The organism is Alcaligenes sp. Lyrl_28 (assembly GCF_051948705.1).
Taxonomy (GTDB): domain Bacteria; phylum Pseudomonadota; class Gammaproteobacteria; order Burkholderiales; family Burkholderiaceae_B; genus Alcaligenes; species Alcaligenes ammonioxydans.
The window spans coordinates 460,476-575,818 of sequence record NZ_JAYJLG010000001.1; the positions used below are offsets into that span (position 1 = coordinate 460,476).

104 protein-coding genes, 1 other RNA gene, 2 pseudogenes and 1 other annotated feature (1 of these 108 only partly in view) are annotated in these 115,343 nt (G+C 57.2%); of the genes and pseudogenes, 27 read left to right on the forward strand and 80 right to left on the reverse strand.

The window, feature by feature from the left end:
- The 3 genes from alaS to VF694_RS02080 all read right to left on the reverse strand — a co-directional run.
- Window positions 1-1,311: the 5' portion of an alanine--tRNA ligase gene (gene alaS, locus VF694_RS02070; protein ID WP_440163620.1), read on the reverse strand. It extends 1,317 nt beyond the left edge of the window; only the first 1,311 of its 2,628 coding nucleotides appear in the window; the start codon lies at window positions 1,309-1,311; its stop codon lies off the left edge, out of view.
- Window positions 1,312-1,595: 284 nt separating this feature from the next.
- Window positions 1,596-2,528 (reverse strand): allantoinase PuuE, encoded by a 933-nt coding sequence (puuE, locus tag VF694_RS02075; RefSeq protein ID WP_440163621.1) that lies wholly within the window; start codon window positions 2,526-2,528, stop codon window positions 1,596-1,598.
- Between the two features lie 11 nt (window positions 2,529-2,539).
- Window positions 2,540-3,295: a GntR family transcriptional regulator gene (locus VF694_RS02080; RefSeq protein ID WP_059318847.1), complete on the reverse strand. Its 756-nt coding sequence runs from the start codon at window positions 3,293-3,295 to the stop codon at window positions 2,540-2,542.
- 205 nt (window positions 3,296-3,500) lie between these two features.
- On the opposite strand from VF694_RS02080, the gene uraH reads away from it, so the two are divergent.
- Window positions 3,501-3,854, forward strand: a complete 354-nt coding sequence (gene uraH / locus VF694_RS02085) for a hydroxyisourate hydrolase (protein WP_003799293.1) — start codon at window positions 3,501-3,503, stop codon at window positions 3,852-3,854.
- A 58-nt stretch (window positions 3,855-3,912) separates the two neighbouring features.
- Entirely contained in the window at window positions 3,913-5,145 is a 1,233-nt protein-coding gene (locus VF694_RS02090; RefSeq protein WP_240208593.1) for a urate hydroxylase PuuD, read from the forward strand.
- 125 nt (window positions 5,146-5,270) lie between these two features.
- On the opposite strand, the gene VF694_RS02095 is transcribed toward VF694_RS02090, so the two are convergent.
- The 9 genes and pseudogenes from VF694_RS02095 to VF694_RS02135 form a co-directional block, all read right to left on the reverse strand.
- Complete coding sequence (locus VF694_RS02095) at window positions 5,271-5,759, reverse strand: hypothetical protein (protein ID WP_131070670.1); 489 nt, start codon at window positions 5,757-5,759, stop codon at window positions 5,271-5,273.
- 1,229 nt (window positions 5,760-6,988) lie between these two features.
- The gene (locus tag VF694_RS02100) at window positions 6,989-7,831 is read right to left on the reverse strand and encodes a hypothetical protein (protein WP_440163623.1); all 843 of its coding nucleotides are present in this window, start codon (window positions 7,829-7,831) and stop codon (window positions 6,989-6,991) included.
- Window positions 7,828-8,175, reverse strand: a complete 348-nt coding sequence (locus VF694_RS02105) for a toxin co-regulated pilus biosynthesis Q family protein (protein WP_440163814.1) — start codon at window positions 8,173-8,175, stop codon at window positions 7,828-7,830. Before VF694_RS02105 ends, VF694_RS02100 begins: the two co-directional genes overlap by 4 nt.
- Before the next feature lie 480 nt (window positions 8,176-8,655).
- Window positions 8,656-8,958, reverse strand: a pseudogene (locus VF694_RS02110) (TrbG/VirB9 family P-type conjugative transfer protein); the annotation flags it as partial.
- Between the two features lie 76 nt (window positions 8,959-9,034).
- A complete protein-coding gene (locus VF694_RS02115; protein ID WP_003799285.1) occupies window positions 9,035-10,348 on the reverse strand; it encodes an extracellular solute-binding protein in 1,314 nt (437 codons plus the stop codon).
- Window positions 10,349-10,355: 7 nt separating this feature from the next.
- Entirely contained in the window at window positions 10,356-11,609 is a 1,254-nt protein-coding gene (locus tag VF694_RS02120; protein WP_003799284.1) for a D-amino acid dehydrogenase, read from the reverse strand.
- Between the two features lie 37 nt (window positions 11,610-11,646).
- Entirely contained in the window at window positions 11,647-12,681 is a 1,035-nt protein-coding gene (locus VF694_RS02125; RefSeq protein WP_131070674.1) for a CDP-6-deoxy-delta-3,4-glucoseen reductase, read from the reverse strand.
- A gap of 61 nt (window positions 12,682-12,742) precedes the next feature.
- Window positions 12,743-15,052: a DNA topoisomerase IV subunit A gene (gene parC / locus VF694_RS02130; protein WP_429642957.1), complete on the reverse strand. Its 2,310-nt coding sequence runs from the start codon at window positions 15,050-15,052 to the stop codon at window positions 12,743-12,745.
- A 20-nt stretch (window positions 15,053-15,072) separates the two neighbouring features.
- On the reverse strand, window positions 15,073-17,034 hold the full coding sequence (locus tag VF694_RS02135; RefSeq protein WP_039942892.1) for a DNA topoisomerase IV subunit B: 1,962 nt from the start codon (window positions 17,032-17,034) through the stop codon (window positions 15,073-15,075).
- A gap of 232 nt (window positions 17,035-17,266) precedes the next feature.
- On the opposite strand from VF694_RS02135, the gene trxA reads away from it, so the two are divergent.
- From trxA to gdhA, 3 genes are all read left to right on the forward strand, one after another.
- The gene (trxA, locus tag VF694_RS02140; protein ID WP_003799275.1) at window positions 17,267-17,593 is read left to right on the forward strand and encodes a thioredoxin TrxA; all 327 of its coding nucleotides are present in this window, start codon (window positions 17,267-17,269) and stop codon (window positions 17,591-17,593) included.
- 69 nt (window positions 17,594-17,662) lie between these two features.
- On the forward strand, window positions 17,663-18,919 hold the full coding sequence (gene rho / locus VF694_RS02145) for a transcription termination factor Rho (protein WP_003799272.1): 1,257 nt from the start codon (window positions 17,663-17,665) through the stop codon (window positions 18,917-18,919).
- Between the two features lie 141 nt (window positions 18,920-19,060).
- A complete protein-coding gene (gdhA, locus tag VF694_RS02150) occupies window positions 19,061-20,401 on the forward strand; it encodes an NADP-specific glutamate dehydrogenase (protein WP_003799268.1) in 1,341 nt (446 codons plus the stop codon).
- 189 nt (window positions 20,402-20,590) lie between these two features.
- On the opposite strand, the gene VF694_RS02155 is transcribed toward gdhA, so the two are convergent.
- The 7 genes from VF694_RS02155 to VF694_RS02185 form a co-directional block, all read right to left on the reverse strand.
- Window positions 20,591-21,205, reverse strand: coding sequence for a flavin reductase family protein (locus VF694_RS02155; RefSeq protein ID WP_440163627.1), 615 nt, complete (start codon window positions 21,203-21,205; stop codon window positions 20,591-20,593).
- A 13-nt stretch (window positions 21,206-21,218) separates the two neighbouring features.
- Window positions 21,219-21,824 (reverse strand): aromatic-ring-hydroxylating dioxygenase subunit beta, encoded by a 606-nt coding sequence (locus VF694_RS02160; protein ID WP_131070677.1) that lies wholly within the window; start codon window positions 21,822-21,824, stop codon window positions 21,219-21,221.
- Window positions 21,821-23,134 (reverse strand): aromatic ring-hydroxylating dioxygenase subunit alpha, encoded by a 1,314-nt coding sequence (locus VF694_RS02165; RefSeq protein WP_003799263.1) that lies wholly within the window; start codon window positions 23,132-23,134, stop codon window positions 21,821-21,823. Before VF694_RS02165 ends, VF694_RS02160 begins: the two co-directional genes overlap by 4 nt.
- A 32-nt stretch (window positions 23,135-23,166) precedes the next feature.
- Complete coding sequence (locus tag VF694_RS02170; RefSeq protein WP_440163629.1) at window positions 23,167-25,053, reverse strand: dipeptide ABC transporter ATP-binding protein; 1,887 nt, start codon at window positions 25,051-25,053, stop codon at window positions 23,167-23,169.
- The gene (locus tag VF694_RS02175) at window positions 25,053-25,937 is read right to left on the reverse strand and encodes an ABC transporter permease (protein WP_003799258.1); all 885 of its coding nucleotides are present in this window, start codon (window positions 25,935-25,937) and stop codon (window positions 25,053-25,055) included. Before VF694_RS02175 ends, VF694_RS02170 begins: the two co-directional genes overlap by 1 nt.
- Window positions 25,934-26,947, reverse strand: coding sequence for an ABC transporter permease (locus VF694_RS02180; protein ID WP_059318839.1), 1,014 nt, complete (start codon window positions 26,945-26,947; stop codon window positions 25,934-25,936). The genes VF694_RS02175 and VF694_RS02180 overlap by 4 nt, the downstream gene beginning before the upstream one ends.
- 83 nt (window positions 26,948-27,030) lie before the next feature.
- On the reverse strand, window positions 27,031-28,554 hold the full coding sequence (locus tag VF694_RS02185) for an ABC transporter substrate-binding protein (protein ID WP_003799254.1): 1,524 nt from the start codon (window positions 28,552-28,554) through the stop codon (window positions 27,031-27,033).
- Between the two features lie 158 nt (window positions 28,555-28,712).
- On the opposite strand from VF694_RS02185, the gene VF694_RS02190 reads away from it, so the two are divergent.
- Window positions 28,713-29,222 carry a 4-vinyl reductase gene (locus VF694_RS02190; RefSeq protein WP_240208577.1) on the forward strand — a complete coding sequence of 170 codons (510 nt, stop codon included), beginning with the start codon at window positions 28,713-28,715 and terminating at the stop codon, window positions 29,220-29,222.
- Window positions 29,215-29,895, forward strand: a complete 681-nt coding sequence (locus VF694_RS02195) for a GntR family transcriptional regulator (protein ID WP_003799251.1) — start codon at window positions 29,215-29,217, stop codon at window positions 29,893-29,895. Before VF694_RS02190 ends, VF694_RS02195 begins: the two co-directional genes overlap by 8 nt.
- Window positions 29,896-29,924: 29 nt before the next feature.
- Here VF694_RS02195 and bla read toward each other — a convergent pair whose 3' ends face one another.
- Window positions 29,925-30,695, reverse strand: a complete 771-nt coding sequence (bla, locus tag VF694_RS02200) for a class A beta-lactamase (RefSeq protein ID WP_440163632.1) — start codon at window positions 30,693-30,695, stop codon at window positions 29,925-29,927.
- 211 nt (window positions 30,696-30,906) lie between these two features.
- A complete protein-coding gene (locus VF694_RS02205; RefSeq protein ID WP_440163633.1) occupies window positions 30,907-34,512 on the reverse strand; it encodes a YhdP family protein in 3,606 nt (1,201 codons plus the stop codon).
- A gap of 100 nt (window positions 34,513-34,612) precedes the next feature.
- Between VF694_RS02205 and glnE the strand changes: the two genes are divergently transcribed.
- Entirely contained in the window at window positions 34,613-37,366 is a 2,754-nt protein-coding gene (gene glnE / locus VF694_RS02210; RefSeq protein WP_440163634.1) for a bifunctional [glutamate--ammonia ligase]-adenylyl-L-tyrosine phosphorylase/[glutamate--ammonia-ligase] adenylyltransferase, read from the forward strand.
- Between the two features lie 102 nt (window positions 37,367-37,468).
- Window positions 37,469-38,167, forward strand: a complete 699-nt coding sequence (locus tag VF694_RS02215; RefSeq protein WP_003799242.1) for an epoxyqueuosine reductase QueH — start codon at window positions 37,469-37,471, stop codon at window positions 38,165-38,167.
- Between the two features lie 291 nt (window positions 38,168-38,458).
- Here the strand turns inward: VF694_RS02215 and clpB are convergent, their stop codons facing one another.
- On the reverse strand, window positions 38,459-41,050 hold the full coding sequence (clpB, locus tag VF694_RS02220) for an ATP-dependent chaperone ClpB (RefSeq protein ID WP_440163636.1): 2,592 nt from the start codon (window positions 41,048-41,050) through the stop codon (window positions 38,459-38,461).
- Between the two features lie 324 nt (window positions 41,051-41,374).
- Between clpB and VF694_RS02225 the strand changes: the two genes are divergently transcribed.
- Complete coding sequence (locus tag VF694_RS02225) at window positions 41,375-42,103, forward strand: helix-turn-helix domain-containing protein (RefSeq protein ID WP_003799238.1); 729 nt, start codon at window positions 41,375-41,377, stop codon at window positions 42,101-42,103.
- A gap of 139 nt (window positions 42,104-42,242) precedes the next feature.
- Here VF694_RS02225 and VF694_RS02230 read toward each other — a convergent pair whose 3' ends face one another.
- From VF694_RS02230 to aceA, 10 genes are all read right to left on the reverse strand, one after another.
- A complete protein-coding gene (locus VF694_RS02230) occupies window positions 42,243-42,497 on the reverse strand; it encodes a hypothetical protein (protein WP_003799236.1) in 255 nt (84 codons plus the stop codon).
- Between the two features lie 66 nt (window positions 42,498-42,563).
- Window positions 42,564-42,767, reverse strand: a complete 204-nt coding sequence (locus tag VF694_RS02235; protein ID WP_003799234.1) for a FixH family protein — start codon at window positions 42,765-42,767, stop codon at window positions 42,564-42,566.
- Between the two features lie 18 nt (window positions 42,768-42,785).
- Window positions 42,786-44,285 carry a cytochrome c oxidase accessory protein CcoG gene (gene ccoG, locus VF694_RS02240; protein WP_003799232.1) on the reverse strand — a complete coding sequence of 500 codons (1,500 nt, stop codon included), beginning with the start codon at window positions 44,283-44,285 and terminating at the stop codon, window positions 42,786-42,788.
- A gap of 37 nt (window positions 44,286-44,322) precedes the next feature.
- Window positions 44,323-45,240, reverse strand: coding sequence for a cytochrome-c oxidase, cbb3-type subunit III (ccoP, locus tag VF694_RS02245; RefSeq protein ID WP_059318834.1), 918 nt, complete (start codon window positions 45,238-45,240; stop codon window positions 44,323-44,325).
- A complete protein-coding gene (locus tag VF694_RS02250; protein ID WP_003799228.1) occupies window positions 45,237-45,410 on the reverse strand; it encodes a CcoQ/FixQ family Cbb3-type cytochrome c oxidase assembly chaperone in 174 nt (57 codons plus the stop codon). The genes ccoP and VF694_RS02250 overlap by 4 nt, the downstream gene beginning before the upstream one ends.
- Window positions 45,411-46,070 (reverse strand): cytochrome-c oxidase, cbb3-type subunit II, encoded by a 660-nt coding sequence (gene ccoO, locus VF694_RS02255; RefSeq protein ID WP_003799225.1) that lies wholly within the window; start codon window positions 46,068-46,070, stop codon window positions 45,411-45,413.
- A 10-nt stretch (window positions 46,071-46,080) separates the two neighbouring features.
- Window positions 46,081-47,568: a cytochrome-c oxidase, cbb3-type subunit I gene (gene ccoN, locus VF694_RS02260; protein WP_003799224.1), complete on the reverse strand. Its 1,488-nt coding sequence runs from the start codon at window positions 47,566-47,568 to the stop codon at window positions 46,081-46,083.
- Between the two features lie 174 nt (window positions 47,569-47,742).
- Window positions 47,743-47,928: a cbb3-type cytochrome oxidase assembly protein CcoS gene (gene ccoS, locus VF694_RS02265; protein WP_003799221.1), complete on the reverse strand. Its 186-nt coding sequence runs from the start codon at window positions 47,926-47,928 to the stop codon at window positions 47,743-47,745.
- A 1-nt stretch (window position 47,929) separates the two neighbouring features.
- Window positions 47,930-48,898: a hypothetical protein gene (locus VF694_RS02270; RefSeq protein WP_051010383.1), complete on the reverse strand. Its 969-nt coding sequence runs from the start codon at window positions 48,896-48,898 to the stop codon at window positions 47,930-47,932.
- A gap of 572 nt (window positions 48,899-49,470) precedes the next feature.
- Window positions 49,471-50,778 carry an isocitrate lyase gene (gene aceA / locus VF694_RS02275; RefSeq protein WP_003799217.1) on the reverse strand — a complete coding sequence of 436 codons (1,308 nt, stop codon included), beginning with the start codon at window positions 50,776-50,778 and terminating at the stop codon, window positions 49,471-49,473.
- Between the two features lie 318 nt (window positions 50,779-51,096).
- Here aceA and queF point away from each other — a divergent pair, with 318 nt between their 5' ends.
- Window positions 51,097-51,924, forward strand: a complete 828-nt coding sequence (gene queF, locus VF694_RS02280) for an NADPH-dependent 7-cyano-7-deazaguanine reductase QueF (protein ID WP_003799215.1) — start codon at window positions 51,097-51,099, stop codon at window positions 51,922-51,924.
- A 147-nt stretch (window positions 51,925-52,071) separates the two neighbouring features.
- Here queF and VF694_RS02285 read toward each other — a convergent pair whose 3' ends face one another.
- The 15 genes from VF694_RS02285 to orn all read right to left on the reverse strand — a co-directional run bounded on the left by VF694_RS02285 (window position 52,072) and on the right by orn (window position 66,330).
- Window positions 52,072-53,328, reverse strand: a complete 1,257-nt coding sequence (locus VF694_RS02285) for an MFS transporter (RefSeq protein ID WP_131070680.1) — start codon at window positions 53,326-53,328, stop codon at window positions 52,072-52,074.
- A 5-nt stretch (window positions 53,329-53,333) separates the two neighbouring features.
- Window positions 53,334-53,906, reverse strand: a complete 573-nt coding sequence (gene pgsA / locus VF694_RS02290; RefSeq protein ID WP_003799212.1) for a CDP-diacylglycerol--glycerol-3-phosphate 3-phosphatidyltransferase — start codon at window positions 53,904-53,906, stop codon at window positions 53,334-53,336.
- 42 nt (window positions 53,907-53,948) lie between these two features.
- On the reverse strand, window positions 53,949-55,772 hold the full coding sequence (gene uvrC, locus VF694_RS02295) for an excinuclease ABC subunit UvrC (RefSeq protein WP_440163816.1): 1,824 nt from the start codon (window positions 55,770-55,772) through the stop codon (window positions 53,949-53,951).
- Entirely contained in the window at window positions 55,735-56,790 is a 1,056-nt protein-coding gene (nagZ, locus tag VF694_RS02300) for a beta-N-acetylhexosaminidase (RefSeq protein ID WP_440163637.1), read from the reverse strand. The genes uvrC and nagZ overlap by 38 nt, the downstream gene beginning before the upstream one ends.
- The gene (gene acpS / locus VF694_RS02305) at window positions 56,787-57,245 is read right to left on the reverse strand and encodes a holo-ACP synthase (protein ID WP_240208571.1); all 459 of its coding nucleotides are present in this window, start codon (window positions 57,243-57,245) and stop codon (window positions 56,787-56,789) included. Before acpS ends, nagZ begins: the two co-directional genes overlap by 4 nt.
- Window positions 57,246-57,375: 130 nt before the next feature.
- Window positions 57,376-58,689, reverse strand: a complete 1,314-nt coding sequence (paaK, locus tag VF694_RS02310; protein WP_003799203.1) for a phenylacetate--CoA ligase PaaK — start codon at window positions 58,687-58,689, stop codon at window positions 57,376-57,378.
- 73 nt (window positions 58,690-58,762) lie between these two features.
- Window positions 58,763-59,224 carry a hydroxyphenylacetyl-CoA thioesterase PaaI gene (paaI, locus tag VF694_RS02315; protein ID WP_003799201.1) on the reverse strand — a complete coding sequence of 154 codons (462 nt, stop codon included), beginning with the start codon at window positions 59,222-59,224 and terminating at the stop codon, window positions 58,763-58,765.
- Window positions 59,224-60,015 carry a 2-(1,2-epoxy-1,2-dihydrophenyl)acetyl-CoA isomerase PaaG gene (paaG, locus tag VF694_RS02320; protein ID WP_003799200.1) on the reverse strand — a complete coding sequence of 264 codons (792 nt, stop codon included), beginning with the start codon at window positions 60,013-60,015 and terminating at the stop codon, window positions 59,224-59,226. Before paaG ends, paaI begins: the two co-directional genes overlap by 1 nt.
- A 14-nt stretch (window positions 60,016-60,029) precedes the next feature.
- Window positions 60,030-61,694: a phenylacetic acid degradation protein PaaN gene (gene paaN / locus VF694_RS02325; RefSeq protein ID WP_440163639.1), complete on the reverse strand. Its 1,665-nt coding sequence runs from the start codon at window positions 61,692-61,694 to the stop codon at window positions 60,030-60,032.
- A gap of 82 nt (window positions 61,695-61,776) precedes the next feature.
- Window positions 61,777-62,859 carry a 1,2-phenylacetyl-CoA epoxidase subunit PaaE gene (paaE, locus tag VF694_RS02330; RefSeq protein ID WP_059318830.1) on the reverse strand — a complete coding sequence of 361 codons (1,083 nt, stop codon included), beginning with the start codon at window positions 62,857-62,859 and terminating at the stop codon, window positions 61,777-61,779.
- A gap of 4 nt (window positions 62,860-62,863) precedes the next feature.
- Window positions 62,864-63,364: a 1,2-phenylacetyl-CoA epoxidase subunit PaaD gene (gene paaD, locus VF694_RS02335; RefSeq protein WP_003799195.1), complete on the reverse strand. Its 501-nt coding sequence runs from the start codon at window positions 63,362-63,364 to the stop codon at window positions 62,864-62,866.
- 5 nt (window positions 63,365-63,369) lie between these two features.
- A complete protein-coding gene (gene paaC, locus VF694_RS02340) occupies window positions 63,370-64,134 on the reverse strand; it encodes a 1,2-phenylacetyl-CoA epoxidase subunit PaaC (protein ID WP_003799193.1) in 765 nt (254 codons plus the stop codon).
- Between the two features lie 8 nt (window positions 64,135-64,142).
- On the reverse strand, window positions 64,143-64,427 hold the full coding sequence (paaB, locus tag VF694_RS02345; RefSeq protein ID WP_003799192.1) for a 1,2-phenylacetyl-CoA epoxidase subunit PaaB: 285 nt from the start codon (window positions 64,425-64,427) through the stop codon (window positions 64,143-64,145).
- A gap of 94 nt (window positions 64,428-64,521) precedes the next feature.
- Window positions 64,522-65,514, reverse strand: a complete 993-nt coding sequence (paaA, locus tag VF694_RS02350) for a 1,2-phenylacetyl-CoA epoxidase subunit PaaA (protein WP_003799190.1) — start codon at window positions 65,512-65,514, stop codon at window positions 64,522-64,524.
- Between the two features lie 270 nt (window positions 65,515-65,784).
- Entirely contained in the window at window positions 65,785-66,330 is a 546-nt protein-coding gene (gene orn / locus VF694_RS02355; protein ID WP_003799188.1) for an oligoribonuclease, read from the reverse strand.
- Window positions 66,331-66,373: 43 nt separating this feature from the next.
- On the opposite strand from orn, the gene VF694_RS02360 reads away from it, so the two are divergent.
- Window positions 66,374-67,621, forward strand: a complete 1,248-nt coding sequence (locus tag VF694_RS02360; protein WP_003799186.1) for a M48 family metallopeptidase — start codon at window positions 66,374-66,376, stop codon at window positions 67,619-67,621.
- Window positions 67,618-68,517: a ribosome small subunit-dependent GTPase A gene (gene rsgA / locus VF694_RS02365; RefSeq protein WP_003799185.1), complete on the forward strand. Its 900-nt coding sequence runs from the start codon at window positions 67,618-67,620 to the stop codon at window positions 68,515-68,517. The genes VF694_RS02360 and rsgA overlap by 4 nt, the downstream gene beginning before the upstream one ends.
- Before the next feature lie 79 nt (window positions 68,518-68,596).
- On the opposite strand, the gene VF694_RS02370 is transcribed toward rsgA, so the two are convergent.
- Window positions 68,597-69,268 carry an NUDIX hydrolase gene (locus VF694_RS02370; RefSeq protein ID WP_003799183.1) on the reverse strand — a complete coding sequence of 224 codons (672 nt, stop codon included), beginning with the start codon at window positions 69,266-69,268 and terminating at the stop codon, window positions 68,597-68,599.
- Window positions 69,269-69,421: 153 nt separating this feature from the next.
- The gene (gene rplS, locus VF694_RS02375; protein WP_003799181.1) at window positions 69,422-69,796 is read right to left on the reverse strand and encodes a 50S ribosomal protein L19; all 375 of its coding nucleotides are present in this window, start codon (window positions 69,794-69,796) and stop codon (window positions 69,422-69,424) included.
- 274 nt (window positions 69,797-70,070) lie between these two features.
- Between rplS and VF694_RS02380 the strand changes: the two genes are divergently transcribed.
- Window positions 70,071-70,346, forward strand: a complete 276-nt coding sequence (locus VF694_RS02380; RefSeq protein WP_003799175.1) for a lipoate protein ligase C-terminal domain-containing protein — start codon at window positions 70,071-70,073, stop codon at window positions 70,344-70,346.
- The gene (locus VF694_RS02385) at window positions 70,343-71,113 is read left to right on the forward strand and encodes a lipoate--protein ligase family protein (RefSeq protein WP_131070684.1); all 771 of its coding nucleotides are present in this window, start codon (window positions 70,343-70,345) and stop codon (window positions 71,111-71,113) included. The genes VF694_RS02380 and VF694_RS02385 overlap by 4 nt, the downstream gene beginning before the upstream one ends.
- A gap of 31 nt (window positions 71,114-71,144) precedes the next feature.
- Here the strand turns inward: VF694_RS02385 and VF694_RS02390 are convergent, their stop codons facing one another.
- The 6 genes from VF694_RS02390 to VF694_RS02415 all read right to left on the reverse strand — a co-directional run bounded on the left by VF694_RS02390 (window position 71,145) and on the right by VF694_RS02415 (window position 77,086).
- Window positions 71,145-71,339 carry a hypothetical protein gene (locus VF694_RS02390; RefSeq protein ID WP_003799172.1) on the reverse strand — a complete coding sequence of 65 codons (195 nt, stop codon included), beginning with the start codon at window positions 71,337-71,339 and terminating at the stop codon, window positions 71,145-71,147.
- Window positions 71,340-71,644: 305 nt separating this feature from the next.
- Window positions 71,645-72,286, reverse strand: coding sequence for a peroxiredoxin (locus VF694_RS02395; RefSeq protein ID WP_440163641.1), 642 nt, complete (start codon window positions 72,284-72,286; stop codon window positions 71,645-71,647).
- Between the two features lie 184 nt (window positions 72,287-72,470).
- Window positions 72,471-74,288, reverse strand: coding sequence for an acyl-CoA dehydrogenase (locus tag VF694_RS02400; protein WP_131070685.1), 1,818 nt, complete (start codon window positions 74,286-74,288; stop codon window positions 72,471-72,473).
- A gap of 108 nt (window positions 74,289-74,396) precedes the next feature.
- A complete protein-coding gene (locus tag VF694_RS02405) occupies window positions 74,397-75,326 on the reverse strand; it encodes an electron transfer flavoprotein subunit alpha/FixB family protein (RefSeq protein WP_131070686.1) in 930 nt (309 codons plus the stop codon).
- A complete protein-coding gene (locus tag VF694_RS02410; RefSeq protein WP_003799165.1) occupies window positions 75,327-76,076 on the reverse strand; it encodes an electron transfer flavoprotein subunit beta/FixA family protein in 750 nt (249 codons plus the stop codon).
- 86 nt (window positions 76,077-76,162) lie between these two features.
- Window positions 76,163-77,086: a histone deacetylase family protein gene (locus tag VF694_RS02415; protein WP_301605859.1), complete on the reverse strand. Its 924-nt coding sequence runs from the start codon at window positions 77,084-77,086 to the stop codon at window positions 76,163-76,165.
- A gap of 11 nt (window positions 77,087-77,097) precedes the next feature.
- On the opposite strand from VF694_RS02415, the gene mltB reads away from it, so the two are divergent.
- Entirely contained in the window at window positions 77,098-78,291 is a 1,194-nt protein-coding gene (mltB, locus tag VF694_RS02420; RefSeq protein ID WP_131070688.1) for a lytic murein transglycosylase B, read from the forward strand.
- Here mltB and cysM read toward each other — a convergent pair.
- From cysM to gyrA, 14 genes are all read right to left on the reverse strand, one after another.
- Complete coding sequence (gene cysM, locus VF694_RS02425; RefSeq protein ID WP_240208564.1) at window positions 78,288-79,193, reverse strand: cysteine synthase CysM; 906 nt, start codon at window positions 79,191-79,193, stop codon at window positions 78,288-78,290. The genes mltB and cysM overlap by 4 nt on opposite strands.
- Window positions 79,194-79,292: 99 nt before the next feature.
- Window positions 79,293-79,679: a ComEA family DNA-binding protein gene (locus VF694_RS02430; protein WP_003799156.1), complete on the reverse strand. Its 387-nt coding sequence runs from the start codon at window positions 79,677-79,679 to the stop codon at window positions 79,293-79,295.
- Between the two features lie 118 nt (window positions 79,680-79,797).
- Window positions 79,798-80,796 (reverse strand): ADP-glyceromanno-heptose 6-epimerase, encoded by a 999-nt coding sequence (rfaD, locus tag VF694_RS02435; protein WP_003799154.1) that lies wholly within the window; start codon window positions 80,794-80,796, stop codon window positions 79,798-79,800.
- The gene (rfaE1, locus tag VF694_RS02440) at window positions 80,793-81,722 is read right to left on the reverse strand and encodes a D-glycero-beta-D-manno-heptose-7-phosphate kinase (RefSeq protein ID WP_100214761.1); all 930 of its coding nucleotides are present in this window, start codon (window positions 81,720-81,722) and stop codon (window positions 80,793-80,795) included. The genes rfaD and rfaE1 overlap by 4 nt, the downstream gene beginning before the upstream one ends.
- On the reverse strand, window positions 81,719-82,966 hold the full coding sequence (lapB, locus tag VF694_RS02445) for a lipopolysaccharide assembly protein LapB (RefSeq protein ID WP_003799150.1): 1,248 nt from the start codon (window positions 82,964-82,966) through the stop codon (window positions 81,719-81,721). Before lapB ends, rfaE1 begins: the two co-directional genes overlap by 4 nt.
- Window positions 82,967-82,982: 16 nt before the next feature.
- On the reverse strand, window positions 82,983-83,318 hold the full coding sequence (locus VF694_RS02450) for a LapA family protein (RefSeq protein ID WP_003799149.1): 336 nt from the start codon (window positions 83,316-83,318) through the stop codon (window positions 82,983-82,985).
- Window positions 83,319-83,432: 114 nt separating this feature from the next.
- Window positions 83,433-83,792: an integration host factor subunit beta gene (locus tag VF694_RS02455; protein WP_003799146.1), complete on the reverse strand. Its 360-nt coding sequence runs from the start codon at window positions 83,790-83,792 to the stop codon at window positions 83,433-83,435.
- Between the two features lie 5 nt (window positions 83,793-83,797).
- Window positions 83,798-85,516, reverse strand: coding sequence for a 30S ribosomal protein S1 (gene rpsA, locus VF694_RS02460; RefSeq protein WP_003799144.1), 1,719 nt, complete (start codon window positions 85,514-85,516; stop codon window positions 83,798-83,800).
- 87 nt (window positions 85,517-85,603) lie between these two features.
- Window positions 85,604-86,281 carry a (d)CMP kinase gene (cmk, locus tag VF694_RS02465; RefSeq protein ID WP_003799142.1) on the reverse strand — a complete coding sequence of 226 codons (678 nt, stop codon included), beginning with the start codon at window positions 86,279-86,281 and terminating at the stop codon, window positions 85,604-85,606.
- Window positions 86,278-87,600, reverse strand: coding sequence for a 3-phosphoshikimate 1-carboxyvinyltransferase (aroA, locus tag VF694_RS02470; protein ID WP_440163642.1), 1,323 nt, complete (start codon window positions 87,598-87,600; stop codon window positions 86,278-86,280). Before aroA ends, cmk begins: the two co-directional genes overlap by 4 nt.
- Complete coding sequence (locus tag VF694_RS02475) at window positions 87,597-88,481, reverse strand: prephenate dehydrogenase (RefSeq protein WP_440163644.1); 885 nt, start codon at window positions 88,479-88,481, stop codon at window positions 87,597-87,599. The genes aroA and VF694_RS02475 overlap by 4 nt, the downstream gene beginning before the upstream one ends.
- A gap of 290 nt (window positions 88,482-88,771) precedes the next feature.
- Window positions 88,772-89,863, reverse strand: a complete 1,092-nt coding sequence (gene pheA, locus VF694_RS02480; protein ID WP_003799136.1) for a prephenate dehydratase — start codon at window positions 89,861-89,863, stop codon at window positions 88,772-88,774.
- Window positions 89,856-90,965 (reverse strand): 3-phosphoserine/phosphohydroxythreonine transaminase, encoded by a 1,110-nt coding sequence (serC, locus tag VF694_RS02485; protein WP_003799135.1) that lies wholly within the window; start codon window positions 90,963-90,965, stop codon window positions 89,856-89,858. The genes pheA and serC overlap by 8 nt, the downstream gene beginning before the upstream one ends.
- Window positions 90,965-93,658, reverse strand: a complete 2,694-nt coding sequence (gene gyrA / locus VF694_RS02490; protein ID WP_440163646.1) for a DNA gyrase subunit A — start codon at window positions 93,656-93,658, stop codon at window positions 90,965-90,967. Before gyrA ends, serC begins: the two co-directional genes overlap by 1 nt.
- A gap of 440 nt (window positions 93,659-94,098) precedes the next feature.
- Between gyrA and ompA the strand changes: the two genes are divergently transcribed.
- The 3 genes from ompA to gph all read left to right on the forward strand — a co-directional run bounded on the left by ompA (window position 94,099) and on the right by gph (window position 96,206).
- Entirely contained in the window at window positions 94,099-94,695 is a 597-nt protein-coding gene (gene ompA / locus VF694_RS02495; RefSeq protein ID WP_440163647.1) for an outer membrane protein OmpA, read from the forward strand.
- Between the two features lie 83 nt (window positions 94,696-94,778).
- The gene (gene ubiG, locus VF694_RS02500; RefSeq protein WP_003799127.1) at window positions 94,779-95,501 is read left to right on the forward strand and encodes a bifunctional 2-polyprenyl-6-hydroxyphenol methylase/3-demethylubiquinol 3-O-methyltransferase UbiG; all 723 of its coding nucleotides are present in this window, start codon (window positions 94,779-94,781) and stop codon (window positions 95,499-95,501) included.
- Between the two features lie 6 nt (window positions 95,502-95,507).
- Window positions 95,508-96,206 carry a phosphoglycolate phosphatase gene (gene gph, locus VF694_RS02505; protein ID WP_440163649.1) on the forward strand — a complete coding sequence of 233 codons (699 nt, stop codon included), beginning with the start codon at window positions 95,508-95,510 and terminating at the stop codon, window positions 96,204-96,206.
- A 6-nt stretch (window positions 96,207-96,212) separates the two neighbouring features.
- Here the strand turns inward: gph and VF694_RS02510 are convergent, their stop codons facing one another.
- Window positions 96,213-97,079: a LysR family transcriptional regulator gene (locus tag VF694_RS02510; protein ID WP_131070693.1), complete on the reverse strand. Its 867-nt coding sequence runs from the start codon at window positions 97,077-97,079 to the stop codon at window positions 96,213-96,215.
- Window positions 97,080-97,163: 84 nt separating this feature from the next.
- On the opposite strand from VF694_RS02510, the gene VF694_RS02515 reads away from it, so the two are divergent.
- Window positions 97,164-98,699 (forward strand): MFS transporter, encoded by a 1,536-nt coding sequence (locus VF694_RS02515; protein WP_131070694.1) that lies wholly within the window; start codon window positions 97,164-97,166, stop codon window positions 98,697-98,699.
- On the opposite strand, the gene fdxA is transcribed toward VF694_RS02515, so the two are convergent.
- From fdxA to VF694_RS02530, 3 genes are all read right to left on the reverse strand, one after another.
- Window positions 98,696-99,028 carry a ferredoxin FdxA gene (fdxA, locus tag VF694_RS02520; protein WP_039942888.1) on the reverse strand — a complete coding sequence of 111 codons (333 nt, stop codon included), beginning with the start codon at window positions 99,026-99,028 and terminating at the stop codon, window positions 98,696-98,698. The two genes, VF694_RS02515 and fdxA, sit on opposite strands and share 4 nt — an antisense overlap.
- Before the next feature lie 137 nt (window positions 99,029-99,165).
- Window positions 99,166-100,239 carry a linear amide C-N hydrolase gene (locus tag VF694_RS02525; RefSeq protein WP_003799119.1) on the reverse strand — a complete coding sequence of 358 codons (1,074 nt, stop codon included), beginning with the start codon at window positions 100,237-100,239 and terminating at the stop codon, window positions 99,166-99,168.
- Window positions 100,240-100,490: 251 nt separating this feature from the next.
- Window positions 100,491-100,820 carry a hypothetical protein gene (locus VF694_RS02530; RefSeq protein ID WP_003799117.1) on the reverse strand — a complete coding sequence of 110 codons (330 nt, stop codon included), beginning with the start codon at window positions 100,818-100,820 and terminating at the stop codon, window positions 100,491-100,493.
- A gap of 106 nt (window positions 100,821-100,926) precedes the next feature.
- Between VF694_RS02530 and VF694_RS02535 the strand changes: the two genes are divergently transcribed.
- Complete coding sequence (locus tag VF694_RS02535) at window positions 100,927-101,730, forward strand: hypothetical protein (protein ID WP_039942887.1); 804 nt, start codon at window positions 100,927-100,929, stop codon at window positions 101,728-101,730.
- Between the two features lie 45 nt (window positions 101,731-101,775).
- Here VF694_RS02535 and VF694_RS02540 read toward each other — a convergent pair whose 3' ends face one another.
- On the reverse strand, window positions 101,776-103,851 hold the full coding sequence (locus VF694_RS02540) for a catalase (protein ID WP_003799113.1): 2,076 nt from the start codon (window positions 103,849-103,851) through the stop codon (window positions 101,776-101,778).
- Between the two features lie 386 nt (window positions 103,852-104,237).
- Here VF694_RS02540 and VF694_RS02545 point away from each other — a divergent pair, with 386 nt between their 5' ends.
- Window positions 104,238-105,362, forward strand: a complete 1,125-nt coding sequence (locus VF694_RS02545; protein WP_301605863.1) for a metallophosphoesterase — start codon at window positions 104,238-104,240, stop codon at window positions 105,360-105,362.
- Between the two features lie 24 nt (window positions 105,363-105,386).
- Here VF694_RS02545 and VF694_RS02550 read toward each other — a convergent pair whose 3' ends face one another.
- Complete coding sequence (locus tag VF694_RS02550) at window positions 105,387-106,163, reverse strand: DNA alkylation repair protein (protein ID WP_003799110.1); 777 nt, start codon at window positions 106,161-106,163, stop codon at window positions 105,387-105,389.
- On the reverse strand, window positions 106,160-106,648 hold the full coding sequence (locus VF694_RS02555; protein WP_003799107.1) for a MarR family winged helix-turn-helix transcriptional regulator: 489 nt from the start codon (window positions 106,646-106,648) through the stop codon (window positions 106,160-106,162). The genes VF694_RS02550 and VF694_RS02555 overlap by 4 nt, the downstream gene beginning before the upstream one ends.
- A gap of 417 nt (window positions 106,649-107,065) precedes the next feature.
- On the opposite strand from VF694_RS02555, the gene VF694_RS02560 reads away from it, so the two are divergent.
- The gene (locus VF694_RS02560; protein ID WP_003799106.1) at window positions 107,066-108,349 is read left to right on the forward strand and encodes a pyridoxal phosphate-dependent aminotransferase; all 1,284 of its coding nucleotides are present in this window, start codon (window positions 107,066-107,068) and stop codon (window positions 108,347-108,349) included.
- Window positions 108,350-108,500: 151 nt separating this feature from the next.
- Here VF694_RS02560 and VF694_RS02565 read toward each other — a convergent pair whose 3' ends face one another.
- A complete protein-coding gene (locus VF694_RS02565) occupies window positions 108,501-109,403 on the reverse strand; it encodes a LysR family transcriptional regulator (RefSeq protein WP_003799103.1) in 903 nt (300 codons plus the stop codon).
- A 143-nt stretch (window positions 109,404-109,546) separates the two neighbouring features.
- Here VF694_RS02565 and VF694_RS02570 point away from each other — a divergent pair, with 143 nt between their 5' ends.
- Window positions 109,547-109,948, forward strand: a complete 402-nt coding sequence (locus tag VF694_RS02570; protein ID WP_003799101.1) for a RidA family protein — start codon at window positions 109,547-109,549, stop codon at window positions 109,946-109,948.
- A gap of 252 nt (window positions 109,949-110,200) precedes the next feature.
- Here the strand turns inward: VF694_RS02570 and VF694_RS02575 are convergent, their stop codons facing one another.
- On the reverse strand, window positions 110,201-110,815 hold the full coding sequence (locus VF694_RS02575) for a LysE/ArgO family amino acid transporter (RefSeq protein ID WP_003799097.1): 615 nt from the start codon (window positions 110,813-110,815) through the stop codon (window positions 110,201-110,203).
- 112 nt (window positions 110,816-110,927) lie between these two features.
- Between VF694_RS02575 and VF694_RS02580 the strand changes: the two genes are divergently transcribed.
- A complete protein-coding gene (locus VF694_RS02580) occupies window positions 110,928-111,827 on the forward strand; it encodes a LysR family transcriptional regulator ArgP (protein ID WP_003799096.1) in 900 nt (299 codons plus the stop codon).
- A gap of 85 nt (window positions 111,828-111,912) precedes the next feature.
- Here VF694_RS02580 and VF694_RS02585 read toward each other — a convergent pair whose 3' ends face one another.
- The gene (locus tag VF694_RS02585; protein ID WP_003799093.1) at window positions 111,913-112,536 is read right to left on the reverse strand and encodes a glutathione S-transferase family protein; all 624 of its coding nucleotides are present in this window, start codon (window positions 112,534-112,536) and stop codon (window positions 111,913-111,915) included.
- Window positions 112,537-112,699: 163 nt separating this feature from the next.
- Between VF694_RS02585 and VF694_RS02590 the strand changes: the two are divergent.
- Window positions 112,700-113,062: pseudogene (locus VF694_RS02590) on the forward strand (IS3 family transposase); the annotation flags it as partial.
- Window positions 112,976-113,086 (forward strand) — a sequence feature (AL1L pseudoknot). It overlaps the preceding pseudogene by 87 nt.
- Before the next feature lie 381 nt (window positions 113,087-113,467).
- On the opposite strand, the gene ssrA reads toward VF694_RS02590, so the two are convergent.
- Window positions 113,468-113,829, reverse strand: a transfer-messenger RNA (tmRNA) gene (gene ssrA / locus VF694_RS02595).
- 144 nt (window positions 113,830-113,973) lie between these two features.
- On the opposite strand from ssrA, the gene sstT reads away from it, so the two are divergent.
- On the forward strand, window positions 113,974-115,200 hold the full coding sequence (gene sstT / locus VF694_RS02600) for a serine/threonine transporter SstT (RefSeq protein ID WP_240208549.1): 1,227 nt from the start codon (window positions 113,974-113,976) through the stop codon (window positions 115,198-115,200).
- The last annotated feature ends 143 nt before the right edge of the window (window positions 115,201-115,343 follow it).

Sequence of the window (115,343 nt, forward strand, 5' to 3'; positions counted from 1 at the left end):
GCCCGAAGCGCGTGCCATCTGGCGTTGGTTTTCCATGGCGACTTCAAAACCGTCCAGATCGACCTCAATGCCACGCTCGCGGCAGATGTCGGCGGTCAAGTCCACGGGGAAACCGTAGGTATCGTACAAGGTGAACAGCGTCTGGCCGTCCAGCTTGACATTCTCTGGCAGGTTGGCCAAAGCGCCTTCCAGAATGCGCATGCCGTTTTCCAGCGTTTCGCTGAAACGCTCTTCTTCTTGGCGCAGCACCTGTTCGATACGCTCACGCTGGCTAATCAGCTCGGGATAGGCTTCGCCCATGACCAAGCCCAGGTCTTGCACCAGGCGATAGAAGAACAGGCCCTTCTGACCCAGCTTGTGACCGTGACGCAGAGCGCGTCGAATAATACGGCGCAACACATAGCCGCGACCTTCATTGCTGGGAATGACCCCGTCAATAATCAGAAAGCTGCAGGCACGGATATGATCGGCAATCACCTTGAGCGAGTTGTTGCTCAGGTCACTGGTCTTGGTCTCGCGTGCGGCGGCCTGAATCAGGGATTGGAACAGGTCGATTTCGTAGTTGGAGTGCACATGCTGCAACACCGCCGAAATACGCTCCAGACCCATGCCCGTATCCACACAAGGCTTGGGCAGCGGCGTCATGGTGCCGTCAGCGGAACGTTCGAACTGCATGAACACCAGGTTCCACACCTCGATGTAGCGGTCGCCGTCTTCCTCGGGCGAACCGGGAGGGCCGCCCCAAACATCAGGACCGTGGTCGTAGAAGATTTCAGAGCACGGCCCACAGGGACCGGTATCGGCCATCTGCCAGAAGTTGTCCGAGTTGTAGCGCACGCCACCCTTGTCGCCAATGCGGATGATGCGCTCTTTGGGCACCCCAATTTCCGAGGCCCAGATATCGTAGGCCTCATCGTCTTCCTGATAGACGGTGACCCAGAGTTTTTCGGCAGGCAGTTTGTAAACCGTCGTCAGCAGTTCCCAGGCATAGCGAATGGCGTCTTGCTTGAAGTAGTCGCCAAAGCTGAAGTTGCCCAACATTTCAAAAAAGGTGTGGTGACGGGCGGTGTAGCCCACGTTTTCCAGGTCGTTGTGCTTGCCACCGGCACGAACACAACGCTGAGAGCTGGTAGCGCGGTTGTAGGGGCGGGTTTCCTTGCCCGTGAACACATCTTTGAACTGCACCATCCCTGCGTTTGTGAACAGCAAGGTAGGATCATTGCCTGGCACCAGCGAAGCCGAGGAAACGATGTGGTGTCCCTTGGATTCAAAAAAAGAAAGAAACTTCTGACGAATTTCTGAGGTTTTCATTACATGCAACGCGATGGAAAATTTAACTGCCTATTATAAGACGATCAGCCTTGCAGCCCATGCGCGCGCTGCGCTGGCACAACACCTGCCGCCCCGGCAAAGCAGTGAGAAGCCAGGACGCCACACTCCCTGTACGAGCGGCTGCGTAAGCGACAAATAGTACTGTTTTCAGCGGGTAGAAACAACAATTCCGACCCTGGCGAGTCGGAATGTCCATGCACCCTGCTCAAATTCAGGATGCCATCTTGATGGGCCAGGAGACACAAACCCTGGCCCTGCCCCGGTCAAGCCTTGGACGGATAGGGATGGTGCTCGGCCCAATGACGGGCAATATCCACACGGCGGCAAACCCAGACACGCTCGTGCGACTGCACATAATCCAGGAAGCGCTGCAAGGCACGAAAGCGCCCAGGGCGGCCGATCAGACGGCAATGCAAACCGATGGACAGCATCTTGGGAGCGTCTTCACCTTCTTCGTAGAGCACGTCAAATGCGTCTTTCAGGTAGGAGAAGAAATGGTCGCCCGTGTTGAACCCCTGAGGGGCAGCAAAACGCATGTCATTGCTGTCCAGCGTATAGGGCACAATCAACTGGGGCTTGACCGTATTGTCGCTGAGCTGAACTTCGGTCCAGAACGGCAGGTCATCACCGTAATAATCGGAGCTGTACAAGAACTGACCCTCTTCGGCCACCAGACGCAAGGTATTGGGGCTGTCCCGACCGGTATACCAGCCCTCGGGATGATGGCCCAGCAAGTCCGTCAGCACTTTTACGCACTGGCGCATATGCTCGCGTTCGACTTCTTCAGACACGTTCTGGTAGTGAATCCAGCGGTAGCCATGACAAGCAATTTCATGTCCCAGGCGCACAAATTCCTGTGCCAGCGCGGGGTGACGCTCCAGCGCCATGCCCACACCAAAGATGGTCATGGGCAGGCCGCGCTTTTCAAACTCTTTCAGAATCCGCCAGACACCCGCCCGCGAGCCGTATTCATAAATGGATTCCATGGACAAGTGACGGTCCGGGTAGGCTGCTGCGCCGATGATCTCGGACAGAAACTGCTCAGAGCCCGGGTCACCGTGCAGGACGCAGTTCTCCCCCCCTTCTTCATAGTTCAAGACAAACTGCACCGCGATGCGCGCCCGATCAGGCCATTGTGCATGGGGCACGTTTTTGCCGTAACCGACCAGGTCACGAGGGTACTTACTCAAGGACATACCGTCTCCGTTTAGCGTTTTACGCTGAGGGCCAGCCAAGGATCGGCAACACTGCCATCACCCGCTTCGCTCATGCGATGTTCACAATCACTTAAGTGATGATGCATAGCCAGATGCGCGCCTTGGGCATCTCCCTGGCTAAGCTTGTCCAAAATCTCTTTATGCTCATGAAACGAGCAGGCCTGTTCGCCCGGCGTGTCGTGATAGGCGATGATGAGCGTGGTGCGCGCACACAAGGTGTGCATCAGCTCGGTCAGTTCATCGTTGCCGGCGCAGCGCGCCAGCATCACGTGAAAGGCATTGGACAGGCGCAACCAGCTGATGCGATCGCCGTGCTCAAACGCGTGCTGCTCTCGCTCCACCATGTCGTACAGACCGGCCAAACGCTCGGACACATCGGGATAAGCGAGCAGTTTTTTCAGGATCAGCGACTCCAGGTCGCGCCGCAGCTCGAAGACGTCGCGCGTTTGCTTGGCCGTGGGCTTCCAGACAAACGCACCGCGATTGGGCTCGATGACCACAATCTTGTCGTGCTCCAAGGCAGCCAGGGCGGCGCGCACGGTCGCCCGCGAACACTCGAAGATCGTGCATAGCGTGGCTTCGGTCAGTTTGGTGCCAGGCAAAAGACGACGATCGACAACCGCATCGAAGATCTGGCTATATACACGCCCGACCTCGGTATCTGCCAGGCCACCCTCGAGCAGCGAGGAGGCGCTTGGCGCTTGGGATTCATTCGTCGTCCCCTCTTGCCGCCGTATCTGAAGCATAGAATTTCTCGTTATTGACTATTGACAATTATTCGGTACCCCGACAAAATCGTCAACATAAATTGTCGACAATCTGATTCCTCAAACAGAGCGACAGTTTCGGGGCCTCAACCCAGCGCACTGATCCTTGCACCGTTGGCCCCCGGCCGGTTCTCAAAACTGGGCTCGCTGGACCTTTTTTGATCACCATAAACCGGAGACATTTATGGGAAAGCTATCTACCCATGTCCTTGACACGACTCAAGGTCGCCCAGCCAGCGGCGTGCGCGTCGATCTGTATGCCATTGAAAACGATCAACGCACTCTGATCAAAACCACTCACACCAACAGCGACGGTCGCTGTGATGAGCCCTTGCTGCAAGGCCAGGCCATGCACACGGGCGTATTTGAACTGGTGTTTCATGCCGGTGACTACTTTGCCGCCAGTGGTGTGGCATTGCCTGAACCCCGCTTTGTGGATCAGGTCGGCATTCGGTTCGGTATCGCCGATGCCAACGCCAACTACCACGTTCCCCTGGTCGTGACCCCCTGGTCCTGGTCTACCTATCGCGGCAGCTGATCGCGTATCCAAGTCGACTTTTCGCTTCTATACGAAACCACTCTGATACGAGATCTTTATGTACGCTTACCTACTTGAGTACGGCAACCTGCTGCTGCGCTGGTTGCACGTGATTGCGGCTGTCGCCTGGATCGGCGAGTCCATCTACTTTGTGATGCTGGACAACGGCCTGAAACCGCCTAAAGGCGAAGAAAGCAAGAAACGCGGTGTGTTTGGCGAGATGTGGGCAGTCCACGGCGGCGGCTTCTATCACAACCAGAAATACCTGACCAACCCGGCCGAACTGCCCGATGACCTGCACTGGTCTTTCTGGAAGTCCTACACCACCTGGTTGTCCGGCTTCTTCCTGTTCGCCCTGCTTTACCTGACCAAACCCGAGTTCTATCTGGTCAACCCCAACAGTCCCTGGGAATGGGCGGCCCAAATGTCGGGCACGCAGGCTAATGTGATGGCCATTGCTTTCCTGGTGCTGGGCTGGGTGGTCTATAACGGTCTGTGCCGACTGATCAGTCCCAACATGAACCGCGACGGCCTGCTGAGCGTGGCTGTGGCCATCATGATGGTCGTGGTGGCTTACCTGAGCGCCCACATCTTCTCGGGTCGTGCTGCCTTCTTGCTGACTGGCGCCGTGATGGCCACCAGCATGTCGGCCAACGTGTTCTTCTGGATCATTCCCGGCCAGCGCCGCATGGTCAAGGCACTGAAAGCCGGTCAGGCGCCCAACCCTCTGGATGGCAAGCGCGGCAAACAGCGTTCGGTACACAATACCTACTTCACGCTGCCTGTCCTGTTGCTGATGCTGAGCAACCACTACTCGTTCACGTATAACAACCCCAATGCGTGGATCATCATGGTGCTGTTCATCTTTGCCGGCGCCCTGATCCGTCAGTACTTTGTGCTGATGCATGCCGGCATCAAAAAGCCAGCCTACCCGGCTGCCGGTGTGGTTCTCCTGCTGATCGTGGGCTACCTGGCTGCCCCTGCCAATCTCAAAGGTGAGGTTGCCAGCGCTCCAGCAGCCGGTGAGGCCGCCGAAACGATCACGGTCGCTCGCGTCCAGGAAATCATGGATGCCCGATGTGTACAGTGTCACGCGGTCAAGCCCAATGCAGACTTTGGCTTTACCGCCGCCCCTGCCGGCATGCTGCTCGATACCATCGACAACACCGTGTTGCACGCAGAACAGGTGAAAACCGTGGTGCACTCCAAGTACATGCCTTTGGGCAATATGACTCAAATGACTGACGAAGAGCGTGCCGCGATTGCCGCCTGGAGCGGTACACGCGACTAGGAGTGCCCCAGGCCAAGCCCTGACAGGGCCATCAGCCCGCTCCCTCCAGCCCCGATGTGACACATGTCACGTCGGGGTTTTTTCTTATGGCGCCACGCACCTGGTAGCGAAGACTGCTGCGGGCTTTACCCACTCCCTGCCGCCAGACATAGCTTGCCAGATCGGAATGACTGCATCGCCTGCCGGGGCTGACTGTGTGTATTGGCTTGCGCATTGCGATAATTTCCAGCTTGATGCCGTAAGGGAGCGTGGCCTGCCCCCCGTGCCTGAGTTTGCTCCTGTGCTTGGGTTTGACCGTGCTCCCGAACCTGGGTTTGGCTCTGGTCTACCGCGTGTGGCTGGGTGTGAGCGTTTGATGGAGTCTGGCCTTGTACCCGGCTTTGGGCCTGTGCTGGAGGAGGGACAGGGGCTGGCGTTGAGGTTGGAGACAAACTCTGTCCTGCTTCAGGCTCGAATTCAAGCTCGATACAACGACTGTCCAGTGACAACAAGCGGATTTGCCGATCACGCTCTCGTCCCACGGGCCATACCTGCCCCTGCTGAAACAACAGCACACGCTGACCGATCTGCACCTCGGCCAGCAAGCGCGTATCGCGACCGTAGATCGCTTTCAAACTTGCCCAGGACTCAGGCCTGAATGATTGAGGCGCGCTTTCTGCGACCCTGGAAGGGCGAGCATGGCCCACTTTCTTTTCTGTTTCCTGTCGCAGACAGGCCCACACACTGTGACACTCCCAGGCATCGAACGACGCACGACGGTCTATGTGCCGCAATTGCCAGCCTCGCCCTTGGTGAGACGTGTCCCTTATCGACAAATTCGCTGCAGACCGCTCCTCGGGTTGGGCCGCCTGCTGAAGAAGGGCGAAGGCACGGCCCGCATCCTGCCCTGAAGTGAGTTCCAAACCTGCAGTCGCACTTTGCCGGGAGGGAGCCCGTAAGGCTGAAGTGGGAGCTGGCAAAGGAGCTGAAACCGTGAGCAAGCCAGGGGAGGTAACGGAAGCCAAGACCCCAGTCGAGGCAGCGGCCGGGTCCGGCTCCTGATCTGACTCTACACTGGAGCTTGAGTCTGAACCTGAGTTTAAATTTGGATTTGGATCATCGTCTAAGTCTGGGCCAGAAGCGGACACCAGGCTCTTGGCTGGGTCAAGACGAGGGGTGAACTGAAGGTGGAGACTTGGCTCAATGCTTATCTTAAAACCCGGGCTGTCAGGGGACCCTCCTCTGCTGTTCTGGTCCCGTAAACCCACCGACAGCACGCTAGCCACTCCCATCATCAAGAACAGAGACAGCGTGAACAGGCGGATAAACGTTTTTTTTGTATCTCCGATCCTGGTGATAGATTGACGCAGCATGCGTGTATGGGTACGACTGCCCTGCTCCAGGCATATCCATACATCATCAGGTTGCCGCAATTCACGCAGCCTGGGATACCGTGTCCGCATCGCTTGCCGCAAGGCATGCACTTGCCCGAGCTGAGACAGCACGCAGTCACTGCCCTCCACCACCTTACCTTGTTCCAGCACCAGGAACCACAGCAGTCCAGGGGCTACGGCCCATAACAGGAGCACCGTTTCCTGAGGGTGATGAACCGCCAGGCAGGCGGCCGCAGAGTGGGCCTGGATGCCTCTCAATCCCGAGCGCGTCGGCCCCGTCCGCGCCAGGCGGAGTACCGAGCCACGACGCCGGTGACGCAGTTGTTTGCCCCACACCCAGCCCAGTGCGGGCCGTTCCGCTCCCATACGACATATCCATCGAGAGCGACCCGGCGGGCCACCAAACGGCCTCTGCTCAGTCTCAGTCCATTGCAAGCCAAACCAGTATTCGCGCGGCAAGGTGGCGGAGATCATCGCCCCCCCTTGAGCTGTGTTTTACCGGGCAACATTCCATCCCGGTGCCATAACTCGGGCTGTTGCTTCAGGGCCAAGCCCAAGGCACTCAGACGGGCCGGCGTGTCTGTCACCAGCAAGGCATGAGGAGGATGCCCCAGAACTCTGACCTTTCCGGCCCGGGACAAGAACATTTCCGTCATGTCCTGCAGATACGCGGCAGCCGAACGGCCTCTTCCCTCATCCTGACCTCGGTCAAGCACCGTATCACCCAAGCCGCCCCTATCAGCGGCTTGAGCGGAACGGACATGCTGCTCTGTGGCGGCGACAGGCAGATCAAAACGACGGGTTTCTATACGATACAGTTCGATGCGACCGGCATGGAGCCGCCAGCTCAGACTGTAGACTGCGGCGATTTGATCCAGTAAATCAGACAAGCGCAATTGCTCAAAGACCAAACCCCCACGCGGCGCTGGCTCAAGAGCTTCCTCGTTCACGTTCAGGCGCGGTAAAAAGTGTGCCAGGGGCAAACGGGCTTCAGGACTGATCGTGACCGATAGATCAGACAGGGCTGAAAGGCGGCGGGCTAGCTCATCCAGGCTGGGTAAAGGTTCCTCCAAAGAAAAGCTGAAAGTCTGTCCGGGACGCAGGACAGCCGGCATAACAGGCTTTTTTCTCAAGGGAACTGCGTCTCCCAACAGCCAAGGTTTGTCGACAGACTGTGTGACACTTTCCGACCGTTGCTCTGCTGAACCCAGCACAAACGCCTCATCAAACCAGGCCTGCTCAGCCTGGCGTCCGCCTGTTTGCAAGACGCAGCCTGCCATGAGCAACACCAGTGGCAAAACGACGGACTTCATGATTGCCCCTCCCCCCGTCGCTGAGGTTCGCAGGTTTGGGGCCAGCTCAGCACCCGCAAGACCCGATTGGAGTAAAAGCAGGCCTGTAAAGGATGCGCATTCAGCTTAGCCGCATCCAGCAACTGAGCCACCGCCGTCTCAAAACCTCCTTCAAATCGGGCGGCCGTCTTGATAGGAAAATCCACCTCCAAGGCCCAATGCTCAGGCGTAAACCCCCATTTGGCCTGCCTGGCCCAACGAATCAGCGCTTGTCGTAGCGTTTTATCGTTCAGGCGCAGCTCAAAAACAGACTGTGTTTTTTCCTCCCATGGCCCCTCCACAGCCTGCTGGTTCTGTCCTTTCACGCGAGGAGTCGCTGCCTGCCCCTCCCCCTCTATCCGCGCCCACTTTCCCCCATCAAGATCAGAGGGCGGGGTTGCCGGGGATGTTTTCCCCCCTGCAGCAGATGCTGCTACAAGACTGTCTGCCGGGCGCTCTGGCGGCATTGGGCGCTTCAGTGGAGCCTCTGGCAGCATCTCCAGGCGCGCAGATGACTCAGATCGCAAGGACGTCCCAGACCTGCTCTCGGACTGAGTACGTCCATCCGTGACGGAAGGAGCCGCTACTCCCAGAGACGTATCACCAGACAGGCCGGGCTTCCCCAGGGCAGCGTTCTGCCGTGACTGCCTGTCCGAAGGGGCCGGCGACGACAAAGCAGCAGCCCCATCATGCTGACGATGCGAGGCGTCGTCTGTTGTCTGCGACGGTCTCAGACTTGCCCTGGCTTGCGCCCGCCCAGCGCGAAACACCAGTTCCGTCCACAATGCATCAATGACGTGAAATTGACCGGACACGTTCAATGTCAGCAAAGTCTCCTGACCGTCATGCCATCCAAACACAGCAGGCAATCTCTGGCCCGGCGCAAAATGCAGCCAGATACGCGTGCCATTATCAAAAACCTGCATGGGGCCGGCTTGCGGGTCGCCTGACAAACGCCAGTCGAAATTGAACACACGCGTAGCCGGGTCGGCCAAGCGGCCATCGCTCCCCCGTCCAGTCTGACAGGCAGACATCCCAAGGCAACATAGCAACAACACGATAAAACGGGCAAAGACGCGCATCACAGACATCCATAGAAAAAACCCCATGTCCCGTCAGGGGCATGGGGTTTATCTTCGGTGATGCTCGCTCAAGCCGCCAGATCGGCTTGTACGGACAGATAAATCAGCGTCCTTTCTGAGCCACCAGACGGTTGGCTTCGGTAGCAGCCGTACGCAAGGCCGTCAAGGCCGGCTGATGACCATCCAGCGCGCTATCCAGACTTTGATTGAACACGGCGCGGATCTGGCGGTAATTACGGAAATTGCCTTTGGCCGTACCCGAGGTGCCGCTGCTGTACGCGCCAACCAGGTGCATCCAGTCGCCCTTGTCCTTGTAGTAGTCACTGCCCGTCGCGTTAAACGCTTCGCGGCTCACAGGCAGAAAGCCTGTGTTCTGATACCAGCGTGCCGCATTCTCGGGCTGAGCCAGCCAGTTGATGAAACGGGCCGAGGCCTGATTCTGTTCAGCATTATGACCTTTAACAGCCCACAAGGCCGAGCCCGTTACGAAGGGTTTACCGGGCGTTTGAGTCACTTCGGGGTAGTACGGCAAACCCGTCACGGCATATTTTAATCCGCGAGTATTGCTGTATTCGCCAATATGACCAGAGTTGGACAGCATGACTGCACATTCGCCTTTTGCAAAACGCTGGGGCGACTCTGGCAGGGTGCCCGGCTTAACCAGCAATTCGGACTTGACCCAGCTGATCATCATGGACAGGTGACGGATATACATCAGATCAAAATCAAAGCCGACCTTGCCTTTGACTTTGGGGCCGGGAGCCAGACCGTAGATCTGATTGTTGACCGCAGCCAGATTCTCAAGATTGATAGACACCGACTGATCCGAGGTCAGCGGGCAACGGCGCGAACCATTATTGGCCAACTGCACCAACTGGCCTTGCAAGTCCAGCCAGACCCGGCTGGGAACCGCGGGCTCGACCTTGGCCTTATCAAAGGCATTGATGTTGTAGTACATGACGGGGATTTCGGCCATGTAAGGGAACCCCTGCAATTGACCACGGCCATTGCGCACAAATGAGTTCGAGGCCAGGAACCAGGACACGTTGTCCATCTTTTCCCGTGCCAGCAAGGTGTGCATGGGCAGGATGTAGGGGCGATCGGCCACCTCATCCAGACCGGACATCTCGCCAAGCTGCACCAGATTGGGCAGATCCTTGCCAGCGCTCATGAGCTGCTCGAGCGCCGCTTCGGTTTCATGCGCCTTGACCGTCACTTTGACGTCTTTCTGGCTGCGATTGAAATCCCGAACCAAACTTTCAAACTCGCCCTGATTGTGCGCGTTCAAAGCGGTCCAGACCTGAATGTCAACGGCTGCCAGGGCATTGGACCCAAACAGCAAAGCGGCTGAGCCACCCGCTGCCATCGCCAAAGCCATAACACCACGTTTCAACAGTAATCCGCGTAGATTTTTCATACATCCTTCATGATAAAAAAGGAAATTCAGGTTCGGGTTTGTGCCCCATGATAAGGTCAGCCAGGGCTCGACCAGAGCCTATGCCCATCGTCCATCCCAAGGTGCCATGCCCCGTATTCAGGTACAGGTTGGGGATGGAGGAGCGGCCTATCAGCGGAACATTTGAGGCTGTGGCAGGACGCAGTCCTGACCAGAAAGAAACATTATCAAAATCCAATGCACTTGGGAACAGATCAGCCACGTGCATTAACAAAGCCTGACAACGTGCCGGGTTCAAGCTGCGCGAATAGCCCGACAGCTCGGCGGTTCCGGCAACTCGCAGGCGGTCACCCAAACGGGAAAATACCAGCTTGTTGTCCTTATCGGTCAGGCTCACGGTGGGCGCTCCCTGCGGAACCAGCACCGGAAAGGTGGCCGAATAGCCTTTGGCCGGGTAGACGGGGCAGGCAATGCCCAAGGGCTGCAAGACCGATGGACTGAAACTGCCCATGGCCACCACAAAGGCATCGGCCTGGATAGACTCATAGCCGCCATCCGTCCCGATGACCTCCACCCCAAGCACTCGCCCTTTGGCGGTCAACAAACGGGTGATCTGGGTGGAAAAGCGAAATTCCACCCCGGCGCGCCCGGCCATGGCGGCCAAACCGCAGGCAAACTGGTTGGCATCGCCGGACTCATCGTCCTTGGTGTAGTCGCCCCCCACAATCTGACCACGGGCCGATGCCAGAGCGGGCTCAAGCTGCACCAGCTCGTCCACGCTCATGATACGGCGATCTACGCCCATATCGCGCATGACATCGGCCATTTGCTGGGAATCGTCCAGACTTTGGGCATCCCGGTAAAACGTGATGATGCCTTTTTCCTGATGGCGATAATCAAAATCCAGATCAGGGCGCAACTGCTTGAGCGTGCTGCGGCTATATTCTGCCATGGCCACCAAGGCGCGCACATTGGGCGCAACCCGTCCGGGCAAGCACTCGCGCAAGAAAGACAGGCACCAGCGCCATTGGCGCAGGTCCAAACGCGGACGGAATAGCAAAGGTGCATCATCCTGCAGCAACCATTTCAGCAGTTTGAGCGGCATTTTCGGGTTGGCCCATGGCTCGGCGTACGAGACCGAGATTTGCCCGCCATTGGCTCGCGAGGTTTCCTGTGCAGGGCCCGTTCCCCGGTCCACAACCACCACCTCGCAACCGTGCTGGCTGAGCCACCAGGCAGTTGATACCCCAATAATGCCGCTGCCCAGAACTGCTACTTTCATGTGTACTGTCCGCTTGTTGAGCTAGTGTTCAAGACGCTTACTTGACGTCTGCCAAGGATGTAAAGGCATCTGCAAAATAATTATCCGGATTCAGGCGAGCCTGCTCCACGAAGTCCTTGCGGGCCGCTTCAACCATGCCCGGCGCGCCACAGGCGTACACCTGCCAGGCCGACAGATCCGGCAAATCAGCCAATACCGCCTGATGCACAAAGCCCGTGCGGCCTGTCCAGCCATCTTCTGGCTGGGCGTCGGAGATCACCGGAATGAAACGCAAATTGGGCAATTCGCTGGCCCATTTCTCGGCCAATTCGGACTGGTACAGATCCTTGGGCCGACGACCGCCCCAATACAGAGCCACCTCACGCTGGCTCCCGGTTTGAATCAGGCGTTCGATCAACGCCTTGATAGGAGCAAAACCCGTGCCGCTGGCCAGGAAAACCATCGGTGCTGCACTGTCTTCTCGTAGGAAGAAAGAACCCAAAGGTGCTTCCACACGCAGAATCTCGCGCTCTTTCATGGCGGTGGCGCCGGCACCAAAGACGTGATCGGTAAACACGCCACCGGGCATGTGACGGATATGCAGTTCGACCTGATTATCTTCCCGAGGCGGCGTCGCCATCGAGTAACTGCGACGGCTGCCGTCTTTCAGAATGAACTCCAGATACTGGCCCGGATAGTAGCGAAATGGTTCGGAGGACGGCATTTGCAGACGGACGATCATGACATCATCCCGCACTTTTTCCAGGCCCACTACGCGCGAGGGCATCTTCCGGATCTGGATATCGCTCGCCATGCGAATCTCATGAGACTCGATCAACAGGTCACTGCTGGGCTTGGCCTGACAAAACAGAGTATAGCCAGCAGCAAGATCCTCCTGGCTGAGCAATTGCTCGGGCGCCCGACCGGCATCGTACTGCCCGTCAATAACCTTGCCGCGGCAAGATGAACATGTGCCGTTGCGGCAGCTATAGGGCAGGACAATCCCTGCATTCAGCGCGCCATCCAGCACCGACTGGCCAGGCTGTACATCAAAACTGTGCCCGCTGGGCTGAACCGTGACTTTGAAACTCATATCCAACACTCTACAAAGAAATCCATCAGGCGGAGGACCAACCTCCGGCGGCAATATACACTCAGGCCAGGTCGGGCCGATGCAGCACGGGCTCGTTCAATTTGAGCGACAGGGTCTTGCCCTTGCCGGCGCGCTTGCCCAGATACATGGCCAGCATATCCAGGTCCATCACAATGGTGGACGCACGCTTGCGATGCACTCCACTGACCGCCAGACCGGTTTCCCCAAAGGCTACCCATTGACTCAGCGTGTCTCCCTCGTTCAGCTTGATCAGCACCGTGCCACGCCCCCCCTTGGACAGGACTTTCAGCTCCTTGATGTCCACGACCAGGAAACGTCCCTGTTCGCTAAGCAGCCCCACATAGAGATCGTCGGGGCGCAAGGCCAGGGGTTTGAGCAGTTTTTTACCCTCTTCAAGCGTAACAAACTGCTTGCCCGCCCGCTGTCGGGTGTTCATATCGCCCTGTGAGGCAACAAAGCCGTAGCCATCGCAGGCTGCCAGCACATAGTTCTGCTCCGGCGCGGCCCCCAAAATGTGCTCGATCGGCGCACTGGGGCTCACATCAATCATGGAGGTAATGGGCTGCCCATCGCCTCGAGCCGAAGGCAGGCTGGAAACGGGCACAGTATAGACCCGTCCATCCGTGCCGATGGCAACCAGATCCGTGGTGCTGCGGCATTCCAGTGCATCGCGCAAGCCATCGCCGGTCTTGAAACTGAACTGCGTGGCATCATGGCCGTGTCCCTGACGCGAACGCAACCACCCTTTGCGCGACACGATGACCGTCACCGGTTCATCAACCACTTTGGTCTCAAGCACGGCGCGCTCGGCCGCTTCAATCAAGGTACGACGATCATCGCCGTAGGTTTTGACGTCCGCCTCGATTTCACGAATCATCAAGCGCTTCAAGGCCTTGGGATCATCCAGAAGCTTTTGCAAGGACTGCTGTTCATCCAGACGCTCTTGCAACTCTTTTTCGATCTTGAAGCCTTCCAGACGCGCCAGCTGACGCAAGCGCATTTCCAGAATGTCGTCCGCCTGACGCTCGCTCAGATCAAAGCGCTCCATCAGCGCAACGCGTGGTTCATCAGACTCACGAATGGTTTGAATGACCTCATCGACATTCAGATAGACCACCATGCGCCCTTGCAGGACATGAATCCGGTCAGTGACTTTGTCCAGACGGTAGCGGGTACGACGCTCCATCGTATGACGACGAAACTCCAGCCAGTTAAGCAGGATCTGACGCAAAGAGCGCTGGCCGGGGCGGCCATCCGTATCAATGCAGACCAGATTGATGGAGACGTTGCGCTCCAGGCTGGTTTGCGCCAGCAAGGTGGTCACGAACTCGTCCCGGTCAATGGTGCGGGATTTGGGCTCGAACACAAGACGCACCGCCGCCTGCTTGCCCGACTCGTCGCGCACGGCATCGAGCATGTTCAGCATCAAGGCCTTGGTTTGCTGCTGCTCGGTACTCAGCGATTTCTTGCCGGCCTTGACCTTGGGGTTGGTGCGCTCCTCAATCTCCTCGAGAATCTGCTGAGAAGAGCTGCCGGGTGGCAATTCCGTGACAACCAGCTGCCATTGCCCCCGAGCCAGTTCCTCAAACACCCAGCGGGCTCGGGCCTTGATCGAGCCACGACCTTGTGCATACACCGCGGCAATATCAGCAGCGGCAGAAATGATCTGACCACCACCGGCAAAGTCCGGGCCGGGGACGATCTCGTGGATTTCCTGATCGCTCAAATTCGGATTGCGCAACAGGCTGACGCAGGCTTGCGCAACTTCACGCAGATTGTGAGACGGAATCTCCGTAGCCATCCCCACGGCAATGCCCGATGCACCGTTAAGCAGCATGATGGGCAAGCGTGCCGGCAAGGTCACCGGCTCTTTCTGACTGCCGTCATAGTTGGGAATGAAGTCCACCGTCCCTTCGTCCAGCTCATCCAGCAGCAGACGGGAAAACGGGGTCAAGCGTGCTTCCGTATAACGCATGGCCGCAGCATTGTCACCGTCGCGCGAGCCAAAGTTGCCTTGCCCATCCACCAGGGGATAACGCAGCACAAAATCCTGCGCCATACGCACCATGGCGTCATAGGCGGCCTGGTCACCGTGCGGGTGATACTTACCCAGCACATCCCCCACCACACGGGCCGATTTCACGGGCTTGGCCGTTGGGCCCAGGCCCATGGCATCCATCGCGTACAGAATGCGGCGTTGTACCGGCTTCTGGCCATCGGTCAGGTCGGGCAACGCACGTCCGCGTACCACTGAAACGGCGTAATCCAGGTAAGCCTGTTCCGCGTAAGTTGCCAGCGTGATGCCATCGTCCGATCCCGCCGGTTCAAAATCCAATTGATTGCTGTCCATAAATAACTCTTAAGTCGGGCTCAGACGTCCAGATCGGCCAAATTGCCTTTTTCTTCCAACCAGGCACGGCGGGCAGAGGCCTCGCCCTTGCCCATCAGCATGGTGAACATGGCTTGCGTGCCGCTCAAGCCGTCTTCTCCCCAATGCACGGGCAACAAACGACGGGTATCGGGATTCATGGTGGTATCCCACAATTGCTCCGCGCTCATTTCACCCAGCCCTTTAAAGCGGCTGATGCTCCAGGACTCGTTACGTATGCCCTCGTTACGCAGCTTTTCCAAAACCGCATCCAGCTCGCCCTGATCCAGACAGTAAATCTTGCGGGCCGCACGCTTGCCGGCGGCAGGCACGTCGACGCGGAACAGGGGCGGACGCGCCACATAAACGTGACCAGCCTCGATCAGCTTGGGGAAGTGGCGAAAGAACAAAGTCAGCAAGAGCACCTGAATGTGCGAGCCGTCCACGTCCGCATCAGACAGAATGCAGATGCGACCATAGCGCAAACCGGACAAATCCGGCTCGGACTGGGCATCGTGCGGGTCCACGCCGATGGCCACGGAAATATCGTGAATTTCCTGATTGGCAAACAGCCGGTCCCGGTCCACTTCCCAGGCATTGAGCACTTTGCCGCGCAGCGGCAAAATGGCTTGAAACTCCTTGTCGCGGCCCATTTTGGCGGAACCGCCGGCCGAATCACCCTCGACCAGAAACAGCTCCGAATTGTCCAGATCGTGGGACTCGCAATCCGTCAGCTTGCCCGGCAAGACCGCCACGCCCGAACTTTTGCGTTTTTCCACTTTCTGAGCCGAGCGGGTACGGGCCTGGGCCTGACGCACCGCCACTTCAGCCAATTTGCGACCCTGGTCCACATTCGCATGCAAATGCAGTTCCAGTGCGTTGCGCACATAACCACTGACCAGACGCACGGCGTCACGACTATTGAGCTTTTCCTTGATTTGCCCCTGAAATTGCGGGTCCAGCACCTTGGCCGAGAGCACAAAGCTGGCCCGGGCAAACACGTCCTCGGCCTGCAGCTTGACGCCCTTGGGAATCAGACTGTGCAGTTCGGCAAAACTACGCACCGCCTGGTAGAGGCCATCACGCAAGCCCGATTCGTGCGTGCCTCCCGCCGGGGTGGGGATCAGATTGACATAAGACTCACGCACAATCTGGGACTCCAGCGTCCAGGCCACCACCCAGTGGGCTCCTTCACCCGGGGAGAAATTATCGTCATCCTGCGGCGCATACTGGCGGCCCTCGAACAAGGGCACCAACAGCTCCACGCCCTGCATTTCTTCCTGAAGATAGCCGCGCAATCCGTCCTCATAGCGCCACTGCTGACGCTGGCCGGTCTTTTGCTGCACCAGCTCTACCGTCACCCCCTCCAGCAACACTGCTTTACTGTGCAGGATATGAGTCAGCTGGGCCAGGGGTATCTGAGCGGAGTCGAAGTATTTGGGATCGGGCCAGACGCGCACCCGGGTTCCGGTCTTGCGCTTGCCCACCGTCCCCGTCTGGGTCAGGGGCTGCTGCAACTCGCCATCGGCAAACACAATCTCATTGGCTTGACCATCCCGCCAGACGAGCACCTCCAGACGGCGCGACAAGGCGTTGGTCACCGATACGCCCACCCCATGCAACCCCCCGGAGAACGCGTAGGCGCCCCCGTTCAGCTTGTCGAACTTGCCCCCCGCATGCAGCCGGGTAAACACCAGCTCCACCACCGGCGCGTTCTCTTCAGGATGTAGACCAACGGGAATCCCCCGCCCGTCATCCTCGACCTGTATGCCGCCATCCTCCAGCAAGGTAACCGTCAAGGTGCGTGCAAAACCGGCCAGCGCTTCATCGGCCGCGTTATCGATGACCTCCTGCACAATGTGCAGGGGATTGTCCGTGCGGGTATACATGGCCGGGCGCTGGCGGACCGGTTCCAGCCCTTTGAGCACCCGTATAGAAGATTCGTCGTAACGTGTAGTAGACAACTTGATTCCCGGTAGATCGTACAGAAAAACGCTATTTTACGAGTGCTTAGGCGCCAATGGGCAAACGCTTTATTGACGCGCACTGCGCGGTGAATGCACATTATCAGGCAGACGCAGTGGTATCCTGTCAAAAATTGGCAACAAGACCGTGGCAAATGGCCGTAGAATACATTGTGCTCAGGTCACGCCACCCGTATAGTTTTTCGTTATCTCTCTTTTTTTGTATCTAGCCATGAGCGACTCCATCAAACATATTACGGACGCCTCTTTTGAGTCTGACGTCCTCAAAGCCGACCTTCCCGTTCTGGTCGATTACTGGGCTGCATGGTGCGGTCCTTGTAAAATGATTGCTCCTTTGCTCGATGAGGCGGCCGAACTGTACAAAGGTCGTGTTATCATCGCTAAGCTCAACGTCGATGAAAATCCCGACACCCCCGCTCAATACGGTGTTCGCGGTATTCCAACGCTCATGCTGTTTAAAGACGGCAAAGTGGCCGAGACAAAAGTCGGCGCACTTTCCAAGTCCCAACTTAGCGCGTTTCTCGACAGCTCCCTGTAATCTCTGATTAACCGCACGCAGGCCCTATGCTGGCCTGCGGTCTGCTGCTGAAAGCCCTTCCCCACACCCATGCACCTGAACGAATTAAAAGCTCTGCACGTCTCGCAGCTGCTAGAAATGGCTGCCACTCTGGAAATCGACAACGCGAACCGCTTGCGCAAGCAAGAGCTGATGTTTGCCATCATGAAAAAGCACGCCAAAAAAGGCGAGCAGATTTTCGGTGACGGGGTGCTTGAAGTCCTGCCTGATGGTTTCGGTTTCCTGCGTTCGCCCGAGACCTCTTATCTGGCCAGCACAGACGATATCTACATTTCTCCCTCGCAGATTCGCCGTTTCAATCTGCACACGGGTGACTCCATCGAAGGCGAAGTGCGTACCCCCAAAGATGGCGAGCGCTACTTTGCCCTGGTCAAGGTGGACAAAGTCAACGGCATGCAGCCCGAGGCCATCAAACACCGCATCATGTTTGAAAACCTGACGCCGCTGCATCCGGACCAGCCCATGCGGCTGGAGCGCGACATCAAAAGCGAGGAAAACATCACAGGTCGTATCCTGGATATCTTCTCGCCTATCGGCAAAGGCCAGCGCGCCCTGATCGTGGCCAGTCCCAAGTCGGGTAAAACCGTGATGATGCAGCACATCGCTCATGCCATCACCACCAATTACCCCGAGGCCACCATGATTGTCCTGCTGGTGGACGAGCGCCCGGAAGAAGTGACCGAAATGCAGCGCACCGTGCGCGGCGAAGTCGTGGCCTCGACCTTTGATGAGCCGGCCACGCGTCACGTGCAAGTGGCCGAGATGGTCATTGAAAAGGCCAAGCGCCTGGTTGAATTGAAAAAAGACGTGGTGATCCTGCTCGATTCCATTACCCGTCTGGCGCGCGCCTACAACACCGTGGTTCCTGCTTCCGGCAAGGTATTGACCGGTGGTGTGGACGCCAATGCCCTGCAGCGCCCCAAACGCTTTTTTGGCGCTGCCCGTAATCTGGAAGAAGGTGGCTCCCTGACCATTATCGGTACTGCCCTGATCGAGACCGGCAGCCGTATGGACGAAGTCATCTATGAAGAATTTAAAGGTACCGGCAACTCCGAAATCCATCTGGAGCGCCGTCTGGCCGAGAAACGCATTTACCCTGCCATCAACCTGAACAAATCAGGCACACGTCGTGAAGAATTGCTGATCAAGCCCGACCTTCTACAAAAGGTCTGGGTTCTGCGCAAATTCATCCATGGGATGGATGAAATTGAAGCCATGGAGTTTATCCTGGACAAAATCCGGGCTACCAAGACCAACTCCGAATTCTTCGACATGATGAAGAAGTAAATCGAACATCCTGCGCAAGCCTCTCTATACGAGAGGCTTGCTTGCGATGGGCGTATGATCGGGTGCATTCCCGTGCATCCATTCTTTCAATCTGCTGAGTTCCACTCGAAATCTCAGTATTGCAAACAGAGTTCGCTTGCAATGAAATCTATCTCTCTAGAACAGTTCCTAGCCAGAGTACAGTCCCGCGACCCGCATCAGCCTGAATTCATGCAGGCCGTACGGGAAGTGATGACCAGCTTGTGGCCCTTCATCGAGAAAAACCCCCAGTACGCCGATCATGGTCTGCTCGAGCGTCTGGTCGAACCCGAGCGCGCTATCCAGTTCCGTATTTCCTGGGTAGATGATCGTGGCCAGGTTCAGGTCAATCGCGGTTTCCGTATTCAGCACAACAATGCCATCGGTCCTTTCAAGGGCGGCATGCGCTTTCACCCTTCGGTGAACTTGTCCATTCTGAAGTTCCTGGCTTTTGAACAAACATTCAAAAACGCGTTGACCACCTTGCCCATGGGCGGCGGCAAAGGCGGCTCGGACTTCGACCCCAAGGGCAAATCAGACGGCGAAGTGATGCGCTTTTGCCAGGCCCTGATCGTTGAGTTGTACCGTCACCTGGGTCCGGACACCGACGTTCCAGCCGGTGATATCGGTGTAGGCGCGCGTGAAGTGGGTTTTATGGCCGGCATGATGAAAAAACTGTCCAACAGCGCGGCCAGTGTGTTCACCGGCAAGGATTTGTGCTTTGGCGGCAGCTTGATTCGTCCCGAGGCTACCGGTTATGGCACCGTCTACTTCGCACAGGAAATGTTGGCTCGCAAAGGCTTGTCCTTTGACGGCATGACCGTGTCAGTGTCCGGTTCGGGCAATGTGGCTCAGTACGCCATTGAAAAATGTCTGGATCTGGGCGCGAAAGTGGTTACCGTTTCCGACTCGCAAGGCTGCGTGGTGGACATGGACGGCTTTACCCGCGAAAAACTGGCTGCCCTGATGCACGTCAAGAACGTTCAGCGTGGTCGTCTGGTGGATTACGCCAAAGAACATGGCCTGCTTTTTGAAGAAGGCAAACGCCCCTGGCATGTGCCGGTCGACATCGCCCTGCCTTGCGCGACTCAAAACGAGCTCGACGGCAAAGATGCTGAAATCCTGATCAAAAATGGTGTGCGTTGCGTGGCAGAAGGTGCCAATATGCCCAGCACGCTGGATGCGGTCGATGCCTTTATTCACGCCAAGATTCTGTACGCTCCCGGCAAAGCCAGCAATGCCGGCGGGGTTGCCGTCTCTGGTCTGGAAATGAGTCAAAACGCCCAGCGCCTGAACTGGACACGTGAACAAGTTGACGCAAAGCTGCACTCCATCATGCGTGACATCCACGAAAATTGTGTGAACTATGGTCAAGAAAATGACTTCATCAACTACGTTAACGGCGCCAATATTGCCGGCTTTGTCAAAGTCGCCAGTGCCATGCGTCATCAAGGCGTTTATTAAGTTTTGCGCCTTGCTCAGTAGTCAAAAAAACCGCCCACAAGGCGGTTTTTTTTATGGCTATCCCAAAGGGGTAGGGTCCGTCGCACATTTGGTAAAGGCCTCAGCCCCGCAACGTACGCTGCTGTGGACCGGCTCTGGTTGTCCACCAAAAACGAACCGCAGAAGGCTCACAACGGCCCATCATTGAAGTCAAGGCTGAAAAATCCCTCCCCGCTCGCAATAATACGGCCCAGCCCACCGAGCCAAAGGCCGATACACCTCCAGATCCACTTTCCCCTTTTCGTCCATCAAGGATGAATCCACATGGAAAGCCAGCACTTCCAGAATATGCAGTTGGTTCACACCTCGCCCCAAATCCACCACCTGATCCAGCTTGCACTCCATCTGCACGGCTGCCCCATCCAGACGGGGCACACGCACATGCTGGCTGGGCACGAGATTCATGCCCAACTCCTTTACCTCGCTCTGACCGGGGGGCAAGGCTGCCGCACTGGCATGAACCGCAGCCAGATCAGACTGGCGGCATAACTGCACCACACATTCCTTATTCGCCTGCAAATTACGGGCCGTATCTTTCAGGCTGCCGTCCTCATTGCGGTTGATATTGATCGCCAGCATCGGCGGGCTGTGCGCCACGTAGTTAAAGGAGCTGAAGGGGGCCAGATTCACACTGCCCGACTCCTCCAAGCTACAAACCCAGGCAATCGGGCGCGGCACGATCAGGGACGTCAGCAGGCGGTAAGCCATGCTGTCGTCCATGTCCTCACAAGACAGGCTGCGATAGCGGGGTGTCGTGTCAGTCATGTGCATAGGCCGCCTAAATGAAGAGCTGAATGGTGGGCAAATAACCATCCACACTCAACAAGTCCACTCGCTTCTCCACGATCTCCCAGTCCTGATCAACAGCGCGCAAACGGTAGGAGGCAGTAGCCGGCAGAATCTCGGTTTTTTGCTTCTGATACTCCGAATAAATCAGATTGGTGCGCACGCAATAGCAGCCATCCTCGTCAGGATGTTCAGATTGAACACGCGGGTTTTGAATCACGCGCAGACCACGCACGCCGGGCTGCAAGGAAAAGGCACGATGATGCGACAGGCGGTCGATACGCAAGCGCATCAACATGCGGTTTTCCAAAGCAATGCACATGCGTCCGTCGGGGCTTTCCTGGCCGGATTCACCCGGAATCCAGTACAAGCCATCTTGCGCAAACAGCTCGTACCATTCATCAAAACGTCCTTCATCCAGCAAGGCGTTCTCTTGCCATACGAAGTTCTGCAGGCTTTGTTGCAGGTTCGTCGTTTGGTCCAGACGCCGACCTTGCTCCTGGCTTTGCTGCGGATGCACTTGTTGCTGTTGCTGACCTTGCTGGGCAGCCTGCACTTGACCAATCCGTGGGCCCTGCTCATGCGCTATCCCCATCATTCCTGCTCCTGCTGCTTCATGCCTTGTTTCCAGGCACGGTATTGGTTACGTATGACCCATTCGTTATTGGCATCGTCGAAACTGCCCTTGTCCTGCTCGCGTTCCTGCGCATCGTATTGACGCAGCAGATTCACCCACGGATTGCCTTGGGCTTTCAGGCTGGCTTGCTGGCTCTCGAACAAATGCACATCATCGTGCGCCACCACACTCATGGGCGAATAGACCAGACGGCTATAGCTCAGACCACGATCCAGCATTTCACGCGGTGCCCCTTTGGGTTGAAACACCCACACTTCCAGCAAGGTCCGGTCCACTGCCAAAGGCCGCAGCACACGGATGATCTGCGGCGACCCCTTGGCCGCCATGCTGGGATAAAACACCACATTCTGCGGATTGAAGCCCAGCACCCGACCTGCTTTTTCCTCGCCCCAGGCCTTTTTCATCATGGCCTCATAGCCCGGAATGCCCGAGTAATCGGTATGAATGCTGAACTTGGTGCCCAGAATGCTGTGCCCATTCGGATACGTTTCCACACCCATACGGGAATAGAAGTCATAGCCCGAGCCAAAGGGCAGCAATTGCTCCAGCGCGGTAGGGTCTTCCTCCTTGAAGACTTCACCCACCTTGGCTGCCGAGCTGGAGGCGGACTCATGGGTAGAGATGGGATGCACCGTGTCGTTGATGTTCTCCATGTACATCTTCCAGTTGCAGTTGATGACGGTTCGAATCGAACCGCCCGCCACCTGCAACTCCCCTTCCGGAGAACGATCCGCCATATTGTCCAAGGCCTGCAGCACATCACCGAAATACTCTTGCAGGCTGAACCCTTCCTTGCTGAGACGGGCAAACACAAAGCCGCGATAGCTTTCCACCGCCCCCGGCGTGGACAGGCCGCCAGCGGCCGGACACTGTGAAAACTCCGTGTTTTCATAGGCATTTTTCAGCGGTACGGCCAGCAACGAGCCATCCAGCTTATAGGTCCAGGCGTGATAGGGACAACGCAGCATCTTGCCCACATTACCGCTGGATTCGCTGACCAGTCTGGCGCCTTTGTGGGCGCAACGATTCATCACCACCCGCACCGAGCCATCGCTATGACGCAGCATGATGACAGGGCTTTGCGCCAGGGTCACCGAAACATAGTCGCCCGTCTTGGGCACCTGACTTTCATGGCCCACATAGAGCCAGGCACGGCTGAACAGCCGTTCCATTTCAAGTTGAAAAACGTCCTCGTCCAGATAGGCATCCCGATGGACTTGATGATCCTGGGTCAGGCCCGACAAGGCGGCCTCGTTATTGGCATAACTCATAGTGCTTCCTGTAAATACGAGTAAAACGGGATTCAGACCGCCATGGCGGGTACGAGAGCGGGCGCGATCTCACCAGGCATCTGGCGCGGGCCGACCAGGGGCGCGGGCCAGATCTGGCTGGAGTCGTCTGGCGGCACGCTGCCCAGTAAAACGCGGGTATAGGGGTGCTGCGGATCAGCAAATACCTCTGCGGTATTGCCCTGCTCCACCACTTCGCCGTTTTTCATTACCAGCACCCGTGTACACAGATAGCGAATCACGGACAGATCGTGAGAAATGAACACCACCGCCACGCCCAGTTCTTTATTCAGACGCAACAGAAGATTCAGAATCAAAGCCTGCACCGATACATCGAGTCCCGACACAATCTCATCGGCCACCAGCAAACGCGGCTGCACACACAAGGCGCGGGCGATGTTCACCCGTTGCTTTTGTCCGCCGGACAGCTCCGCGGGGAAACGCAGACCGGCATCCTGGGCAAGGCCGACCTGCTTCATCAACTCGTCCGCTTTCAGGCGGCGCTGCTCCGGTGTCATGCCCGGCTGCAACTCCAGAACCTGCGTAACCAGCTGCTGAACGCTGCGACGTGGATTGAGAGCCGAATCAGGGTCCTGAAACACCATCTGAATCGTCTGCGACAAGGACGCGCCCTGGCCTTTGGCAAACTGCTCCCGGGACTGGCCCTGCACCAGCACTTGCCCACCGCTGGGCTGCAGCAAACCCACCATCAAACGGGCGACGGTACTCTTGCCACTGCCACTTTCGCCCACCACACCGACCATCTCGCCGGGACGTACGCTCAAGGACAGGGGCCGCAAGGCATACATCAGGCTGCGGCGACCATTGCGCGTCACTCGGTAGCTGCGCTCCACATTCTGAAACTCCACCAATGGGGCCAACTCTTCAGACGGCGCTTGCGGCAAGACATGCAACTGGGCTTGCGCCGCCACATCACCCGTCATGCAGGGACCGGCACAACTTACCCAGTGGCCTGGCTTGACCGCTGCCAACGCGGGCGCACGTTGTTCACAGCTTGCATTTCGAGTAGGACAACGCCGCGCAAAACGACAGCCGGGCAAATCCCGCATGTCTTTCAAACCCGGCATGATGTCAGCCAAAGAAGGCAAGGCATACAAGAGGCCATTCAAGGCCGGCGTCGCATTTTTCAAGGCCCAGGAATACGGATGCAAGGGCATGTCCAGAACATCGGCGGCAGGACCTTGCTCAACCACATCTCCGGCGTACAACACGGCGACCTCGTCACAGACATGGGCGGCCATGCGCAAGTCATGCGTAATCAAAATTACGGCAGTTTGGTGACGCTGCTGAACCTCACGCAAAATCCGGATAATTTGCGCTTGGGTAATCACATCCAGGGCTGTAGTCGGTTCGTCGGCCACAATCAGTTCGGGGTCGCCGGAAAAGGCCATGGCAATCAAGATACGCTGACACTGCCCTCCTGAAAGCTCATGGGCATAGCGTCCCAGCATGGACGGCGGATCAGGCAGCCCCACTTCATGCAGACGCTCCAGGCAGTATTGTTCACGCGATGCACGAGGAATACCCAGTCGAGCCAGGTGCTCGAACATTTGCTGACGTATGGTCAGCACCGGATTTAACGAGGACAAGGGTTCCTGCGGGACAAAGGCCACTTTGCGACCCAGCAGGCGGCGCATTTGTGCGCCCGTCACCACCGAGCCCTGAAAACAGACCTGCCCCGAGGACAAACGCAGATTGCTGGGCAACATGCCCGAGATCACCCGCCCTATCATGCTCTTGCCTGCACCAGACTCTCCGACCAGCCCCAAGGTGCGACCTGCCTGCACCGCAAACGACACCTTGCGCAACAGCTCTACCGACTGCCCCTGTACCGGCACCGAGACACTGACTTGCTTGAATTCAATCACCGGCACGCTCATCAGTGTGCTCCCCGTTGCTTGAGCCGAGGATCGAGCGTGGTACGCAAGCCATCACTCAGCAAATTAAAACCCAGCACTGCAAACACAATGCCGATCACAGGCGCCATCAGTCCCCAGCCCGCCTGATAAATCTGGTCACGGCCATCGGCCAGCATCACTCCCCAGGCCACCACATCCGAAGGAACAGAGAGCCCGACAAAGCTCAGAATAGCTTCGACCACAATGGCCACCCCCATCTGCAGACTGAACAGGGTCACGATCAAGGGCGCCACGCTGGGCAGCACTTCGCGCAGCATGATACGCAGGTGCGAAAAACCCAGCAGATGTGCCGCATACACATAGTCACGCTGGCGCACCACCAGAACCTCGGCCCGGACCACGCGATAAAAACGGGTCCAGTCCACCAGCACCACAGCCAGAATCACATTGAACAAACCGGTTCCCAGACCGACCATCAGCATCATGGAAAACACCACGGGCGGAAAAGCCATCCACAACACGACCAGGGAACTGACACCCCGATCGAACCAGCCGCCCAGGTAGCCGGCCAAGATCGCCAGCACCGTACCCAGAATCATCGTGCCAGCTGCTGCCGTCACGGCAACCTGAAAGGCCACGCGACTGCCATAAATCAGCCGGGACAAAATGCAACGCCCCAGGCCATCCGTGCCCAAGGGGTACTGAGCCAACCCGCCTTCCTGCCAGGCCGGGGGCAAGAGTGTGGCCAGCAGATCCTGGGCATTGGGATCATTAGGCGCCAACAGAGGGGCAAACAAGGCCACCAGCGAGAAGATCAGAACCAGGACGCCGCCAATCAGCACCTTGGGATGGGCCAGCACCGGCCGCAGCCGCGCCTGCCAGAAAGAAGGTGAATGCGTGCTCATGCAGACCTCAAACGTGGATTCATAACGCTGTACAAACCATCGACACAGAAGTTGACGACCAGCACCATCAGACAGAACACCAGGGCCACCCCCTGAATCAGGGGAAGGTCATGGTTCTTGATGGCTTGCACCATCAGATTGCCGATGCCGGGGAAAGAGAAAATGACTTCGATCAGCAAGGTGCCGCCAAACAGAAAACCAAACTGCACCCCAATCAAGGTCAAAGTGGGCAGCGCCGCATTCTTGAGCATATGCCCCAGCAATACCCGCCACTCCGGTACACCGCGCAAACGCGCAACGTTCACGTACTGGCTGGTAGCCGTCTCGATCAGGCTGGAGCGCAGCACGCGAATCACAATGGGGCTAAATGCCAGCGCCAACGCCAAGGCCGGCAAGAGCAGATGGGAAAAGGCATCCCACCAGGCTTGCCATTGCCCCCGCAACAGCAGATCAAGCAAAAGAAAACCCGTGCCGCCGTCCACCACGGGCGTGCCTTCCATGCGCCCCATAAAAGGCAGCACCGGAAACAGCACGCCAAACACCACGATCAAAATGATGCCCCACAGAAAAGAGGGGACGGACAAGAGCAAGACCAGCACAAAATCGGCCACGAACTCGATCTTCTTCTTATCCAGCAGATACAACACAATGCCGCCGGGAATCGAGATCAACAAGGCCATCAGCAAGCTGACACCGACCAGCTCCAAAGTGGGTGGCAAAGCCTGGGCCAGCAAGCCAGTCACAGGCTGATGAAAGAAGATGGAGTTACCCAGATTGCCGCGAAACACACCGCTCAACCAAACCTGGTACTGGTGCAAGGCCGAGCCATCCATGCCCAGCTCGACACGCAGCGCCTGCGCATCGGCCTCGGTCGCCGAAGGCGGCAGCATCATGCCCAGCGAATCTGCTGGAATGACGCGCAGCATGAAGAACACAATCATGGACAGCACAAACGCCGTCACCAGCACGAAGACGAGCTTGCGCGCCATCAGGAAGCAAACGTTTTTCATGAAAAGAACCGCAGGAGAAAATACGTCCGGGGGGAGCCCGGTAGGTCACCCCACCGCCTGAGGCTGCGGGGTGCATGAACGGTTTACTGCCAGGAATACTCTTGCGGCAGAATGTAGCCGGTCTGATAGGTATTGAGCTTCAGGCCCTTCTTGTAGGCAATGGTGGAAATGGACTGCAGGACCGGTAGGCTCCATGCTTGTTGGGCCGCTTCGCGGTTCAAGGCCTGATAGCCCGCTACGCGTTTTTCCTCGTCCATCTGGCGATTCAGCTCATCAAGCGTGCCTGCCAGACGCTCCTCCTTCCAGGTGGAAAACCGCAGACGCGGGTCCAGAATACGGCCGGTAAAAATTTCCGGATCACCGGTGGCATTGGCCCAGCTATAGAGCATCACCCCCGTCAATTTGGACGAATGGCTCAGCTCCAGATACTTGGCCACGGTAATTTCCTCCACGGTGGTCTGCACGCCAATCTGGCTCCACATCTGCGCCACCGCACGGGCAAGGTCATAATCCGAGGGGAAGGTGTTATTGGTGGAATACAAGGTAATGGTCAACGGGTTTTGCGTGCTGTAGCCCGCTTTGGCCAGTTCCTCAACCGCCGCTTTCTTGTCGAAAGGAATGTTCAGATCAGGTACATCTCCGGGCGAGCCCTTGGTGGCCAGAACCGACAAGGGCTGGGCGACATTTTTGTAGAAGGCACGGGACAGGCCGGCCTTGTCGATTGCCATGTTCATGGCACGACGCACATGCACATCCTTGAAGCTGTCTACATAGCTGGGCATTTGCAAAATGTAGATCTCGCTATAGGGGTAGACCTTGGCTTCCAGCTTGGGATTCTTTTCCAGACGGCTGATTTCGCGCACCGGAATCTGAACCGAGACATCTGCCCGACCCGACTCAACCGCTGCGACGCGCGCTGAAGAGTCCGGCACAATTTCAAACACGACCTGCTTCAAGTCGGGCGCGCCTTGCCAGTAGTCCTCAAAGGCTTCCAGCGTGATGCGGGAACCCCGCTGATAATCGCTCAGCTTGTACGGGCCTGCGCCAATCGGACGCTTCAGGAATTGCTCCTCCCCGACCTTTTCGAAATAGGCTTTGGGCAGGATATAGGCCGACAAAAAGGCCAAACCTTTGGGAGCCGTTGGGGTGGGCGAGCTGAAATGGATAATCGCTTCCAGCGGGCCGGTCACCTCCACCGACTTCAAGGTGGGCAGCATGCCATTCAGTGCCAGGGTTTTCTTGTTGATCGCACGATCAAAGGTGAACTTCAAATCTTCGGCCGTCATGTCGCTGCCGTCATGGAATTTCACCTTGTCGCGCAGCTTCACCTTCAAGGCCTTGCCTTGCTCATCCACCCATTCCCAGGACTCAATCAGGCGTGGTGCCACCTGCAAATCGTCACCCACAAACAGGGGGGAGTCAAACACGGCCTTGTAAATCGACTGACCAGCAGGAAAAGTGACCGAAGTCGGATCCCAGGAGGGAATATCCACGGGGAACGCAATTTTCAACTCGCTTCCCGCTGCCTGGCTGGCCGCTCCCCACCCCATCATCAAGGCCGCTCCCAAGGCCAGGCCCATCACGCTTTTTCGCAACGCTTTCACCATTTGTCCCCTTTTGTTATGACTTCATTCCAGCGTCAATCCGCCTCGCAAAAAGTATATAGTTTATTCTTAAATTAAATGGATAATGGTTTTCCCTATAATTTATTTTCTTTAATATCAATCTATTATCAGAAAACAAAACAATATACTTTTTATGAAAAATGACTAAATTTAGAGACAGATTGAACTGGGATACGGCTCAGGGCCAGATTTTGGATGCCGATCGGCGCTACGTGATGCTGCGTGCCGACGTGTTGATGGGGCTGTTTCGCCGGCTGGATGAGCCCGCTCGCACACAGGCGCTGGACGCCTTGGGACAGGCTGTCAGGGAGCAAGGCGGTTTGTCCGCCAAGGCCTACTGGGAAGCTATCCATCACGACCCGCAGGCTTTGCTCGACAGCATTGCCCACATCTCGGCACAACTGGGCTGGGGAAACTGGGATATTCAAACGCAGCGCGCAGGCGGTTTACAGGTCCGCGTGACAAACAGCCCCTTTGCCAAAGGATTTGGCGCCCATGATCGGCCCCTGTGCCGGCCTATCGTTGGTATGCTTACAGCCGTCGGCCAACTGATTTACGATCAGCACGTCCAGGTGCAGGAGAAACACTGCTGTGCACAGGGACGGCACGTCGACTGCCTGTTCACCGTCTTGCCCAAATCCAATGAGTAAAAACCAGCCTGCCGCCCCCAAACTGAACATACGCCAGCAGGTCTACAAACACCTGCGCAGCCGCATGCGCAGTGGTGACATCCGCTATGACGATCGCCTGGTCGACCACGAAATTGCAGCTGAGCTGCAGGTCTCACGCATGCCTGTGCGCGAAGCCTTGCTGCAACTGACCAACGAAGGGCTGTTGGAAGGCACCTCGCGCGGCTTCATGCTGCGGCGCTTCACCCCGGCTGATATTGCGCAGATTTTTGAAATACGGATGTTGCTGGAGCCTGAAGCGGCTGCCGCTGCCTGCCTGCAAGCCAGTCTGGAGGGGCTAGCCCTGATGAACAAGGCCGCCAATGCAGCCGAAAAAGCCCATGCCGCGGCAGACCCCATGCAATACATGATTGCCAACGATGCGTTTCGGGAAGGCTGGATCACCCTGTGCCCCAACCCGCACTTGAGCACCATGATTCTGCGTCTGAGCGATCACGTGGAAGCCGTGCGTCTGGCCACCTTGCGCGATACACGCTATCGGGAGCTATCCATGCAGGCAACCCGTGGCATCCTGCAATCCTTTCTGGACAAGAACCCGGAACAGGCGCGCGAGCATGTACGCACGAACCTGCGCCATGCGTCCATGAGCTATTACGCAACATTGGATGAAATGCTGGAGCGTCAGGCGGGTTAGGCATCCCGCCGCCGGTGCCTGCCCGGTGATCAGGGCTGCGCTTTCTGTTCCACCGCCGCTGCAATAGCCTTGCCAATCGTGGCGATGGCCGCGTTGCGCTCATCCATAGAAGCCTGGGTTTCCGTAATGTAGACGGCAGCCACCAGCGGCGCGCGTTCAGGGGGCCACATCACCGCCACGACACCGCGTGTGCCGTAAGCCGCTGCCCCGGTTCGGTCCGCCACCGCCCAGCGTTCAGGGACGCCAGCCCGCAACAAGGGTCCACCCACTTCGTTACGACGTAGCCAGCCAATCAGCTGATCGCGGCCCGCTGCTTTCAGTGCATCGCCCAGGGCCAGACGATGCAAGGTCTGCACCATGGCATAAGGGCTGGTCGTGTCACGCGGGTCGCCGGGCGCGGCTTCATTCAAGCTGGGCTCATTGCGATCCAGACGCGTCACCGTATCGCCCACGCTGCGCAGGAAAGAAGTGACGGCCGCGGGCCCGCCAAGAATCTCCAGGACCCCATTGGCAGCCGTGTTGTCGCTGTTGCGCATCGTGATCGCACACAATTGATCCGCCGGTATCTGCTCACCCACCCGATCTTTGGTAGTGGGGGCATAAGACAGGACAGCCTCCTGCCTGACCCGCCAGGCCGCCTTCATGGCGCCTGGCCCTCGGGCCAGCAAAGCCGCACAGATCACCAGCTTGCTGGTGCTGGCCATGGGAAATCGTTCATTGGCCCGGTACTGCCATACATGCCCGTCCGCCGTATCGAGCACCGCCAAACCGACACGAGCGCCTAAGGATTGTTCGAGCATTTGCGCAGTCTGCACGACAGATTGAGGACTGGCTGCCGCCCCCTTGAAAACCCATCCTGCCAAAAACAGCAAGGCTCCACATTGCTTCAGTCTTCTCACGCGCATCGGCCTACCCTACAAAAACCAGCTCACACGAGGGAAACGGCCCCCAAAAACCATCGCCAGGCTTACCGGGCATCATGCCAGGCGCCTGGAAAGCCGATCGTGGCGATCAAGGCTCAATCCGGGGTTGCTTGTCTTTTCCAGCCGTATTCACAGCCGGGGCGTCCAGCTCTTTGAGCTGGGGATCATCTACCTTGCCGCTCACTGCATAAGTGACGGACAAGTGACTGCTCATCGGCACCTGCATCAACCACTGGGTCAGCATGGCCCCTACCCCCACCATCGGATTGACAGCAAAGTACGCCGCAATTGCTGCCCCGCTCATGTCCAGATTCGGGCTGACCACCGCAATCAGATCCAGGGTTTCATCCTTGATGTCGATCCAGCCTTTCAGCTTGATCTCCCCGGCTGGCCCCTTAATCTGGTAATTGTCCAACTCCAGCTTGCCCTGAGACAGATTCATGCGTCCGGTGAGACTATCAAAAGCAAAACCGTCTTTCACCGCCCCGAACAAATCCAGGTCAAGCCGGCTCAGGCGCGAGATGGACTGCAAGCTGAGCAACTCCAACAGTTTTGCCGAGCGTGAGTTCAAACTGATAAAGCGCCCTTTTTTCAGGTCCACGTTAAACTGGCCGCTGATATTGCGCTTGTCGCGCGACCAGGGGAAATCGCTCCAGAACAAGGCGGCCTGTATGGTCCCGTCCCCATTCTTGATCGACTCGGTCAGCAAGCCACTCACATCCACAAACTCACCCAGATTAGCCACCTGACTATTGGCAATCAGCTCCAGACCGCGCTGGGGCCCGCGCAAGGCCAGGGAACCCGAGCCCTGCAAATGCATGCCCTGAGCGCTAAGCGAAAAATTCTCCAGCCGCCACGTGGCCCCGGCGCCCGCCGGCTTACCCATGGCTTGCAAGGTGCCAAACCGTATGCCCTGAATCTGCAGGTCATCCACCTTTAGCGAGATAGCCGGCAGGCTCAAATCATCATCCGTCGGCACATCGGCATCGGGCCACGCCCAATCGGGCCGCTGACCATCAATATGCAAATGGGAAAAATGGGCGTTAAACAAACCGGTATAACGACCATCACGATGCTGCGCCTGCACCTGCCCCTGGGCCTGCCGGGCCTTCAAGCGCAGGGACACCCTGCCTGCGGCATCCTCGTTGCTTTGCAGCTCCAGCTGATCCAGCCTCTGTCCCCGTAACCATGCCTGGTCTGCATTCAGCTGCACCCGTTCCAGCAAGGGCAGCAAAGGACGAGCGGAAGGGGCCACGGGACTGCCATCCAGATTCTGGCCAAACTCCTGAACCACCTGTTCCCACGCATCCAGATCCATGCGATCGTAGCGACTACGCAGTTCCAGACCACGTCGAGGCCATGTCACCCATTCTGGCGTTCCCATGCTGCCACTGTGGAAGTAGCTGCCCTGGCGCGAGCCTTGAGCGTGGAGCAAATTGAGCAAAAAGGTCTGCCTGTCTCTCAGACTGATCTGCAAGCGATCCATTTTGGCGGCAGAATCACTGCTCCAGTCCGCTTTCAATTGGGCTGCCCGTTCAGCCGGCTTCTGAAAAGGTTCGGGCAAATTCAATGCCAGCCCCTTCAGGTCGGACTCTGCCCCCAAGGAAAACGCTCCCTTGGCATCCAGTTTCATCAGCACGCTATAGGCTGTCTGACCCTGCAGACGCTGCAAGCCTTTCAACCCCAGATACTGCTCCAGGCCTTGCGAGGTCAGGGTGCCGCTCAGGCGCAGGCCAGGCCTACCTGGCTCCAGTATTCCCTGGATCTGCGCATCTCCTCCCAGCAGCCTGCCCGTCAAGGTCTGGGCGCTGACCCCCTTCTCATTAAAGGCCAGTTCCCCTTTCAATGCCGTCAAAGGGGGAGCCTCGGGCATGAACTGAAACTTGCCATCCTTCATCTGGATCAGGCCCTGGACCTGCGCATCGTCGGCATTGTCCAAAGGAATCTGCAATGTGATGGGCACCGTCCAGTCTCCCATCACCCGGCTGTCAGCCAGCAACCCATCTAACAGATCATTCAAGGGAGACTGATGCACCAAGGCCAGATAACTGCCGGCCGGCGCCTGCGACACCCCTTCCAGGGTCAAGACACTGTCTTGCTCCAGGGAGCGAATGTGGGTCTGAATATCACGCATGACGATATCCTGCTGCTGGGCAATAGGCATGCGAGCCTGCTGCGCCAGAATATCCAGATTGTCGTTATGCATGCGAATGCTGCCCTGCACGCCTTCCAGCCGAGGCCAGGCCAGACGCTGGGGGCGGGCCGGCTGATAATCCACAATCCCCTTATCCAGCGCACCGGCCACTTCAAACTGACCATCCTCCGGATTCAGACCGTAGGGAAAGGTATCCAGCCCGCCCCGTAGCCGAATCGTGCCCTGGGTGACAGCGCCTTGCACCAGCCCCGCCTGCATCCATTCACGCGCCAGAGGATTCACCGTCAAGGGCAGATAGTTCACTAAAGCGGCCAGATTCAGGTACTGGAATTGCCCTGTCCAATCCGCCACACCGGCCTCAAACTGGCCGTCCTCACGCCAGTTGCCGGACAGTTGCGCATCCAGATCCGCATTGCGCACATTTACCATCATCGTATTCAGGCCCAGTCTGGCCAGCTCATCGCGATGTGCTGTGCCCTGCGCTTTTAGCTGATCCACACCCACATGCTGAGCAAACAGGTCTGGTATCCGCAAGCCCAAGCCATCCATCGTCACCGCCCACTGCACATCGTCACTGGCTTTGCCCTGGACCAAGGCCTGCATATCGCTCAGGCTGCCTTCCAGCTCCACAACGGCATGCTCCAGCTGGACCCGCTCCTCATGCTCGGTGCGCACGGCAAGATCACGCAGTTGAGCCAACAGTTGCATCTGAATGGACGGGGCCGCGTCGGCTTGGCTGGCTTGGGCATGCAGATCCACCCAAGCCCTGTCCAGAGCCGCAGGGATGTCCAACCAGGGACGCAAGGCCGGCGTATCCACTGCCTTGGCCTGCACCGTCATTTCCCAGGGCAAGCCCATCACGTCCACATGCTCGGGCAAACGACGCTGGCCTTGCACCCGCAAGGCCAGGGCGACGGACTCGCCCAGATTGGTCGGCAAGGCCGTGGTCAGACTGACCTCATGCCAGCCCTGGCGATAGCCGATCTGCAGTTCAATGGACGGCAGATTCAAGGCCGGTGCGCCCCGCAAATCATCCTGCCATTGCAAGGAAGTACCCTGGATACGAACGCCCCGCTGTTGCAGCAGCCAACGAACCGGACCTTGCCAGGCCTGGGGGCTGGTATCGACGCTATCGTCGTTCATATCCAGCCTTTGTCCCATCACCAGAATCTGGCCCTGGGAATCGCGCCGTAGGGGTATGGTCAAACCCTGCACATCGAGCTGGCGCAGCTGCAGCGAGCCGCTAAAGAGCGACTTCCAGCTGATGACGGCCTGCAAGCTGGGCAACTGCAACATAGGCGCCTGGCCCGGTTCGGCCACGGACAGCTGGGTTATGGACAGATGCGGGTTCCAGCCCTGCCAGCTGCCTTTTAACTCGTGCATCTGGACGTGCAGGCCGGTTTGCTCGGTGATTTTCTGCTCCAGATACGGACGCAGATTATCCAGTTGGGGAACGAGCAGGTAGCGCACGCCAACCAGGCCCAGCATTAGCGCAAAATAGAGCAATAGCGCCAGTCGCACAAGCCCTCGAACTACCATGCATTCAATTCCCGAGTATAGTTAAATGCGGCCATTTCCGGCCCAGTCAGACAAGTGATCCCACTTGCCGTCTTCCCTTCTCCGAAAAGCCTCTTATCGTATGAGCCAGTCCATTATATTGAAGCCCGTGATGCAATGGTCCGGCCCCTTGCGTCGAAAAGTAAACGCTCAGCCACAATTTGGCACCTGGCTGCAAGAGCAGGCCCAGCACCCTGTCACCCCCGCTCTCATTGCTCAATGGTATCGGACTTTACTGCCAGAGCCCGACAATGACCGCCTGGCACAAGTGCGCCAGGCCTTGCGTCAACTGCGGGAACGCGTCTTTCTGGTGCTGATGATCCGGGATATCAATGGCCTGGCTCCGCTTGAAGAAGTCATGCTGGCCATGAGCAGCCTGGCCGATCTGGCAGTGGCGCAGGCCTATGAAACCGTGGCAAGGCAACTGGCCGAGATGCATGGCACCCCAAAAAACCCGCACACTGGCCTGCCCCAGGAAATAATTATTCTGGGTATGGGCAAGCTGGGCGGGGGGGAATTAAACGTCTCCTCGGATATTGATCTGATCATGCTCTACGACGAAGACGGCGAAACCGAGGGTCGCCGCCCGCTGAGTCATCATGAGTTCTACGGCAAGGTCACCCAGCGCATGATGCCCGTGCTGTCCGATACCGATGCTTTTGGACAGGTGTTTCGCACCGACCTGCGTCTGCGACCGGATGGCGACTCCGGACCACTGGCCTGGAGTATGCAGGCGCTGGAGAATTATCTGGTCAACCAGGGACGGGAATGGGAACGCTACGCCTGGATCAAAGCACGGCCCATCAAGGCACAGGCGTTTGAAGGCAGCCGCTGTGCGGCCGATATCCATCACTTCGAGGCCTTGCGTACGCCCTTTGTTTACCGCAAGTACTTCGATTTTGATGCCTTGTCTGCCCTGCGCGGCTTGCGGGAACGCATTCGCCAGGACTGGACACGCCGGGCCCTGAATCGCAATGGCGTGGAAACCTGGCACAACATCAAGCTGGGCGATGGCGGTATTCGGGAGATCGAATTCGTGGTCCAGCTCAATCAGCTGATACGTGGTGGCCGACAGCCTTCCTTGCAAACACCCAGTCTGCACAAGGCCTTGGAAGGCCAATGCGCGGCTGGCCTGCTCGATCAGGAAGTCTGCGACCAACTGCTGGCGGCCTACACCTTCTTGCGACGGGTCGAACACCGCTTGCAGTATCGGGAGGACGAGCAGACTCATTTGCTGCCGCAGGACGATGCGTTGCGCAGCGAGCTGGCTGCCACGCTGGGGCTGAGCCTGGCCGAGTTTGATGCGCAGCTGGGCCAGCACAGAAAATTTGTCTCGCATACCTTCCGCAACGCTTTTCGCCTGGCAGGCATGGGCGAAGAAGCAAGCGCCGAGCCCGCTGCGGCCGCCCCCCCGGTCGCGGAAATCAGCGCCCAGCAAGATCAGGACTTGCAGCAGCGCATTGAACAGTTGCGTCAGGCGCTGCTGAACAGCCACCGTCTGCGCAGCCTGCCCAATGCCAGCCTGGACCGCGTGCAGCGTCTGATTCCCTTGGCCGAGGACTACGCCTACCGCTCGGAACACCCGGAAGTGACCGCCACCCGGCTATTTAATCTGATCGAGCTGATTGCCCAGCGCAGTGCCTATCTGGCCCTGCTGGCCGAGTACCCCGACACCCTGGCCCGTGTCGCCCGGATCGTCTCTGCCAGTCCGTGGGCCGCCCAATATCTGGCGCAATACCCCCTGCTGCTCGATAGCCTGATCGAATGGCATTCACTGATGGAAATTCCCGACTTTCCCGCGCTGTCCGAGCAAATGCGTCGGGACCTGGACGCCTGCCGACTGCCCGACGGGCAGGCCGATGTGGAACAGCAAATGAACATGATGCGGGACTGGCAGCATCAGATCACCTTCCAGTTGCTGGCCCAGGATCTGGAGGGCGTGCTGACGGTTGAGGCGCTGGCTGACCAGCTCTCAGCCCTGGCCGATATGATGCTGGCGGAGACATTGGAACGCACCTGGCCCCTGACGCGCCCCCGCAGCCTGGGCCCTGAACACGACACCCCGCCACGTTTCGCGGTTATTGCCTATGGCAAGCTGGGCGGCAAGGAAATCGGCTACGCCTCGGACCTGGATCTGGTGTTTTTGTACGACGACCCCAGCCAGGACAATGTAGAGCGCTACATCAAGCTGGCGCGCCGCATGACCAGTTGGTTGTCAGCGATGACCTCCTCCGGTCGGCTCTATGATATTGACCTGCGATTGCGCCCGGATGGCGATGCTGGTTTGCTGGCCGTCAGCGTGGATGCCTTTGAACAATACCAAACCCGCAGCGCCTGGTCGTGGGAGCATCAAGCCATCACTCGCGCCCGCTTTGTCACGGGCGATACGCAGATCAAACAACGGTTTGACGAAATCCGCCGCTCCATCTTGCTGATGGAGCGCGACCGTCGTAAATTGCGCGCGGATATTCTGGATATGCGTGACAAGATCAGTGCCGGGCACCCTAATCGCAGCGAACTATTTGACCTCAAGCACGACCGTGGTGGCATGGTGGACGTGGAGTTCATCACCCAGTATCTGGTGCTGTGCTATAGCCGTGAACACCCCAGGCTGCTGGAAAATCTGGGCAATATCGCCTTGCTGGGCATAGCTGCGCAAGCTGGTCTGATTGCCGTGGACCACGCCCAGGACGTGGCCGATGCCTATCGCGCGTTGCGCCGCCGCCAGCACGCCCTGCGCCTGGAGGGAGCGGAAAAAGCGCGTGTCCCCCTCACCGAGCTGACTCGGGAGCGACAAGCGGTCACCCGACTCTGGGACGAAGTACTGGGGTACTAAGGCAACAGATTGATTTCACTAAATATTGCCAAGAATCTACAATAGGCACATCGATTTATTGTGCGGCCGACTCGGCACGCCGTTTTTCCCGGATTCAGATTCATGTCCACTCAGCTCAATCGCCCCGTTTTAACCCTGCCGGAAAAACGCGAGAAACTGCTGTTGCATTCTTGCTGTGCCCCCTGTTCAGGCGAGGTCATGGAGGCACTGCACGCCTCAGGGATCGAATACACCGTTTTCTTCTACAACCCCAATATTCACCCCGTGCGCGAGTACGAGTTGCGCAAACAGGAAAATATCCGCTTTGCCCAGCAGCACGGCATCGAGTTCATTGACGCCGACTACGACGTGGACAACTGGTTTGAACGCGTACGTGGCCTGGAACACGCGCCTGAGCGTGGCGAGCGCTGCACGGTCTGCTTTGACATGCGTTTTGAGCGCACGGCCCTGTACGCCCATGAGCATGGCTACGACGTTATTTCCAGCGTCTTGGGTATTTCGCGCTGGAAAGACATGAACCAGATCAACGATTGCGGCGAACGGGCCGCAGCCCGTTACCCGGAGATGAAGTACTGGACTTATAACTGGCGCAAAGGCGGCGGCTCGCAACGCATGCTGGAAATCAGCAAGCGCGAGAACTTCTATCAACAGGAATACTGCGGCTGTGTGTATTCGCTGCGGGACACCAACCGCCACCGTCGATCCCAGGGCCGCCCGCGCATCGAGATCGGCGTGAAGTTCTATGGCAAGGATGAACTGGACCTGACGCCTCCCCCGGCGGCTGCTCCAAAGTCCGCTTGATCGAACAAGTCCCTCCGGACACGCGCACAGTAAAGAAGTTTGCACCCAAACAGCTTCCCCGAGCTTGAACAGCGATTATGCAAGTGTCCGTTCGTCGGTTCGGCCCCCAGAGCCGATACGAGGATGGCGACCGCCCCCCTCTTTCAGGGATCCGCTCAATCTGTTCTCACCAGTGTATCTGCGAACGGGGCACCCAAGGAAAAAGCGCCTTAGTTACCTAAGGCGCTTTTCTTTTGCACTCTGGCTGGCGGTGTTACAACCTGATTCCTACCAGCACAGCCACATGCTGCTTTACTGGATGCTGCGCGTAAATGTGAACTCGCCATCCTTCCAGTCCACAGGCACCACATCTTTAGGACCAAATCGGCCTTCCAGAATCAGGCGTGCCACCGGATTTTCAATGTGCTGTTGAATAGCACGCTTCAACGGACGTGCGCCAAACACGGGGTCAAATCCGGCCTTGGCCAATTGCGCCAAGGCAGCATCACTGACTTCCAGATGCATGTCACGCTGAGCCAAACGCTGATCCAAACGATCGAGCTGGATGCGCGCAATAGACTCAATGTGCTCTGCCTCCAGACCGTGGAACACGACCACCTCGTCAATGCGGTTCAGGAATTCAGGACGGAAATGCTGTTTCACTTCCTCCCACACCACTTCCTTGATCACATCGTACGGCTCACCCGACAAACGCTGAATATGCTGCGAACCCAGGTTCGAAGTCATGATGATCACCGTGTTGCGGAAGTCCACCGTACGGCCCTGGCCATCGGTCAAACGTCCATCGTCCAGCACCTGCAAGAGCACGTTAAAGACGTCGGGGTGTGCTTTCTCTACCTCGTCCAGCAAAATCACCGAATAAGGTTTGCGACGCACGGCCTCGGTCAGGTAACCGCCCTCCTCATAGCCCACGTAGCCAGGAGGCGCACCGATCAAGCGGGCCACCGAGTGTTTCTCCATGAATTCGCTCATATCGATACGAATCATGTGATCCTCGGAGTCAAAGAGGAAGTTGGCCAATGCCTTGGTCAACTCGGTCTTGCCCACACCAGTTGGCCCCAGGAACAGGAAGGAACCATATGGGCGGGACGGATCAGACAGACCCGCACGCGAGCGACGGATGGCATCCGACACCAACCGTACTGCTTCACCCTGACCGACCACACGCTTATGCAGGTAGTCTTCCATCTGCAAGAGCTTTTCACGCTCGCCCTGCATCATCTTGGACACAGGAATACCGGTTGCACGCGAAACCACTTCCGCGATTTCCTCGGCACCGACCTGCGTACGCAACAGGCGCGGCTTGTCCTGATCAGCCTTGTCCATATTGGCTTCGGCCGCTTTCAAGCGCTCTTCCAGCTCGGGCAGCTTGCCATATTGCAGCTCGGCCAATTTGTCGAACTGACCCTTGCGTTGCAGCTCGGCCATTTCGGCACGCACCTTCTCGATTTCCTCTTTAACGACTTGCGAGCCCTGGACCGCTGCTTTTTCAGCTTTCCAGACCTCCTCGTAGTCGTTGTACTCGCGCTGCAGCTTTTCCATCTCATCGTTGATGGCCTGCAAGCGACGTTGCGACGCCTCGTCTGTATCCTTGATAACTGCTTCGCGTTCGATCTTCAACTGAATGATGCGGCGATCCAGCTTGTCCATGACCTCGGGTTTGGAGTCGATCTCCATACGAATGCGGGCTGCCGCCTCGTCAATCAGGTCGATAGCCTTATCGGGCAGGAAGCGATCCGTAATGTAACGCTGCGACAGCTCGGCCGCCGCCACAATGGCCGGGTCAGTAATCGCCACACCGTGGTGCAGTTCGTAGCGCTCCTGCAAACCGCGCAGGATCGCAATGGTGGACTCCATATCGGGTTCGTTGACCAGCACTTTCTGGAAGCGACGCTCCAGGGCGGCGTCTTTCTCGATGTACTGGCGGTACTCGTTCAAGGTCGTGGCGCCAATGCAATGCAGCTCGCCCCGTGACAGAGCAGGCTTGAGCATATTGCCCGCGTCCATGGCGCCTTCCGCCTTGCCCGCGCCCACCATGGTGTGCAGCTCGTCAATGAAGACAATGGTTTTGCCATCATCCTTGGACAGCTCTTTCAAGACCGCTTTCAGGCGTTCCTCAAACTCACCACGATATTTGGCACCAGCCAGCAAGGCAGCCAGGTCCAGCACCAGAACACGCTTGCCCTTCAAGGTCTCGGGCACTTCATTGTTCACGATACGCTGGGCCAGACCTTCCACAATCGCCGTCTTGCCCACCCCGGGCTCACCAATCAGTACCGGATTGTTCTTGGTACGACGCTGCAGAATCTGGATGGTGCGACGAATTTCGTCGTCACGACCAATCACCGGGTCCAGCTTGCCCAGGCGGGCCCGCTCGGTCAGGTCAGTCGTATACTTTTCCAGCGCTTCCCGGTTGCTGTCCCCTTCAGCGTCATTCACATTGCTGCCACCGCGCACGGCCTCGATGGCCGCTTCAAGCGCACGGCGCTGCAGACCGGCATCGCGCAGGGCGCGACCGGTCTCGCCTTTATCATCGGCCAGGGCCAACAAGAACAGCTCGCTGGCGATATAGGTATCGCCCCGCTGCGCGGCTTCCTTGTCGGTTTTGGCCAAGGCAGCCTGCAAGGCGGAACTGAGCTGCTGCTGCCCCTCCGCCCCTTGCACCTTGGGCAAGTTGGAAATCAGACGATTGAGTTCATTTTCCAGACGGGGAATGGCCACCCCCGCACGGGCCAGCAAGCTGCCCGTGCCCGAGTCCGCATCCGCCAACAAGGCAACCAGCACGTGAGCCGGTTCGAGGTAAGGGTTATCTTCGCGAACAGCCAGGCTCTGCGCATCGGCCAGAGCCTGTTGAAACTTCGTTGTCAATTTATCGATTCGCATAGAATTTTCACTTGAGAAAATATGCGATAAGCTAAAGCAAACAGTTACTCAATACTGTTTGCCCAGATCTCGCAACAAATAACAGGATGAATTGAAGATAAGGACAAAAACCAAGTATTCAAGTGTTTGGATCGCTTTTAAACAACAACCCGGCAAAGGCAGACTGAGTGCGCCATACACGGCGTCCCTAGCGGCTTACTGCGCACCGCGAGCCTTAAGAACTAAACATATTAAGGATTAACGGGAATAACAACCAATAAAAAGCTACAATTACACTTGATTTGACTCAAAGATTTAGCGTTTCGCCATCTGACATTATTCCTTATGCAAAAACGTATCTCGGTTACTGCTGACTCCATACGCTGCTCCAGCTGTATGCTCAATGAGGTATGTCTGCCTCTTGGGATGCCTAAGCACGAAATGGAGCGGCTGGACGAACTGGTCAAGGAGCGCATCCGCATCCCGAAAGGCGGCGTGCTGTTCCGGCTGGCCGACTCGGTCGAAGGAATCTATGGGTTGCGCTCTGGCTCAATCAAGATGCAATTGGAAGATTCCACCGGCCACATCCAGATTACGGGCTTTTTGTTACCAGGGGAAATCCTGGGCATGGACAGCCTGGTTGAAAATCGCCATGTGTCCCATGCCATCGCTTTGGAAGACAGCGAAGTCTGCGTCATTCGTCTGGATGATCTGGACCGCCTCTCTGCCCAGTTGCCCATCTTGCAGCAACAATTCCGTCGCCTGATGAGCAAGGAAATCAACCGCGCCCATCAGTTGATGTTGACGCTCGCCGGACTGCGTTCCGAGCAGCGTCTGGCTGCTTTCTTGCTGAACCTGTCCCAGCGCTTGTCGCTGCTTGGCTACTCCCCCTACGAATTCATTTTGCGCATGAGCCGCGAAGAAATTGGCAATTTCCTGGGCTTGACACTGGAAACGGTCAGCCGCCTGTTCTCACGCTTTGCGCGTGAAGGCCTGCTGAAAATTTCCCAACGTGAAGTTCACCTGCTCGATCTGGCTGCCCTGCGCACGCTGGCCGGCACCGAATGCGATTAAGCCGGACGGCTCCACTGCAAAGCAGGTAAGCCGCCCCTGACAGGCTTGCGCGACCTGCACGCGTTCCCAGACAACAAGCCCAAAAAAAAGCACATGCTGTTTAGCATGTGCTTTTTTTATGGCCAGACCAGAGCTTGGGTCAGTCCAGACTATCTGCCGGTTCAGCCAATGCCGCAGGCGAACCGGAGGACATGTACAAACTAAGCGCACAGGCCACTGCGGCAGCCAGCCAGAACAGGAAAAACGCCACCGTATAAAAGGCCAGTCGATCTACTTGCATATGTCCAAGCACAACGATGTCCAACGGGTCCACCAAAGCAAACACGATTGCACTGAGCACCCCGGCAACCAGGAATGAAGGCCACAGTATCCACATCAACGATCGGATGGTCATTCGTACCCCCTTCTTGAACGGAAACATACTTCTCTCAACCCTAGCGTAACGGTGAAACGACTACATTTAGTGCTGCTCGGGGGCAGACTCTACCTTGCTGACAACCAGACCCTGCTTGACCCCGCCATCGGTAATGCCTTGATTACTGAAATTCTGGAAGGCCAGCACAATCGTAATGACGCAGCCCACGATAGCCAGAGCCGGCCCCGCCATCAACAACCAGGGCCACGGCTCACGCCACCAGGGTCCACTGTCCTTTGATTCGTCCATGTTTTGCTCTTTATAAAATTACTGAGGAATGTAAAAACTACTGCGTTCGGTCACGTACGTCTTGCGGCCATCCTCGTGCTCGCCCACCGCCTGAATGGAAATATCATACAGGCCCGGCTTGGCACTACTAATTGGGACTTGCACCACGACAGGCAGCAGTCTATTGCCAGCAGGTGCCACCCGGATATGATCCTGGCCATTCTCGGTCAAGTGAATGCGCGCCCCTTCCAGCCCGGTAACGGATAACTGCAGCTCCATAGCCTCTTCCGAGGTATTGATCACCTGCAGACGGAACACGTTCTCAATCATGCCCCCCGGCACTTCACGGCCCAGGGCACCGCGATCACGAATGACGTCAACCCGCATCGGCGTGCGCGTGGCCAGGGTATAGACAAAGGCGCCACAGATTACGGCCAGAATCAGAATGTACGACACCACACGCGGGCGCAGCATCCGACGGCGTACCTGAGACTGGGTCATGCGCTCTTTGATGGCCCGCTCGGAGGTATAGCGGATCAGGCCCTTCTCATACCCCATCTTGTCCATCACCTGATCACAGACGTCCACACAGGCACCACAGCCAATGCACATGTACTGCAGCCCGTCCCGGATATCAATGCCGGTCGGACAGACCTGGACACAAAGGCTGCAGTCCACACAGTCGCCCATGCCGGCTTCTTTGTGGTCAATCTTGCGAGATCGTCCGCCGCGGGTTTCACCCCGCACGAAGTCGTAGGTCACCACAAAGGTATCGCTGTCCACCATGGCGCTTTGAAAGCGTGCATAGGGGCACATGTACTTGCAGACCGCCTCACGCATGAAACCCGCGTTACCCCAGGTGGCAAAGGCGTAGAACAACAGCCAGAACCACTGCCAGGGCCCCAGAGACAGATTGATCAGCTCGCCACCGAGCTCGCGGATAGGCGCAAAATAGCCGATGAAGGTAAAGCCGGTCCACAAAGCAATCACAATCCACAAAAAGTGCTTGGTTGCTTTGAGACGTAATTTTCTGGCATTCCAGGCTTGCTCATCCAAGCGGATACGTGCCAGGCGATCCCCTTCCACCTTGCGCTCGACCCACATGAAAATTTCAGTGTAGACCGTTTGCGGACAGGCGTAGCCACAGAACAGGCGGCCTGCCATGGCGGTGAAAAGAAACAGGGAAAAGGCCGATATCAGGAGCAGCACCGTCAGGTAGATCACGTCCTGAGGCCACAGAATCATGCCAAAAATGTAGAACTTGCGCTCCAGCAGGTCAAACAGCACAGCCTGACGCCCATGCCATTCCAACCAGGGCAGACCATAGAAAATGATCTGCGTGAAATACACCATCCAGATCCGCCAGCGGGCGAAAACGCCCTTGACGGATCGTGGATAGATTTTACTGCGTACATCGACCAGCGCCTTCTCGACTTGCGGAGAGGTTCCACCCGCTCCCTTGGTGTTACGTGGAGGTTGCCACTTGGGCACATTTCCCTGCGCGTTATCAGCGCCGGGTTGGGAAGAATCGCTACTCATTGCAAGTCCTGAAGGCGTCAGATCAATTTAAAACACATTAGTTGGCCTGGGCAGGCTCGGCATTATTGGACAAACCCCAGACCCAACCGGCCAACAAACGAATCTGCTCGGGAGTCAGTGTGCCCTTTTGTGCCGGCATCTGGTTGGTGCGGCCCTGCAAGACTGTCTGCACAATCGTGGCTTCGGAACTGCCATACAGCCAGTAGTCATCAGTCAGGTCAGGGGCGCCCAACAAGGTGTTGCCCTTGCCATCAGCGCCGTGACAGGCAAAACATGCACTGTCATACACGCGTTTGCCAGCGACCAGCCGCAAAGGATCTGCTGCCAGGCCAGACAAGGAGCGCACGTACTGGGCCACATCCGAGGCTTCAGCAGGAGTGAACTGGGCTTGTGGCGGCATCATGCCGGTACGGCCTTCCGTAATGGTGTGCAGAATCTGCTCGGGTTCACCGCCCCACAACCAGGCTTTGTTGGCCAGGTTGGGAAAGCTGGGGGAACCTTGGGCATCCGATCCGTGGCATTGAGCACAGTTGTTCAGAAACAGGCGCTGGCCGATTTCCCGGGCTTCCTGATCGCGAGCGATCTCTTCGATGGGCATGTCACGGTAACGGGCATAAACCGGCTCCAGGCGAGCATTGATCTCGGCCTGTTGCTGTTTGACCTGCTGACCCGCGGTAAAGCCCAGCGTGCCCTTGAAACTGCCCAGGCCGGGATACAGCACCAGATAACCCAGAGCAAACACACACAGACCGATGTACATCACGGTCCACCAGCGAGGCACCGGTGTATTGAGCTCTGTCAGATCACCGTCCCAGACGTGACCGGTCTCTTCTACATCGACTGTTTTGCCCAGAAATGCACGCTGGGTAAACAGCAACCACAAACAAAATATGATGCCAAGCAAGGCAATGCCGGAAATCCAGAGGCTCCAGCCATTATTAAAAAAGTCACTCATTCGGAACCCCCAGGGTTTTTATCGTTGCTTCCCTCGTCGGGCAAGGCGAAAGGCAGAAGCGCGGCTTCTTCGTTGGCCTGGCGGCGTCCCCGAGAGAACGCCCACCAGCAAATTCCAAGGAAGGTCGCCATCGCCAAAACAGTCATGACACCGTTGATGATGGCTACCATTTAGAAGCTCCCCTGCTCCACAGCCTTGGCAGCTGCGTCGCGACTGGCCACGCCCAGGCCCTGCAGATAGGCGACAACCGCGTCTTCTTCGGTCTTGCCTACCAGCTGCTCGGGAGCGGCATCAATTTGTTCTTGCGTGTAGGGCACGCCCAAGGTGCGCAGCACCTTCATGCGGTCCTGGATATTTGCACCTTCCACCGAGTTTTTCTGCAGCCATGGGTAGGCAGGCATATTGGACTCTTTAACTACATTGCGTGGATTGCGCAGGTGGATGCGGTGCCACTCATCGCTGTAGCGCTGACCGACGCGAGCCAGATCAGGACCGGTACGTTTGGAACCCCACAGGAAGGGGTGGTCGTAGACGGACTCCCCTGCCAGCGAATAGGGGCCGTAACGCTGCACTTCGGATTGCAGCATGCGGATTTGCTGCGAGTGACAGCCCACACACCCTTCACGGATGTAGATGTCACGCCCCATCAGTCGCAAAGGCTCGTAGGGCTCAATCCCTTCAGTGGGCTGCGTCGTCGAGTGTTGAAAGAACAAAGGAACGATCTGCACCAGACCCGCGAAGGAAATCACCAAAATACTCAGGATGATCAGCAGCCCGGTATTTCTCTCGATCGTGGCGTGCGAAAAGCGCTTATTAGTGTCATTAGCCATGATTTACTCCTTAGGCCAGCAAGGTGGTTGGGCCCACCAGCGCTGGGTCACGGGCATCCGGATTTTTCAGAGGCACAACGGGATTGATATTTTTCTGACCTGCACGAACGGTCAGGAACACGTTCCAGGACATCAGCAAGATACCAGCCACAAAGAAGGCGCCGCCCAAGGCCCGGATCGCGTAGAAGGGGTAGGTTGCCTTCACCACTTCCACAAAGCTGTAGGTCAAGGTGCCGTCCACACCGGTTGCACGCCACATCAGGCCCTGCATCACGCCAGCAATCCACATGGCGGCGATATACAGCACCACGCCCAGAGTCGCCAGCCAGAAGTGCAGGTCGATCAAACGAGGACGAGCCATTTCAGTGCGACCGTACAGGCGCGGAATCAGGTAGTACAGGGAGCCGAAGGTAATCATGGCTACCCAGCCCAGCGCGCCGGAGTGCACGTGGCCCACGGTCCAGTCGGTGTAATGCGACAGCGCGTTCACCGTACGGATTGCCATCATGGAACCTTCAAACGTGGACATGCCGTAGAAGGACAAAGCCACCACCATGAATTTCAGAATCGCGTCGGTACGCAGCTTGTGCCAGGCGCCCGACAAGGTCATGATGCCGTTGATCATGCCGCCCCAGGAGGGAGCCAGCAAAATCAGGGAAAACGCCATGCCCAGGGACTGTGTCCAATCTGGCAGGGAGGTATACAGCAGGTGGTGAGGACCGGCCCACATGTAGGTAAAGCCCAGCGCCCAGAAGTGAACGATAGACAGACGGTAAGAATAAATGGGACGGTTAGCCTGTTTGGGGATGAAGTAGTACATCATGCCCAGAAAGGACGTGGTCAGGAAAAAGCCCACGGCATTATGGCCGTACCACCACTGAACCATGGCATCCTGCACACCGGCGTAAGCCGAGTAGGACTTCATGAAGCTGACGGGCAACTCCAGGTTGTTGAAAATGTGCAGAACAGCGATCGTGACGATGTAAGAACCGAAAAACCAGTTGGCCACATAAATGTGACGCACCCGGCGCTTGACGATCGTGCCAAAGAACACAATGGCATACGCCACCCAGACCAGCGTGATCAGGATGTCGATGGGCCACTCCAGTTCGGCGTACTCTTTGGAGCTGGTGTACCCCATAGGCAGGGTGATGACCGCTGCCACCAGCACGGCTTGCCAACCCCAGAAGGTAAAGGCAGCCAGCTTGTCGCAAAACAAACGGGCCTGACAGGTACGCTGTACCACATAGTAGGAAGTGGCAAACAAGCCCGTCCCACCAAAGGCGAAAATCACAGCGTTCGTATGCAATGGGCGCAGACGCCCAAAACTAAGCCACGGTGTGTCGAAATTGAGTTCTGGCCAAATCAACTGCAAGGCAATAAAAAGACCTATTGCCATGCCGATGACGCCCCAAAATACGGTCATGATGGCGAATTGCCTGACAATCCCGTAATTGAAGACTTCGGCGTTATTTCCGACTGCATCGGAAGTGCCCATTTGCTTCCCCTAAACAAACATTGTTAATACAAGCGACAACAAGATACATGATCCAGCAAGTCGGTAATCCGCTACTTGATGCTTATCAAAAAACTTCGGAAAGCACGCACTCACACGTGTTTCCGCCCCGCAGACTGTGTGTCGCCGACCATTTGCAGGACTAAAAACGGGAGGTCAGGTATCTGGTGGGCGCTCTGTCCCTGCAGGACTCGCTGTGGAGTCATCATCGAGCAAGATGGAGTCCGCCGCATTGCCGGTATCCTCAAACTGACCGGCAAAAATAGCCCACCAGAATGAAATACCAATGACAACGACCAGAAAGATGGAGATGGGGATCAGGACCAGCAAAGAGCCAAACATATCAGCCCTGCCTTGCCGCCGGGCCTGTCCACTGGGCAGGCACCATGCGGGTGCGGCTGCGGTAGATACGCCAGGAGTTGGCCGCTACGGCCAACGACGATACCAGCATGCTGACAGCCGCCAGCCAGGGAGCCACAATGCCCATGGCAGCCAGCGGTGTCATCAGTAAATGCCAGGCAATGGAACCATAGAGATTTTGACGGGCGATGCGACCGGTTTGCTGGGTCAACTGCACAACTTCAAATTCATTCTGAGCGGGTCGGGCCAGCAAACTGGCATGTGCCGAGGCGACGGCCGACGGCACGGACATGGACATGGCACAGGGACAGCTCATGACCAACATGGCGACCACCACAGGCACAACGTGCGAGGGGTCTATCCAGTACCAGACCAGACCGAATGCAGCAGCCAACACCAGTTGAATACTGACAAACCAGAATGCCAAGGTATTCGCATGCCCTGTCACTGTCTGGCGAAAACGTTCTATCAGATCGTGGGACGCGGACTGGGTCACCGACTGGCGTGCGCAAAGCTCCAGATAGCGGGCCGTCAACAAAAAGGCCACGAACATCGTGACCGAGTCGTAATACACCTCGCCTTGCTGCATCCAGGTGTTGTACACACTGGGCAGGAACGCGCCCACAATCCCCAGCGCCACGGGCACATCCATACCGACGCGACCCTCAGACAGGCTTTTGAACGCGCCTTTTAGAATCGGCCAGGAACAGTACAGCACCACCGGCATGGTCAGACACAGCCCGGCCCAGTTCATGAGCACAATGACCTGCGACAGGGATTCAATATCCTCAGCTCGGGTGCTGAAGGAACGCATGTAGCCCGGAAACGCAAACATCATCACCTGCATGGCTGCCAGCCACGACAGGCCTAGACGGGCCAATGTATGACGCCGATGTGATCGCTGCTCGTCAGTGAGCGGCTTGGGGAGAGAAAAAATCGAATATGCGCGCATGGATGGACTATAAGCCACTGATATTTCTTCATTCTTGATTTAAATCAATACGACTTTGCTTCGATCCTTTATCGTTGTCCCTATGCATCTTGTTCAGGCCGTTACCCCCCCAACGCGGCGCTAACTGTTCAATGCTTTCAAGGCTGCTCATTGGCAGCCTTTTTTTTATGCGCGCCTGGACGCAAAGCTCACTTTCCAGGTCCCTTCATAAATCGCTTGCGCGGCCAAAGTCTACCATGTCTTGCACTAGGAAAACGCCTTGATTATCAAGACTTTCATGACAAAAGTAGCGTACCTTGAGAATACCAATCAATTCACTGACTATTGAGTCTTCAATCTTAAACGGCCAATCGCTCTGCAAGCCTTTTCAGACCGGCTTCCCCGCACAGTCCCTGACAGACAATGAGCCATCCAATCCTCCACTTTCTTAAGCGCACCGCCCACAAATTTTATATTTGAAATATGTAGCTTTTAAGCAAAATGACATGGGCAAAAAAAGCAGCCCACCGACTGGAGCGTGCGGTGGGCTGCCTGCTATCGGAAAAGGGGCTATCTACCCTTTCCCGTCCTGCTTATGCCTCGGAAGCGGCAAACTGTTCGGCTTCGGTAGAGCCGGCCAGAGCCGTAGTCGAGGACTTACCGGCTTCCACTGTCTGAGTGACAGCATCAAAGTAACCCGTCCCCACTTCACGCTGGTGCTTCACAGCGGTAAAGCCCAATGGTGCAGCCGCGAACTCTTTTTCCTGCAGTTGAACGAAAGCGCTCATCTGGTTGCGGGCGTAGCCGTGGGCCAGTTCGAACATGCCGTAGTTCAGTGCGTGGAAACCAGCCAGCGTAATGAACTGGAACTTGTAACCCATGGCACCCAGCTCGCGCTGGAATTTGGCGATCGTGGCATCGTCCAGGTTCTTTTTCCAGTTGAACGATGGCGAGCAGTTGTAGGACAGCAGCTTGCCAGGGAACTGACGGTGGATAGCTTCCGCAAAGCGACGAGCGTATTCCAGATCCGGCGTAGAAGTTTCGCACCAGACCAGGTCTGCGTAAGGAGCGTAAGCCAGACCACGGGCAATAGCTTGATCCAGACCGGCACGAGTACGGTAGAAGCCTTCCACTGTGCGTTCTTCCAGAATGAAGGGGCGATCGTATTCATCCACATCGCTGGTGATCAGGTCTGCTGCGTCCGCATCGGTACGAGCAACCAGAATGGTGGGAACGTCCAGGACGTCTGCCGCCAGACGGGCCGCGACCAGCTTGGACACCGCTTCACGCGTAGGCACCAATACCTTGCCACCCAAGTGGCCGCATTTCTTGGCTGATGCCAGTTGGTCCTCAAAGTGAACACCTGCCGCACCCGCCACAATCATGGCCTTCATCAGCTCAAAGGCATTGAGCACGCCGCCAAAACCCGCTTCAGCGTCGGCCACAATAGGAGCGAAGTAATCGATGTAACCCTCATCGCCCGGGTTCACACCCTCCATCCACTGAATCTGATCGCAACGGGCCAGAGAGTTATTGATGCGACGCACCACCGAGGGCACCGAATTCACGGGGTACAGCGATTGGTCGGGGTACATTTCACCAGCGCTGTTGGCGTCGCCCGCCACCTGCCAGCCCGACAAGTAAATCGCTTTCAAGCCGGCCTTGACCTGTTGCATGGCCTGGTTACCCGTCAGTGCACCCAATGCGTTCACAAAGGGTTCCTGATTAATGGACTGCCACAGACGCTCTGCGCCACGCCGTGCCAAAGTGTGCTCCTCAACCAGAGAGCCACGCAAACGAATCACTTCCTCAGCGGTGTAACCACGCTTGATACCTTGCCAGCGCGGGTCTTCAGCCCAGCGTTTTTGCAAATTACGGATCTCAGTTTCTCGTGCATTCATGGTGAACTCCTAAGATGGATTTAACAGTGAACTAGATTGAACAGGATGACTACAGTCTACCCAAATGTTGCACCGCAACCATGTTTTCTGTCTTATATAAGAGTAATTATTTTTTTGTTTTAAATCATATGCATAAATAATTAATTTCGAGATATGAAATGCATTATCTGCTTATGAAATAAAAAACTGTGCACCGCGACAGTCGTTTTTTGCATACTGAGACAAGGATTTCACAATGTGGGATAATCGCCTGTATGCCTTCCGGTGAATGCGTGTTCGCTGCACCGGTTTCCTGTTTTATTTCTGCAGCACCTGCCCATGAGCAACACCTCCCCACTTAAAGATTCGCCGCTCGGACACGATGTGGTTTATCCCACACGTTACGATCCCAACGTCCTGTTTGGTATCGAGCGCTCGCTTAATCGTCAGGCCCTTGAGCTACCTGAACAATGGTATGGCGCTGATATCTGGAACGGTTACGAGGTCTCCTGGCTCAACCCCAAGGGCAAACCCGTGGTCGCCCTGGCCCGCTTTGTCATCCCCTGGAACAGCCCGCGCATTATCGAGTCCAAATCCTTCAAGCTCTATCTGAACTCATTTAATGATGAAGTCGTGCAGGACAGCGACAGTCTCGCTGGACGCATGGAGCAGGATCTGAGCGCCATAGCCGGCGCCCCTGTCCAGGTGACACTATGGCCCTTGAGCGCTCTGAGCGGTCAGACCATCGCCCAACTGGAAGGTCGGAGCATTGATGAGCTCGATATCAGCATCCAGGACTACACGCCACAAAGCGGTTTATTGGCCTGCTTGCCTGACGCCCCGCTCGTGACCGAGTCGCTGGTTTCGGATTTACTCAAATCCAACTGTCCCGTTACGGGCCAGCCGGACTGGGGCAGCGTCCAAGTGCGTTATACGGGCCCTCAAATCGACCCCGCCTCTCTTTTACGCTATATCGTTTCGCTACGCCGCCACACGGAATTTCATGAGCATTGTGTGGAGCGTCTTTACAGCGATATCTGGCAAAGCTGCCAACCCGAACGTTTGCTGGTGTATGCCCGTTACACGCGGCGTGGGGGGCTCGACATCAATCCCTGGCGCAGCAGCCATGCAGATAGCGTGCAAGAGCCACGGCTGGCACGTCAGTAAGGTTGCAACTGGCAGGCGCACCTCCCGCTGACCTGTGCACCTTCCAGGGGGCGCCCCCTGCTTTCTGACAAAAAAGAAACCCCAAAATGCGATACGCTTTTGGGGTTTGTTATCAAGCGGTCTCGAGCCAAGCGGCAAAGGATACCGTCAGGCTTTCGCTTTAGTCGATCGGGTGACGGTGGACGCCACATAGACGGCCAGGCCCGCCGCAGTCCAGTATCCGATGGCCGCCCCATACCAAGGGGCCTGCGTCAGACCCACATCCAGCATCAATCCAAAACCCACCGGCGCCAAGGACGAGCCCACGTCCATGCCCGAATACACCAGGCCGTATACAGCCCCAGTCGCCCCCTTGGGCGTAACGCGCCGTATCAGCATATCGCGCGAAGGCGAAGCAATACCCGAGCAAAACCCGGCTGCCCCCACAAAAAACAGAGCCATCGATGGCATCACCCAGCCTGCGCCCAGCACCAAAAGCAGCCCACCCGACACGCACAGGGACACAAATACAATCAGCTCAGAGCGTGGCGTGGTAGAAGCAATAAAACCGCCCACAAACATGCCTGCGGCAGACGCCAGCATAAAACCGGACAAGGCCGTACCCGCCACGACCTTATCGATACCGTAGGTGGTGTGCAGCATGGGGATGGTGTAATTCTGCACGACTGCCATGGCCGCCGTGGCAAAGGCAAAGAACAGGAACGCGCCCCATAAAGAGGAACGGGACAACAACGTAGACAGCGTGGTCCAGACCGACTCCTTGCTTGGTGGACGCGCCGGCATCGACCCGGAGGCGGTGCGTCCAGCCAGTGCATCCCGGTTTACCAGAACAAGCACCAAAACAGCCGCGATCAGAGCGGCCGCCGACAGCACGGCAACACGCCAGTTGAAGTAAATGGTCAGCGTGGTGATAAAGACCGGCGTCAAGGCCCAGCCCAGGTTACCTGTCAAACCGTGAGCACTGAAGGCATGGCCCAAACGCGCCGGGCTGACACGGTGATTGAGAATGGAGTAATCCACCGGGTGAAAGACCGCATTGCCCACCCCGCCAATCAGGGCAGCCGCCAACAGCATGCCATAGCCATTGGCCGTTCCGATCAACAAGGCGGCCGCTACAAAGCAGGACAGGCCTACTTTCAGCACCGGCAAGGCCCCGATCCGGTCAACCAGAAAACCCGAAGAGGCCTGCCCAAAGCAGGACACCAGATAAAAAGCGGTGACCAAACCTCCCAACTTCAGAAAGTCATAACCGAACTCTTGCCCCAGGGAAATGTACAGCGTGGGCAAGATAAGTTGAAAAAAGTGCGAACTGGCGTGCGCGATACCGATCACGCCAATGACCTGCCAGTCCTGCGACCCGTCCGGTCCCGCCCCGGCCAGCGTCCTTGTCGATGAGTTAGTCATTTGTCTCACAGCTGCTTTTTCTTGATCTCAGGCCAGGCTTTTTGCAGGTAGTAGCACATGGACCAGACCGTCAGGACCGCTGCAACGATAATAAGAGCTTGCCCGATGATCCGTGTAGGCAGCCCCATAACAGGCGACCAGTACAACAGGCAGGGAATGGCAACCATTTGCGCGGCGGTTTTGAATTTACCCAAGCGATGAACCGCTACACTGCCGCTGGCGCCAATCTTGGCCATCCACTCCCGCAAGGCAGAAATGGTAATTTCACGACCGATAATAATCAGCGCGATAAAGGCGTCCACTCGCCCCAGATCCAGTAACACCAGCAAGGCGGCGCTGACCATCAGTTTGTCGGCAACCGGGTCCAGAAAGGCGCCAAACGAGGACGTCTGGTTCCAGCGTCGCGCCAGCCAGCCGTCGAACCAGTCGGTCGCAGCGGCAACGACAAAGACAGCCGCTGCCCACAGATCGCGCGTTTCGATGCTCAGCCAGTGTTCCGGCAAATAAAACAGGGCAACGATCAGGGGAATCAGGACGATACGAAGCCACGTCAGGGCAATGGGCAGATTTAAAGGCATAGCTTGGGTACCAACCTAATTTAAAACAACAAAGGCTCTCGCCTATCGTAAAGCATGATAAATACGTTCGGCCAGCTCCGTGGATATTCCATCAACCGCACTAAGCTCATCGATACTGGCATCGGCAACGCCACTAAAGCCCCCAAAGCGAGCCAGCAGACGCTGGCGACGCTTGGCGCCAATCCCATCAATATCCTCCAGACGCGACACGTTGCGCATTTTGGCACGCTGAGCGCGCATGCCCGTAATCGCAAAGCGGTGGGCCTCGTCACGCACCTGGGCAACCAGCATCAAGGCAGCTGACTCCACGCCTAGGGCCACAGGCGGTCGATCATCGGCAAACACCAGGGTCTCCAGACCTACTTTACGCTTTTCTCCCTTGGCCACACCAACCAGAACATGAATATCCAGGCCCAATTCGACAAAGACCTGCCGAGCGATTTCTACCTGCCCTTTGCCACCGTCGATCAGGACAATGTCGGGCAAAGGCGCCAGACCTTCGGCAACCCGCGAGAACCGTCGGTTCAGTACTTGGCGCATGGCTGCGTAATCATCACCGGGGGTGATGCCGGCAATGTTGTAGCGACGATAAAGGGAGTTCTGCATTTCGTGGTGCTTATAAACCACACACGAGGCCTGCGTGGCCTCCCCAGCCGTATGGCTGATGTCAAAGCATTCGATGTGCAACGCATCGAGCTGGGCCTCATCCAGGTCCAGTTGCAATACTTCAGCCAGAGCCCGGGTACGATCCGCACGGGCCGTCGATTCGCTCAAGACCCGGGCAAGCGCCAGGCCGGCATTCTTCGTTGCCTGTTCCAGCCAGATCTTGCGCACGCCTTGAGGGCGCACCACAATGCGCGCCTTCACACCGGTTTGCTCCGCCAGCAAAGGCATCAGATCAGGATCAGGCAGGGCGTGCGAGCAAACCAGCACGGGTGGCATGCGACGTTCCAGGTAGTGCTGGGCGATAAAGGCCGCAAGCACCTCGCTTGAGGTGTCATCGTTGATCTGGGTAGGGAAAAAGGCACGATCTCCCAGATGACGGCCCCCGCGCACCATGGCCAGGTTCACACAGAACTTGCCCCCGGCATTGAGGACCACAATAACGTCGACATCTTCCTTGCCCACCTGCTCCATGCTTTGCTGCTGCAACACGGCTGACAAGGCTTTCATCTGGTCGCGCAAAATCGCGGCCTGCTCAAAATCCAGCGAGTCCGAGGCCTGCATCATGCGCTCTTGCAACTCACTCAGGATTTGCGTGGTGTGACCATCCAGAAAGCTGATGGCGCGCTGCACATCCCGCTGATACTGCTCAGGCGAGATCAGATTGACGCACGGCGCCGAACAGCGCCCGATCTGATGCAGCAGACAGGGGCGACTGCGATTGGCGTAGACGCTGTCCTCACAGGTGCGCAACCGAAACACCTTTTGCAGGATCTGAATGGTTTCACGCACCGCCCAGGAGTTGGGATAAGGGCCAAAGAAATGGCCCTTCCCGCTGGTACTGCCCCGGTAATAGGCAATACGAGGCGCCTGGTGCGCGCTGATCATCAGGTAGGGGTAGGACTTGTCATCCCGGAAAAGAATGTTGTAGCGTGGCCGCAGACGCTTGATGAGGTTGTTTTCCAGCAGCAAGGCCTCGGCCTCGCTGCGGGTAACAGTCACCTCGATGCGCGCGACACGCGCCACCATATGGGCAATGCGGGGACTGCTCAGCGTTTTTTGAAAGTACGAGCTGACACGACGCTTGAGATCCCGCGCCTTGCCCACATACAGTACCTCGCCCTGTTCATCGAGATGCCGGTATACGCCCGGCAAATTCGGTAAATCAGACAGATAGGATTTTAGATTGAAGTCCGCGGGCATATTGATAGTGTTCATCCGCTTGCAAGGCGTCCCAATCCAAAGCGGGCGTGCTAGGCATGAGACGACGAATGCGGTTTTGCGATTCCTCGGAAATCGTGAAATCCAGGCGCGAGAGCAAGTCGTCGGCCAGATCAGGACGATTGCAGACCAGCACCATGTCGCAGCCCGCCCCCAAGGCCGCTTGAGCGCGTGCCAGGATGTCGCCCACAACGGTGGCGCCTTCCATGGTCAGGTCGTCGGAAAAAATGACGCCGTCATAGGCCAGGGCCTTGCGCAGCACACGCTGAATCCAGTATGGCGAGAAGCCGGCTGGCAGCGGGTCTACTTTGGAATAGATCACGTGTGCAGGCATTACGGAGGGCAACTGCAAGGTGCCAAGCCAACCGTAAGGGGCAGCATCCTCGTCCAGAATCTCTTCCAGTGTACGGTCGTCCACGGGAATCTCGTGGTGCGAATCCGCCTCTACGCCGCCATGACCGGGAAAGTGCTTGCCGCAGGCAGCCATACCGGCCTTGTTCAAACCACGGATCAAGCCAGCGGCCAACATGGACACTGCCCGCGGATTGCGATGAAAAGACCGATCGCCAATAACCTTGCTGACTCCCCAGTCCAGATCCAGCACCGGCGTAAAGCTCATATCCACACCACAGGCGCGCAGCTCGGCAGCCAGCACATAGCCCGTATCGGCAGCAACTGCCGCCGCCTTGACGACATCACGCGTCCAGAGCTGGCCCAACTGGCTCATGGCGGGCAGCGTGGTAAAGCCATCCTCGCGGAAACGCTGCACCCGCCCCCCCTCGTGATCCACCGCAATCAGCAAGGGCTCGTTACGCGCCTCGTGAATCGACTGGCACAGGGCGGTCAGTTGCGCACGGTTTTCAAAGTTGCGGCTAAACAGAATCACGCCACCGACCAGCGGATGGCGCAGGCGCTCGCGCTCGTGGTCCGTCAGAACCGTGCCCTGCACATCGACCATGACCGGGCCCGGTGGCAGTACTGCTTGTGGGGAAGAACTCATTTAGTATCAGACTCAGCTAAGGATAAGGAAGAAATGGCCGGCGCTTTGACTTCCAGCACCACAAAGGCCATGGCCATATCGGATTCATCAGTCAGGGAAATATGAACCGCCCCGAAACGGGCGTCAAACCAGCTTTGCAGGTCCGCAGACAAGCGCACCATCGGACGCCCACCGGGCGCATTCAGGGTTTGCATGCGCGACCACGCCATGGGCATGCGCATGCCCAACCCGACCGCTTTGGAAAAAGCTTCTTTAGCCGCAAAGCGGGTTGCCAGATAGCGCAGTCCCCTTACCGGGTCGCGCGCCTGACGGCGGGCATAGACCTGCTGCTCCTGCTCGCCCAGGATGCGTTTTACAAAACGATCGCCGTGACGAGCCAGGGCGCGCTCGATCCGTTCCACACGAATCAGGTCGGTGCCAATGCCGGCAATCAAACCTGGCTGTATTGGGGGCATGATGTGATCAGAAAAAAAATACGAAAACGGCGTGAGCCGCCTACTAGCTTGCAATGATACCGTGAGAGCGCCGAATACAAAAACGGCCCTGCCAGAGCAGAGCCGTTGTGGAGTCCGGACGCAATCGTGCCTAAAACGCGCGCTTGTCGATCACGCGCTTGGCTTTACCCGTTACCGTACGCTCGACCATACCCGAGGACTGCACGCGAATACGTGCACTCACACCAATAAAGGTCTTGATGGAGTGGCTCAGGCGGCGGGCCATTTGCTCACGCTCGGCATCATTTAAGTGATTGAACTCCGGGCGAACCTCCACCAGAATTTCCAGCTCGTCCATATTGCCATTACGACTCAAGACCAGTTGGTACTGGGCAGCCAGCTCGGGCATCTTCAGAACCAGCTCCTCGACCTGCGTCGGGAACAGGTTCACACCACGCACAATCACCATATCGTCGCTGCGGCCCGTGATCTTGCCGATCCGGCGCATGCTGCGCGAGGTAGGTGGCAGCAACTGGGTCAGGTCACGAGTACGGTAGCGAATGACCGGCATGGCTTCCTTGCTCAGCGAGGTAAAGACCAGTTCTCCGCTCTCACCCTCGGCCACGGGCTCGCCGGTTTCAGGGTTGATGATTTCCGGGTAGAAATGGTCTTCCCAGACCACTGGACCGTCCTTGCTTTCCACACATTCCATGGCCACGCCAGGCCCCATTACCTCGGACAGACCATAAATATCCACAGCATCGATACCGGCACGCTGCTCAATATCCAGACGCATCTGCCCTGTCCAGGGTTCAGCGCCAAAAATACCGATGCGCAAGGAAGTATCGCGTGGGTCCATGCCCTGACGCTCGATCTCTTCCACGATATTGCAGAAGTAGGAAGGCGTGACCAGAATCACGTCGGGACGGAAGTCCTGAATCAGTTGAACCTGCTTTTCAGTCTGACCACCGGACATGGGAACCACCGTGCATCCCAGACGCTCAGCACCGTAGTGGGCACCCAGGCCGCCTGTGAACAGACCATAGCCGTAGGCCACATGGGCAATGTCGCCAGGACGGGCGCCAGCTGCCCACATGGAACGGGCAAACAGGTCTGCCCAGGTGGAGATGTCCTTGGCCGTGTAGCCAACCACGGTGGGCTTGCCCGTTGTGCCACTGGACGCGTGCACGCGTGCTACCTGTTCGCGAGGAACCGCAAACATTTTGAAGGGGTAGTTGTCACGCAGATCCTGCTTGGTCGTGAAGGGAAACTTGGAAATATCCGACAACTGCTTCAAATCGTCGGGGTGCACGCCCGCTTCATCAAATTTCTGCCGATAGTGCGGCACATTCTCGTAAGCATGCCGCAACGTCCACTTCAGACGTTCCAGCTGCAAGTTGCGGATCTCGTCAACACTTGCATGCTCGATGGCATCGCGGCCAACCTGTTCTTTAATTGCTGTCATGGTGTACTCCTGCCCTGCCGCTGGTGTGGTACTTCCGACCCCCCCGGGTCCACAGGGTATGTATCGTCAAAGATTATTTTTTTTCAATTCCGCCCAATACCGTGCCATTGAGCCGGTACGAGCGTCCACGGAACAAGGCAATGCGCTTGTTGTTCTGGTTGACCACCTCGATGTCATACACACCGGTGCGGCCTGCCAGGGAAGCCTCAACCGCACGAGCAGTCAGGACATCCCCTTCAAAGGCAGGCGCCAGGTAATCGATGGTGCAACCCGACGCAACGGTCGGTGCATTGCGGGAATTGCAGGCAAACGCAAAGGTGCTGTCGGCCAACGCAAAAATGAAACCACCGTGACAGGTCTTGTGGCCGTTGAGCATGTCGGCACGTACCGTCATGCTCATGTCCGCCCTGCCCGGTGCGACGCTATCCAGGCTCAGGCCCAAAGCCTGAGATGCCTGGTCATTGCCAAACATATGGTCACTGACCTGCTGAGCCAGTGCCTGGGGGTCTTCAACAGCCATTGCGTTGCTTTGCATTACTTTCCTTTAAATTGGGGGGCACGTTTGCCCAGGAATGCATTAACACCCTCACGATAATCTTCGGAAGCACCCAGTTCACGCATCAAGTCGCGTTCCAGATCCAACTGTTGATCAAGCGAATGGGCATCACTGGCATAAATCGCTTTCTTGGCGTAAGCCAGACCTTTGGTCGGCGCCTGGGCAAAATGAGCGGCCAGCTCGTTCAGACGAGCCTGGAAAGCCTCATCGTCCACGCATTCCCAGATCAGCCCCCACTGCGCAGCCTGTTCGGCCGAGAGCTTGTCGCCCAGCAAAGACAGACCCATGGCGCGGGCGGTGCCCACCAGACGCGGCAAGAAGAATGTACCGCCGGTGTCCGGCAACAAGCCAAGACGGCAAAAAGGCTGGATGAAGCTGGCCGAACGGGCGGCAATCACAATATCGCCCGCCAGAGCCAGGTTCGCTCCAGCACCCGCAGCCACGCCGTTGACCCCCACTACCACCGGCGCAGCCAATGCGCGCAGACGACGCACCAGCGGTGCGTAGAATTTCTCAATGGTTGCACCCAGATCGACGGGGGCATCGCCAGCACTCATCTGACGCTCGGACAGGTCCTGGCCGGCGCAAAAGCCGCGTCCATTACCGGTCAGAATCAGCACACGCAAATCGGCGCACTGTTCCACCTTGTCCAGAGCCTGAGCCAGCTCACCGTGCATGTCGGCCGTGAAGCTGTTGAGCTTGTCGGGACGATTCAAGGTAATGCGTGCTACGCCGTTTTCCAGTTGAAATTGAATACTTTGGTCAGTCACCTGGCCATCCTCCTTTAGAAATGCCAGCGGGTCTGAACGACACGGAAACGGTTAGCCACATAGGCCGAGTCCGACAGAGAGGCGTTGGCAGCCGGGTTGGCGCCCGTACCATGGAAGTCGCTGTAGGCTGCGGTCTGATTAATGAACACGGCGCCGGTCAGGTTCAGGGACAGGGACACACCGGAACGCTCGGCCATGCGCTGGATCTGGGCAGTCACGGCATCATCGGTACTGTACGCCGACAAGGTCAGTGCGCCGTGCTCGATCACGTTGCGTCCTGCCACTTCAATGCTTTGCTCGGTCGAATCGGTTTGCACCACAAATACGATGGGGCCAAACCATTCTTGCTGAATCTCGGGCTGGTCCACACGGGCCTGCAAGATCAGAGGTGTGCGTACGCGGGCACCGGGAAATGCAGGGTGCTCCAGTGTCTGGCTGTCAGCCAGGATAGGCATGCCCAGCTGGCGCGCCTGATCGATACGCTGTGCGCAGGCTTCGTTTTGCACGGCACCGGTAATTTCAACGGCGCGGGCCGGATCGGACACCAGTTTTTGTACGGCCTGGGCCAGACCTTGAGCCACTTCGTCAAAACTCATCACACCATCAGCCGTGCGGATACCGTCACGAGGCACGTAGATGTTTTGAGGAGCAGTACACATCTGGCCGGAATACAGGGCAAAGGAGAAAGCCAGATTGCGGGCAACCGCCTTGAAATCGTCAACCGAATCAATAATGACCTGATTCACACCGGCTTTTTCGGTGTAGACCAACGCGTGGCGCGCATTTGCTTCCAGCCAGTTGCCGTTTTGGCTACTGCCGGTAAAGTCGATCAGCTTGACGGCCTTGTTCATGGCCAATTGCTGTGCCGTATCTTCCGAAGGCTCGTGAGCCGCCAGCACGACCACGTTGGGATTGAAACCGGCCTCGGCCAGCACTTCGCGCGCGACAGCCACGGTAATGGCCAGAGGCAGGATCGCGCCAGGATGCGGCTTCACAATCACGGTGTTGCCGGTGGCCAAGGAAGCAAACAGGCCAGGGTAACCATTCCAGGTCGGGAAGGTGGAGCAACCAATGACCAGACCAATGCCACGGGGCACAACTTTGAACTGTTTCTTCATCTGGATGGGATCATGCTTGCCCTGGGGCTTGATCCAGTCAACCAGACCGGGGATGCGGGACATTTCCTGCCAGGCGTAGGCCACGGCTTCCAGCGCACGTTCCTGAGCGTGAGGGCCACCGGCCTGGAAGGCCATCATGAAACCCTGGCCCGTTGTGTGCTGCACGGCATGAGCAATCTCGAAGCTGCGCTGGTTCAAGCGATGCAGAATTTCCAGACAAATGCCCACCCAGGCCTGCGGGCCCGCATCGCGCCAGCTGTCCAGCGCCAGTTGCGACTGGGCCACCAACTGATCCACGGGGACTTTGAGGTAACGGATGCCCAGATCAAAACCAAAAGGCGAGCGCTCATTACCCACTTCTCCTTGGGCGCCTTCCAGCGTCAAGGGAAAGGCTTTGTCGCGGTAGGCTTCAAATGCAGCCTGACCTTCCTGAGCCGCGGTTTCACCGTAAGCGCGCGGGCTGGGATTTTCAGGATAAGCGCTCCAGAAATTGCGCGCTAGGATGCTGCTCAAAGCCTGATCCAGCGTCGCCTGATGCGTTTTGAAAAAATCTGCTGCCATACAATGTGCTCCTGAAACTAGTAGGACGCCAAGCTGGGAAGCTGGCGTCCAGATTCTTGGAAAACCGCTATTTTTGGCGGTCTTAGGTTTCCTGATCGAAGTCAATCACTACCCGGTCGGTTACCGGAAAGCTTTGGCAACTGAGCACGAAACCGCGGGCTACTTCGTAATCTTCCAGCGCAAAGTTGGCATCCATGTCCACTTCGCCCTCTACCACCTTGCAACGGCAGGTGGAGCAAACACCACCTTTACAGGAATACGGCAATTCCAGACCTTGCTCGAGCGCTGCATCCAAAATGCTGCTGTTGCTCTTGCTGATGGTCAGGTTGCGTGTGATGCCATCCTGAATCACGGTCAGCTCGCACTCTTCCTTGCCCGGTGCCTTGCGCGACTCCTCACCCGTACGCAGCGCACGTGGCCCTTTGGGAGCGCCAAACAGCTCGAACTTGATCTGGGATTTTTGCAGACCGTTTTCCTGCAAGGCGGCCACCACCTGCTCGCTCATGTCCTGGGGACCGCACACAAAGGCCACATCCACACTGGCCGGATCGAACCATTGCTGCATCAGCTGGCGGACTTTCTCACCGTCCAGGCGACCGTTGAACAGATCAATATCCTGCGTTTCCCGGCTCATGATATACACGATGGAGAAACGTTCCATATAGGTGTTTTTCAGGTCCTCGATCTCTTCGCGAAACATGATGGCCGAAGAGGCGCGGTTACCGAAAAACAGCGTGAAGGTGGAATTGGGCTCGGTATCCAACGCGGTCTTGACCAGCGACAGAATGGGGGTGATACCGCTCCCCACCGCAAAGGCAACATAACGGTGCGCGTGGCTGGGGTCAAAATCTACGGTGAAGTTGCCATCAGGAGGCATGACCTCCAGCGAAGCACCTGCCTGCAGATGGCTGTTGGCCCAGGTAGAGAAAGCACCATCATTGACGCGCTTGATCGCCACCCGCAGCAAGCGGTCGTGCGGAGCGGCACAGATCGAGTAGGAGCGGCGCAGTTCCTGGCCGTCCAGATGGGTGCGCAGGGTCAGATACTGACCGGGGCGAAACTGAAACACATCCTGCAAATTGTCGGGCACATCAAAAGCTACCACCACAGCATCGCGGGTGCTGCGCGAGACCGATGCCACAGGAAGAGAATAAAACTGACTCATAGGACTAATGCGCCTTAAAGTAATCGAATGGTTCGCCACAGCTGATGCAGCGGTACAGCGCCTTACACGGCGTCGAGCCAAACTGGCTGATGACCCGTGTATGCGTGGAGCCACACTGAGGACAGGCCACCACGGGCGCCTCGGGCTGGCGCAGCAAACCAGAAATATCAACTGCACTTTGGGCCGGGGGAGCGATACCGTAATCACGCAGGGCCAGCTTGCCTTGCTCACTCATCCAATCGGTCGTCCAGGCCGGCGACAACTTCGTATCGACTCGAACCTGCTCGATGCCGGCCTGCTGCAAGGCTTGCTCAATCGAGTGGCTCATCTCGTACATCGCCGGACAACCAGAGTACGTCGGTGTGATGGTGACCACGCACACGCCCTCCTCCCAGTTCACGTCACGCACAATGCCCAGGTCCAGCAAGGAGATCACGGGGATCTCCGGATCTGGAACCGTGGCCAGTATCTGCATGACTTGCTCGGTGCTCCAGGTCTGTGTCATGACGATCACCAGGTGGCGTCGGGGTACATACGTGGCAGATGCTGCATTTCCGCCAGCAGATACCCTAACGCTTCCGTATGACGGCCTTGCGGGCCGCCACGGTATGCCTTGTGCTGGGCATCCTGTTCGGCTGGACAACGCAAGGTAGCGCGCTCCAGGGCGGTCCGGATGTACTCCAGGCAGGGCTGCCACAGGCTGGCCATCAAGGGCACGGCCTGACGCTGAGCCAGCTCCTGGGTGACCTCATCATCCAGGAACAGTTCACCCAGATAGAACCAGGCATCGTCTATCGCTTTTTGCATGCGCTTGTGGCTCTCGGCAGTACCATCACCCAGACGCACGATCAGATCGGTCGAGCGGCGCAAGTGGTACAGCACTTCCTTGTGCGCTTTCTGGGCGATGGCCCGAATCTGCTCATCGGTGGATTGCAGCAACTGCTCCAGCAAGAAACAGTGCCAGGCATCAAAGAGAAACTGACGCGCCAAGGTATCGCCATAGTGACCGTTCTCACGTTCGACCAACAGATAGTTGGTGTACTCGTGAGCGTCACGATGATAGGCCAGACGATCTTCGTCGCGGCCTTGGCCTTCGGTCTCGCCGGCCAGCGTCAGCCACATGCGGGCCTGACCCAACAGGTCCAGGGCGGTATTGGCACAGGCCAGCTCTTCTTCCAGAGCCGGGCCATGTCCAGTCCACTCACCCAGACGCTGAGCCAGCACCAGGGTGGAATCGCCCATGCGTAGGGCGTAGGAAAACAGGGCTTTGTCCATACCGATTCCTACATATTGATGCCGTCAGGCATGGGGAAAAAGGTAGGGTGACGGTAGACCTTGGTGTTGGAGGGCTCAAACAGCGGCCCTTTGTCACCCGGACTGGAAGCCGCGATATCGGCAGCACGCACCACCCAGATGCTCACGCCTTCATTACGGCGGGTATAGACATCACGCGCATTGTTAATGGCCATTTCGGCATCCGGCGCGTGCAGGCTGCCTACATGCTTGTGAGCCAAACCATGCTGGCTGCGAATGAAAACTTCCCACAGGGGCCAATCGTTCTTGCTCATAACTGAAAATTCCTTGCTGTGCAGCCGCGCTCTTACTGCGCGGACTGCGAATCGGATCGGATCAGAAACCGTCACGGTTTCCTGGCCTTAGGGATCAGGCCACCTTGCGGATGGCTTCCTGCTTCTGGGCATGGGCATCCAGTGCCTCACGGAACCACGCGCCGTTTTCGTGGGCGTCCACCCGGGCCTGGAGTCGTTCACGATTACAGGGGCCATTGCCCTTGATCACCGCCCAGAACTCATCCCAGTCAATCTCGCCAAAGTCGTAGTGGCCGCGCTCTTCGTTCCAGCGCAGATCAGGATCAGGAATGGTCAGGCCCAGATACTCGGCCTGCGGCACGGTCTGATCCACCATTTTCTGGCGCAACTCATCATTCGAGAACAGCTTGATCTTCCACTGCATGGACTGGGCGCTGTTGGTGGAGTCTGCATCGGAGGGGCCGAACATCATTAGCGCGGGCCACCACCAACGGTTGATGGAGTCCTGCGCCATGGCCTTCTGTTCCGGGGTGCCATGCAGGCACATCTGGATCAAAAGATCGTAACCCTGGCGCTGGTGGAAAGACTCTTCCTTGCATACCCGCACCATGGCACGGGCGTAAGGACCGTAAGAGCAGCGGCACAAGGGAATCTGGTTAATGATGGCCGAGCCGTCAACCAGCCAGCCGATCATGCCGATGTCGGCCCAATTCAGGGTGGGGTAATTAAAAATGCTGGAGTACTTGGCTTTGCCCGACAACAGATCATCGACCAGCTTGTCACGGCTGACACCCAGTGTTTCGGCAGCGCTATACAGATACAGACCGTGACCGGCCTCGTCCTGCACCTTGGCCATCAAGATCGCTTTACGCTTGAGCGAAGGAGCGCGGGTAATCCAGTTGCCTTCGGGCAGCATCCCGACAACCTCGGAGTGCGCGTGCTGAGAAATTTGGCGCACCAGGGTTTTGCGATAGGCTTCGGGCATCCAGTCCCTAGCTTCGATGCGGACACCCTCATCGATGCGCTCTTGAAACCGACGCTCTTCGTCGGACATCTGCTCGATATCCCGGACCTGCTTGACGCCTGTCTCTACAAGTTGTGCATACATGACCATCCCCGGTAAGAGTACTGAAAGCGTTCAACAAAATTTTGTTTTGACGCAAACCATATACACTTCATTATTTAATACGAAAAATGTGATGTCAATCGCAAAACCGTATCATATGACCCGGAAACGGATACTTTAAGGGTAAATACTTAGACGTAAAAAAACCGAGGTGCGATAAATCGCTGCCCTCGGTTTTGGTCCCGCCCGCATGCCCTTGCCTGCCCTGGCAGACGCGCTTAACGCGCTTGCGCCTTGACCGGCGCGCTGTGTTTACAGGCGGATGAAATGCTCGCGGTAGTGTTTAAGTTCGTCGATGGACTCGTAAATGTCGGCCAAGGCTTCGTGGCGGCTTTGCTTGACGAAACTTTTAACGACATCGGGTTTCCAACGCAGAGCCAGCTCTTTCAAGGTGCTGACATCCAGATTGCGATAATGGAAGAAGGCCTCCAGGCGGGGCATGTAGCGGTACATGAAACGACGGTCCTGGCTGATGGTGTTGCCACACAGGGGCGACTTGCCCGCTGGTACATGCTCTTTCAGAAACTCCAGCAACTGATCCTCGGCCTGCGCTTCAGTCAGGGTCGACGCTTTGACCTTGTCGATCAGGCCACTGCGGCCATGTGTCCCCTTGTTCCAGGCGTCCATGCCATCGAGCAATGTGTTGCTTTGATGAACCACCAGAACCGGGCCTTCGGCTACCAGGGTCAAGTCTGCTTCTGTTACCACGACCGCAACTTCGATGATGCGCTCTTTGTCCGGGTCCAGTCCTGTCATCTCCATATCGAGCCAGACCAGACGCTGTGTGTGAACCGCCATATAATCATTCCTCAAAACGCCCATTTTACATATAGCCGCCTCCATGCTGACTTTGTTGTTCATTATCTTTCTGCTGGCAGACGTTTTGCTGCGCTTTTATCTCGGTCTGCGGCAGATCCGGCACGTTTATCGACATCAGAACCAGGTGCCTGCCGAGTTTTCCGAACGCATCGGCCTGCATAGTCATCAGCGCGCGGCGCGTTACACCATTGCACGCACACGGCTGGGCTTGAGCGAACGCCTGGTGGAAGCCCTGGTGTTGCTGGGCTTTACCTTGCTGGGTGGCTTGCAATGGCTGGATATCACCCTCGGCCACTGGATCAGCCACGAACTGCTGCGGCAGCTTGCCCTGATTGGCGCCGTGCTGGCGATTATGGGTCTGGTCGGCCTGCCCTTTGCCTGGTATCGCAAGTTCGTACTGGAGGCGCGCTTTGGCTTTAACCGCATGACACCTGCCTTGTTTTTTGCGGATACCGCCAAAACACTGCTCATCATCTTGGTGCTGGGCACACCCCTGTGCGCCGCCCTGCTCAGCCTGATGGATTGGGCCGGACCCTCCTGGCCGTGGTATGGCTGGGGCTTGTGGCTGGCCTTCAATCTACTGGTGCTATGGTTGTACCCGCGTGTTATCGCCCCGCTCTTCAACACGTTTAAACCACTGGAAGATGCCGGCCTGCGGGATCGCATCAACGCTTTGGCGCAACGTTGTGGCTTCCAGACCAGTGGGTTGTACGTAATGGATGGCTCGCGCCGCTCCGCCCACGGCAATGCGTACTTCACCGGGCTAGGGCGCCAAAAACGTATCGTGTTTTTTGACACCTTGCTCAACAAACTCCAGCCCGAAGAAGTCGAGGCCGTGCTGGCGCATGAACTGGGCCACTTCAAGCATCGGCATATACAACGCCGCCTCTTGATCAGTGTGCTGACATCGCTGGTCTTTTTCCTGCTGGCAGGCTGGGCCTGGGGCAAAGTGGGCTTTTACACCGGCCTGGGTGTCATCCCTCAACTAGGCCGCCCCAATGATGCGCTGGCTCTGATCCTGTTCTTTATGGTGGTGCCCACCTTTACCTTCTGGATGGGTCCTTTGAGCGCCCTGCTCTCACGCCGTGACGAATATCAGGCCGACCATTTTGCGGCCCAGCACAGTGGTGCCCAGGACTTGATCAGCGCCTTGCTCAAGCTCTATAACGACAATGCTGCAACGCTGACACCTGATCCGCTACACTCTGCCTTCTACGACAGCCACCCCAACGCGATTGATCGCATTCGACACCTGAAAAGCCTGGCATGACATCCACAACCATTAGCGGTCTGGTGACCGCCGCCCACGGTCGCCACTACTTTGTCGAGCTGCCCGATGGCCAAACCATCAAATGTTTCCCGCGTGGAAAAAAAGCGGGGATTGCGGTGGGCGACCAGGTCGATGTCATGATGCAGGCCAAAGGCGAAGGCTCCATTGAGCAGGTACAGGAGCGGCGCAATTTGCTGTATCGCTCTGACGACTTCCGCACCAAGCAATTTGCCGCCAATATCGATCAGCTCCTGATCGTGGTGGCGCCCGAACCCGCCTATTCCGAAGACCTGCTGGGGCGAGCGCTGGTTGCCGCCTGGAGCGTGGATATTGATCCGGTCATTATCTTGAACAAGGCGGACCTGGGCACGCATCTGGAGCGCGCCCGACGCAAACTGGCTCCGATTGCCGCGCTGGGGGTGCCTATTTTAGAAATGGTGGCCTTGGAACCCGAACAGACCCGGGAAGCACTGGCTCCCTGGCTGGCGAACAAACGCACGCTACTGCTCGGTCAGAGTGGCATGGGCAAATCCACATTGCTCAATGCCCTGGTTCCGGATGCAGGCGCACTGACCCAGGAATACTCGCAAGCCTTGGGGGCAGGTCGGCACACGACCACCAGCACCCGTCTCTATCACCTGCCCAATAGCGGCGACCTGATCGACAGCCCCGGCTTCCAGGCCTTTGGCCTGTCGCATATGACGCAAGAAGATATTGCTCACGGCTTCCCCGACTTTCGCAAAGCTGTGGAATCCTGCCGCTTTTATAACTGCACCCACAGGCATGAGCCAGGCTGTGGCGTGCTGGCGGCCATCGAGGCGGGCAGCATTCACCCTGAGCGTCACGCGCTGTACCAGCGCTTGCTGGCCGAACACGAGAACAAACCCCGCTACTAAGAGAACAAGGGGGAGAGGCAAAACGCGCTGTTTTGTGAAAGCGGGATTCGGCGTCGGAACGACCGACCGTCCAGCCTGACTACAGACCTGTGGCGCGCGTATCCCCGCCGGCAGACAATTGCACCCAGGCGGCGGACAGATGGTGGTAGAGATTGCGAATCAAGACCGCGGTGGCGCCCCAAATAAAATAAGGCCCCCACGGAATCGAAAAGTAATAGCGACCCGCCCCGTCGGGCAAATCCGCATGATGCAATTGATGACGCTGCGGGTCCAGCAGGACTGACAGGGGCACCTCAAAGACTTCGGCGACCTCGGAACTGTCAGGCAGCACCTGAAAGCCCTCTTGCAGCTCACCAATAACAGGACGCATCGCAAACTGGGTGCTGGTGACAAAAATGGGATGCTGGCCTAGATAACGCACAAAGCGCGGCTCAATACCGATCTCTTCCTGGGTTTCACGCAAGGCGGCTTCCACCGGCCCCAGGTCCGAGGCCTCAATACGCCCCCCAGGAAAACTGATCTGCCCGGCATGGTTGTGCAGGTGCATGGCCCGGCGCGTAAAAATGACGGTAGGCCCCTCGGGTCGCTGCATCACGCCAATACAGACGGCGGAGCGCACATTCATGGAACCGGGCAAAAACTCGGGATAAAACGAACTGCGAAATAAAGGCTCGACCTGCCACTGTATGGGCTGGGAAAAAGCGCTACGCAGAAAATCCAATTGCTGGGCTTGCGCAGGCAAATCAGGCAAAGGGTCTAATGCAACCAGGGGTTGGCTGCGAGGGTCGAATCCAGGAACGATAACGGGCCTGATACGAGGCTTATCCATAAGAACTGGTATGTGATCCCACATAAAAACAAAGGCACCCGCCTGGGTGCCTTTGCATCGCTGTTCGCTGGGAAATTAATTGCCCGAACGACGAACGAGTTTTTCTTTGATGCGAGCGGCTTTACCCGAGCGATCGCGCAGATAGTACAGTTTAGCACGACGAACAGCGCCACGACGCTTGACTTCGATGCTGGCGATCTGAGGGGAATACAGCTGGAATGTACGCTCAACGGCTTCGCCAGAAGAAATCTTGCGAACGATGAAGGAAGAATTCAGACCACGGTTGCGACGGCCAATAACCACGCCTTCGTAAGCCTGGACACGCTTGCGCGTACCTTCAACCACGTTTACGTTCACCACAACGGTGTCACCAGGACCGAACTCGGGAGGCAGTTTGCCACCGGTCAGGCGCTGGATTTCTTCTTGCTCAAGAATAGCGATCAAATCCACGATTGACTCCAAAACCATCGTATCAGCCGCACACATTATAAGAATCGCGCTGACAGAGGATGAAAAATGATTAGCCCACGATTCTACCAGTAAATATTGTGAATTACCAAATTTTTTGACAGCGTGCCCATGCGTCCCTGCGCGTTTAACTACGCTAAAATACGACACTTTGGGCATCCTGCCCATGTATTAAACGCAGCACGAGCGATTGCTTACTCGCTTAGCCCTCCCTTTTGCCCAAAAGGGTCCGCGCCTATCAAAGGACACACCGTCTATGCATGCTGAATACAAAGTTCCTGGCGGCAAGCTGGTCGTGGTCGATCTGGATGTCAAAGACAATATGATCGAACAAGCACGACTGAGCGGCGACTTTTTTCTGGAACCCCCCGAAGCATTGGGTCTGATCAATCAGGCCTTGCAAGGCCTGTCCGTCAACAGCAGTGCCGAAGAAATTGCCGCTTACGTCAGCCGCGCTCTGCCTGCCGAGGTTGAAATGTTCGGTCTGGACCCACAGGCTATTGGCGTAGTCGTGCGGAGGGCCCTGGCATGACAGGTTGGAACGAATTGCCCTGGGAACTGATCCATATGGAGCCGCAGCCTGCTGCTCTGCACATGGCATTGGATGAAATCATTACCCAGGAAGTCAGCGAGGGCACCCGCGCCCCTACCCTGCGCATCTGGGAGTGGCAAGAAGCTGCGGTTGTCATCGGACGATTCCAGTCCCTGCGCAATGAAATTGAAGCTGAGGCTGCAACCCGTCATGGCATTCGAGTCGTACGGCGCATCAGCGGAGGGGGCGCCATGTTCATCGAACCGGGCAACACCATTACCTACTCTTTAAGCGTGCCCAAGCAGTTTGTTGCCGGCATGACGTTTCAAGAATCCTACGAGTTTCTGGATTCCTGGGTGATTGAGGCCCTGCGCGACATTGGCATTGATGCCTGGTACCAGCCCCTAAACGATATCACCAGCGCAGGCGGAAAAATCGGTGGCGCAGCCCAGGCACGCCGTGGCAATGCGGTTTTGCACCATGTGACCATGGCCTACGACATTGATGCCGACAAAATGCTGGAAGTCCTGCGCATCGGCAAGGAAAAACTGTCTGACAAAGGCACCACCAGTGCCAAAAAACGGGTGGACCCTATCCGCAGTCAAACGGGCATGAGCCGTGAAGCGGTGATTGAGGCCATGCTGGATGCTTTTCGTAAAAAAACGGCCCTCAAAACCAGCACACTGGATACATCGACACTGGAACAGGCCGAAAAACTGGCCCGCGACCGCTTCCTGTCAAACGACTGGACACAGCTGGTGCCCTGATCGCCCCTTGGAGCAGCACACGGGCGTGGCCTTAAAACCCACCCATGCTGCCCAACCACAGCAAGCCGGGAATACTGGCACCCCACACGGCAACCAAACACACATCCATCACCTTGGCCTTGAACGACAAAGGCTGGGTGAACGGGCTGGACGAAGCCGCGGAGCGTACTGGGCCCCGGAAACGAGGAGTGGCTTGAGGACGGTAATGACGGCTTGGACGGGACATGGCTAACTCCGTTTACTGTTTTCCTATACAGTACTGTACTTAAAACCAGCCTTTAGTGCAATCAGCGCTTGCAGTGATGTTGCGCCTGCCCCACTGAGCAGCTGAAACCTGGTCCTGGCGCCAGTCACAGCCCATTCACTACCAATCCTGCCATACCTCTCCCACGAGTTTTCGGGGCTCGCAAGCCACGCTAACCCAGCACTTTACACAGTCGTTCTGTGCGGCAACTCTTCCTGCAAGACCCACAAAAAAGCCCTCGTGCCGCAATGGCACGAGGGCTTTTTGTCAGGACCTAAACGCAATATTTACTTGTTGGGCTGAGGCGTCACACGCAGGTAAGGACGGATCTCGGTGTAGCCCTTGGGGAACTTCTGCTTTAACACTTCGGGGTCTTTCAGGCTTGGAACGATAATGACGTCGTCGCCATCTTCCCAGTTAACCGGAGTGGCCACGCTGTGGCTGTCAGTCAATTGCAGAGAGTCAATTACGCGCAGGATCTCGTTGAAGTTACGGCCCGTGCTGGCAGGGTAAGTAATGATCAGACGGACTTTCTTGGCCGGGTCAATGATGAACACCGAACGAACCGTCACCGTGGTGCTGGCGTTGGGGTGAATCATGTCGTATAGATCCGATACCTTACGGTCAGCATCGGCCAGGATGGGGAAGTTCACCGTGGTGTGTTGAGTCTCGTTGATGTCGTCAATCCACTTGCCGTGGGAATCCACATCATCCACGGAGACAGCAATCACCTTCACGTTGCGCTTGGCAAATTCGTCGGCCAGCTTGGCGGTGTAGCCCAATTCGGTCGTGCAAACCGGCGTGAAGTCAGCTGGGTGGGAGAACAAGACGCCCCAGCTATCACCCAGGAACTCGTGAAACTTGATGATGCCAACGGAGGATTTTTGTTCAAAATCAGGGGCCAGGTCGCCCAGACGAAGTGTAGCCATTATGTTCCTCTTTCTAAATGCAGTGGCGATCAAGGGATCACCGACTTGAATAATCAGGACTAGTCAGATGATTTTGTCAGTATAAAGACAGCGCTTCAAATAATTAAAAGTCATATCAATATACCTAAAAAAGGCCCGATAGCCAAAGCGACTAAACGGGCCTTGCACTGCACGCCTTGAGAGCTTACAGCAGCTCGGGCGACAGGTAGGGGGTCAACTGCGCCCCATCCGCCACGGAATGCGCCAGAGCCGTCGCGCGCGGCAGCAAGTGGCTGGCAAAAAACACGCTGGTAGACAGCTTGCGGCGCAGGAATGGGTCCTGATTGCCCTCACTCAATGCCTTCTCGGCCGCTAACGCGGCACGGGCCATCTGCCAGCCAGTCAACACATAACCGGACAGCATCAGGAAGGGCACACTGCCCAGGAAAACGGCAGCCAGATCTTTTTGCGCATTCATCAAGGTAAAGGTGGCAGCCTGCTCCACACTTTTCACCCCGGCTTCCAGCCGATCTGCGATCAGTGTCAACGCCGCTTTGTGTTCGCCATCCTGGGCGGCGCGCTCACGCAGCTTGGCCACGGTGGCACCCAGTTCAGGGGCCAGGCCCTGAATAACCGCACCCGCATCACGCAACACCTTGCGACCGATAAAGTCATTGGCCTGAATGGCGGTCGTCCCCTCGTAGATGGGCAAAATGCGGGAGTCACGGTAATGCTGGGCTGCGCCGGTTTCCTCGATGAAGCCCATACCACCATGCACCTGTACTCCCAGGGAGGTCACCTCAAGAGACATCTCGGTGCTAAACCCCTTGACCACGGGTACCAGGAACTCATAGAGGGCCTGATACCGCTTGCGAGCGTTTTCGTCCGCGCTATGGCGCGCCTTGTCATTGACGCCAGCGGCAAAATAAGCCAACGCGCGCGATCCCTCGGTCAGCGCACGCATTTGCATCAACATGCGCTGGACATCCGGGTGATGGGCAATTGAAACCGCCTTGCCACCGCTCAAGGGGGCACCCTGGACACGATCATTGGCATACCCGATAGCCTGCTGCAGGGCTCGCTCGGCCACGGCAATACCCTGCACACCTACCGCATAACGGGCGGCATTCATCATGATGAACATGTACTTCAGGCCTTCGTTTTCCTTGCCCACCAGGTAGCCGACCGCGCCCTCGCCCACCTCGCCTTTACCGGACCCATACAGCAGCACGGCAGTCGGACTGCCATGGATACCCAGCTTGTGCTCCAGCGAGGCACACCAGACGTCGTTGCGGGCACCCAAAGACCCATCTTCGTTCACCAGGAACTTGGGCACGATAAATAGCGAAATCCCCTTCACACCGGCCGGTGCATCCGGGGTACGAGCCAACACCAGATGAATGATGTTTTCGGCCATATCATGTTCACCGTAGGTGATGAAAATCTTTTGGCCGCTGATGCGGTAGCTACCATCATCCTGAGGAACCGCACGGCTGGCCACCTGGGCCAGATCGGAACCGGCCTGGGGCTCAGTCAAGTTCATGGTCCCGGTCCAGCGGCCTTCAAGCAAGGCGGGCAGGAAGCGGGTTTTTTGCTCGTCCGAGCCCACCATGGACACAGCCTCAATCACCCCATCGGTCAGCAAAGGGCACAAAGAAAAGGCCAGGTTGGCAGCGTTGATATTTTCACACGCCACAGCACCGATCAGCTTGGGCAGACCTTGCCCGCCCAGCTCGGCTTCGTGCTGCAGTCCTTGCCAACCGGCTTTTGCAAATTCCTCAAAGGCTTTCTTAAACCCGGGTGTCGTCGTGACCACACCGTCATTCCACTTGGCGCCATTCTGATCTCCGGCGCGGTTCAACGGCGCTACTTCCTGCTCAACGAAACGGGCGTTCTCATCAATAATGGCATCGATCAACTCGGCCGAGAAATCCTCAAAGCCAGGCAATTCCAGCACACCAGGCAGATCAGCCAGCTCTGTCAGAGCAAAGCGGATGTCTTGGGTGGGTACACGATACGTCATGAACACTCCTACACAGAAACGAAAAGGACCGACACGGCAAGCAGTCCCCTGGGAATATACGCACTGAAAAAAGCCTGCTGGAAAAAAATCCAGCAGGCCGATAGGCGCTTAGAGCGCTTTTTCCAACTCAGGCACCGCTTCGAACAGGTCTGCAACCAGACCGTAGTCGGCCACACCGAAAATCGGCGCCTCAGGGTCTTTATTGATCGCCACAATGACCTTGGAGTCCTTCATGCCAGCCAGGTGCTGGATGGCGCCCGAAATACCGACTGCCACATAAAGCTGAGGGGCGACGATCTTGCCCGTCTGTCCCACTTGCCAGTCATTAGGGGCATAGCCGGCGTCGACGGCGGCACGAGATGCCCCCAATGCCGCACCCAGCTTGTCTGCAAGACCGTCCAGCAATTTGAAGTTCTCGGCACTACCCAAACCGCGGCCACCCGACACCACCACACCGGCACCGGCCAGTTCAGGGCGATCGCTCTTGGCAACTTCACGGCTGACAAATGCAGAACGTCCCGAGTCAGCCACCGCCGTCAATTCCTCGACAGCAGCACTGCCACCTTCAGCGGCCACTGCATCAAAGGCCGTGGTACGCACCGTAATGACTTTGACAGCGTCGCCGGACTGAACGGTTGCCACCGCATTGCCTGCATAAATGGGGCGGGTGAAGGTATCAGCGGACTCAACGGACAAAATATCCGACAGTTGGCCCACATCCAGCTTGGCCGCCACACGAGGGGCGATATTCTTGCCCGAGGCCGTTGCCGGGAACAGAATATGGCTGTAGTTGGAGGCGATGCCCAACACCTGGGCAGCCACGTTTTCTGCCAGGCCTTCAGCCAGCGCTGGGCCATCGGCCAACAGCACTTTGCTGACCCCCTGGGCTTGGGCAGCCGCCTGAGCAACACCGGCGGCCTGATGACCGGCAACCAGAACATGAATATCGCCACCGATCTTCTGAGCGGCAGCCAGGGCATTGAGTGTTGCAGCCTTGAGCTGCTGATTGTCGTGCTCGGCAATAACAAGGATAGCCATTTAAATCACCTTCGCTTCGTTCTTCAGTTTCTCGACCAGCGTAGCCACATCGGGCACCATGATGCCAGCGGCCCGCGCTGGGGGCTCGGTCACTTTCAGAGTCTTGATCCGGGGCGTCACATCAATACCCAGCTCTTCGGGTGTCAGGGTCTCCAAAGGCTTTTTCTTGGCCTTCATGATGTTGGGAAGTGTCACGTAACGAGGCTCGTTCAAGCGCAGGTCCGTCGTGATCACGGCAGGCAGACTGAGCTTTAGCGTTTCCAGACCACCGTCCACTTCACGCGTGACCAAAACGCTATCGCCCGCCACCTCCACTTTGCTGGCAAAGGTGGCTTGAGGCCAGTCCAGCAAGGCGGCCAGCATCTGGCCGGTCTGGTTGGCATCGTCGTCAATGGCCTGTTTACCCAGGATCACAAGCTGAGGCTGCTCCTTGTCCACGACGGCTTTGATCAACTTGGCCACAGCCAGGGGCTGCAGTTCTGCATCGGTTTGCACCAGAGTGGCCCGATCAGCACCGATAGCCAGGGCCGTACGCAAGGTTTCCTGGCTTTGCGCCACACCGCAAGAGACGGCGATAACCTCAGTGGCAGCACCGCTTTCTTTGAGGCGGGTGGCCTCTTCGACGGCGATTTCATCAAAAGGGTTCATGGACATTTTCACATTGGCAATGTCCACCCCGGTTTGGTCGGATTTCACGCGCACCTTGACGTTATAGTCAACTACGCGTTTCACGGGTACTAACACCTTCATGTAATGTTCTCCAGTGCAGTCTTAATTAAAAAATTGTTCTGTTGAAATAGGGCTCGGGAAGAATTCCAAAGCCCGAGGCCGCTCGCCTAAAGCCCGGCGAGTGCCTTGATATGAGCCACCACGCTGCGTCCCAGGGACGAGGGATCGTACCCCCCTTCCAGCATGCTGACCAGACGATGGCCGGCACTAGGCGCACAAGCCCGGACAACCATCGCGGTCAATTCCGCATAATCGGCCTCAACCAAACTGAGCTGCCCCATCTCATCTTCACGGTGAGCGTCAAAGCCTGCCGAAAAAAAGACGATCTCTGGGGCAAATGCCTCGATGCGGGGCAAGCAAACTTGTTTGAACAGATCGATAATCTGAGCAGACTTGGTGTAGGCCTCAACCGGTATATTTACCATGTTTTGCGCTGCCGGGTCCTGAAAGGAATCAGGAAAAAATGGCGACTGAAAGAAACTGCACATCAGAACGCGCTCATCACCGGCAAAAATCTGCTCGGTGCCATTGCCGTGGTGTACGTCGAAATCCACAATCAACACACGCTTGAGATCATACTTCTCCATCGCATACGCCGCGGCAACAGCGATATTGTTGAAAAAGCAAAACCCCATGGCCCGCGCCCGCTCGGCATGGTGCCCGGGAGGGCGAACGGCACAAAATGCCCCAGTCGCGTCCTCGGTCATGACCCCGTCGACGGCGTCCAGGCCCGCACCAGCGGCTGCATAGGCCGCTTCCAGAGTATGAGGATTCATCAAGGTATCGGGGTCTATATTGAAATAGCCCTGACGCGGCACCTGTTCTTTGAGTTTTTGCAAATAGGCGCGGTCATGGACTCGCAAGATATCCTCATCCGTCGCCAGCCGGGCTTGTCGCTGGGCCAGATAGGATGCCAGACCGCTCGAGAGCAGTTGATCGTTTATGGCATCGAGTCGCTGCGGACTTTCCGGATGCCATCTCCCCATCTCATGCAAATGGCATGATGGATGGATAAAATATAGTGTCTCCATGAGGATGGATTATGTTCAGACCCACTCGAATTTTGCAAGCAGTACTGATCGCGCTGAGCACTGCCGGCTGCGCCACCCCCACTTCCCAGCCCCCGTCTTCGGACACCAAACCCAGCAACAACGCGACCTTTCAAGCCCCATCCCCAGCAACAGCTGCCATCACCATCAAGGCTCTGCCCGAACCGAGGTCAATTCAGGCCGGCCAGTCCCGTTCCGGGCGGACGCAGTTTTTTCAATTAAACGGTCAATTAAACGAGGATATCGCCGCCTATGCGCAAGAGGTAGCATTCGCACGCAACATCCCCCAGGATTTGGTTATCGATCTGCTGCAGCAGGCTCAATATAACGAAACCGCGGCTAAATTAATGCGCCCCACCAAAGGGCGCATCAAGCGCAGCTGGGTCACCTACCGGCAGCGCAATGTCGATCCGGCACGCATTCAAGGGGGGGTTCAGTTCTGGCAGAAGCATCGTCTGACACTGGACAGAATCGCCCAGGACTACGGTGTACCGCCTTCCATTATTGTCGCTATTTTGGGCGTGGAAACCGTCTACGGAAAAATCATGGGGGACTTCAAGGTACTGGACGCCCTGTTTACACTAGGCTTCGCTTATCCGGACAACAGTCGGCCCGAGCGCGGCCAACTGTTTCGGGATCAACTGGCGGATCTGATCGAACTGCATCATCAAGGTGAACTGGATGCACGGATTGCCCAGGGCTCGTTTGCCGGCGCGATGGGAATGTCCCAATTCATGCCTGGCAGCCTGATACGTTACGCCGTGGACGGAGACGGCGATGGCCGTATAGATTTGCGCAACAATCCGGCCGACGCCATGGCCTCGATCGCCAATTTCCTGCGTGCCCATGGCTGGGAGCCAGGACTGCCAGTTTTTGCCCCGGTGGCGCTGAGCACGGCCAATAAAGAGATGGTCGATGGCGGCATTTACCCCAAGCTGAACTGGGCGCAACTGCACCATGCCGGGGCCAGTGTCAAAGGCCAAGCCCAGAACACGGGCCTGTGGCAGCAGGCCAAACTAGGGGTAGTCAACCTGGTGGACGAGCCCCGCAATACCACTGAATACCGTCTGGGCACGCCCAACTTCTTTGCCATTACCCATTACAACCGCAGCTATTTTTATGCCAGCTCGGTTGCCGACCTGGCGTCCGAACTGGCCTGGCAGATGGGTTACGGCAACCCTAATTAATTGAAGATACCAGTGGACAAATAGCGGTCGCCACGATCGCACACTATAAAAACGATGGTGGCGTTTTGCACGCGTTGGGCCACGCGCATGGCCGCCACCAGCGCGCCGCCAGACGAAATACCGGCACAGATCCCCTCTTCGGCCGCCATACGGCGTGTCATGACTTCGGCCTCCTGCTGGCCGATTTCCTCGAACATATCCACCTTGGAGGGGTCGTAGATCTTGGGCAGATACTGCTCCGGCCACTTACGAATGCCCGCAATTTGCGCTCCCGGCGCAGGCTGCGCCCCCACCACGACAATGCCGCTATTTTGGCTGCGCAAATAATTGCCGACTCCCATGATGGTGCCTGTGGTCCCCATGGCACTGACAAAGTGCGTAACCTGGCCATCTGTCTGCTGCCAGATCTCCGGGCCAGTACTGTGTATGTGCGCGTCCGGATTATCCTTATTGGCAAACTGATCCAGCACCTTGCCCTGCCCCTGGGCCTGCATCTTCAAAGCCAGATCACGAGCGTATTCCATACCTCCTTGATCGGCGGGTGTCAGAATCAGCTGGGCCCCGTAAGCCGTCATGGAGGCACGACGCTCCAGCGACAAATTATCGGGCATGATCAAAATCATCTTGTAGCCACGAACGGCCGCAATCATGGCAAGGGCAATCCCGGTGTTGCCGCTGGTGGCCTCGATCAAGGTGTCCCCCGGCTTGATATCACCGCGGCGCTCGGCCTGCTGAATCATGGAGCGGGCAGCGCGATCTTTCACCGAACCTGCCGGGTTATTGCCCTCCAGCTTGGCCAACAAGACGTTACCGCGCGCCTGTCCGAACTCACCTGGTATGCGTTGCAACCGTACCAGAGGGGTCTGACCGACGGTATCTTCAATGGTGGGATAGTTTTTCATCAATAAATCTCTTACCTTGCGCAAAACAGCAGCCAGCTCACACTGGCTGCCCCTGCAGACTAAACAAACTACTAGCTTAAAACGAGTCTACGCCCAGAGCTACGGCTTTCTTCGTATATCCGCATCGGTCTTATTGGCAAGCGCCTTGCCCGCGGCTTTGCCGGTCTCCACTTTCAGACCTGACTGCTCCATCGTGATAATTTTTTTTGCGCCTATTCCCTTGACCCGATCGGCCAAGTCCTGCAAGGAGTCAAAAGGCCCACCGCGCTGGCGCTCCTCCAGGATCAGTTCAGCCGTGCGGGGACCTATGCCTTTGATTTGTTGCAGCTCCTGGGCATTGGCCGTATTGAGATCCAGCGCGACCGCCAGGCCCCAGGGACCCAACATCCACAGCGCAACTAACACACGCAGCACGCTACTGCGCCAACTGGGCTGCTGGCGCGTACGACCATGGAACACAGGAAATACATTGAGCGGAATACACATAATAAAGGCTCCTTGAAAAGAAGCCTTTATGGTGCTGCCAATGGAAAGGAAAAATCGGCCCGCAAACCGCTTTTAGCCATGCGTGGCAGTCCGCATGGACACCGTCATCCTGGCCTGCTTAGCGCAGCGCACCCGATTGCAATAAACGACGCACGTATTCGGCCACGCCAGTCTGCACATCATGGAAAGGTTTGTCATAGCCAGCCGCGCGCAACTGGGTCAAGTCTGCCTGAGTATGGCTTTGATAGCGCCCCTTCAAATCATCCGGGAAGGGTATGTACTGCAGAAACTGCTGCGATACCAGATCCTCCAGCTCAAGCGCTGGCAAGCCGTCGTGCTCGCGCAAGGTGTTGACGACCGTTTGTGCCACATCATTGAAAGGTTGGGCGCGACCCGAACCACAATTGAAGACACCCGACTGCTTGTCCTGCCCGAGAAAATGCAGATTCACCGACACGACATCGTCAATAAAAACGAAGTCGCGCTGCTGGCCGCCATTCACATACCCGTCCCAGCCGCCAAACAAGAGGACATGACCGTCGCGGCGGTACTGAAGCATATTATGGTAGGCCACCGAGGCCATCCGGCCTTTATGCTGCTCTTGCGGACCATAGACATTAAAGTAACGCAATCCCACTACAGGTGCGCGCAGGCTGTCCAGATGGCGGCGCAACACCTGGTCGAACAGGAACTTGGAGTATCCGTAGACATTCAACGGCGCTTCGTTGCTCAGGTCTTCGGCATACAGCGGACCGGCACCATAAACCGCCGCTGAGGAGGCATATAACAACGGGATGCGCTTGGCCTGACAGTATTCAAAGATCTCCAGGGTTACCCGGTAGTTATTGTCCATCATGAACTGGCCATTGCGCTCGGTAGTGTCCGAGCAGGCTCCCTGATGCAGCACGGCTTCGATATTGGAGAACTCGTCACGCGCCAAGCGGGCACGAAAATCATCCTTATCCATGTAGTCGGCAATCTGACCCTGAACCAGATTGACGAACTTGTCGCCATCGCTCAGGTCATCCACGACCAGAATGTCGCTTATCCCCTGCTGGTTAAGGCCTTTCACCAAATTGCTGCCAATAAAACCAGCGCCACCGGTCACTACAATCATGCCAATTCCTTTGCCGTCACAATCGACGTACCCAATTTTCCGACCACGATACCTCCCGCGCGATTCGCCCAACGCATGGCTTGCAACCAGTCCAGGCCAGCGGCACGCATCACTGCCAAGGTTGCCAATACCGTGTCCCCAGCACCCGAGACATCAAACACCTCTTGGGCCTGTGCCTCTACGTGCTCACGTCCTTGTTCGGTGAACAAGGTCATGCCTTGTTCGGAGCGCGTAATCAGCAAACACTCCAGATTCAGTTTGCGACGCAGGTCCTGAGCGCGTCGCATCAAATCATCCTCATCTTTCCAGGCACCTACCGCTTCTTGCATTTCCGAACGGTTTGGCGTCAGGATTGTGGCCCCTTGATAGCGTTCGTACGTTTTGCCCTTGGGATCAACCAGAACGGGGATATTCTTCGATCGCGCCAGGGCGATCAAGCTTTCCACCTGCGCCAACGCGCCTTTTGCGTAGTCCGACAAGACCAACACCTGATGCTGGTCCAGCAAATCACTCATGGTTTGCTGCAACTGATCCAGCGCAGAGAGGGCGGGACTTTCTTCAAAATCCACCCGCAGCAATTGCTGCTGCCGACCCAGAACGCGTAACTTCAAGGAAGTGGGCATGACCGGGTCCTGCACCCAATGAGCCTGCACGTGGTCCGCTTTGGCCAGTTCCTGCACCGTCCTGCCAGCCTCGTCCTGTCCGATTACACCCAGCAAGCTGGCCTGTGCCCCCAAAGCCGCAATATTGCGGGCAACGTTGGCCGCGCCGCCAAGGCGATCCTCGACCCGTCCCATCTTGACCACAGGAACTGGCGCTTCGGGAGAAATACGGTCCACGTCACCAAACCAATAGCGGTCCAGCATGACATCCCCCACCACCAGCACACGGCTGGCGGCAACAGCTTGCGCTGGGAAGCTCATCATTTCAGCTCCTCAAGACGTCGAGGAGCATAGGTCTCCCAGGAATTACAACCGGGACATTGCCAGTAGAAATGGCGCGCCTCAAAGCCGCAAGAACTGCATGAATAACGGTCCAGGCGCTGAGTATGCCGATGGATCAAAGAGCGCAACAGGCTTAAATCGGCCCCCGCAATGATCTGGTCCACACCAACTGCTTGCCCCCCGTCGCCTCCTTCTTTGTCCTGACCTTGATCCTGAAGCTCGACTTCCAGCATCTTGTCCAGTCCCAGCAAGGATGGATGGGCTCGCAGCGCATCCCGGGCAAAGGCCCATGCCTGCAAGTGGCCTTCCTGCTCACGCAAAACACGGAACAACACATTGAAAATATCCAGGCTGGGATGCTGCTGATAGTGGCTGCGCAGCATGGCAACCCCCTCTTCGGCCCGTCCCAGTTTACGGTAACTGTCCAGTAACTCGGTCGCATACAAGCCCACATACTCCGGGGCGCTGCTCAAAATGGACACCAGATAAGCCCGCTCCTGCTCGTTTTGCCCTTGCATGCGAGCCAGACGCGCACGCAAACCCGCAACCCGCGCCTGGGAAGCATACATGCCTTGCCCCGTTCCCAATTTTCGGATGGCGTTTTCCGCCTCATCCAAGGCTTTTGCAGCCCGGTCAAAGTCCGGCTGCTTGCCCTGCAAAGCGCCTTCAGCCTGCTCACACTGGTAATGCACCAGTTGGGGGACCGGCTCGTCGACCAGCGCCCGCAAACGACGCACGGCCTCAATCGCCCGCGGCCAATCGTGCTCGGACTCGTAAATGCGAATCAGGGCGCGCATGGCAGGAATAGCAAAGCGCGTCTCACGTACTGCCTCAAACGCCGCTTCGGCCCGATCCAGCATACCGGCCTTCAAGAAATCCTGGGCGATCTGAAATTGTGCGTTTTCACGGTCGGCCACCGGCAAGTCAGCGCGCGACAGCAGACTTTGATGCACACGGATGGCGCGCTCCATCTCGCCGCGGCGACGAAACAGACTGCCCAACGCAAAGTGAAGTTCGGTGGTTTCAGGGTCCAGCTTGGCCACTTCCACAAACGCATCAATGGCACGATCCGGCTCTTCATTGAGCAGAAAGTTCAAGCCCTTGAAGTACGAGTCGGGCAAGCTGCGGGTTTCGGACATCATTTGCCGAAAATCCACCCGCGCCGCGACCCAGCCCAAGCCAAAAAGAAGGGGTACAAAAACCAACCACCAGGTTTCAAAATCCACTGTTTACTCCAAGGGCTTACAAAGGCGCCAGAGGGGCGACGGTCTCAGGCGCAACAGCGGCCGCCGTGTTCCCAGGCGAAGGCTGTGCCTGTTCCAGCCTGTCTTGCAGACGATCCATTTCGCGTCGCAGGCGGTTGACCTCGCGACGGCGACGCATCACGGCTCCGACCATCAGCAGCAGCCCCAACACCAAGCCTAAAATAAACGCGGCCAGCATCACGACGATCAAGGGAACGTCTTGAATAATATGCTCGGCAAAAAAGCTGACTTGCACCGGTTCGGTGTTTTTTAGTGCGAACAGCAGCACGATCACAAAAACGAGCAGACGCAATACCCAGACTAGATAGCGCATTTTTAGGGCTCCAACAGTGTTTTTATAATGTCTGATTGTACGTGCAAGCGGAATTTAGCGCACACGCAAAACAGGCCCTGTAAAGGGCCTGTGTCATCAGTGTGCAAGTAGGTCTTAACCGTGACGGACTCTCGCATTGAGCTGCTCGAAGGCAGAGGACTGGTCATCTGCCTCGATGTGCTCTTGCTCAAGAAAGACAGAATCGACTCGCTCACGCAATTCCTTGCCGGCCTTAAAGTGTGGCACCTGTTTACCAGGCACCATCACTTTTTCACCGGATTTGGGATTGCGCCCTACCCGCGGCGAGCGGGTAGAAAGCGAAAAGCTGCCAAACCCTCGGATTTCGATCCGCTGACCACTGGCCAGAGCCTGGGTCATCGAATCCAAAACCGTTTTCACGGCGAAATCCATATCGCGCAGAGCCAGCTGCGGATAGCGGCTGGCCAACAACGCGATCAGCTCAGACTTTGTCACGCTGATTAACCGTCGTCACGTTGCTGCTGGTCCAGCTTGGCACGCAGCAGAGCACCCAGGTTGGTCGTACCGGACGAAGCGCTGGCTTCGGTCAGACGGGCCATGGATTGAGCGGTTTCGGCGGTATCACGTGCCTTGATGGACAACTGAATCGAACGGGTCTTGCGATCCACGCTCAAGATCATGGTTTCGATTTCCTGACCTTCTTTCAGTGCGGTGGTGGCATCTTCCACACGGCCCGAGGAGATCTCGGAGGCACGCAGGTAGCCCTCAACGTCCAGCGACAGCGTTACAACAGCACCCTTAGGCTCGACCGATTTGACAACACCGCTCACCACGGCGCCCTTGTCGTAGGTAGCCACGAAGTTGTTGAACGGATCGCCTTCCAGCTGTTTGATACCCAGGGAGATACGCTCTTTGTCGGTGTCGATGCCCAGAACCACGGCGTCAACTTCGTCACCCTTCTTGAAGTTGCGAACGGCTTCTTCGCCCGTCTCGGACCAGGACAGGTCGGACAGGTGAACCAGACCATCGATGCCGCCTGGCAGACCAACAAACACGCCGAAGTCGGTGATGGACTTGATGCCACCGCGAACCTTGTCGCCGCGCTTGAAGTTGATGGCGAAATCTTCCCATGGGTTGGCACGGCACTGCTTCATGCCCAAGGAGATGCGACGACGATCTTCGTCGATTTCCAGAACCATGACTTCGACTTCTTCACCCAAGGTCACAACCTTGCGTGGGTCAACGTTCTTGTTGGTCCAATCCATTTCGGATACGTGAACCAGACCTTCGATACCGTCTTCCACTTCAACAAATGCACCGTAATCGGTCAGGTTGGTCACCTTGCCGAACAGACGGGTGTTTTGTGGGTAGCGACGTGCCAGACCGATCCAGGGATCTTCGCCCAGTTGCTTGACGCCCAGGGAGACGCGGCTCTTTTCCTGATCGAACTTGAGAACCTTGGCTTCGATTTCCTGACCCACCTGCAGAACTTCGGATGGGTGACGGACACGGCGCCAGGCCATGTCGGTGATGTGCAGCAGACCGTCGATGCCGCCCAGATCCACGAACGCACCGTAATCGGTGATGTTCTTGACGATACCTTTGACGATAGCGCCTTCGGACAGGGTTTCCAGCAGTTTCTGACGCTCTTCGCCCATGGAGGCTTCCAGCACGGCGCGACGCGACAACACAACGTTGTTACGCTTGCGATCGAGCTTGATGACCTTGAATTCCAGGGTCTTGCCTTCGTATGGCGTGGTGTCTTTGACAGGGCGCAGATCAACCAGCGAACCGGGCAAGAATGCACGGATGCCGTTGGTCATGACCGTCAGGCCACCCTTGACCTTACCGGTGATGGTACCGTTGACCAGTTCGCCGGACTCAAGCGCTTGCTCGAGGGACAACCAGGCCGACAGACGCTTGGCGCGGTCGCGGGACAGAATGGTGTCGCCGTAGCCGTTTTCAAAGGCATCGATAGCCACGGAAACGAAGTCACCTGCCTGAACTTCCAGTTCGCCCTGATCGTTCAGGAACTCTTCCAGAGGAATCAGTGCCTCGGACTTCAGGCCAGCATTGACCAGCACGTAGTTGTGGTCAATACGCAGAACCTCGGCGGAGATAACTTCGCCGCTTTTGAGGTCTTGGTTTTTAATGCTTTCTGCAAACAAATCGGCAAAGCTTTCGCCGCCCGTTGCGTCTGTGTGAAGGTTAGTGGACATTAAATCAATCCGTCAGCCAAAATGGCCGTTAAAAAAAACACACCAGGCAGAACCCGGTGGAGTGAACAAAGCCCGATCAGCACGGGATTAGGCTGTCGGGACCGCGATGCCCGACCAGAGGTCGAGCACTTTATCTACAACTTCCTGAATGCTGAGCTGGGAAGAATCCACGATGTGGGCACCCGGCGCAGGCACAAGCGGCGCATGAGTTCGGGAACGATCTCGCTCGTCGCGCTCACGCAAGTCCGCCAAAAGACTCGTAAGATTAGCAGAAATACCCTTTTCGCTCAACTGTTTACAGCGTCTTTGGGCACGCACCTGCGCGTCTGCCAGCAAAAATATCTTTAAGGGTGCGTCCGGAAACACCACGGTGCCCATATCGCGTCCATCGCCCACCAGTCCAGGAGCGACGCGAAAATCCCGCTGACGTTGCAAAAGCGCCTCACGCACCAGCGGCAGGGCCGCCACCCGGGAAGCCAGATTACCCACCTCTTCCTGGCGGATGGCGTCCGTGACATCCTCACCGTCCATGTAAATCTGGGGGTAGTCAAAACGGACATTCAGATTCTGGGCGGCCTGCTGGACCTGCGCCTGATCCTGCACATCTACGCCGCGACGCAGGCAAGACAGCGCTGTCAAGCGATACAAGGCACCACTGTCAAGCGTGTGCCAGCCCAAGCGCTGCGCGACCAGGGAAGCAATCGTCCCCTTCCCTGAGGCGGTCGGGCCATCAATGGTAATGACGGGAATGCTCTGCGCTGTCATGCCTGCACCAAGTGTTCAAAAACAGAAAAATAATCGGGAAATGTCTTGCTGACGCAGGCGGGGTCCAGAATGGTGACCGCCACCGGGCCGAAGCTGGCCAGTGAAAAACACATGGCAATGCGGTGATCATCATACGTCGCGATGCGGGCCGAACGCCATTGATCTGCCGCAATGGGATGCACGGTCAACCAGTCTGGGCCTGACTCTACTCGGGCACCGAGCTTGCGCAGCTCGGCCTGCATCGCGTCAATACGGTCCGTTTCCTTCACGCGCCAGCTGGCAATATTGCGCAAGGTACAAGGACCATCCGCAAACATGGCCATGGCCGCGGCCGTCATGGCCGCGTCCGGTATGTGATTGAAATCCAGATCGAACGCCTTGAGCTTGTCGCCGCGCGCCACACACAGACCGGAGACAATCAACTCATTGGCATGACGCTCAATACGGGCGCCCATCGCCTCTGCCACATCGGCAAACTGAATATCGCCTTGCAGACTGTCGCTGCCCGCCCCCTGAATACGTAGCGGGCCACCGCCGATTGTCCCCAGCGCGATGAAGTACGACGCAGATGACGCGTCTCCTTCCACCGAGTACGTGCCGGGGCTGAGATAGGCAGCATCGGCTGGCACAGTAAAGCTGCTCCAGCCCTCCCGCTCGACCTGCACACCAAAACGCGCCATCATGGCCAGCGTTATGTGGATATAAGGCTGGGATATCAGCTCCCCTTCGACCTCGATGCGCAAGGGCTGAGCAGTACGAGCCGTCAACAAAGGCGCAGCCATCAGCAGTGCGGTCAGGAACTGACTGGACACCGAGCCTTTCACCGACACGCGCTGTTGATCCACCTGGGCCAATTCCCCGATTGCCAGGGGTGGATAACCCTCCGCTCCCAGATACTGCACATCTGCACCCAGACTGCGCAGCGCATCGACCAGATCCCCGATAGGACGCTCATGCATACGGGCAATGCCGCTCAGATTGAAGCGCCCTCCCATCAGGCCCAAGGCCGCGGTCAAGGAGCGGAACGCCGTACCGGCATTACCCAAAAACAGATCGGCGTCGCGATGCGCAAACGGCGCTCCGCCGTCGATCACCACCACGCCCTGGCCCAGGTCCTGTACGGTCACGCCCATTTGCTGCAACGCGGCCATCATGACGCGGGTGTCGTCCGAATGCAGCAAGCCTTCCAGTCGCGTTTGCCCCTGAGCCAACGCGGCCAACAACAGGGCCCGATTGGAAATGCTCTTGGACCCCGGCAATTGCAGCTCGCCAAACGCACGGCTGACGGGATTCAAAACAAGACTGTCGCTCTGGCTCATTGCAAACCACTCCTACTTGCCCAAAAACGGCGCGCCAAGGCAGCACGCTCTAAAAATTCGTATAAAGCCTGGCCGTCCTGATCCTGCAAAGCCTGTTCAGCCTGATCCAGGGCCTGACGTACTTCTTGCAGTTGGCCCAGAACGGCCTGGCGATTGCTCAGAAAAATATCGCGCCACACTTCGGCCGAGCCCGCAGCGATACGGGTGAAGTCGCGAAAACCCGTCCCGGCCAAGGCAAAGCGTTGGTCCGAGTTGGCGCTGGAGGCAACCTGCCACATAAAAACCGAGGACAGAAAGTGCGGCACATGGCTGACCGAGGCCAGCACCTCATCATGCGTCGCCGGGTCCATTAGCATGACCCGCGCTCCGCAGGCTTCCCAGACAGCGATCAAACGCTCGCGCGCATTGGCTGGGTTCTCTTCCAGAGGTGTCAGAATAACGTTGCGACCGTCGTACAGATCGGCACGGGCTGCCTCGGGGCCTACCGTTTCCGCACCGGCAATCGGATGACCAGGAACAAATTGTCCAATACGATCGCCCAGCGCGTCACGCGCCACGCGAACCACATCCGCTTTGGTGCTGCCCGCATCGCTAATCAAGGTGCTGTCACGCAAATGGGGGCGCAGCGTTTTCAACACCGAAGCCATTGCACCGATAGGCGTGGCCAACATGATCACATCCGCTTGTTGAGCGGCCTGCTCCAGCGTGGCGACCTCATCGATCAAGCCCAGTTCCTGGGCTCGCCGCAGGCTTTTGAGCTGTCGACCGACGCCCAGCACTTTGCCTACCGCTCCGTAGCGTTTGAGTGCCAATGCCAGGGAGCCGCCGATCAAACCGACCCCAACAACTGCCAGCACCGGAACCAAAGGCGCAGACGCCATAGTTTCTGATGACGCTATCATGATTAATTACGTTCCCTCCCAGACCGTCCATGCTTGGCGTATTACGTGCAATGCCGCAGGAAAACCGGGTGTCAATGCAGATACTGCCAGACTATTGCGCGACCATCGACGAAAGAGCGAGGCGACCTGCAAGCTCGGTATTTTGTATCGTTATGCCCTAATGACACAGCCGGTCCCATGCCTTGTTACAACAAGCCGCCCCCCCTATCAGGGCAAGCTGACCGTGGGCGGGAACGCTTCCCCGCCCAGACCCGTCGTGTCTTGGGTGCTTAAAAGTCGTTTACAGGGTATGAGCCCAGAATTTTGAAAAAAGCGACTTGTTTCTTCAGCTCTGCCAGCGCAGCAGCCATGGCAGGCTCGTCGCGATGCCCAATGAGATCTACGTAAAAATAATATTCCCACTGGCCTGTCCGGGCAGGACGCGACTCCAGGCGGGTCATGGACACCCCATGCACGGCCAGGGGAGAGAGCATGTCGTAAACGGCGCCTGCACGGTTGGGTACGGCCAGAATGATACTGGTCTTGTCATTGCCGCTGGGCAAGGACTCGATGTTGCCAATTGCCAGGAAACGCGTGCGGTTATGCGGATCGTCCTGAATGCCCGCCTCCACGACACCCAGATTCCAGGCAGTGACGGCGGTATTACCGGCAATCGCGGCCACGGTAGGATCGCTGGACGCAATGCGGGCGGCCTCGGCATTGCTGGAGGCTGCCTCGCGCAAAAGCTGCGGATAGTGCTTTTGCAGCCAGTTCTGACACTGGGCCAAAGCCTGGGGGTGCGCCATGACGCGCGTCACACCTTCCATCGTGCCGCTTTTGGTCAGCAAATTGTGGTGGACGCGAATCGAGCGCTCACCCAAAACACGCAGGGGCGAGTTCAGCAACAGATCCAGCGTGCGATTCACGGCGCCTTCGGTGGAGTTCTCAACCGGCACCATGCCTACCTCCGCCTGACCGACCTCCACACTGCGAAACACCTCATCAAAGGAGTCGCATTGCAGGCCGTCCAGAGCATGACCGAAATGCTCATAGGCAGCCTGTTCCGAAAAAGAGCCTTGGGGCCCCAGATAGGCCACGCGCAATACGCTTTCCAGGCCCCGGCAGGCAGAGATGATCTGTCCCCATACGGCCTCGACCGCAGCGGACGTAAAAGGCCCGCCGTTTTCAGACTGCAGACGACGCACAATACGGGCTTCGCGCTCGGGCTTGAGGATGACTTCCTCGGTATTGAAGTCCTGCTTGATCTTGCCCACTTCCAAAGCCGCACGAGCACGCTCGTTAAGCAACTCCAGGATCTGGCGATCCAGCTCATCAATACGATTGCGCCAAGGGAGCAGGCGCTCAGTTAAGGTATTAGCCATTCCGTCGTTCAAAATCAGTCATGAATTCGATAAGTGCCAGCACGCCCTCCAGCGGCATGGCGTTATAGATCGAGGCACGCATGCCGCCCACGCTCTTGTGTCCTTTCAGGGACGTCAAACCCGCGGCCGTGGCTTGTTCCAGAAACAGGGAATCCAAAGACTGATCACGCAACAGGAACGGAACATTCATGCGTGAGCGGTACGCAGGATGCACGGTGTTGGTGTAGAACTCGGAGGCATCCAGAAAACCGTACAGGGCTTGAGCCTTGGCTGCATTACGCGCCTGCATGGCAGCTACGCCGCCCTGGCGCTCCAGCCACTTGAACATCAGGCCCGCCATATAGATCGAGTAGGTGGGCGGCGTGTTGAACATGGACTGCTGCTTTTCAATATTGGCGTAGTTGAACGCCGACGGGCACAGATCCATGGCGTGCCCCAGCAAGTCCTTGCGTATCATCATCAGGGCGATGCCCGACATGCCTGCATTTTTTTGCGCGCCGGCATAGGCGACGGACACACGCGAGAAATCAATCGGGCAGGACAAAATATTGGAGGACACGTCAGCAACAACGGGCACATCCAGCTTGGGAATATCGTTGAACTCCACGCCACCAATGGTTTCATTGGTACAGACGTGCAAGTAAGCGGCATCGGGGCGCACATCCCATTGAGAGGGCTCAGGGAACCAGGTCCAGGGAGCCCACTCTTTGCCTTGATCCTGCCAGGCCTGCCCACTGGTGCCGGCAACATGAATGTCGCCATAGCGCTGGGCCTCCTCGCAGGACTTGACTGACCAGCTGCCCGACAGCACGTAGTCAGCCTTGCCACTGCCATTGCGCTGGATCAGGTTCAAGGGCAGAAGGCCATTCTGGCCCTGCGCCCCGCCCTGAACAAACAGCACCGCAAAGTCATCCGGCACGGACAACAGGGCACGCAAATCGGCTTCCGCCTCGTCGCGCACGCCCATATAGTCCTTGCTGCGGTGACTCATCTCCATGATGGACATGCCCGTGCCATGCCAATCCGTCATTTCAGCGGCGGCTTGCTCCAGCACTTCCAACGGCAGCATCGAGGGGCCCGCCGAAAAATTCCATACACGCATTACTCGTTTTCCTCGCCGGAAGAGTCCGCCTGGTCTTGGGCGGCATCAGATTGATTATCCTGCTCAAGACTGTCTGGAGCCTGCGCCTGCTCAGCCTGATCGGCCAGTTCGGCGTCCACCTCGTCATCGGTCTCCACCACGCGATACACACCAGAGAGTTCGCTGTCGTCATCCACGCTGATCAAGGTGACACCCTGAGTGGCTCGACCCATCTCGCGAATTTCCGCCACACGAGTACGGACCAGCACACCCGCATTGGTAATCAGCATGATTTCGTCGGTTTCACGGACCAGCACGGCACCCACAACCTTGCCGTTACGAGCCGAGGTCTGGATGGCAATCATGCCCTTGGTGCCACGGCCGTGACGGGTGTATTCGCCAATCGGGGTGCGCTTGCCAAAACCGTTCTGGGTGGCAGTCAGCACGGATTGGGTTTCGTCTTCGGCCACCAGCAAGGCGATCACAGACTGGCCCTCTTCCAGCGTCATGCCGCGCACACCGCGAGCCGCACGGCCCATTGGGCGCACATCGCCTTCATCAAAGCGGACCGCCTTGCCTGCATCGGAGAACAACATGACGTCATGAACACCGTCGGTCAGTTGAGCACCGATCAGGTAGTCGCCCTCGTCTAGGCCCACAGCAATGATGCCGGCCTTGCGAGGGTTGGAGAAGTCGGACAGCGGGGTCTTCTTGACCGTGCCGCGCGAGGTCGCCATGAACACGAACTGATCTTCGCTGAATTCCTTGACGGACAGCACCACGTTGATCTTCTCGCCCTCTTCCAGAGGGAACATATTGACGATGGGACGGCCACGCGAGTTGCGCGAGCCTTGAGGCACTTCCCAGACCTTGAGCCAGTACACACGGCCCCGATTGGAAAAGCACAGCAGGTAATCGTGCGTGTTGGCGATGAACAGCTTGTCGATCCAGTCGTCCTCTTTCATGGCGGTAGCTTGCTTGCCACGGCCACCACGACGCTGTGCCCGGTATTCGGACAGCGGCTGGCTCTTGATATAGCCGGTATGCGAGAGCGTCACCACCATATCCATAGGGGTAATCAAGTCTTCGGTATCCAGCTCGGTGGCGTTGTGTTCGATTTGCGAACGACGAAGGTCCTTGCCGGTGGCCGAGAACTCGTCGCGCACCGCGATCAGCTCGTCGCCAATGATGGCGGACACACGGGTGGGGTTGGACAAAATGTCCAGCAGATCAGAAATCTTGTCCATGACCTCACGGTATTCCTGAACAATCTTGTCCTGCTCCAGGCCCGTCAAGCGCTGCAAGCGCATGTTCAGGATTTCCTGAGCTTGCACGTCACTCAGACGATACAGGCCGTCCGAGCTCATGCCGAACTCGTCGCCCAGATCATCAGGACGATAAGCCTGCCGGCCACCCACAATGGCGCTGGTGTCGGCTCTCGCCAGCATCTCGCGCACCAGACCGGAATCCCAGGAGCGAGCCATCAGTTCGACGCGCGCGACCGGAGGAGTCGGGGCGGCCTTGATGATTGCAATGAACTCATCAATATTGGCCAGGGCCACAGCCAGGCCTTCCAGCACATGGCCGCGCTCGCGAGCCTTGCGCAACTGAAATACGGTACGACGTGTGACCACCTCACGGCGGTGGCTCAGGAAGTAATCCACCAACTGCTTCAGGTTGAGCAAACGGGGCTGGCCATCGACCAGGGCCACCATGTTCATCCCGAAGGTTTCTTGCAGCTGCGTATTCTTGTAGAGATTGTTCAGCACCACTTCCGGCACTTCGCCACGCTTGAGCTCGATCACCAGGCGCATCCCGTCCTTGTCAGACTCGTCGCGAATATCGGAGATACCCTCGATGCGCTTTTCATTGACCAGTTCGGCAATGCGTTCCTGCAGCGACTTCTTGTTGACCTGATAGGGAATGGCGTCGACCACGATGGCCTGACGGTTGCCCTTTTCCATGTCTTCAAAGTGCGTGCTGGCGCGCATGATGACGCGGCCACGGCCCGTACGGTAGCCTTCGCGCACGCCGGACATGCCGTAGATGATGGCGCCAGTCGGAAAGTCAGGAGCCGGTATGTATTCAATCAGTTCATCTACTGTGCACTCGGGATGACTCAGGCAATACAGACAGCCGTTGACCACTTCGGCCAGGTTATGCGGCGGAATATTGGTCGCCATGCCCACGGCAATGCCGGAGCTGCCGTTAACCAGCAGATTGGGCAGGCGGGAAGGCAACAGGGCCGGCTCTTTTTCGCTGCCATCGTAGTTGGGCACGAAATCCACGGTTTCCTGGTCAATATCAGCCAGCAACTCGTGAGCAATCTTGGCCAGGCGGATTTCGGTGTAACGCATGGCCGCGGCGTTATCGCCGTCGATGGAACCGAAGTTGCCCTGCCCATCGACCAGGGTGTAGCGCATGGAAAAGTCCTGCGCCAGACGCACGATAGTGTCATAGACGGCAGAGTCACCATGCGGGTGGTACTTACCGATCACGTCACCGACGATACGAGCCGACTTCTTATAGGCACGATTCCAGTCGTTATTGAGTTCATGCATGGCGAACAGAACACGTCGATGCACGGGCTTCAAACCATCTCGCACGTCGGGAAGAGCACGGCCCACAATCACGCTCATGGCGTAATCGAGGTAGCTGCGGCGCATCTCCTCTTCAAGCGAAACGGGAAGCGTCTCCTTGGCAAAGGAATCCATAGGTCAATTCTTTATAGATATGGGTTAAGCAGTAAGCCAGCCGTAAACGGACAAGAGGAAATTCTAGCACTTTCACATAGGGGGACGCAGCGTGGCGCGGCGACAGGCCCGGCGATCAGCGATTGAAAGCGGTGAATCATCAAAAAACCGTCATTCATGAATCGTATCGGTCACCGATCCGCGCATCCGGCCAGCCCTTATCCTGTTGCCTAAAACCAACAATAACAGGAAAGAACAAGCCTAATTCCACGCAAGTTCGCGAATCGTTCCCCGTCCCCCTCACGCATGTGGCCGAAATGTCTTAAGATTCGACCTAACACGCATGAAACCCAGCGCAAGCAAGTCTTTGTTCCGTGCAAAGGATTGCTATACTGGTTCCGTTAATCAGCGGCAGGGGTTCGCTGCGGTCACTTAACAGCATCAGCTCAACGAGGAGAAATATGAACAAACCCTCCAAAATCGCACTTGTACTCGCCATTGCCGCCGCATCGGCTACCGGTGCAGTTTCCGCACAAGAGTCCGGCGAAGTTAACAACTGGCGCAACCCGTTTGGCGACGTTTGGAAAAACGGCACCAACGAACTGTGCTGGCGCAACAACTTCTGGACCCCTGCTACGGGTATTCCAGGTTGTGACGGTGTGCCCGTTGCCCAAGCCCCCGAAGCTCCTGTCGTCGCTCCTACCGTCACTAAAGTGACTCTGAACGCTGACACTTTCTTCGACTTTGATAAATCCACCATCAAGCCAGAAGGCCGCCAGGTTCTGGATCAAGTGGCTGACACTGTTCAGTCCATCGATCTGGAAACCCTGATTGCTACCGGTTACACTGACTCGATCGGCACCGAAGCTTACAACTTGAAGTTGTCCGAGCGTCGTGCCAATGCTGTTAAAGCATACCTGGTCAACAAGGGCGTTCCTGCTGACCGTATCTACACCGAAGGCAAGGGCGAAGCTGACCCCGTGGCGTCCAACAAGACCCGCGAAGGCCGCGCTCAAAACCGTCGCGTAGAAATCGAAATCGTGGGCAACCGCAAGTAATTCTTGCTGCATCACGTATTTCTGTAGCTAAGGCTACAATTAAGGCTCCGCTTTTGCGGGGCCTTAATTTTTTTGGATGAGCCATGACCGCTTCCACCGTCACTAACGTCAATGTCGATCCGGCAGAGATCGATAAATTCAGTGCACTGGCATCTCGCTGGTGGGACCCTGACAGCGAATTCAAACCGCTGCACGCCATCAACCCTTTGCGTCTGGACTGGATTCTGTCCTACACCGGCTCCCTGGCTGGAAAACAGGTATTGGATGTCGGTTGTGGAGGCGGGATTCTGTCCGAAAGCCTGGCCCAGTCGGGCGCCGAAGTCACCGGCATTGATCTGGCTGAGCGTTCCTTGAAAATTGCCCGTCTGCACAGCCTGGAGTCGGGTGTGCCGGTCAAGTACGAGATGATCAGCGCTGAAGACATGGCCGATCAGCATCCTGGCCGCTTTGACGTTGTCACCTGCATGGAAATGCTGGAACACGTCCCAGACCCCGGCTCCATCATTGCGGCCTGCGCCAAGCTGGTCAAACCCGGTGGCTGGGTGTTTTTCTCGACCCTTAACCGCAATCCCAAATCTTTTCTGTTTGCCATCGTGGGGGCCGAATACCTGCTGCGCCTGATCCCCAAAGGCACGCACAGCTACGAAGGTTTCATCAAGCCCAGCGAACTGATTTCCTCGGCCCGTCGCAGCGGCCTGGACGCACTGGCCCTGAAAGGCCTGGAATACAACCCGATTACCGAGCACTATCGTCTGTCGGACGACACCTCCGTCAATTACCTGCTGGCCAGCCGCCGCCAACGCTAAGCCCTTATGAATAAACTGGTTCTATTCGATTTTGACGGCACCCTGGCCGACTCTGCTCCCGATCTGGCGGCTACCGCCAATCGCATGCGCAAGGAACGAGGCCTGCCTGAACTGCCGTACGATGCCCTGCGACCCTACGCCTCGCACGGCGCCCGTGGTCTGCTCAAGGTAGCACTGGATATCAACACCGATCATCCGGACTATGCGCAACTGAGGGCACAGTTTTTGCAGGATTACCACGATCACATGACGGAGCTGACCTATTTGTTCGACGGTGTGGCTCTCATGCTCAGCCAGCTAGAACAAGCTGGCTATACCTGGGGTATTGTCACCAACAAGCTCGAATACCTGGCTCTGCCCCTGATTCGTCATCTGGGTTTGGAAGAGACTTGCGCAGTCACAGTAGGTGGCGACACCACGCAACACACCAAGCCGCACCCGGAGCCCTTGCTGCATGCCGCCAGCAAGGCCGGCTTCGCACCTGCAGACTGTCTGTATGTAGGCGATGATCTACGTGACATTCAGGCAGGCCGGGCTGCCGGCATGGCAACCATGATTGCTGCCTACGGCTATTGCGCAGGTGACGACAGCATCGGTACCTGGCAGGCGGATCTGACCGTTCATCATGCCAACGATATCTGGGACGGCGTACAACGCTGGGCCACGGGTCAACTTTCCCACCCCAGCCACTCGGCCACCTGCTAGGCAAAACTACGGCAGCAGCTCCGACAGGCGCTGCTGCATCCACAGGGCCGCAGGCGGCAAAGATTGCCCTTGCCGCCACAACATTCGCACTGGCAAGGGGGGCAGCATCATCTCCTGGCAATGCAATTGCGCCAGTTTGTTGCGCAGGTTTTCATACTCGGCAATATTAAGCGGCAATATCGCCCAGCCCAGACCATCCGCCACCATATCGGCAATCACGTAAAAGCTGTCTGAACGCCAGACGCTGGGACTGACGACCGTCTGCTCCATGCCTTCAATGTGAATCAGCAACTGTCTGTGCGCAGTCAGCTCTTTGCGGCTGACCTGGTCCTGACCCGCCAAGAGATGAGTTCGCGACACGCAGATTGCCTGAGGGACAGCCCCAATATACCGTTGCGCAAAGGATGTCACGTCAGCGCCGCGATCAAATTGAAGCGCTACATCCGAGCGCCCCTCATTCATGTAGTCGATCACTTCAGAGGCGGTGCCATTCCAGATCGTCAACTCCAAGCCCGGCCAACGTTCTGCCAGCTCCTTGAGCAATAGGCGCAGGGGCTCCTGGGGCAAGGCCTCATCCAGGCTGATCTCCAGCCGGGCAGATTGCCCCTGCGACAAATCCAGCGCACGCCGGTTCAGCACGTCGGCCTGACGCAGCAGCGCTTTGGCCTCCAACAGCATGATTTCACCCGGAACGGTCAGGCTCAAGGTTCTGCGCGAACGGTCAAACAGGGCCAGATTCAGGTCTGCCTCCAGTAAGGCGATAGAGGTGCTGACCGCAGATTGCACCTTGCCCAAGTCTTTGGCCGCCTGCGTCATGGAGCCCGTCTCTGCTACGGCCACAAAGTGTCGAATACGTTCCAGTGTCCAGTCCATGTATCTATTCCATCGATGCTAATCAACTTTGTCGGTTGATAATATTGATGGATCATACGGGTTTTGCCACTCCTTTGCGTTGTTATGCTGCACAGTCCGACTCACCGTCACCTCTCACCCGTTCCCTTGTCCCCCGGCCGTCGCTGGCTGATTCTGGCCATTGTATCGGCGGCACTCTTGTTGATTGTGGTGGACATGACGGTGCTCTACACCGCCCTTCCCCGGCTGACCCATGACCTGCAGGCGTCGGCCTCCGACAAGCTCTGGATCATTAACAGTTACGCGCTGGTCGTCTCTGGCCTGCTGCTTGGCATGGGCACGCTGGGAGATCGTCTCGGCCATAAGCGCCTGTTTCTGTCTGGTCTGGCCATGTTTGGAGTGGCCTCGGTAGCAGCGGCCTATTCCCCCAACCCGGCCTTTCTGATCGCGGCACGGGCATTTCTGGGCGTGGCTGCCGCCATGATGATGCCCGCCACGTTGTCATTGATTCGCATCACTTTTCACGATGAGCGTGAACGCGCAGTGGCCTTTGGTGTGTGGTCCTCCATCGCCTCGGGCGGCGCGGCCTTTGGACCGGTCCTGGGGGGCTTTCTGCTGGAGCACTTCTGGTGGGGCTCGGTCTTTCTGATCAACGTCCCTATCGTACTGATCGCCCTGCCCATGGGCTGGCTGCTGGTGCCGCGTTCCACGCCGGACAGTTCCCGACCCTGGGATATCAAAGGTTCCGTGCTGATTATGGTGGGGCTGGTTGCCAGTACCTTGGCGATCAAGGAAATGGGCAAGCTCTATACCGATTGGGGACTGACAGCGGGAGCCCTGGTGGTCGGCGTCCTCTTTCTGGGCTGGTTTGTCCGGCAGCAAAATCGCAGTCCCTTTCCTTTGCTGGATTTTGCCCTGTTCAAAAATGCCACGCTCAGTACGGCTGTTCTGTCCGCCCTGAGCGCTTCGGCCGCCCTGATTGGCATGGAGCTCGTTTTTAGCCAACGCCTCCAACTGGTACTGGGCTTCTCGCCGCTGCAGGCGGGTCTGGCCATTATTCCCTTGCCATTGGCCGCATTCCTGGCCGGTCCCCTAGCAGGTCGTTTGCTGATGGTTATTGGCAGCAAGCGTCTGCTGATCGGCTCCCTAAGCCTGGCAGCGGCAGGCATGGCGGCTTACCTGCTCTGGCACAACAGTGCCCAGTTTTTGCAGGTAATCAGCCTGGTCATGCTGGGTCTGGGTATAGGCGCGGCCATGACTGCCGCCTCCAGCACCATCATGCAAAGTGTGCCCCCCTCACGTGCCGGGATGGTGGCCTCTGTCGAAGAAATGTCGTATGAACTGGGCGGCGCCTTGGGCGTGACCCTCATGGGCAGCCTGCTGTCGTTCGTTTATAGCGCCAGCCTGATCTTGCCCGAGACATTGAGCGCTCATCCCCTGGCCTACGACAGCCTGGATCAGGCCCTGTTGATAACGGAGAACCTGCCACAAGAGCAGGCCTTCGGATTGGCGGAGTTGGCTCGCGATGCCTTCGACCGAGGCTATGTCGCCGTGCTGGCCAGTTGTACTGTGCTGCTGGCAATGGCTGCGCTGGCGGTCTGGTACTTTCAGCGCTCCCCCGGGCGTTCGCACGCCGATTAGTCTTTTTTCAATAGCGCCAACTTGTCGGGCTGGCTTGCCCAATACTCATGGTCTGGCAACGGCGCTTTTTGTTCAGTGATGCGCTTCCAGGCTGGATGTGCGCTCAAGCTGCGGTTCAGTTCCACATACACCTGCTGCTCGGGCGTGACATCCTGATCACTGACAATCGCCTCCACTGGGCACTCTGCCACACAGATGGAGCAATCAATGCACTCATCAGGGTGAATAACAAGAAAATTGGGGCCTTCAAAAAAACAGTCCATGGGGCACACCGTCACACAATCGGTGTACTTGCACTGAATACAGGCTTGCGTTACTACGTAGGTCATTCAACAACAGCTTTAACAAATCAAGACGGGGCATAGCATAACAGCTGAACATGACTCGTTTTCATGTCCTACATGCCCTACCCTTTTTTTCTAGTGCCGCCTACTCAGCTGGACACAGAAGTCCGTGTCCAACCGTCTTAAATAGCAGGTGCTTTCACGGACAGAAAACGGAAAGGCTGGGAAGGCTTGAAATGCTCCAGCACTTCACCCATGTAAACCGTGCTTTGCTCAGGCCCCAGATCCAGCTTCATCACCTTGCCAGTTTCGGCAGAGAAATCCACCTTCTTCATATCCAGCCAGAAAGCGCCAGGCGACAGAACCGAGTCAAAATAATACAAGCTGCGTTGGTGGTCGAACACCGTGCGCCAGCGGGTCGATGAGTTATTCGGCTGATCGGGAACCGTCATACCGTAAGGCGTCGAGGCATTGCGAATCACGCTCAAGACACTGGCAACCGCTTTGTCATCGCTCAGATTGCGCGGCACTGCATTGATGTAAAACGACGCGCGTGCAAAGCGATCGGCCGCCCGACTCGTTCCGGGCAACAAATTAAGCCCTCCCACGTCCTGCCAGTAATCCCGGATCGCCAATTGCTTGTCAAAGGTGGGCGAGTTGGTCATGACCTGATATTGGCGACTGTGATGAATGCGCTGCTTGCCATCGATATATTCGATAATTGCGCTGTCACCAGAGGCATCCGACATCGACAGATGCAAGGTCGCCAGACGATCCTCGTCGGGTAGGGAGTCGGTCAGCACAACAAAGGGGGTTTTCTCCAGCGCAGCGACTGCCTCTGCCACCGTTGCGAAATTATCCAGCACATACTGCCCCCACAAAGACAAGCTCAAGGTCTTGTCGCCCTTTGCCGGGGTGGGAAACTGCGACTCCGGCAACCACAAGAGATTGACGTTCAGGCCCTTTTCATTGGCGCCGTCGGTCGATGCAATATCGTAGCCAGAGGCAATCACACTGCCATACTTTGATGTCCATTCAATGGAAGCCGGCCCAGCCTCTCCAGTACGCTTGGCACCACGCGGAAAGATCCAGAGGTTGGTCCCGACGTCCCTTTTCCAGTCCATGGAACGGCCCGTAATCACCTGCCCGTTGTCACCCAGAAAAACAGCGCGAGTACAGGCCTGGGAAACTGCCGGCGCCAAAGCCAGACCAAGCGCACACGCCACCAAGGTACGACGACATTTGTTTAACAACATCTTTTTCTCCAGAGACGGCGAGCCGCCCAATCAATGAAACAAAGAACCGACTGCTTCCACAGTCGACACATTGGACATGGACGTAACAAAAACAGGATTAAGGCGCCACGTCAAGCAACATGGGTGCTTGTGGTACGGGTCCGACAAAAACAGGGCCGCAAACGGAGCCACGCAGGCTGACAGCGTCAACACGGTAATAAAGAGCCCCCCCAAAAAAATGGCCCTTCAAAGGGCCATTTTTGCGCATCGGACTAAAACTCCAGACAGTTAAAAAAACCAGGCAAGCGTGCATAGTTATCCATTAACTGAGCCAGGACATAGGTGCTGTCAAACGTCTCCAAGGCCAGCAGATTTTCCCGATAATCCTCATCAGCCAGGCCAACCGCACTGCGGCCTGGGTCCACCAACGCGCCGGCCAAGAGTTCGGACAATTTGGGGTCAGGCAGCTTTTCCAGCGCTGAACGCAAGGCCAACTCCTCATTCGTGAAGCCGACTTGTCCACCACGATCAGCTTGTAACGCCGCTTGCACCAAGGGCAACAACTTATCAATATCTTGCTTGCTAAGGTAAAACACATGCATCACACGCTCTCCACAAATTGGTGATCGACTTGTCCAGCATACCGAAAGAAACACGGCAGGCGCCAGTGCGCCGTCACTGCTTACCGCTAAAAAGGGCCTCAGAACAATGACATGGACACCCACTCATTTGCGCTATGAACACTTGGCTGCCTTGCTCCTGGCCGCCCTGCTTCATACCCAGGTGAACGCCCAGCAACCAGAACCCCTGCACGATAGCCCCCCCTCATCCCGCTACGCCGTGCAGATCACCCCTTACGCCTGGATCACCGGCCTGTCTGGAGAGAGCTCTCCCTTCAAACGCGCCCCTTCACTGGATATTGAAAAGTCGTTCTCGGATGTATGGCACAGTCTGCGCGCAGCTGCTTTTCTCAATACCTGGTTGCGTCGCGACCGCTATGTGCTCAACAGCGACCTACTTTATGTGAACACCCGTGAAAGTGAAGTGGTGGGCGGGCTGCCCTTGGTGGGTGCGGCAGAAGGAACGATGGACACGCGTCTCTTTATGGGAACCCTGCAAGGCGGCTATCGCTTCTATGATTCCGAGCAAGCCAGCCTGGACGCACTGGCCGGCTTTTCCTTCTGGGACATCCGCAGCCGTGCCCACCTGCGCATCGCGGGCCGAAGCCGTCACCATCAGGAAAGCTTCAACTGGGTAGACCCCATGGTGGGACTGCGCGCGTTTTATCGTTTCAACCCGGAGCTCTCCACGCAGGCGCAAATTCACGTGGGCGGATTTAACGTGGGCTCACGTCTGAGCTATCAGGCCACCCTGACCCTGAACTACGATCTGTCAGAGAACTTTTCATTGACGGCCGGATACAAGATGCTGGATGTGAACTACCGCCGATCCGGCCAAGTCTTTGATGCACACCTGTCCGGTCCGGTGCTGGGTCTGAGCTGGCGTTACTAGGAAAATAGGAAAAGGGGCGCTCGAAAGCGCCCCTTTTCCCCGCTATCAGGCCATTCCATCGACCTGATGACGGCGCTCCCAGAAACGCGTGGCTACCTTGCCAAGCAGGTCTTCTCCCGTCTTGATCACGAATACCCCCTTGTCTGCCGACACGCCTGCCCGATCCAGCAAAGGCTGCGCCCCCCCATCGTGACCGATGGCTTTGAGGTGACCATAAGCATCGGCCACGAAATCAACCGCCGCCTTGTTGGTACACAGTTTCAAGGCCTGTCCCTGTCCCAGCAACAAGGCCACCGCATCAAACAGGACCGACGGTGCCCCAGCAATCTTCTCATCGGCAGCCAGCGCCGTCCCGTCTGACAGCGTCACGCCTCCTACCTGAGGCGCAATCAGCTTGACCGCCACTCCCGCCTCCTGCGCACCGGTCAGCAGCATCTGCAGCAATTCCTTGTCAGCTCCATCCGTCAGCAAAATGCCCAGCATCCGGCCTGCGACGGGTGGCTTTTGAGCCAGTATCGACAAAGCCTTGGACGGTGGCATGTCTACTGGCGGGCGGGCTGGTTTGGCCGCTGCCGGCAGCGTCAGGCCCAAGCCCTGGGCAGCCCGCTTGGCCAGATCCTCATCAATGATCCGCATATGCGAGAGCACGCGCAGGCGAACATGATTGAGCTGGACCTTGGACAGCTCAAAGACCAGGCCCGCAATCAGATGCTCCTGCTCCACCTCCGTCTGGGAACGGTAAAACAGGCGTGCCTGGCTGTAATGATCAGCGAACGACTCTGCCCGGACACGCAGTTTCGCCCCGTCCTCCACGGTACTGGGAAAGCTGCGAAACCCCTGAGCCTGGGCACGAGGTCCACCCGGCTCACCGACCTCATCCAGACTGTTGGGCTCATAGGTCGCACGGCCTTTGGGAACCTGCATTTGCATCATGCCGTCGCGCTGCATATTGCTAAAGGGGCAACGTGGCGCATTAATCGGGATCTGATGGAAGTTGACTGTTCCCAGTCGAGATTTCTGGGTATCCAGGTAAGAAAACAGTCGGCCCTGCAACAAAGGATCGTCGGTAAAGTCGATGCCGGGAATCACGTTGGAAGGCAGGAAAGCAACCTGTTCGGTTTCTGCAAAGAAATTGTCGGGGTAGCGATCGAGCACCATACGGCCCACAATCTTGACGGGTACACTCTCCTCGGGGATCAGCTTGGTGGCGTCCAGCACATCGTAATCCTGCCGGTCCGCCCACTCTTGATCAAACACCTGCACGCCCAGCTCCCACTCCGGAAAAGCGCCGCTTTGAATGGCTTCGTATAAATCACGTCGCAGGTAGTCCGAATCCGCACCTGAAATCTTGACGGCCTCATCCCACAAGGTCGACTGCAATCCCTGCTTGGGTTTCCAGTGAAACTTCACAAAATGCGACTTGCCCTGCGCATTCACGAAACGGAAGGTGTGTACGCCAAAACCCTGCATCATGCGAAAGGAACGAGGCAAGGCGCGATCCGACATCAGCCACATCACCGTATGTAACGATTCGGGCATCAGCGAGACAAAGTCCCAGAACGTGTCATGGGCAGAGGCCGCCTGGGGAAAACCGCGGTCAGCCTCGGGCTTGACGGCATGAATCAGGTCCGGAAACTTGATGGCATCCTGAATAAAGAACACGGGCATATTGTTGCCGACCAGATCCCAGTTGCCCTGTTCGGTATAGAACTTGACCGCAAAACCACGCACGTCACGCGGCGTGTCCTTGGACCCCTTGGAACCCGCTACGGTTGAAAAGCGGCAAAACACCGGCACCCGATGCCCTTCCTTTTGAAACACACAGGCCTGGGTCAGCTCCGGAATCGCCTGCGTACACTCAAAATAGCCATGCGCCCCCGTGCCACGAGCATGCACGATGCGCTCTGGAATGCGTTCGTGATCGAAATGAAATATTTTCTCTCGCAGGACAAAATCTTCCAGCAAAGTAGGACCGCGAGCCCCCAGGCGCAGGGAGTTCTGATTATCCGAAATCGGCATGCCATGATTGCTGGTCAAGGCGGTATGGCCCGCCTGATGCAACTCCCCTCCCTGACCCAGGGAGTCCTGATTGTTCGTCGCCGCTGATTTTTTCGTCACCATATGTCCTCCAATCGAATCACACAACAAACCTCTTCCTTCAGAAGCGGCCTTAGCCGGTCTGCATGGCATGACCATTGCTACGCCCACGCGTTCGCATAACTGGCCAGAGGCTGGCAAACGATCTTTGCTCCTGACGGAACAAGGCACTTGTCACTCGGGACCGCTACCCTGACCAAGCGGGCAGTCTTAAAAGAGCCTAGAGGCTTTGCACAAGGCATGTGCGAATCGATTTCTCGAAACGTAATCAAGCATGTCCACATTTTTTTATGCGAGCATTCGGCCCGGAAAGGCTGAGCTCTGGCATCATGCACGTGCTGTCGCTCTGTACGGCCCCTCTTTACAGCCGCGCGGTCTGCGCGGCCTCGGTTTCTTTTTGGAATAACCTTGTGTTTCAAGTCGCTGCTCTCTGTTTTGCCCTGTACGTCGCCTGGCGATTGATCAAACCTCTGAAACTTCGGCCCTGGATCAAATATCTGCTCAGCGCGTTGGCGCTGGCCGCCACCCTGCATCACTATACGGTTGCTCTGTTCTGGGGCACGCGCGCCTCGCCGGAGATCCCTGCCGCCCTTATCATGGTCCTGGGCTGGGCATTTGGCAGTGTCCTGCTGGCCGCCAGCCTGACCCTGTTCACGGATCTGACCGGCCTGCTGATGCGTGTTCTTTACAAGCCACTTGGCCTGGTAATGCTGCGCTCGCCAACACTGCGCGCCGTTCTGGGTATCACGGCGCTGAGTTTGTCCGCACTAGCAGTGTGGCAAGCCGTGCAAGTACCCGAGGTGAAAACGGTCGAGGTGACCATTAAGGACTTGCCACCCGATCTGGATGGTTTCCGGATCGTTCAACTAACGGATCTGCACGCCAGCCGCCTGCTGCAAGGTCCTTGGATTGAGGCGATCGTGGAAAAGACACAGGCCTTGAATCCAGATCTGATTGCCATTACCGGGGATCTGGTCGATGGCACTGTCGATGCGCGTCGGGACGATGTGGCTCCCTTGCACGCTTTGTCAGCCCCTCAGGGAGTCTGGGTCATTGCCGGTAACCACGAGTACTACACTCAGTACCAGCCCTGGATAGCGCATTTCAAGAGTCTGGGGCTACGTTTGCTGTTGAACGAGCACAGCATTATTCAGCGAAATGGCGCAGCCTTTGCCTTGGCGGGGATTACCGACAAGTCGGCTGCGGTGCACGGGCAGCCCATGCCGGATGTCGGTGCTGCCGTGGCCGGTATTCCGGCTGGCATGCCCATCATTATGCTGGGCCATCGACCAGACACCGCCAAAACAAGTGCTGCGGCAGGCGTGGCCTTGCAACTGTCCGGCCATACGCACGGCGGTCATATTCTGGGCATGCACAAGATCGTGCAGATGGCCAATGACGGCTATGTAGGTGGACTGTATCAAGTCGGTAACATGCAACTGTATGTCAGTTACGGAGCGGGACTATGGGCCGGCTTTCCGCTACGCCTGGGACGCGCATCAGAAATCACCTTGATTACCCTGCGCGCCCCTTAAGACCGACCGCAACCCTTTCCCTTTTCAGGACACGCTGCGCAGCGCCCGTTTGCACACGCGCTGCACAGCCTTATCCTGCGGCGACTGCGTCTGCCATTGAGCGCATAACGACCTTACCCACTGCGGCTGGTCCTTGGCCGCATCGTTCAGGTAGTTGGCGACCGAGTCTTGCACATAGACGCTATCATCCCGGTGCAACACCTGCAGGATGGGCAACATACGCTCTGGCTCCTTTTTCAGAACGGCGATATGTGCGCACCACACCCCTCGGGGGCGCAGGGCTTCACAGGCAAAACGGCGTAAATACGCTGAGTCCTCGTGCGCCCACCGTTGCAAGGTTTGGATCGATAGGTCCAGCTCGGCTACCAAGTGGGGACGCACCGCCATCCAGGCCCATTCGCGTACTCCAAAGTGTGGATCGTCCGCCAAGGGACGCAACGCCTCCAGACGTTCCGGCACGCTTAGCGATTCACGCGCGCCCACCATAAAACAGGCCCAACCTCGCACCACATCGGCGCGATGACCCAGGCAGCGCTTCCAGGCCCATTCGCCGTAGCGTTGCCACAGATACTCGCCCAGGCCTTTCATGCGTTTGAGTATGCCCAGCTGGGCCAGCGACTGAATATGCCGGACCGCGTGCTCATCGAGTTCAGGAAATACCACGGCCGCCAACACCCGCTGATCAATAGCCAAGGACTCGGTGAGGGTAGCGGCCGACATTTCTCCTGTTGATAAAGCCTGGAGAACCTCAGCCGGTATATCCGCCACTTTGGCATAGCCAATGCGATTTTCTGTGTTCATGATGCCTGCTCTCCACCCGCTGCCTTGCTCAACAGGGCCCCAAGCTGGACGCACTCCGCCGCCGACAAATGGCTGAACAACTGACCAATCCAGCGGGCGTGGGTTGCCACCAGCTGTTTCGCCAGCTCAGCACCTTGGGGACTGAGTTTCACCATGACAGAACGTCGATCCGCTTGGGCTGCAAAACGCTGCACCAAACCCGCTTTCAGCAAGCCATCCACCAGGGTTGTCACCGTTGCCCGCGTAATTCCGGCCCGCTCGGCCAATCGGTGGGAGGCCATGCCCTCGGGGGCGTTTTCCAATAAAAACAGCAGCACGAAACGCGCTTCGCTCAAACCGTGAGGGGCCAGCAAGGCCGCACAATCCCGATCAATCCGGGCCGATAAAGACAAGAGCTGAAAACAGAGCTCCATACCCTGAATGTTGATGCCCTTTTGCTGCCGGGCATGAGAGAGCAGAGCTTGGTATTTGGCGTCCAGTTTCATAATTCGATATCAAATAGTTTGATATCGAATCTTAATGTTTGACTCCATCAAAAACAAGCCCAATAACAAAGACGATTCCACGGTGCCAGCGTCAGGCTCCCTCTTTTTCCTTGGCACGGCCGCCCCGGCTCGCCAAGCTCGGCATTGCCCCCCCCAACAGGAAACTTTTTGCCTCCAGAGTGTCGCCAAAACTCGACAATGCCAAATTTTAAGGATGATGCGCACAAGACAGGCCCACGCATGCGGTAAGGTATAAGGCTGGCCGGACTATGACACGCCATCTTGCAGACATAGCCCCGCACCCGCCCCACCGCCCCCGGCGGAACAGGCAAGGCATTGAACCGGCATCGGGATAAGGATCTGCTCCGGGCAGCCACCGATCATCAGCAGCACACATGGAATCCGTTTACTAGCATCATGAACAGCATCAAGAAATCGAGCAAATTGGCGAATGTTTTGTACGATATTCGCGGCCCCATCATGGACCGGGCCAAGCAAATGGAAGACGAGGGCCAGCAACTGATCAAACTGAATATCGGCAATCTGGCGGTGTTCGGTTTTGATGCCCCGGAAGAGATCCAGCTCGATATGATTCGTAACCTGCCCAACTCGGCGGGTTACTCGGACAGCAAAGGTATTTTTGCCGCGCGCAAAGCCGTCATGCACTACACCCAGCAACAGGGCATCAAGGGCGTGACGCTGGAAGATATTTACCTGGGCAATGGCGCTTCGGAGTTGATCGCCATGGCGACCAACGCGCTGCTGGACGATGGGGACGAGCTGCTTCTGCCCATGCCCGACTATCCCTTATGGACGGCTGTCACCAGCCTGTCAGGCGGCACACCCGTTCATTATCTGTGCGACGAATCCAATGGCTGGATTCCGGACCTGAACGACATCCGCGCCAAAATCACGCCGCGGACCAAAGGCCTGGTGGTCATCAACCCCAACAACCCCACTGGCGTGCTCTACCCTGATTCGGTCTTGCAAGCCCTGGTGGACATTGCACGCGAGTTCAATCTGGTGCTGCTGGCGGACGAAGTCTACGACAAGGTCCTGTTCGACGACATGAAGCACACCGCCATGGCCAGCCTGTCCTCCGACGTACTGACACTGACCTTCAACTCCCTGTCCAAAAGTTACCGCGCCTGTGGTTACCGCGCCGGCTGGCTGGTGATCTCCGGGGACAAGAAAGCCGGTGCCGACTACATCGAAGGCCTGAGCATGCTGGCCAATATGAAGCTGTGTGCCAACGTTCCCGGCCAATGGGCTATCCAGACTGCGCTGGGCGGCTACCAGAGCATTAATGACCTGGTTTGCGAAGGCGGCCGTCTGCGTCGTCAGCGCGATCTGGCCTATGAGCTGATTACGGCCATTCCGGGAGTCAGCTGCGTCATGCCTCACGCTGCCTTGTATATGTTCCCCCGTCTGGACCCCGAAATTTATCCCATCAAGGATGATCGTCAATTTTTCCTGCAACTGCTCGAAGCCACTCGCGTCATGCTGGTTCAGGGTACCGGCTTTAACTGGCCCCACCCCGACCACTTTCGCATGGTCTTTTTGCCGCACGAGCCCGACTTGCGCGAGGCAATCAACCGCATCGCCAAGTTCCTGAAAGAGTATCGGATCAAGCACGGCACGGAACGCCCCGAGTTTTCTCAAACCCCGCTGGCCGCTGTAGACAGTACCGACGCCTCCTAAGCGAGAACTCGCCCAAAAACCAAGGATGACCCATCCTTGGTTTTTTTATAAGCCACTTCAATTCAGGAAAAACGCATCAGCAACCGCACTCGATTCGGGCGCAACCCCAGGAGCGACAGCGCCCCTGCCTGGATATGCGCCGCTGCGGCTTTCAAGAGAGCGGCGCGAGCAGTTCCCCAACCCACTCAATAAACGCCCGCAAGCGCACATTCGTATGCTTGTTACGGTGAAACGCCACATGCAAAGGCATGGGGTCCATGCTCCAGTCAGCAAACAAGGCTACCAAGCGGTTTTCCTGCACAGCTGCATTAGCCAGATAGTCGGGCAGACAAACCAGTCCCAGACCAGCCTCACCCGCTGCCAGATAGGCATTGCCATCGTTGACAGCCAACCCGCTACATCCCCGCACAACTACGCTTTCCTTGTGACGACGCAAGGCATACGGAAACGGTTTGTTCTGATGCTCCCAAAGATAGCCCACCACCGAATGCTGCGAACTATCCAGTTCGGTAGGATGGACTGGCGTCCCACACCGCTTCAGGTACGCCGGGGCGGCATATATCGCCAGACGCAAGCTCCCCACTCGCCTGGCTACTAAAGCCTGATCCTGAATCGGGCCACCTCGAACCACGCAATCCACACTCTCATCGAGTAGATCCACAGCTTTATCACCCACCCCCATATCCAGTTGAATATCAGGGTAACGCTGATAAAAAGACGGTAAGGCAGGCACCAGCACGCGACTGGCCAACGGGCTGGGCACATCGACTCGCAAACGCCCGGCAGGCAAGGCCAAGACGTGCGCCAGATCCCGTTCTGTATTGTCCAGGTCAGTCAGCAGTTGCTGCACGCGCTCCACGTACAAGGCGCCTGCGCTGGTCAGACTGACCTTGCGCGTCGTGCGATTGAGCAGACTCACCCGCAAGTGGGCCTCCAGTTGCTGCACCAGATGCGTGGCCCGTGTCCGGCTGATATGCAAGGCCTGAGCCGCTTTGGTAAAGCTGCCGGTTTCCACCACCTTGGCGAAGGTGCGCATCGCTTCAAAACGGTCCACGCATTATCTCCAAAGCGTAGTGGTCATTGTTTTGATTATAGAAACAGTGTGGTTCGTCATCCAGGGTTTATCCGCCCACGCCCAACGCCTACAGTAAATGACTTGATCAACTTCACCCACTCAAGCCGGTAGAGGAACCCCGAATGACTCCCTTACGCCAAGCCGTATTTCCTTCTGAGCGCCACGCCTTGTATGAACGTGCTCATTATTCGCCTGCGGTGCGCTGCAATGGCTTTTTGTTTGTATCAGGGCAGGTGGGCAGCCATCCAGATGGCACGCCCGAACCCGATCTGGAACAACAGATGCGTCTGGCCTTCGAGAACCTGCGTGCCGTATTGGCGGCCGCTGGCTGCACCTTCGCGCATGTGCTGGACGTGACCCTCTTTCTGGTCGACCCCGAGAAGAATCTGGACACCTTGTGGAAAGTCTTGCCAGATTACTGGGGTGATGCGCCCTACCCGGCCCTGACCGGCCTCGGCGTGCCCTGGCTATCGGGTTTTCAGTTCGAGATCAAGGTGGTAGCCCAGCTTCCCCAGGGTGAATAGAGGCCGGGCAATGCAGGGCAGCAAACCCCATCCCGACCTCTCGGCGCGAACGGTAGACACCTCGGCCATCTCCCCCCTCTCGACCATCTCAGGGTGGGAGGCAAGGTGTCTGCATCAGGACTCGTCCGCACGTCTGTTTGACGGGGGACACCATTTGCCAGGGCCGATCGAATCTCAGAAAGCTGTCCCACGATGCAGCCCCACTCTTGGATTCCACAAAAAGATCGGGCCTGGGCAGAACCTGGCTCACTCTCACAACGGCCGCAACAGCAATAAAGCGCACAAGGCCCACATAAAAAACGCAATACAGGCGTCCAGTACTCGCCAAGCAAAGGACTGACGAAAAACCGGCTGCAGCAAACGTGCCCCATAGCCCAGGGCCAGGAACCAGCACAGGCTGGCGGCACAGGCGCCCAAGGCAAACGCCCATTGCAAATGACCCGGATAGGGCATGGACAAGCTACCCAACAGCACCATCGTATCCAGATAAACGTGGGGATTCAAAAAAGTAAACGCCAGACACATTAGCACTATACGGCGGCGATTGCGCTCGCTTCCCTGACCGGCTAGCAAACTGCCCGTGCCCGCCCAGGCCCGCTGGGCGGCCCTCCATCCATACCAGGCCAGAAAGACTGCGGCCCCCCAACGCAGAACTTGCAACAGACCTGGCCACTCATGCACCAAGGTACCAATACCAGCAACGCCTCCCAGAATCAGGACAATATCAGCCAGCGCACAAATACCGACCACCAGCCCCACATGGCGACGCTCCAGACCTTGCCGCAACACGAAGGCATTTTGAGAGCCAATAGCGATAATCAGGCCAGCTCCGCTCAAAAAACCCGTCGCTGCAACAGAGAAAAACATACCGCTCCCCTCTCGGAACTTGAAAACCGCCTTATAGTGCTATCCTTTAGCTATTAAGAAAAGCTAATTACTCTTTACATAGTTAAGCAAAACTAATCACTCCGGACTTGTCATGGATTTACTGCACCCACAGCTAAGAGCCTTTACAGCAGTCCTGGAGGAAGGCAGTTTCGAGGCAGCTGGACGTAGGCTGCACATCACGAGCTCTGCCGTCTCACAACGGATCAAGGCACTGGAAGACAGGCTGGGGCAGGTTCTGGTCCTGCGCCAACCGCCTTGTCGCCCCACACCGGCAGGCGAACTGCTGCTGCGTCGTGTCCGTCCCATGCAGGCTCTGGAAGCAGAGGCCCTCGCCGATTTCCTGCCCGAGAAAAATGGAACGAACCGCCCCATCGCTATTGCGGTCAACAGCGATTCACTGGACACCTGGTTCCTTCAAGCTCTGGCCCAGCTCAGTCAGGCACACGGCTACTTGTTTGATGTACGGGTTGATGACCAGGACCATACGCTGGAGCTGATACGAAATGGCTCTGTGCTGGCCGCGGTCACTGCCGAGCCCACACCCTTGCAAGGCTGTGAGGTTCAGGCTTTGGGCATCATGCGTTATCAGGCCATTGCCTCGACGGCCTTTGTCAGCCGACACTTTAGTCAAGGGGCACAGGCAGACTCACTGGCTCAAGCCCCCATGATTGTCTTTAATCGCAAAGACGAGTTGCAATGGCGTTTTATACGTCAGATCACCGATGTGACGCTTGCCCCCCCCATCCACTATCTGCCCACCTCGACCGGCTTTGTGAAGGCAGCAGCCTTGGGGCTGGGCTGGTGCCTGGCCCCGGACTCCATGGTTTGCGACGCTCTGGCAGCCCGGGAACTGGCCTTGGTCGCCCCGGGCCTTTGGCTGGATGTCCCCCTGTACTGGCAGCATGCCGCGATCCGGTCTGACACCTTGCGTAATATAGGTGCCGCGCTGCAAAACGCCGCCAGCAGCTCTTTAGGCCCTGTACAGGACTGATCAAGGACGGATCGGATCCATCCCGATCTGATCTGATCGGCCCCAGTCTGGTCGTGCGCGGTACGCTCGATCCAGCACGACGCCTTCAGGCCGCCGCCTCGGCCACGGCTCTGCGCACCGCCTCACGCTCGCCAACCCGCTGAAGATAGGCTACCAGCCTGGGGAATCTGCTCATCTCCACCTCATCGCCTTCAAGCCAGCTCCCCACGGTGTAAAGATAGCCATCGGAAACGGTAAATTGCTCGCCCATCACCCAAGGTCCAACAATAAGGGACTCCAGAAAGGCAGCACACGCCGTCATATTTTGTGGAACCTTAAGGCGCATGGCCTCGTGGGCCGCGGGATCATCGGCCCAGCGGGCACCCCGGCGCTTGTGTGCATGGGCGACATGCACCGTCGATGCCAGATAACTGTTGAGCTCCTGCAAACGAGCAAAAGCAAAAGGGTCGTCCAGAGGCGCCAACTGTGCCTGCGGAAAGCGTTGTGCCACAAAGGCCAGCAAAGCCGGAGTTTCAGTCAATGTCCCCTGTTCAGTCACCAGCGCCGGGACACGCCCCTTGGGGTTGATACGCAAAAACTCCGGGCTTTGCTGCTGATTAGCCGCGAAATCCAGCTTGACCACCTCGACATCCGCACCTGCCTCATACAAGGCAATGTGTGTTGCCAGCGCACAGGTACCTGCTGCGGAATAAAACACCCAACGTGCCATCTTGTGCTCCTCTTTTATTGTCGTTAAAGAGGCCATTATGACGCTGTAAATCCCGGGTTCGGGAAAAATGATGCGAGGCTTGGACCACGGAGCATCACAAACGGGCTCTCATTCGCCCTGTTGAATCGCCCCAGGTTTTGAGGAGGCTCCAAGCGTCGAGGGAATGGGGCACGAACAAGCTCCCCCTGAAGTCCGTGAGCGTGTCGTGCGCTTGGTACAGGAGCACACCGTGGTGAGTACCCGTCGCTGTGGGCGGGTGTTGAGTCTATTGCGCCGAAAATCGGTTGCGTACCGGCCGCTTTGCTCGATTAGGTCAAGCGCAGCGAGATCGACAGCGGCAGGCGTGATGGCATGACCAGCAGCGAACGCGAACGCAGGAAGGCATAGAGCGCGAAAACAGGGCGCTACGCCGGACCAACAAGTTATTGGAGTCGGCCAGCGCTTTTATTGACCAGGCGGCACTCGACCGCGAGCTCAAGAAGTAAATGCCTATATAGACCGACACCGGGGCGTCTACGGGGTCGAGCGCACTGAAAAACCAGGGCTGCCGTAGAATTGGCCACGCTGGACTGGCGACCAGCAGTTTCGGAAAGTGTGGGTATCAATTCTGAAAAAAGCAGATGGGCGTTACAGGCGCCCTTACCAAACCCGCCACACCTATGCTTCCATGATGCTGTCGGCGGGTGAGCACCCGTTGTGGGTGCCCAGGCAGATGGGCAGCAGTGACTGAACAATGATCGCCAGAATTTATGGAAGATGGATGCCGGACGCGGACATTGGGACAGAGTCCAGGGCCGAACAAGCATTCAGTCCCGCCATTGCTGGATCTGCTATTAAAAAGGTCATCTGATGATCGTGCCCAGCCCATGCTAAAACAGCCCCAAAAAGAAAAAACCAATGACCGCTAAGTCATTGGTTTTTCAGGATTTCTTGGTGGAGTCGGGGGGAATTGAACCCCCGTCCGCAAGCCGTCCACAGACAGTTCTACATGTGTAGTCAATTAACTTTAAGTTTTAACCTTGGATTATGCCAATTGACAGGCCTTTCCTTGGCGATCCACTAAGTTTTAGAACCGGACTTCGTGGCGCAGCCCGATTCGATTCTTTGTAAATAACACTGCTGTAGGTTGCCCTACCTAACCCAAAGACAAATTAGTGCAGTGGCCCAGCCTTAAGCGGCTAGAGCGAAACGCTCGTCGTTGGCGTTTGTAGTTTTCCAGTGGATTTACGAGCGTACTGGTGCTCGACACGCCCTGATCTGCTTCTTGACCCACGTCGAAGCCATGTCGACCCCATGTGGATTAGTAACCATACCACATTGGCTACAAATTGCATAGCCCAAAGTGCTAGAATAAACCTCTTTCGCGCTCTGGCTGAGTCCTCGCCAGGGCGTTTTTCACGTACCTCATCCCTCCCCTTTTGTCTGGAGTCGCTTTTCATGGCCCACCCCGCCCATCAAGCCAGAGGCCTACTAGGCTTTATCCTGCATGGCAGCCTTGTAACGCAAATTGTGATCGGTTTGATCGCCGGTATTTTGCTGGGGCGCTTTGCGCCGGACGCCGCACACTCCATCGCCCTGCTCGGTCAGTTGTTTGTCTCTGCCTTGAAGTCGGTCGCGCCCATTTTGGTGTTCGTGCTGGTGATGTCCTCCATCGCCAATCAAAAGGTCCAGTCCTCTACCCGCATGGGTCCTATCCTGGTGCTGTATGTGTTGGGAACTTTTCTGGCCGCTCTGGTGGCCGTCATCGCCAGCTTCGCGTTTCCCGTCACGCTGAAACTGGATCTGGCCAACTCTACCTTGAACCCGCCCGGCAATATTATTGAAGTCTTGCTCGACCTGCTGACCAGCATTGTCGTGAACCCGGTCGATGCCCTGCTCAACGCCAACTACATGGGTATCCTGGCCTGGGCCATTGCGCTGGGCCTGGCCTTGAAGCACGGCTCCCAAGGCTCACGTGATTTGCTCACTGATATGGCCAATGCCGTCTCCTCCTTGGTGCGTCTGGTCATCCGCTTTGCGCCTTTGGGGATTTTTGGGCTGGTGGCGGTCACCATTGCAGAGTCCGGTTTTGAGGCGCTGCGCCAGTACGGCCTGCTGCTGATCGTGCTGGTGGGTTGCATGCTGGTTGTTGCCCTTATTATCAATCCCATCATCGTGTTTGCCAAACTGCGTCGCAACCCCTATCCACTGGTCTTTACCTGCCTGCGTGAAAGCGGGATCACCGCTTTTTTCACCCGCAGCTCCGCCGCCAATATTCCGGTGAACATGGCATTGTGCGAGCGCTTGGGCTTGCACAAGGACACGTACTCGGTCTCTATTCCGCTTGGTGCCACCATCAATATGGCCGGCGCAGCCGTCACCATTACCGTTCTGACCCTGGCTGCGGTACATACGCTGGAAATCCCCGCCGACCTGCCTACCGCGCTGTTGTTGAGCCTGGTGGCCACCATTGCCGCTTGCGGCGCCTCCGGTGTGGCTGGTGGCTCTTTGCTGCTGATTCCTCTGGCATGTAATATGTTCGGAATTTCCAATGATGTCGCCATGCAAGTGGTCGGAGTCGGGTTTGTGATTGGGGTGGTGCAGGACTCCGTAGAGACTGCCTTGAACTCATCTACCGACGTGCTGTTCACGGCTGCGGCAACGCTCGAACCAGGCCAGGCCTGATTGAATGAGGGCCTAATGCAACGGGGGCCAGCCATTCAGGCTGGCCTTTTTTATGCTTAACTCCTGCTGAACGACTGCATCCATTCAAAACCCGGCCCTGCTCCCGCGTGGCCCCTCTTACCGCCCACTTTTGTCGCCCGGTT

Bases quoted from the DNA above. Each gene is read 5' to 3' on its own strand.
- VF694_RS02180 (WP_059318839.1), bottom strand. From the start codon at position 26,947: ATGAAAAACGTTTGCTTCCTGATGGCGCGCAAGCTCGTCTTCGTGCTG.
- VF694_RS02570 (WP_003799101.1), top strand. From the start codon at position 109,547: ATGACTCCCTTACGCCAAGCCGTATTTCCTTCTGAGCGCCACGCCTTG.
- VF694_RS02530 (WP_003799117.1), bottom strand. From the start codon at position 100,820: ATGCATGTGTTTTACCTTAGCAAGCAAGATATTGATAAGTTGTTGCCC.
- VF694_RS02385 (WP_131070684.1), top strand. From the start codon at position 70,343: ATGACAGGTTGGAACGAATTGCCCTGGGAACTGATCCATATGGAGCCG.
- VF694_RS02215 (WP_003799242.1), top strand. From the start codon at position 37,469: ATGTCCACTCAGCTCAATCGCCCCGTTTTAACCCTGCCGGAAAAACGC.
- VF694_RS02450 (WP_003799149.1), bottom strand. From the start codon at position 83,318: ATGCGCTATCTAGTCTGGGTATTGCGTCTGCTCGTTTTTGTGATCGTG.
- uvrC (WP_440163816.1), bottom strand. From the start codon at position 55,772: ATGCCCGCGGACTTCAATCTAAAATCCTATCTGTCTGATTTACCGAAT.
- VF694_RS02090 (WP_240208593.1), top strand. From the start codon at position 3,913: ATGTACGCTTACCTACTTGAGTACGGCAACCTGCTGCTGCGCTGGTTG.
- rho (WP_003799272.1), top strand. From the start codon at position 17,663: ATGCACCTGAACGAATTAAAAGCTCTGCACGTCTCGCAGCTGCTAGAA.
- ccoS (WP_003799221.1), bottom strand. From the start codon at position 47,928: ATGTTTGGCTCTTTGCTGGTCCTGATCCCCATCTCCATCTTTCTGGTC.
- VF694_RS02230 (WP_003799236.1), bottom strand. From the start codon at position 42,497: ATGACCATCCGATCGTTGATGTGGATACTGTGGCCTTCATTCCTGGTT.
- ccoG (WP_003799232.1), bottom strand. From the start codon at position 44,285: ATGAGTAGCGATTCTTCCCAACCCGGCGCTGATAACGCGCAGGGAAAT.
- uraH (WP_003799293.1), top strand. From the start codon at position 3,501: ATGGGAAAGCTATCTACCCATGTCCTTGACACGACTCAAGGTCGCCCA.
- VF694_RS02525 (WP_003799119.1), bottom strand. From the start codon at position 100,239: ATGTTGTTAAACAAATGTCGTCGTACCTTGGTGGCGTGTGCGCTTGGT.
- VF694_RS02560 (WP_003799106.1), top strand. From the start codon at position 107,066: ATGAACAGCATCAAGAAATCGAGCAAATTGGCGAATGTTTTGTACGAT.
- VF694_RS02380 (WP_003799175.1), top strand. From the start codon at position 70,071: ATGCATGCTGAATACAAAGTTCCTGGCGGCAAGCTGGTCGTGGTCGAT.
- VF694_RS02410 (WP_003799165.1), bottom strand. From the start codon at position 76,076: ATGAAGGTGTTAGTACCCGTGAAACGCGTAGTTGACTATAACGTCAAG.
- ccoN (WP_003799224.1), bottom strand. From the start codon at position 47,568: ATGGGCACTTCCGATGCAGTCGGAAATAACGCCGAAGTCTTCAATTAC.
- bla (WP_440163632.1), bottom strand. From the start codon at position 30,695: ATGCTCGAACAATCCTTAGGCGCTCGTGTCGGTTTGGCGGTGCTCGAT.
- VF694_RS02510 (WP_131070693.1), bottom strand. From the start codon at position 97,079: ATGGACTGGACACTGGAACGTATTCGACACTTTGTGGCCGTAGCAGAG.
- VF694_RS02165 (WP_003799263.1), bottom strand. From the start codon at position 23,134: ATGAGTTATGCCAATAACGAGGCCGCCTTGTCGGGCCTGACCCAGGAT.
- VF694_RS02390 (WP_003799172.1), bottom strand. From the start codon at position 71,339: ATGTCCCGTCCAAGCCGTCATTACCGTCCTCAAGCCACTCCTCGTTTC.
- aceA (WP_003799217.1), bottom strand. From the start codon at position 50,778: ATGAATGCACGAGAAACTGAGATCCGTAATTTGCAAAAACGCTGGGCT.
- VF694_RS02285 (WP_131070680.1), bottom strand. From the start codon at position 53,328: ATGACTAACTCATCGACAAGGACGCTGGCCGGGGCGGGACCGGACGGG.
- paaD (WP_003799195.1), bottom strand. From the start codon at position 63,364: ATGACACAGACCTGGAGCACCGAGCAAGTCATGCAGATACTGGCCACG.
- puuE (WP_440163621.1), bottom strand. From the start codon at position 2,528: ATGTCCTTGAGTAAGTACCCTCGTGACCTGGTCGGTTACGGCAAAAAC.
- pheA (WP_003799136.1), bottom strand. From the start codon at position 89,863: ATGGCTAATACCTTAACTGAGCGCCTGCTCCCTTGGCGCAATCGTATT.
- VF694_RS02125 (WP_131070674.1), bottom strand. From the start codon at position 12,681: ATGAGTTTCAAAGTCACGGTTCAGCCCAGCGGGCACAGTTTTGATGTA.
- VF694_RS02360 (WP_003799186.1), top strand. From the start codon at position 66,374: ATGCTGACTTTGTTGTTCATTATCTTTCTGCTGGCAGACGTTTTGCTG.
- queF (WP_003799215.1), top strand. From the start codon at position 51,097: ATGAGCAACACCTCCCCACTTAAAGATTCGCCGCTCGGACACGATGTG.
- VF694_RS02160 (WP_131070677.1), bottom strand. From the start codon at position 21,824: ATGATGGGGATAGCGCATGAGCAGGGCCCACGGATTGGTCAAGTGCAG.
- VF694_RS02515 (WP_131070694.1), top strand. From the start codon at position 97,164: ATGCTGCACAGTCCGACTCACCGTCACCTCTCACCCGTTCCCTTGTCC.
- VF694_RS02395 (WP_440163641.1), bottom strand. From the start codon at position 72,286: ATGGCTACACTTCGTCTGGGCGACCTGGCCCCTGATTTTGAACAAAAA.
- gph (WP_440163649.1), top strand. From the start codon at position 95,508: ATGAATAAACTGGTTCTATTCGATTTTGACGGCACCCTGGCCGACTCT.
- ccoO (WP_003799225.1), bottom strand. From the start codon at position 46,070: ATGGCTAATGACACTAATAAGCGCTTTTCGCACGCCACGATCGAGAGA.
- cysM (WP_240208564.1), bottom strand. From the start codon at position 79,193: ATGAAAAACTATCCCACCATTGAAGATACCGTCGGTCAGACCCCTCTG.
- VF694_RS02120 (WP_003799284.1), bottom strand. From the start codon at position 11,609: ATGAAAGTAGCAGTTCTGGGCAGCGGCATTATTGGGGTATCAACTGCC.
- gyrA (WP_440163646.1), bottom strand. From the start codon at position 93,658: ATGGATTCCTTTGCCAAGGAGACGCTTCCCGTTTCGCTTGAAGAGGAG.
- VF694_RS02190 (WP_240208577.1), top strand. From the start codon at position 28,713: ATGACTAAATTTAGAGACAGATTGAACTGGGATACGGCTCAGGGCCAG.
- rfaE1 (WP_100214761.1), bottom strand. From the start codon at position 81,722: ATGATGAGCTTCCCAGCGCAAGCTGTTGCCGCCAGCCGTGTGCTGGTG.
- nagZ (WP_440163637.1), bottom strand. From the start codon at position 56,790: ATGAGTTCTTCCCCACAAGCAGTACTGCCACCGGGCCCGGTCATGGTC.
- clpB (WP_440163636.1), bottom strand. From the start codon at position 41,050: ATGCGAATCGATAAATTGACAACGAAGTTTCAACAGGCTCTGGCCGAT.
- VF694_RS02175 (WP_003799258.1), bottom strand. From the start codon at position 25,937: ATGAGCACGCATTCACCTTCTTTCTGGCAGGCGCGGCTGCGGCCGGTG.
- VF694_RS02430 (WP_003799156.1), bottom strand. From the start codon at position 79,679: ATGTGTATTCCGCTCAATGTATTTCCTGTGTTCCATGGTCGTACGCGC.
- VF694_RS02115 (WP_003799285.1), bottom strand. From the start codon at position 10,348: ATGAAAAATCTACGCGGATTACTGTTGAAACGTGGTGTTATGGCTTTG.
- mltB (WP_131070688.1), top strand. From the start codon at position 77,098: ATGTTCAGACCCACTCGAATTTTGCAAGCAGTACTGATCGCGCTGAGC.
- VF694_RS02535 (WP_039942887.1), top strand. From the start codon at position 100,927: ATGACATGGACACCCACTCATTTGCGCTATGAACACTTGGCTGCCTTG.
- rfaD (WP_003799154.1), bottom strand. From the start codon at position 80,796: ATGATTGTAGTGACCGGTGGCGCTGGTTTTATTGGCAGCAATTTGGTG.
- VF694_RS02270 (WP_051010383.1), bottom strand. From the start codon at position 48,898: ATGCGCGCATATTCGATTTTTTCTCTCCCCAAGCCGCTCACTGACGAG.
- ubiG (WP_003799127.1), top strand. From the start codon at position 94,779: ATGACCGCTTCCACCGTCACTAACGTCAATGTCGATCCGGCAGAGATC.
- VF694_RS02475 (WP_440163644.1), bottom strand. From the start codon at position 88,481: ATGGCGTCTGCGCCTTTGGTTCCGGTGCTGGCAGTTGTTGGGGTCGGT.
- VF694_RS02415 (WP_301605859.1), bottom strand. From the start codon at position 77,086: ATGGAGACACTATATTTTATCCATCCATCATGCCATTTGCATGAGATG.
- VF694_RS02235 (WP_003799234.1), bottom strand. From the start codon at position 42,767: ATGGACGAATCAAAGGACAGTGGACCCTGGTGGCGTGAGCCGTGGCCC.
- VF694_RS02580 (WP_003799096.1), top strand. From the start codon at position 110,928: ATGGATTTACTGCACCCACAGCTAAGAGCCTTTACAGCAGTCCTGGAG.
- VF694_RS02205 (WP_440163633.1), bottom strand. From the start codon at position 34,512: ATGGTAGTTCGAGGGCTTGTGCGACTGGCGCTATTGCTCTATTTTGCG.
- VF694_RS02195 (WP_003799251.1), top strand. From the start codon at position 29,215: ATGAGTAAAAACCAGCCTGCCGCCCCCAAACTGAACATACGCCAGCAG.
- VF694_RS02400 (WP_131070685.1), bottom strand. From the start codon at position 74,288: ATGACGTATCGTGTACCCACCCAAGACATCCGCTTTGCTCTGACAGAG.
- VF694_RS02155 (WP_440163627.1), bottom strand. From the start codon at position 21,205: ATGACTGACACGACACCCCGCTATCGCAGCCTGTCTTGTGAGGACATG.
- gdhA (WP_003799268.1), top strand. From the start codon at position 19,061: ATGAAATCTATCTCTCTAGAACAGTTCCTAGCCAGAGTACAGTCCCGC.
- ompA (WP_440163647.1), top strand. From the start codon at position 94,099: ATGAACAAACCCTCCAAAATCGCACTTGTACTCGCCATTGCCGCCGCA.
- VF694_RS02080 (WP_059318847.1), bottom strand. From the start codon at position 3,295: ATGCTTCAGATACGGCGGCAAGAGGGGACGACGAATGAATCCCAAGCG.
- serC (WP_003799135.1), bottom strand. From the start codon at position 90,965: ATGCGTGTATGGAATTTTTCGGCGGGCCCCTCGATGCTGCCGTTGGAA.
- ccoP (WP_059318834.1), bottom strand. From the start codon at position 45,240: ATGAGTGACTTTTTTAATAATGGCTGGAGCCTCTGGATTTCCGGCATT.
- aroA (WP_440163642.1), bottom strand. From the start codon at position 87,600: ATGAGCCAGAGCGACAGTCTTGTTTTGAATCCCGTCAGCCGTGCGTTT.
- rsgA (WP_003799185.1), top strand. From the start codon at position 67,618: ATGACATCCACAACCATTAGCGGTCTGGTGACCGCCGCCCACGGTCGC.
- sstT (WP_240208549.1), top strand. From the start codon at position 113,974: ATGGCCCACCCCGCCCATCAAGCCAGAGGCCTACTAGGCTTTATCCTG.
- paaB (WP_003799192.1), bottom strand. From the start codon at position 64,427: ATGAGCAAGAACGATTGGCCCCTGTGGGAAGTTTTCATTCGCAGCCAG.
- acpS (WP_240208571.1), bottom strand. From the start codon at position 57,245: ATGCCCCCAATACAGCCAGGTTTGATTGCCGGCATTGGCACCGACCTG.
- parC (WP_429642957.1), bottom strand. From the start codon at position 15,052: ATGGACAGCAATCAATTGGATTTTGAACCGGCGGGATCGGACGATGGC.
- paaE (WP_059318830.1), bottom strand. From the start codon at position 62,859: ATGAGTCAGTTTTATTCTCTTCCTGTGGCATCGGTCTCGCGCAGCACC.
- VF694_RS02405 (WP_131070686.1), bottom strand. From the start codon at position 75,326: ATGGCTATCCTTGTTATTGCCGAGCACGACAATCAGCAGCTCAAGGCT.
- pgsA (WP_003799212.1), bottom strand. From the start codon at position 53,906: ATGCCTTTAAATCTGCCCATTGCCCTGACGTGGCTTCGTATCGTCCTG.
- fdxA (WP_039942888.1), bottom strand. From the start codon at position 99,028: ATGACCTACGTAGTAACGCAAGCCTGTATTCAGTGCAAGTACACCGAT.
- VF694_RS02100 (WP_440163623.1), bottom strand. From the start codon at position 7,831: ATGAAGTCCGTCGTTTTGCCACTGGTGTTGCTCATGGCAGGCTGCGTC.
- VF694_RS02540 (WP_003799113.1), bottom strand. From the start codon at position 103,851: ATGGTGACGAAAAAATCAGCGGCGACGAACAATCAGGACTCCCTGGGT.
- paaN (WP_440163639.1), bottom strand. From the start codon at position 61,694: ATGGCAGCAGATTTTTTCAAAACGCATCAGGCGACGCTGGATCAGGCT.
- paaC (WP_003799193.1), bottom strand. From the start codon at position 64,134: ATGGACAAAGCCCTGTTTTCCTACGCCCTACGCATGGGCGATTCCACC.
- VF694_RS02555 (WP_003799107.1), bottom strand. From the start codon at position 106,648: ATGAAACTGGACGCCAAATACCAAGCTCTGCTCTCTCATGCCCGGCAG.
- VF694_RS02550 (WP_003799110.1), bottom strand. From the start codon at position 106,163: ATGAACACAGAAAATCGCATTGGCTATGCCAAAGTGGCGGATATACCG.
- VF694_RS02225 (WP_003799238.1), top strand. From the start codon at position 41,375: ATGCAAAAACGTATCTCGGTTACTGCTGACTCCATACGCTGCTCCAGC.
- trxA (WP_003799275.1), top strand. From the start codon at position 17,267: ATGAGCGACTCCATCAAACATATTACGGACGCCTCTTTTGAGTCTGAC.
- VF694_RS02585 (WP_003799093.1), bottom strand. From the start codon at position 112,536: ATGGCACGTTGGGTGTTTTATTCCGCAGCAGGTACCTGTGCGCTGGCA.
- orn (WP_003799188.1), bottom strand. From the start codon at position 66,330: ATGGCGGTTCACACACAGCGTCTGGTCTGGCTCGATATGGAGATGACA.
- paaI (WP_003799201.1), bottom strand. From the start codon at position 59,224: ATGCAAAGCAACGCAATGGCTGTTGAAGACCCCCAGGCACTGGCTCAG.
- glnE (WP_440163634.1), top strand. From the start codon at position 34,613: ATGAGCCAGTCCATTATATTGAAGCCCGTGATGCAATGGTCCGGCCCC.
- paaK (WP_003799203.1), bottom strand. From the start codon at position 58,689: ATGACAGCAATTAAAGAACAGGTTGGCCGCGATGCCATCGAGCATGCA.
- VF694_RS02170 (WP_440163629.1), bottom strand. From the start codon at position 25,053: ATGAGCGTGCCGGTGATTGAATTCAAGCAAGTCAGTGTCTCGGTGCCG.
- paaA (WP_003799190.1), bottom strand. From the start codon at position 65,514: ATGTATGCACAACTTGTAGAGACAGGCGTCAAGCAGGTCCGGGATATC.
- rpsA (WP_003799144.1), bottom strand. From the start codon at position 85,516: ATGTCCACTAACCTTCACACAGACGCAACGGGCGGCGAAAGCTTTGCC.
- cmk (WP_003799142.1), bottom strand. From the start codon at position 86,281: ATGACAGCGCAGAGCATTCCCGTCATTACCATTGATGGCCCGACCGCC.
- VF694_RS02250 (WP_003799228.1), bottom strand. From the start codon at position 45,410: ATGGTAGCCATCATCAACGGTGTCATGACTGTTTTGGCGATGGCGACC.
- VF694_RS02575 (WP_003799097.1), bottom strand. From the start codon at position 110,815: ATGTTTTTCTCTGTTGCAGCGACGGGTTTTTTGAGCGGAGCTGGCCTG.
- VF694_RS02185 (WP_003799254.1), bottom strand. From the start codon at position 28,554: ATGGTGAAAGCGTTGCGAAAAAGCGTGATGGGCCTGGCCTTGGGAGCG.